This window comes from Aliisedimentitalea scapharcae (assembly GCF_045277565.1).
GTDB classification, from domain to species: Bacteria; Pseudomonadota; Alphaproteobacteria; order Rhodobacterales; family Rhodobacteraceae; genus Aliisedimentitalea; species Aliisedimentitalea scapharcae.
Window position 1 is genome coordinate 4,348,358 of sequence record NZ_CP123584.1, and the last position, 91,748, is coordinate 4,440,105.

95 protein-coding genes, 1 tRNA gene and 1 pseudogene (1 of these 97 cut by a window edge) are annotated in these 91,748 nt (G+C 58.7%); 33 read left to right on the forward strand and 64 right to left on the reverse strand.

What is annotated here, in order from left to right; translation table 11 throughout:
• A protein-coding gene (locus QEZ52_RS20170; RefSeq protein WP_406646583.1) for an AMP-binding protein crosses the window boundary here: on the reverse strand, positions 1-1,563 show its 5' portion. 408 nt of this gene lie to the left of the window's left edge; the window shows 1,563 of its 1,971 coding nt (coding positions 1-1,563); the start codon lies at positions 1,561-1,563; the stop codon falls past the left edge of the window.
• Positions 1,564-2,075: 512 nt separating this feature from the next.
• On the opposite strand from QEZ52_RS20170, the gene QEZ52_RS20175 reads away from it, so the two are divergent.
• Positions 2,076-3,977 (forward strand): PAS-domain containing protein, encoded by a 1,902-nt coding sequence (locus QEZ52_RS20175; RefSeq protein ID WP_406646585.1) that lies wholly within the window; start codon positions 2,076-2,078, stop codon positions 3,975-3,977.
• On the forward strand, positions 3,974-4,678 hold the full coding sequence (locus QEZ52_RS20180) for a response regulator transcription factor (protein WP_406646587.1): 705 nt from the start codon (positions 3,974-3,976) through the stop codon (positions 4,676-4,678). The genes QEZ52_RS20175 and QEZ52_RS20180 overlap by 4 nt, the downstream gene beginning before the upstream one ends.
• A gap of 121 nt (positions 4,679-4,799) precedes the next feature.
• On the opposite strand, the gene rpmD is transcribed toward QEZ52_RS20180, so the two are convergent.
• The 11 genes from rpmD to rpmC all read right to left on the reverse strand — a co-directional run bounded on the left by rpmD (position 4,800) and on the right by rpmC (position 9,157).
• The gene (gene rpmD / locus QEZ52_RS20185; RefSeq protein WP_406646589.1) at positions 4,800-4,988 is read right to left on the reverse strand and encodes an uL30 family ribosomal protein; all 189 of its coding nucleotides are present in this window, start codon (positions 4,986-4,988) and stop codon (positions 4,800-4,802) included.
• Between the two features lie 12 nt (positions 4,989-5,000).
• The gene (gene rpsE, locus QEZ52_RS20190; protein ID WP_406646591.1) at positions 5,001-5,570 is read right to left on the reverse strand and encodes a 30S ribosomal protein S5; all 570 of its coding nucleotides are present in this window, start codon (positions 5,568-5,570) and stop codon (positions 5,001-5,003) included.
• 177 nt (positions 5,571-5,747) lie between these two features.
• Positions 5,748-6,107 carry a 50S ribosomal protein L18 gene (gene rplR, locus QEZ52_RS20195; protein WP_406646593.1) on the reverse strand — a complete coding sequence of 120 codons (360 nt, stop codon included), beginning with the start codon at positions 6,105-6,107 and terminating at the stop codon, positions 5,748-5,750.
• 11 nt (positions 6,108-6,118) lie between these two features.
• The gene (gene rplF, locus QEZ52_RS20200; protein ID WP_406646595.1) at positions 6,119-6,652 is read right to left on the reverse strand and encodes a 50S ribosomal protein L6; all 534 of its coding nucleotides are present in this window, start codon (positions 6,650-6,652) and stop codon (positions 6,119-6,121) included.
• Between the two features lie 12 nt (positions 6,653-6,664).
• Entirely contained in the window at positions 6,665-7,057 is a 393-nt protein-coding gene (gene rpsH / locus QEZ52_RS20205) for a 30S ribosomal protein S8 (protein WP_406646598.1), read from the reverse strand.
• Positions 7,058-7,070: 13 nt separating this feature from the next.
• A complete protein-coding gene (rpsN, locus tag QEZ52_RS20210; RefSeq protein ID WP_406646600.1) occupies positions 7,071-7,376 on the reverse strand; it encodes an uS14 family ribosomal protein in 306 nt (101 codons plus the stop codon).
• Positions 7,377-7,394: 18 nt separating this feature from the next.
• Positions 7,395-7,955 carry a 50S ribosomal protein L5 gene (gene rplE / locus QEZ52_RS20215; RefSeq protein WP_406646602.1) on the reverse strand — a complete coding sequence of 187 codons (561 nt, stop codon included), beginning with the start codon at positions 7,953-7,955 and terminating at the stop codon, positions 7,395-7,397.
• On the reverse strand, positions 7,948-8,259 hold the full coding sequence (rplX, locus tag QEZ52_RS20220; RefSeq protein ID WP_406646604.1) for a 50S ribosomal protein L24: 312 nt from the start codon (positions 8,257-8,259) through the stop codon (positions 7,948-7,950). Before rplX ends, rplE begins: the two co-directional genes overlap by 8 nt.
• A gap of 2 nt (positions 8,260-8,261) precedes the next feature.
• Positions 8,262-8,630 (reverse strand): 50S ribosomal protein L14, encoded by a 369-nt coding sequence (rplN, locus tag QEZ52_RS20225; protein WP_005621870.1) that lies wholly within the window; start codon positions 8,628-8,630, stop codon positions 8,262-8,264.
• A gap of 77 nt (positions 8,631-8,707) precedes the next feature.
• Positions 8,708-8,938, reverse strand: coding sequence for a 30S ribosomal protein S17 (gene rpsQ, locus QEZ52_RS20230; protein WP_406646610.1), 231 nt, complete (start codon positions 8,936-8,938; stop codon positions 8,708-8,710).
• A 12-nt stretch (positions 8,939-8,950) separates the two neighbouring features.
• Positions 8,951-9,157 (reverse strand): uL29 family ribosomal protein, encoded by a 207-nt coding sequence (rpmC, locus tag QEZ52_RS20235; RefSeq protein WP_406646612.1) that lies wholly within the window; start codon positions 9,155-9,157, stop codon positions 8,951-8,953.
• A 348-nt stretch (positions 9,158-9,505) separates the two neighbouring features.
• On the opposite strand from rpmC, the gene QEZ52_RS20240 reads away from it, so the two are divergent.
• The gene (locus tag QEZ52_RS20240; RefSeq protein WP_406646614.1) at positions 9,506-9,745 is read left to right on the forward strand and encodes a bacterioferritin-associated ferredoxin; all 240 of its coding nucleotides are present in this window, start codon (positions 9,506-9,508) and stop codon (positions 9,743-9,745) included.
• A 3-nt stretch (positions 9,746-9,748) separates the two neighbouring features.
• Positions 9,749-10,234: a bacterioferritin gene (gene bfr / locus QEZ52_RS20245; RefSeq protein WP_406646616.1), complete on the forward strand. Its 486-nt coding sequence runs from the start codon at positions 9,749-9,751 to the stop codon at positions 10,232-10,234.
• A gap of 91 nt (positions 10,235-10,325) precedes the next feature.
• Here bfr and QEZ52_RS20250 read toward each other — a convergent pair whose 3' ends face one another.
• Positions 10,326-10,949, reverse strand: coding sequence for a 2OG-Fe(II) oxygenase family protein (locus tag QEZ52_RS20250; protein ID WP_406646618.1), 624 nt, complete (start codon positions 10,947-10,949; stop codon positions 10,326-10,328).
• Between the two features lie 128 nt (positions 10,950-11,077).
• On the opposite strand from QEZ52_RS20250, the gene QEZ52_RS20255 reads away from it, so the two are divergent.
• A complete protein-coding gene (locus QEZ52_RS20255) occupies positions 11,078-11,833 on the forward strand; it encodes a hypothetical protein (RefSeq protein ID WP_406646620.1) in 756 nt (251 codons plus the stop codon).
• 71 nt (positions 11,834-11,904) lie between these two features.
• On the opposite strand, the gene rplP is transcribed toward QEZ52_RS20255, so the two are convergent.
• From rplP to QEZ52_RS20285, 6 genes are all read right to left on the reverse strand, one after another.
• Positions 11,905-12,318: a 50S ribosomal protein L16 gene (rplP, locus tag QEZ52_RS20260; protein WP_406646622.1), complete on the reverse strand. Its 414-nt coding sequence runs from the start codon at positions 12,316-12,318 to the stop codon at positions 11,905-11,907.
• Positions 12,319-12,330: 12 nt separating this feature from the next.
• Complete coding sequence (gene rpsC, locus QEZ52_RS20265; RefSeq protein ID WP_406646624.1) at positions 12,331-13,041, reverse strand: 30S ribosomal protein S3; 711 nt, start codon at positions 13,039-13,041, stop codon at positions 12,331-12,333.
• Complete coding sequence (gene rplV, locus QEZ52_RS20270) at positions 13,041-13,421, reverse strand: 50S ribosomal protein L22 (protein ID WP_406646626.1); 381 nt, start codon at positions 13,419-13,421, stop codon at positions 13,041-13,043. The genes rpsC and rplV overlap by 1 nt, the downstream gene beginning before the upstream one ends.
• A 3-nt stretch (positions 13,422-13,424) precedes the next feature.
• Entirely contained in the window at positions 13,425-13,703 is a 279-nt protein-coding gene (gene rpsS, locus QEZ52_RS20275; RefSeq protein ID WP_406646630.1) for a 30S ribosomal protein S19, read from the reverse strand.
• A 3-nt stretch (positions 13,704-13,706) separates the two neighbouring features.
• A complete protein-coding gene (gene rplB, locus QEZ52_RS20280; protein ID WP_406646632.1) occupies positions 13,707-14,549 on the reverse strand; it encodes a 50S ribosomal protein L2 in 843 nt (280 codons plus the stop codon).
• A gap of 286 nt (positions 14,550-14,835) precedes the next feature.
• Positions 14,836-15,099, reverse strand: coding sequence for a hypothetical protein (locus QEZ52_RS20285; protein ID WP_406650615.1), 264 nt, complete (start codon positions 15,097-15,099; stop codon positions 14,836-14,838).
• A gap of 161 nt (positions 15,100-15,260) precedes the next feature.
• Here QEZ52_RS20285 and QEZ52_RS20290 point away from each other — a divergent pair, with 161 nt between their 5' ends.
• Positions 15,261-15,587 carry a hypothetical protein gene (locus QEZ52_RS20290; protein WP_406646634.1) on the forward strand — a complete coding sequence of 109 codons (327 nt, stop codon included), beginning with the start codon at positions 15,261-15,263 and terminating at the stop codon, positions 15,585-15,587.
• A 679-nt stretch (positions 15,588-16,266) separates the two neighbouring features.
• Here QEZ52_RS20290 and QEZ52_RS20295 read toward each other — a convergent pair.
• The 9 genes from QEZ52_RS20295 to rpsL all read right to left on the reverse strand — a co-directional run bounded on the left by QEZ52_RS20295 (position 16,267) and on the right by rpsL (position 23,499).
• Positions 16,267-16,563 carry a 50S ribosomal protein L23 gene (locus QEZ52_RS20295; protein WP_406646636.1) on the reverse strand — a complete coding sequence of 99 codons (297 nt, stop codon included), beginning with the start codon at positions 16,561-16,563 and terminating at the stop codon, positions 16,267-16,269.
• A complete protein-coding gene (gene rplD, locus QEZ52_RS20300; RefSeq protein WP_406646638.1) occupies positions 16,560-17,177 on the reverse strand; it encodes a 50S ribosomal protein L4 in 618 nt (205 codons plus the stop codon). Before rplD ends, QEZ52_RS20295 begins: the two co-directional genes overlap by 4 nt.
• Positions 17,174-17,899 carry a 50S ribosomal protein L3 gene (gene rplC / locus QEZ52_RS20305; protein WP_406650588.1) on the reverse strand — a complete coding sequence of 242 codons (726 nt, stop codon included), beginning with the start codon at positions 17,897-17,899 and terminating at the stop codon, positions 17,174-17,176. Before rplC ends, rplD begins: the two co-directional genes overlap by 4 nt.
• An 18-nt stretch (positions 17,900-17,917) precedes the next feature.
• Positions 17,918-18,232 (reverse strand): 30S ribosomal protein S10, encoded by a 315-nt coding sequence (gene rpsJ, locus QEZ52_RS20310; protein ID WP_121068457.1) that lies wholly within the window; start codon positions 18,230-18,232, stop codon positions 17,918-17,920.
• A gap of 234 nt (positions 18,233-18,466) precedes the next feature.
• Positions 18,467-18,826: a hypothetical protein gene (locus QEZ52_RS20315; protein ID WP_406646641.1), complete on the reverse strand. Its 360-nt coding sequence runs from the start codon at positions 18,824-18,826 to the stop codon at positions 18,467-18,469.
• A gap of 416 nt (positions 18,827-19,242) precedes the next feature.
• Positions 19,243-20,418, reverse strand: a complete 1,176-nt coding sequence (gene tuf, locus QEZ52_RS20320) for an elongation factor Tu (protein ID WP_406646644.1) — start codon at positions 20,416-20,418, stop codon at positions 19,243-19,245.
• Positions 20,419-20,505: 87 nt separating this feature from the next.
• Complete coding sequence (gene fusA, locus QEZ52_RS20325) at positions 20,506-22,623, reverse strand: elongation factor G (protein ID WP_406646646.1); 2,118 nt, start codon at positions 22,621-22,623, stop codon at positions 20,506-20,508.
• 18 nt (positions 22,624-22,641) lie between these two features.
• Entirely contained in the window at positions 22,642-23,112 is a 471-nt protein-coding gene (gene rpsG, locus QEZ52_RS20330) for a 30S ribosomal protein S7 (RefSeq protein WP_406646649.1), read from the reverse strand.
• 15 nt (positions 23,113-23,127) lie between these two features.
• On the reverse strand, positions 23,128-23,499 hold the full coding sequence (rpsL, locus tag QEZ52_RS20335) for a 30S ribosomal protein S12 (protein WP_007118826.1): 372 nt from the start codon (positions 23,497-23,499) through the stop codon (positions 23,128-23,130).
• Between the two features lie 400 nt (positions 23,500-23,899).
• Between rpsL and QEZ52_RS20340 the strand changes: the two genes are divergently transcribed.
• On the forward strand, positions 23,900-24,715 hold the full coding sequence (locus QEZ52_RS20340) for a putative rhamnosyl transferase (RefSeq protein WP_406646653.1): 816 nt from the start codon (positions 23,900-23,902) through the stop codon (positions 24,713-24,715).
• A 2-nt stretch (positions 24,716-24,717) separates the two neighbouring features.
• Positions 24,718-25,551, forward strand: a complete 834-nt coding sequence (locus QEZ52_RS20345; RefSeq protein ID WP_406646655.1) for a putative rhamnosyl transferase — start codon at positions 24,718-24,720, stop codon at positions 25,549-25,551.
• Here QEZ52_RS20345 and QEZ52_RS20350 read toward each other — a convergent pair.
• The 12 genes from QEZ52_RS20350 to QEZ52_RS20405 form a co-directional block, all read right to left on the reverse strand.
• Positions 25,519-26,394 (reverse strand): DMT family transporter, encoded by an 876-nt coding sequence (locus QEZ52_RS20350; protein WP_406646657.1) that lies wholly within the window; start codon positions 26,392-26,394, stop codon positions 25,519-25,521. The genes QEZ52_RS20345 and QEZ52_RS20350 overlap by 33 nt on opposite strands.
• A 201-nt stretch (positions 26,395-26,595) precedes the next feature.
• Positions 26,596-30,837, reverse strand: a complete 4,242-nt coding sequence (rpoC, locus tag QEZ52_RS20355; protein ID WP_406646659.1) for a DNA-directed RNA polymerase subunit beta' — start codon at positions 30,835-30,837, stop codon at positions 26,596-26,598.
• Positions 30,838-30,920: 83 nt separating this feature from the next.
• Positions 30,921-35,057, reverse strand: coding sequence for a DNA-directed RNA polymerase subunit beta (gene rpoB / locus QEZ52_RS20360; protein ID WP_406646661.1), 4,137 nt, complete (start codon positions 35,055-35,057; stop codon positions 30,921-30,923).
• 282 nt (positions 35,058-35,339) lie between these two features.
• Positions 35,340-35,711 (reverse strand): 50S ribosomal protein L7/L12, encoded by a 372-nt coding sequence (rplL, locus tag QEZ52_RS20365; protein ID WP_406646663.1) that lies wholly within the window; start codon positions 35,709-35,711, stop codon positions 35,340-35,342.
• 81 nt (positions 35,712-35,792) lie between these two features.
• On the reverse strand, positions 35,793-36,311 hold the full coding sequence (gene rplJ / locus QEZ52_RS20370) for a 50S ribosomal protein L10 (protein WP_406650590.1): 519 nt from the start codon (positions 36,309-36,311) through the stop codon (positions 35,793-35,795).
• A gap of 276 nt (positions 36,312-36,587) precedes the next feature.
• Positions 36,588-37,502, reverse strand: a complete 915-nt coding sequence (locus QEZ52_RS20375) for a glycosyltransferase family 2 protein (protein WP_406646665.1) — start codon at positions 37,500-37,502, stop codon at positions 36,588-36,590.
• Positions 37,503-37,517: 15 nt separating this feature from the next.
• Positions 37,518-38,216 (reverse strand): 50S ribosomal protein L1, encoded by a 699-nt coding sequence (rplA, locus tag QEZ52_RS20380; protein WP_406646667.1) that lies wholly within the window; start codon positions 38,214-38,216, stop codon positions 37,518-37,520.
• A 1-nt stretch (position 38,217) separates the two neighbouring features.
• Entirely contained in the window at positions 38,218-38,643 is a 426-nt protein-coding gene (gene rplK, locus QEZ52_RS20385) for a 50S ribosomal protein L11 (RefSeq protein ID WP_406646669.1), read from the reverse strand.
• A gap of 144 nt (positions 38,644-38,787) precedes the next feature.
• On the reverse strand, positions 38,788-39,321 hold the full coding sequence (gene nusG / locus QEZ52_RS20390) for a transcription termination/antitermination protein NusG (protein ID WP_406646672.1): 534 nt from the start codon (positions 39,319-39,321) through the stop codon (positions 38,788-38,790).
• Between the two features lie 219 nt (positions 39,322-39,540).
• On the reverse strand, positions 39,541-39,738 hold the full coding sequence (gene secE, locus QEZ52_RS20395) for a preprotein translocase subunit SecE (RefSeq protein ID WP_406646673.1): 198 nt from the start codon (positions 39,736-39,738) through the stop codon (positions 39,541-39,543).
• Positions 39,739-39,799: 61 nt separating this feature from the next.
• Positions 39,800-41,020, reverse strand: coding sequence for a multidrug effflux MFS transporter (locus QEZ52_RS20400; RefSeq protein WP_406646676.1), 1,221 nt, complete (start codon positions 41,018-41,020; stop codon positions 39,800-39,802).
• A gap of 242 nt (positions 41,021-41,262) precedes the next feature.
• A complete protein-coding gene (locus QEZ52_RS20405) occupies positions 41,263-41,979 on the reverse strand; it encodes a lysophospholipid acyltransferase family protein (RefSeq protein ID WP_406646678.1) in 717 nt (238 codons plus the stop codon).
• 147 nt (positions 41,980-42,126) lie between these two features.
• Here QEZ52_RS20405 and QEZ52_RS20410 point away from each other — a divergent pair.
• Positions 42,127-42,202 (forward strand) — tRNA-Trp (locus QEZ52_RS20410).
• A gap of 218 nt (positions 42,203-42,420) precedes the next feature.
• Here the strand turns inward: QEZ52_RS20410 and QEZ52_RS20415 are convergent.
• From QEZ52_RS20415 to QEZ52_RS20445, 7 genes are all read right to left on the reverse strand, one after another.
• A complete protein-coding gene (locus QEZ52_RS20415; RefSeq protein ID WP_406646680.1) occupies positions 42,421-43,743 on the reverse strand; it encodes a pitrilysin family protein in 1,323 nt (440 codons plus the stop codon).
• Positions 43,740-45,083 (reverse strand): M16 family metallopeptidase, encoded by a 1,344-nt coding sequence (locus QEZ52_RS20420; RefSeq protein ID WP_406646682.1) that lies wholly within the window; start codon positions 45,081-45,083, stop codon positions 43,740-43,742. Before QEZ52_RS20420 ends, QEZ52_RS20415 begins: the two co-directional genes overlap by 4 nt.
• A gap of 92 nt (positions 45,084-45,175) precedes the next feature.
• Entirely contained in the window at positions 45,176-45,694 is a 519-nt protein-coding gene (locus QEZ52_RS20425) for a DUF3035 domain-containing protein (RefSeq protein ID WP_406646684.1), read from the reverse strand.
• Between the two features lie 53 nt (positions 45,695-45,747).
• Complete coding sequence (lspA, locus tag QEZ52_RS20430) at positions 45,748-46,227, reverse strand: signal peptidase II (protein WP_406646686.1); 480 nt, start codon at positions 46,225-46,227, stop codon at positions 45,748-45,750.
• Between the two features lie 12 nt (positions 46,228-46,239).
• Positions 46,240-47,829, reverse strand: a complete 1,590-nt coding sequence (gene purH, locus QEZ52_RS20435) for a bifunctional phosphoribosylaminoimidazolecarboxamide formyltransferase/IMP cyclohydrolase (RefSeq protein ID WP_406646688.1) — start codon at positions 47,827-47,829, stop codon at positions 46,240-46,242.
• 24 nt (positions 47,830-47,853) lie between these two features.
• On the reverse strand, positions 47,854-49,596 hold the full coding sequence (locus tag QEZ52_RS20440) for a heparinase II/III family protein (protein WP_406646691.1): 1,743 nt from the start codon (positions 49,594-49,596) through the stop codon (positions 47,854-47,856).
• Positions 49,597-49,686: 90 nt separating this feature from the next.
• A complete protein-coding gene (locus tag QEZ52_RS20445; protein WP_406646693.1) occupies positions 49,687-50,988 on the reverse strand; it encodes an RsmB/NOP family class I SAM-dependent RNA methyltransferase in 1,302 nt (433 codons plus the stop codon).
• 74 nt (positions 50,989-51,062) lie between these two features.
• On the opposite strand from QEZ52_RS20445, the gene QEZ52_RS20450 reads away from it, so the two are divergent.
• Positions 51,063-51,254: a DUF1674 domain-containing protein gene (locus QEZ52_RS20450; RefSeq protein ID WP_406646695.1), complete on the forward strand. Its 192-nt coding sequence runs from the start codon at positions 51,063-51,065 to the stop codon at positions 51,252-51,254.
• A gap of 165 nt (positions 51,255-51,419) precedes the next feature.
• Here QEZ52_RS20450 and dapB read toward each other — a convergent pair whose 3' ends face one another.
• On the reverse strand, positions 51,420-52,229 hold the full coding sequence (dapB, locus tag QEZ52_RS20455; protein WP_406646697.1) for a 4-hydroxy-tetrahydrodipicolinate reductase: 810 nt from the start codon (positions 52,227-52,229) through the stop codon (positions 51,420-51,422).
• Between the two features lie 87 nt (positions 52,230-52,316).
• Between dapB and rbfA the strand changes: the two genes are divergently transcribed.
• From rbfA to rpsO, 6 genes are all read left to right on the forward strand, one after another.
• Positions 52,317-52,712 carry a 30S ribosome-binding factor RbfA gene (rbfA, locus tag QEZ52_RS20460; protein ID WP_406646699.1) on the forward strand — a complete coding sequence of 132 codons (396 nt, stop codon included), beginning with the start codon at positions 52,317-52,319 and terminating at the stop codon, positions 52,710-52,712.
• Entirely contained in the window at positions 52,709-53,443 is a 735-nt protein-coding gene (locus tag QEZ52_RS20465) for a phosphodiester glycosidase family protein (protein ID WP_406646701.1), read from the forward strand. The genes rbfA and QEZ52_RS20465 overlap by 4 nt, the downstream gene beginning before the upstream one ends.
• Before the next feature lie 121 nt (positions 53,444-53,564).
• Positions 53,565-54,479, forward strand: a complete 915-nt coding sequence (gene truB, locus QEZ52_RS20470) for a tRNA pseudouridine(55) synthase TruB (protein WP_406646703.1) — start codon at positions 53,565-53,567, stop codon at positions 54,477-54,479.
• 82 nt (positions 54,480-54,561) lie between these two features.
• Positions 54,562-55,095, forward strand: a complete 534-nt coding sequence (locus QEZ52_RS20475; protein ID WP_406646705.1) for a DUF1643 domain-containing protein — start codon at positions 54,562-54,564, stop codon at positions 55,093-55,095.
• Between the two features lie 84 nt (positions 55,096-55,179).
• Complete coding sequence (locus QEZ52_RS20480; RefSeq protein ID WP_406646707.1) at positions 55,180-56,343, forward strand: calcium-binding protein; 1,164 nt, start codon at positions 55,180-55,182, stop codon at positions 56,341-56,343.
• A gap of 177 nt (positions 56,344-56,520) precedes the next feature.
• Positions 56,521-56,790, forward strand: coding sequence for a 30S ribosomal protein S15 (gene rpsO, locus QEZ52_RS20485; protein WP_406646710.1), 270 nt, complete (start codon positions 56,521-56,523; stop codon positions 56,788-56,790).
• 275 nt (positions 56,791-57,065) lie between these two features.
• Here rpsO and QEZ52_RS20490 read toward each other — a convergent pair whose 3' ends face one another.
• The gene (locus QEZ52_RS20490; protein WP_406646712.1) at positions 57,066-58,145 is read right to left on the reverse strand and encodes an MBL fold metallo-hydrolase; all 1,080 of its coding nucleotides are present in this window, start codon (positions 58,143-58,145) and stop codon (positions 57,066-57,068) included.
• A 452-nt stretch (positions 58,146-58,597) separates the two neighbouring features.
• Between QEZ52_RS20490 and pnp the strand changes: the two genes are divergently transcribed.
• Positions 58,598-60,721 (forward strand): polyribonucleotide nucleotidyltransferase, encoded by a 2,124-nt coding sequence (pnp, locus tag QEZ52_RS20495; RefSeq protein ID WP_406646714.1) that lies wholly within the window; start codon positions 58,598-58,600, stop codon positions 60,719-60,721.
• A 154-nt stretch (positions 60,722-60,875) separates the two neighbouring features.
• A complete protein-coding gene (locus QEZ52_RS20500) occupies positions 60,876-61,592 on the forward strand; it encodes a glycosyltransferase family 25 protein (protein WP_406646716.1) in 717 nt (238 codons plus the stop codon).
• 122 nt (positions 61,593-61,714) lie between these two features.
• On the opposite strand, the gene QEZ52_RS20505 is transcribed toward QEZ52_RS20500, so the two are convergent.
• Positions 61,715-62,365, reverse strand: coding sequence for a peroxiredoxin (locus QEZ52_RS20505; protein ID WP_406646718.1), 651 nt, complete (start codon positions 62,363-62,365; stop codon positions 61,715-61,717).
• 283 nt (positions 62,366-62,648) lie between these two features.
• Between QEZ52_RS20505 and QEZ52_RS20510 the strand changes: the two genes are divergently transcribed.
• A complete protein-coding gene (locus QEZ52_RS20510; protein WP_406646720.1) occupies positions 62,649-64,088 on the forward strand; it encodes an aldehyde dehydrogenase family protein in 1,440 nt (479 codons plus the stop codon).
• Positions 64,089-64,300: 212 nt separating this feature from the next.
• Here the strand turns inward: QEZ52_RS20510 and QEZ52_RS20515 are convergent, their stop codons facing one another.
• Positions 64,301-64,741, reverse strand: coding sequence for a glyoxalase superfamily protein (locus QEZ52_RS20515; protein WP_406646722.1), 441 nt, complete (start codon positions 64,739-64,741; stop codon positions 64,301-64,303).
• Positions 64,742-65,010: 269 nt separating this feature from the next.
• Between QEZ52_RS20515 and QEZ52_RS20520 the strand changes: the two genes are divergently transcribed.
• Positions 65,011-65,478: a VOC family protein gene (locus QEZ52_RS20520; RefSeq protein WP_406646724.1), complete on the forward strand. Its 468-nt coding sequence runs from the start codon at positions 65,011-65,013 to the stop codon at positions 65,476-65,478.
• A 75-nt stretch (positions 65,479-65,553) separates the two neighbouring features.
• Positions 65,554-66,399 carry an alpha-1,2-fucosyltransferase gene (locus QEZ52_RS20525; RefSeq protein WP_406646726.1) on the forward strand — a complete coding sequence of 282 codons (846 nt, stop codon included), beginning with the start codon at positions 65,554-65,556 and terminating at the stop codon, positions 66,397-66,399.
• 52 nt (positions 66,400-66,451) lie between these two features.
• Here the strand turns inward: QEZ52_RS20525 and rlmN are convergent, their stop codons facing one another.
• Positions 66,452-67,636 carry a 23S rRNA (adenine(2503)-C(2))-methyltransferase RlmN gene (gene rlmN / locus QEZ52_RS20530; RefSeq protein WP_406646728.1) on the reverse strand — a complete coding sequence of 395 codons (1,185 nt, stop codon included), beginning with the start codon at positions 67,634-67,636 and terminating at the stop codon, positions 66,452-66,454.
• A 306-nt stretch (positions 67,637-67,942) separates the two neighbouring features.
• On the opposite strand from rlmN, the gene QEZ52_RS20535 reads away from it, so the two are divergent.
• The 3 genes and pseudogenes from QEZ52_RS20535 to QEZ52_RS20545 all read left to right on the forward strand — a co-directional run.
• Entirely contained in the window at positions 67,943-69,343 is a 1,401-nt protein-coding gene (locus QEZ52_RS20535; RefSeq protein WP_406646730.1) for a selenium-binding protein SBP56-related protein, read from the forward strand.
• Positions 69,344-69,423: 80 nt separating this feature from the next.
• Positions 69,424-70,005, forward strand: a complete 582-nt coding sequence (locus QEZ52_RS20540; RefSeq protein ID WP_406650592.1) for a hypothetical protein — start codon at positions 69,424-69,426, stop codon at positions 70,003-70,005.
• 170 nt (positions 70,006-70,175) lie between these two features.
• Positions 70,176-70,487, forward strand: a pseudogene (locus QEZ52_RS20545) (nuclear transport factor 2 family protein); the annotation flags it as partial.
• Between the two features lie 124 nt (positions 70,488-70,611).
• Here the strand turns inward: QEZ52_RS20545 and QEZ52_RS20550 are convergent.
• Positions 70,612-71,502 carry a LysR substrate-binding domain-containing protein gene (locus QEZ52_RS20550; RefSeq protein ID WP_406646732.1) on the reverse strand — a complete coding sequence of 297 codons (891 nt, stop codon included), beginning with the start codon at positions 71,500-71,502 and terminating at the stop codon, positions 70,612-70,614.
• A 106-nt stretch (positions 71,503-71,608) separates the two neighbouring features.
• Between QEZ52_RS20550 and QEZ52_RS20555 the strand changes: the two genes are divergently transcribed.
• Both QEZ52_RS20555 and QEZ52_RS20560 read left to right on the forward strand, forming a co-directional pair.
• Positions 71,609-73,273: a GMC family oxidoreductase gene (locus tag QEZ52_RS20555; RefSeq protein WP_406646735.1), complete on the forward strand. Its 1,665-nt coding sequence runs from the start codon at positions 71,609-71,611 to the stop codon at positions 73,271-73,273.
• Positions 73,270-74,478 carry a mandelate racemase/muconate lactonizing enzyme family protein gene (locus QEZ52_RS20560; protein WP_406646737.1) on the forward strand — a complete coding sequence of 403 codons (1,209 nt, stop codon included), beginning with the start codon at positions 73,270-73,272 and terminating at the stop codon, positions 74,476-74,478. The genes QEZ52_RS20555 and QEZ52_RS20560 overlap by 4 nt, the downstream gene beginning before the upstream one ends.
• Before the next feature lie 68 nt (positions 74,479-74,546).
• Here QEZ52_RS20560 and QEZ52_RS20565 read toward each other — a convergent pair whose 3' ends face one another.
• Positions 74,547-75,077 (reverse strand): invasion associated locus B family protein, encoded by a 531-nt coding sequence (locus QEZ52_RS20565; protein ID WP_406646740.1) that lies wholly within the window; start codon positions 75,075-75,077, stop codon positions 74,547-74,549.
• A 171-nt stretch (positions 75,078-75,248) separates the two neighbouring features.
• Here QEZ52_RS20565 and QEZ52_RS20570 point away from each other — a divergent pair, with 171 nt between their 5' ends.
• A complete protein-coding gene (locus QEZ52_RS20570; RefSeq protein ID WP_406646742.1) occupies positions 75,249-76,259 on the forward strand; it encodes an asparaginase in 1,011 nt (336 codons plus the stop codon).
• Between the two features lie 18 nt (positions 76,260-76,277).
• Here QEZ52_RS20570 and QEZ52_RS20575 read toward each other — a convergent pair whose 3' ends face one another.
• Complete coding sequence (locus QEZ52_RS20575; RefSeq protein ID WP_406646744.1) at positions 76,278-76,652, reverse strand: hypothetical protein; 375 nt, start codon at positions 76,650-76,652, stop codon at positions 76,278-76,280.
• A gap of 106 nt (positions 76,653-76,758) precedes the next feature.
• Between QEZ52_RS20575 and QEZ52_RS20580 the strand changes: the two genes are divergently transcribed.
• Positions 76,759-77,694 (forward strand): LysR family transcriptional regulator, encoded by a 936-nt coding sequence (locus tag QEZ52_RS20580; protein WP_406646745.1) that lies wholly within the window; start codon positions 76,759-76,761, stop codon positions 77,692-77,694.
• A 66-nt stretch (positions 77,695-77,760) separates the two neighbouring features.
• Positions 77,761-78,489: a metallophosphoesterase family protein gene (locus QEZ52_RS20585; protein ID WP_406646746.1), complete on the forward strand. Its 729-nt coding sequence runs from the start codon at positions 77,761-77,763 to the stop codon at positions 78,487-78,489.
• A gap of 113 nt (positions 78,490-78,602) precedes the next feature.
• Here the strand turns inward: QEZ52_RS20585 and QEZ52_RS20590 are convergent, their stop codons facing one another.
• The 6 genes from QEZ52_RS20590 to QEZ52_RS20615 form a co-directional block, all read right to left on the reverse strand.
• Positions 78,603-79,559 (reverse strand): PLP-dependent cysteine synthase family protein, encoded by a 957-nt coding sequence (locus QEZ52_RS20590; protein ID WP_406646747.1) that lies wholly within the window; start codon positions 79,557-79,559, stop codon positions 78,603-78,605.
• Between the two features lie 78 nt (positions 79,560-79,637).
• The gene (gene tdh, locus QEZ52_RS20595) at positions 79,638-80,666 is read right to left on the reverse strand and encodes an L-threonine 3-dehydrogenase (RefSeq protein WP_406650594.1); all 1,029 of its coding nucleotides are present in this window, start codon (positions 80,664-80,666) and stop codon (positions 79,638-79,640) included.
• A gap of 26 nt (positions 80,667-80,692) precedes the next feature.
• Complete coding sequence (locus tag QEZ52_RS20600) at positions 80,693-81,880, reverse strand: glycine C-acetyltransferase (protein WP_406646748.1); 1,188 nt, start codon at positions 81,878-81,880, stop codon at positions 80,693-80,695.
• 350 nt (positions 81,881-82,230) lie between these two features.
• Positions 82,231-83,058: a hypothetical protein gene (locus QEZ52_RS20605; protein WP_406646749.1), complete on the reverse strand. Its 828-nt coding sequence runs from the start codon at positions 83,056-83,058 to the stop codon at positions 82,231-82,233.
• Positions 83,059-83,155: 97 nt separating this feature from the next.
• On the reverse strand, positions 83,156-83,359 hold the full coding sequence (locus tag QEZ52_RS20610) for a hypothetical protein (RefSeq protein ID WP_406646750.1): 204 nt from the start codon (positions 83,357-83,359) through the stop codon (positions 83,156-83,158).
• A gap of 216 nt (positions 83,360-83,575) precedes the next feature.
• Complete coding sequence (locus QEZ52_RS20615; RefSeq protein WP_406646751.1) at positions 83,576-84,142, reverse strand: helix-turn-helix domain-containing protein; 567 nt, start codon at positions 84,140-84,142, stop codon at positions 83,576-83,578.
• Positions 84,143-84,340: 198 nt separating this feature from the next.
• Here QEZ52_RS20615 and QEZ52_RS20620 point away from each other — a divergent pair, with 198 nt between their 5' ends.
• Complete coding sequence (locus QEZ52_RS20620; protein WP_406646752.1) at positions 84,341-85,516, forward strand: acetyl-CoA C-acyltransferase family protein; 1,176 nt, start codon at positions 84,341-84,343, stop codon at positions 85,514-85,516.
• A gap of 89 nt (positions 85,517-85,605) precedes the next feature.
• Here the strand turns inward: QEZ52_RS20620 and QEZ52_RS20625 are convergent, their stop codons facing one another.
• From QEZ52_RS20625 to ubiE, 3 genes are read right to left on the reverse strand one after another with little or no spacing between them, the layout of a single operon-like run.
• Positions 85,606-86,592: a 4Fe-4S dicluster domain-containing protein gene (locus tag QEZ52_RS20625; RefSeq protein ID WP_406646753.1), complete on the reverse strand. Its 987-nt coding sequence runs from the start codon at positions 86,590-86,592 to the stop codon at positions 85,606-85,608.
• A 25-nt stretch (positions 86,593-86,617) separates the two neighbouring features.
• Positions 86,618-88,147: a 2-polyprenylphenol 6-hydroxylase gene (gene ubiB, locus QEZ52_RS20630; protein ID WP_406646754.1), complete on the reverse strand. Its 1,530-nt coding sequence runs from the start codon at positions 88,145-88,147 to the stop codon at positions 86,618-86,620.
• A gap of 3 nt (positions 88,148-88,150) precedes the next feature.
• Complete coding sequence (gene ubiE / locus QEZ52_RS20635) at positions 88,151-88,903, reverse strand: bifunctional demethylmenaquinone methyltransferase/2-methoxy-6-polyprenyl-1,4-benzoquinol methylase UbiE (RefSeq protein ID WP_406646755.1); 753 nt, start codon at positions 88,901-88,903, stop codon at positions 88,151-88,153.
• Positions 88,904-88,989: 86 nt separating this feature from the next.
• Between ubiE and mutM the strand changes: the two genes are divergently transcribed.
• From mutM to rpsT, 3 genes are all read left to right on the forward strand, one after another.
• Positions 88,990-89,841, forward strand: coding sequence for a bifunctional DNA-formamidopyrimidine glycosylase/DNA-(apurinic or apyrimidinic site) lyase (gene mutM / locus QEZ52_RS20640; protein ID WP_406646756.1), 852 nt, complete (start codon positions 88,990-88,992; stop codon positions 89,839-89,841).
• A gap of 63 nt (positions 89,842-89,904) precedes the next feature.
• The gene (locus tag QEZ52_RS20645) at positions 89,905-90,681 is read left to right on the forward strand and encodes an acryloyl-CoA hydratase (protein WP_406646757.1); all 777 of its coding nucleotides are present in this window, start codon (positions 89,905-89,907) and stop codon (positions 90,679-90,681) included.
• Positions 90,682-90,912: 231 nt separating this feature from the next.
• Complete coding sequence (rpsT, locus tag QEZ52_RS20650) at positions 90,913-91,176, forward strand: 30S ribosomal protein S20 (RefSeq protein ID WP_406646758.1); 264 nt, start codon at positions 90,913-90,915, stop codon at positions 91,174-91,176.
• The last annotated feature ends 572 nt before the right edge of the window (positions 91,177-91,748 follow it).

Here is a 91,748-nt window from a genome sequence, read left to right on the forward strand (position 1 = left end):
CAGATCAATGTTGATAAAGGCGGTGCACCGGTCCTTGCCATTGCCAAACAGCACGGCCTCCAGAATATCGGGATAGAACTTCAGCTTGTTCTCGACATACTTGGGCGCAAACATCCGGCCATCGGCCATTTTGCCAACGTCCTTGGCACGGTCGATAATCCGAAGATGACCTGAGCCTTCTTCGAAGAAACCAGCATCGCCTGTGGCAACCCAGCCTTCGGGGTCCTTGGTCGATGCCGTGGATTCCGGGTTTTTGTAGTACTCAACAAACGTTCCGGGCGAGCGATAGAAAATCTCGCCATTGTCGGCGATCTTGATTTCCACGTCTGGTGCCGGAACACCGACAGTGTCGGCCCGTACTTCGCCATCTGGCTGTACGGTGATGAACACGGTGGCTTCGGTCTGGCCATAGAGCTGCTTCAGGTTGATCCCCAGCGACCGATAAAACTCAAAGATCTCCGGTCCGATTGCTTCACCAGCGGTATAGCCGACACGCACCTTGCCAAAACCCAAGGTGTCCTTGAGCGGCCCATAGACCAGCACATTGCCGAGCGCATATTTCAAACGATCCGCAAACCCGACAGGCTTGCCGTCCAGAATATCCGGCCCAACTTTTTTGGCGTGCGCCATATAATGCTTGAACATCTTGCGTTTGAAGGCCCCGGCGTCTTCCATCCGGATCATGACGTTGGTCAGCTGTGTTTCGAACACCCGCGGCGGCGCAAAATAATACGTTGGTCCGATTTCCCGTAGGTCGGTCATCATCGTGTCCGCGCTCTCGGGACAATTCACACAGAAACCGGTCCAATACGCCTGACCGATCGAAAAGATGAAATCCCCGACCCAAGCCATCGGCAGATACGCCAGAATTTCGTCATCCACACCCAGCTTGTCGAACTCGGACGCGTTCTTGGCGCTTTCGATGATGTTACGATTGGACAGAACAACGCCCTTGGGCTTGCCCGTGGTACCGGAGGTGTACAGCATCACGCAGGTGCTGTCATAGGTCAGCTTGGCCCGGCGGTCCTGCAGATCACTGATCCATTCGTCATAGGCAGCGCGCCCCTGATTTTGCACATGGCTGTATTCGTGCAACTGATGGTGGTCATATTTGCGCATACCGCGCGGATCCAGATAGATCATATGTTCGAATTGATGCAGTTGATCCTGCACTTCGATCACTTTGTCAGCCTGTTCCTGATCCGCCACCACAACGAACCGGGCACCACAATGGCCCAGCACATAGGCCATCTCTTCGGCATTGGCGTCCTGATACAGGGGCACCGGCACGGCACCGACCGATTGCGCGGCAACGATCGCCCAATACAGATAGGGCCGGTTGCGGCCAATGATGGCGATAAAATCGCCTTCGTTCACGCCAAGGTTGATGAAACCAAGAGCAAGAGCCTCGATTTCCTTTTCCGCTTCAGCCCAACTCCAGCATTGCCAAATGCCGAATTCCTTCTCCCGATAGGCGGGGGAATTGCCGAATTTTGTCGCGTTGCGTTGAAGCAGCGCCGGAAGGGATTGCAACCCTTCGGCGCCCGACTGCGTCTGAGCCAATTTCATTCTCCTCCCAATCCGGCCCTCCGTGGCCGGAATGATCGCTTCCAGGCGATTCTGCCCCGATTAGGGACGCTGACATGATGCGCCGTCAACTTTTTCCTGATGTTTTCCCAATTGTTACGAATTGTAACAGCTCCGCACTAACCCTCGCGCTCCCCGTTACATGTCAAGAAAACAAGGGGATTTATGTCCTGCTGCGGCACGCCGCCACACGCAAAACAAGCCGCGCCAAGGACAAAAGATCCGTCACCACAACGGCCAAAGTTCGTATTGCGGCCGATTTCAAAGCCCAAAGGTGTTTCGGGTCGCGGTGGGATGGCGGGATTTTCTCCATCGTGCGTCGGATCGCGGGTAAACCGCTGCCCCGGATTCGCGTCATCACAGTGCTGGGAATCCTGCTCTACCCTGGATTGTGCTCCCTATCCGCAAAGCGACAGGTTGCACGGCCCGTGACTCAATGACTCTTTGCGTCGCGCACCAGCAATGTTAGCCATGTGGCGGGAGGCGCTATGGATTATTCCGAAAAACAGACCAGAGCATTGACCAAAGCCGGGTTGAATTTGATTGCCCAGGCGCTGTCCATTTATGACAGCAACCTGCGTCTGGCAGTTTGCAACCATCGGTTTCAGGAAATGTTCGACCTCCCGGAGGCCCTCACCCTCCCTGGTGCCAAATTCGAAGACACGATTCGCCATATGGCAGAAAAGGGCGAATACGGCGATGTTGATGACATCGAAGAACTGGTGCAGATCCGCGTCGAGCAGGCACAGGCTTTTGAGCCACATTACCTGGAGCGCAAGCGCAACAACGGTCAGGTCATTTCCATTGAAGGAGCCCCCTTGCCCCAGGGCGGCTGGGTGGCTGTCTATACAGATATCAGTCGTGCCAAGCAGATCGAGGAGCTGCTGCGCACCCGATCCGAAGAACTGTCTGATCAGTTACTGACCCACGCCGAAGAATTGAGCGCCACCAACCGAAAGCTCGCCGCAACAATTACCCAGCTGGAAGAAACAAAACGCCAGCTGACCGAGATTGAAAGCCGCACCCGTCTGACAACCGAAATGATGCCCGCCCATATCGCACATGTTGATGAGGACGGCCATTACACCTACACCAATAGACGCCTCAGCGCTGTGTTTCCCGGCCGACCTTCGGATATTGTTGGGCTTCACATAAGCGAGGCATTGGGCCCCTTTGCCTATGCCAAGATCGAACCGAATTTGCTGGCAGCGTACAAGGGCGCAAATTCGGTTTTCGAATTCACCGAAGATCACAACCAGCGCCGTATTCGAGTCGCATTGACCCCGGATCAGATGGGTGGGGTCTATGTATTGTCGATGGATATCACCGAAGAAACCCAAGCCAGGGTAGCCCTGCAACAATCCAGACGCCGGGCCATGGCCGCCCAGATGACGAGCGGCCTGGCGCATGACTTCTCGAACTTGCTGACAATCATCATGGGGATGCAGGGCAAGTTGGAGAAAATGACGCTCGACTCCGAAGCCGACGATCTTGTTCAGGCCACCCTGTCCGCAGCACGGCGCGGCGGGCGGTTGCTGAACCGCATCGCAGATATGACCGGAAATAGAACTCTGCGCCCCCAAGCCTGCAACATGCACTCCCTGCTTGAAGAATTGAAAGTCCTGGCTTCGCCGTCATTGCCCCGTAACGTAGGCCTGAGCGTGCTCGACAACACGCCGGACAAATTGTTGCTGCTTGATCCTGGGATGCTACAGGACTCTCTGCTCAATCTTCTGCTCAACGCGCGGGATGCCTGCGGAACCAATGGGCAAATCACAGTCAGCGCGCACACAGTCGCCACAACTTGGTTGGAGATATCGGTTACCGATACCGGCCCCGGGTTTTCCGCCGAAGCTTTGGAAAAAGCCCTGAACCCGTTCTTCACCACCAAGGGTGGTGAAGGATCGGGGTTGGGGCTTCCCATGGTCTATGACATGGCGAAACTGGCCGGTGGTGATATGCGAATCGGCAATACCCCGTCAGGGGCTAGCATCACGCTGCGACTCCCCTATCGCGAAGCTCCGGACGCCCGCGGTGGATTGGCATTGTTGGTCGAGGACAGTGATGAGCTGCGCGCAACCTTCCGCGACATGTTGATCGATTTGGGATTTTCTGTGATCGAAGCAACTTCTGTGGATGAAGCCTGTGCCCTGGCCGCTGATCTGGAAAGCATCACGCTGATTCTGTCGGATATCAAATTGGAAGGCGAAGCAACGGGGATTGATTTGGCAGACCGTATGGCCGCGTCTCGGCTCCCGGTGATTCTGATGACTTCGCTTCCCGCAACCGACCCGCTACATCGCATCGCATTGACCAAGGGCCCAGTCCTTGGCAAACCGTTTACAACCCATCAGCTTTCGGCGCTGATCAAACCGGAGGCCGCCGCATGACCGCACCGCTGGTTACAATTCTGGATGACGAACCTGGCATTCGCCAGATTCTATCCGACGCGCTGGAAGAAGCCGGATTTCGCACACAGAGCTTCTCGCGCGCCCGCGAATTCGAAGCCTCGTTGAAACGGGTGACGCCTGATGTCTGCCTCGTCGATCTTTCGTTGCCCGACACCGATGGTCTCGCGTTGGTTCACCGGCTGGCGCTGGAACAGGGCGCGGCCGTGATCATCGTGTCAGGCCGGGCGCAAGTCCAAGACCGTGTGACGGGTTTGGAATTGGGCGCAGATGATTATATCACCAAACCGTTTGACCCGGCCGAAGTTGTCGCCCGTGTTCGGGCGCGGTTGCGTGGCGGATCCAGAACCGTGACCCAATCTGGTGACACCGCAAGCTTCAATGGCTGGACCGCGCATTTCGACCGGTATGTTCTCGAAGACGACACCGGCACGGAAACCCCGTTTTCCCATGCCGAAGGCGAGGTTCTGCGGTTGTTCCTAGACAGCCCAAAACGACTGATCAGCCGCGCTCAGATGCAGGAAATGTTGGGGGGTGCCGCGGGTGACAGTTTTGATCGGGCCATGGATGTCCGCATCTCACGTCTGCGGACCAAATTGCGCGAAGATCCCAAAAATCCACGCCTGATCAAAACCATCTATGGCGCAGGATACATTTTTCTCGGCGATGTCAGCTGGGGTTAAACAAAGCAGCAAACGGTTATCACGAGTCGTCCCTGGTCCCGCCAGCAATCTTCCAAACAAAAACGCCCCCGGAAAACCGAGGGCGTTTAGTATTTTGTCGGGGCTAACCCCAAGAAAGTGCTTAGTCGCGCTCTTCGATGATCTCGACCATGTGCGAAACTTTGCGCACCATGCCGCGGATCGCAGGAGTATCTTCCAACTCACGAGTCCGGTTCATCTTGTTCAGGCCCAGGCCCACCAAAGTGGCGCGCTGGTCTGCGGGGCGACGGATCGGCGAACCGACCTGCTTGACGACGATAGTTTTAGCCATGATGTCGTCTCCTTACGCTTCTGCGGTTTCAGCAGCAGGTGCTTCGTCCCGCTTGGGCAGGATGTCGGCAACTTTCTTACCACGACGCTGTGCAACCGAACGCGGGCTCTGCTCTTTGGTCAGGCCGTTGATGGTTGCGCGGATCATGTTGTAAGGGTTCTGCGAGCCGATCGACTTGGACACAACGTCCTTGACGCCCAGCATTTCGAACACGGCACGCATTGGACCACCGGCGATGATCCCAGTACCTTCCGGAGCGGTCCGCATGACCACTTTACCGGCACCGTGACGACCTTCGATGTCGTGGTGCAGCGTACGACCTTCGCGCAGCTGTACGCGGATCATCTGACGCTTGGCCTGTTCTGTTGCCTTGCGGATCGCCTCGGGTACTTCTTTCGCTTTACCCTTGCCGAAACCCACACGGCCTTTTTGGTCGCCTACGACAACCAGAGCGGCAAAGCCAAAGCGCTTACCACCTTTAACGGTTTTCGATACGCGGTTGATCGCAACCAAACGATCTGCGAATTCCGGTGTTTCATCGCGGTCGCGACGGTTACCCCGGCGGTTATCACGTTCTGCCATTAGGCATTCCTTTTTCTTGGCGACAAGCGCCCTTTGTCCAATCCCAGTGGGACATCAGCCCCCGGATCATCGAGGCAGGCGAACCTGCCTTCGCTTTAACTTCGCAAGGTGCGTGACAAACACGCACCCTACGGTTTTATCGCTGTTGTAGGGTGCGTGCTTGCACGCACCGCTCCATCAGATCTTCAGGCCGCCTTCACGCGCAGCGTCGGCCAAAGCCTTCACCTTGCCGTGGAAAAGGAAGCCGCCACGATCGAAATAGGCTTCTTCGACGCCTGCCTTCTTGGCACGCTCGGCGATAGCCGCACCCACTTTGGTGGCTGCTTCGACGTTGTTCTTGCCCACAACACCCAGATCTTTTTCCAGGGTCGAGGCCGAGGCCAGGGTCACACCCTGCACGTCGTCGATCAATTGAACAGAGATGTTCTTGTTCGAACGGTGTACAGACAGGCGCGGACGCCCTGCGTTGACCTTGCGAAGTTTGTTCCGGACGCGCAGACGGCGCTTCAGAAACAGAGTTCTTTTGCTGTTTGCCATTTTGCTGGTCCTTACTTCTTCTTGCCTTCCTTGCGGAAGATAAATTCGCCCTTGTAGCGGATGCCTTTGCCTTTGTAGGGCTCGGGCTTACGCCATGCGCGGATTTCAGCGGCGACCTGGCCGACCTTTTGTTCGTCGATACCTTCGACAACAATTTCGGTCTGCTTGGGCGCAGTGACGGTCACACCTTCAGGTGCAACATAGTCAACATCATGCGACAGGCCGAGGTTCAGCTTCAGGGTATTGCCCTGAACCTGTGCCCGGTAACCAACACCCTGGATCTCCAGCTCTTTCTTGAAGCCGGTGGTGACACCAGCAACGAGATTGGCAACCATGGTGCGGGACATGCCCCACTGTTGACGCGCGCGCTTGGACGAACCGCGCGGCGTGATTGTGACGACGTTGTCTTCGACAGCGAGCGACACATCATCGGTGGCGTTGAAGCTGCGGGTGCCTTTCGGACCTTTAACTTCGATGGTCTGACCCGACACAGAGGCGGTTACGCCGCTGGGCAGTTCGACCGGCTTTTTACCAATACGAGACATCGATGGACCTCCTTAGAAGACGGTGCAAAGAACTTCGCCGCCAACATTCTGGCTACGAGCTTTTGCATCCGACATCACACCCTTGGGGGTGGAGACAATCGACACACCCAGGCCCTGACGGACCGACGGGATGTCACTGACGCCCATGTAAACGCGACGACCGGGTTTAGAGACCCGCTTCAGTTCGCGAATGACAGGTTCGCCATCGAAGTACTTCAGGCTGATTTCGATCGCCGGGTGACCATTGGCCCCCGTCGAATTCTCATAACCGCGGATGTAACCTTCGTCAGCCAGCACATCCAGAACCCAACCGCGCAGCTTGGAAGCCGGGGTCGAGACAGTGGATTTGCCGCGCATCTGAGCGTTACGGATACGGGTGAGCATATCGCCGATAGGATCATTCATATCAATCTCTCCCTTACCAGCTCGATTTCACCATGCCGGGGATCTGACCAGCAGAGCCCAGCTCGCGCAGCGCGATACGGCTGACCTTCAGCTTACGGTAGTAAGCGTGAGGACGACCTGTCAGCTGACAACGGTTGTGCAGACGGTTTGCTGCGCTGTTGCGCGGCAGTTTCGCCAATTTCAGACGCGCTTTGAAACGCTCTTCCATCGGGAGACTTTCGTCTTTCGCGATCTCTTTGAGCTCGGCACGCTTGGCTGCGTATTTAGCCACCAGGCGTTCGCGCTTCTTTTCGCGTTCGATCATTGCTTTTTTAGCCATGTCTCTTCCTTCCCGCGCTTAAGCGTTGAACGGCATGTTGAAAGCTTTCAACAGGCTCTTGGCTTCCGCGTCGGTGTTCGCGGTGGTGGCAATTACGATGTCCAAGCCCCAAGGCTCGTCGATCTTGTCGAAATCGATTTCCGGAAACACGATGTGCTCTTTCAGACCCATGGCAAAGTTGCCACGGCCGTCAAAGCTCGGTTTGACACCACGGAAGTCACGCACGCGCGGCAGCGCGACGGTGATCAGGCGGTCCAGGAAGTCGTACATGCGGTCGCCACGCAGGGTCACTTTCGCACCCATCGGCATACCTTCACGAACCCGGAAACCAGCGATCGAATTCTTGGCGATCGTGGTCAGAGCTTTTTGGCCCGCGATCAGGGTCAGATCACCCTGGGCGGATTTGGCTTTCTTGCTGTCTTTGACAGCCGCGCGGCCACAACCAATGTTCAGAACGATCTTTTCCAGCTTGGGCAGCTGCATGTCGTTCTTATAGCCGAATTCCTCTTTCATGGCAGCACAGATGCTGTCCTTGTAGACGGTCTTCAGGCGCGGGGTGTAGGTTGCAGAATCAAGCATCGATCACGTCCCCTGTGGTCTTGGCGAAACGAACCTTCTTGTCACCTTCCATACGGAAGCCAACGCGGGTTGCTTTGCCGTTTGCGTCCAGCATTGCCAGGTTCGACAGCTCGATCGGCAGGGCCTTGGGCAGGCGACCGCCCTGATCTGTCTGGGTCTGACGGGTGTGACGGATGGCCATGTTCACGCCATCTACAACAGCTTTGCCGGCTTTGGGGTCAACAGAGGAAATGGTGCCCTCTTTGCCTTTGTCCTTACCGGCCAGCACGACGACCTTGTCGCCTTTGCGGAGTTTAGCAGCCATGATTACAGCACCTCCGGAGCGAGCGAGATGATCTTCATGAAGTTCTTGGCGCGCAATTCACGAACAACCGGGCCAAAGATACGGGTACCAACCGGCTCGTTGTTGTTGTTCAGGATGACGGCGGCGTTGCGATCGAAACGGATCGCTGTGCCATCTTCGCGACGGACTTCTTTTGCGGTGCGAACGACGACGGCCTTGCGGACATCACCTTTCTTCACGCGACCGCGTGGAATGGCTTCCTTGACCGAGACGACGATGATGTCGCCTACGGATGCGTATTTACGCTTGGAACCACCCAGGACCTTGATGCACTGAACTCGGCGAGCGCCAGAGTTGTCAGCGACATCCAGATTGGTCTGCATCTGGATCATGTGGTTTCTCCCGACCTGTGGGGGCTGGTCTTGCTAAATCCCCCAGGGTTTCGACTAAGTCGAAAGGATCTGAAAGCTTAGGCTTCCAGAACCTCCCAACGTTTCGTTTTCGAGCGCGGCGCACATTCGATGATGCGTACGGAATCGCCGACCTTGAAAGCGTTCTTTTCATCGTGAGCCCGGTACTTCTTGGACTTACGGATGGTTTTCTTCAGAACAGGGTGTGTGAAACGACGTTCAACCGAAACTGTTACGGTCTGGGCGTTGGCGTCGCTTGTCACGGTGCCGGAGAGGATACGTTTGGGCATACTTCAGGCTCCTTATTCTTCAGAAGCTGCTTCAGCAGCTTTTTGGTTCAGAATGGTCTTCACACGGGCAGCTTCGCGGCGAGCCGCTTTGATGCCTGCAGTGTTTTCCAGCTGTCCGGTGGCCTGTTGAAAGCGCAGGTTAAAGCTTGCTTTCTTCAGGTTGGTGAGCTCCTGACGAAGCTCGTCCGCCGATTTGGCGCGCAGTTCTTGGGCGTTCATCGCCTTTTCCTTTTCTCAAAACACCAGAAGGCCCCTGCAATAGGGTCACCTTTGACCTGGTGGATGAATGACAAACATACGAATCCCTTCAACAGAAGGAATCCGCAGGATGACGCTCTATAGGGGAGGATCGGCATGGGGGCAAGGGAAAGTTTCCCTATCCTCAAAGCTCCACAAAATAAGGGCTTCGACCCATAGCGTTTGGAGCTGCATTCCTCAGTTTTTCCAGAGAAGTCTGCCCGGCACAGCCAAGGCAGTTCACGCCACCCCCTTTTACCCGACAAATTAAATCAGGATTGACAATATTTCGACGACAAGATACCAAACCAAAAAAGTCAGGTAAGTGAAATGATCGTCTGTAGCTGCCAAACCATCAGTGACAAGGACATCCATGCCGCCATCAACTGGATGCGGGCGTCGGATGAAAGCACCATAATCACCCCTGGCAAAATCTACCATGCGCTCGGCAAAACCCCCGAGTGCGGCGGCTGCATGAAGCTTTTTGTTGCATCCATGCGGTCGAATTCTAATCTGGAAGTTCCATTCGAGCTTCGTGGATTGAAAGCCAAACAACAAAATTGGAGATGACGCATGAAGGGTGACAAGAAAGTCATCGAATACCTGAACAAGGCGTTACGTGTTGAGCTAACAGCCGTCAGCCAGTTCTGGTTGCACTATCGTCTGCAAAAGGACTGGGGCTATGGCAAGCTGGCTAAAAAGATGCGCGAAGAAAGCATCGAAGAGATGGAGCATGCCGACAAGCTGATCGACCGCATCATCTTTCTGGAAGGTCATCCGAACCTACAGACGCTGGACCCGCTTCGGATTGGCGAAAACGTCCGCGAAACCCTGACCTGTGATCTTGCAGCTGAGATGGAAGCCGTCGCGCTTTATGCCGAAGCCCGAAAATATTGCTCGGACGTGGGGGACTATGCCTCGATGCATCTGTTCGAAGAGCTGATCCTGGACGAACAGGGGCACGTCGACTTCCTCGAGACCCAGATCGGGTTGCTGGATGAAATTGGCGCGGCAAACTATGGCCAACTCAATGCCGACCCCGCAGATCAGGCGGACTGACCTGAGCCGATCAACTCAGATACCTGGCAAAAACGAAAAAGCCCTCCCGGATCATTCGAGAGGGCTTTGTTAATTCAGATGGCGCGGCAGATCAGCCCCAACTGTAGTTGAAACTCACCGAAATCCGCTCGTCTTCGTCTGCCATGTTCAGCGGTACTTCGTGACGCAACCAGCTTTCCCACAACAGGACATCCCCCACATCGGGGGCCAGATAGATGAACGGCTGCAACTTGCGTCGGGCGTCTTTCTTGCGCGCTGGTGCGGCCATCATCCGGGCGGACCGCGGGTCCTCCAGCTTGAGCGCGCTGGCTCCCTTGGGCATCGACACATAGGTGGTGCCGCTGATCACTGAATGCGGGTGGATGTGGCTCGCGTGGGTGCCGCCGGGGGGCAGAATGTTGATCCACAGGTCTTCCAGCTTCAACTTGCGACCATCCAGATCAAACTCCAGATCCTTGGCAAAGGCGGCGACATGTTTGTCCAACACCTTGACCAGATCCGCAAACACCGGGAACCGCCACGGCAAATCCGTCAGCGACGCATAGGACGTATAGCCGGGATATCCGTTTGCCTCGGACCAGGTCTGGCCTGCTTCGTCATCTTCGGCGATGACCAAACAGGAATTTTCCAATTCATCCGCATCGATCTTGGGCCGGTATTCCGACAATGATGCGCGATAGAGACGGGTTACAAAGAGAGATTCGATCTGTGCCATGGGCCGGGTGTAGCGCAGGAGAGCGCCAAGCGCGAGAGCGACATTTGCACCTGCGTCGCCTTTTCCTTTTCCTCCTCTCTTTCCTGCTGCACAGTTGGCCGCAAGCATCACAATCAGGGATACGGGCCATGCAGACCAGCAAAACAGACCAGATCCGGGCATTGCTGAAGAGCATCGAAACCGGAGACCCCGGCCCCATCGCCGTCGTGAACCAATCCAAATACATCCAACACAACCCCCAGACCCATGAGGGCAGCGAAGGGTTGGAGGCGCTGTTCAAACGCCTGTCGCTGACCAACCCGCGGGTCAATGTCGTCCGCGCGTTCGAGGATGGAAATTTCGTGTTTGGCCACACCGAATATGATTTCTCCAGCCAACGCATCGGGTTCGAGGTGTTTCGCTATGACGGGGATCAGGTGGTCGAACATTGGGACAATATCCAGGCCCGCAAGGGTCCGAATGGCAGCGGACACAGTATGGTGAACGGCCCGACCGATGCCGGGGACCTGAACCGGACCGAAGAAAATCGCGCTTTGGTCGCCGCGTTTGTTCAACAGATTCTGATCCAACGGGATCACACCCACATGGATGACTATTTCCAAGAGGACCAACTGATCCAACACGATCACGCGCTCTCGGACGGAGCAGATGCCCTCCTGGCCAGCCTGACATCCCAGACAACTGCCAAACTATATGAAAAATGCCACCGGGTTCTCGCCTGCGGGAGTTTTGTTCTGGCTGTCTGCGAAGGCCGTCAGCAAGGACGCCACAGTTCGTTCTACGAGATGTTCCGGATCGAAAACGGCAAGATCGTCGAGCATTGGAACACTGTGGAAACCGTTCCACCCCGCGATCTTTGGAAGAACGACAACGGTAAATTCTGAAAAGACCCCGAAAAAGCAAAAAGCCCCCGCCGATTTCTCGACGGGGGCTTTTTGTTGTCTCAAGACCGGAGTTACCAGTCTTCGCGAACCACGACGCGGGTTTTGACCGGGAGTTTCATCGCGGCAAGGCGCAGGGCCTCGCGTGCGATGTCTTCCGATACACCGTCGATTTCGAACATCACGCGGCCAGGTTTGACCTTGGCAGCCCAATAATCCACGGAACCTTTACCTTTACCCATACGGACTTCGGTTGGCTTCGAGGTTACCGGGGTATCCGGGAAGATCCGGATCCAAACACGGCCCTGACGCTTCATGTGACGCGTCATGGCACGACGTGCGGCTTCGATTTGACGGGCGGTTACCCGCTCGGGCTGGGTCGCTTTCAGACCGAATGAACCGAAGTTCAGGTCCGAACCGCCTTTTGCCAGGCCTTTGATCCGGCCTTTGTGCATCTTGCGGAATTTAGTACGCTTTGGCTGAAGCATGTGATCTTCTCCTTAGCGACGACCGCCACCAGCACCACGAGGTGCAGGGCCGTCCTGGAGTTCCTGTGCTTTACGGTCACGTGCCGCAGGATCGTGTTCCATGATCTCGCCTTTGAAGATCCAGACCTTGATCCCGATGATCCCATAAGGGGTCATCGCTTCGGCAGGTGCGTAATCGATGTCCGCGCGCAGTGTGTGCAGAGGCACACGACCTTCACGGTACCATTCGGTACGGGCGATTTCAGCGCCACCCAGACGACCAGCAACGTTCACCCGAATACCCAGGGCACCCATACGCATGGCGTTCTGAACAGCACGTTTCATCGCGCGACGGAACGATACACGACGTTCCAGTTGCTGTGCGATGGACTCACCAACCAGAGCAGCGTCCAGTTCCGGCTTGCGGACTTCGACGATGTTCAGGTGCAGTTCGCTGTCGGTCAAACGGCCAAGTTTCTTGCGCAGACCTTCGATGTCTGCACCTTTCTTGCCGATGATGACACCGGGACGTGCAGTGTGGATCGTGACGCGGCACTTTTTGTGCGGACGTTCGATGATCACACGCGCGATACCGGCCTGCTTGCACTCGGTCTTGATGAACTCACGGATTTTCAGATCTTCCAGCAGGAGATCACCGTAGTCCTTGGTGTCGGCGTACCAGCGGCTGTCCCAGGTGCGGTTGACCTGAAGGCGCATGCCGATCGGATTGACTTTATGACCCATTAGGCTTGCTCCTCAACTTGACGCACCGTGATGGTGATCTCCGAAAACGGCTTCAGGATCTTGCCAAACCGGCCACGGGCCCGAGGGCGACCGCGCTTCATGACCATATTCTTGCCAACATAAGCCTCGGACACGATCAGTTCATCGACGTCCAGGTTATGGTTGTTTTCGGCGTTCGCGATGGCAGACTGAAGGCATTTCTTCACGTCCTGAGCGACCCGTTTGTTTGAGAAAGTCAGATCGGTCAAAGCACGATCAACTTTCTTGCCACGGATCATCTGAGCCACCAGGTTCAGTTTCTGCGGGCTGGTACGGAGCATGCGCGTTTTCGCCATTGCTTCGTTTTCAGCCACGCGGCGGGGGTTCTTTGCCTTGCCCATGACTTACTTCCGTTTCGCTTTTTTGTCAGCCGCGTGACCATAATAGGTACGAGTTGGCGAATATTCACCAAACTTCTGACCGATCATGTCTTCGGTGACGTTGACTGGGATGTGCTTCTTGCCGTTGTAGACACCAAACGTCAGGCCCACGAACTGGGGCAGAATGGTGGAACGACGAGACCAAATCTTGATGACTTCGTTGCGGCCCGAATCCTTCGCAGCTTCGGCTTTTTTCAGCACGTAAGCGTCGACAAAGGGGCCTTTCCAAACAGAGCGAGACATATATTAACGCCCCTTCTTCTTGGCGTGCCGCGAGCGGATGATCAGCTTGCTGGACGCTTTGTTCTTGTTGCGGGTGCGTGCACCCTTGGTCGGCTTACCCCATGGGGTCACCGGGTGACGACCACCCGAAGTCCGGCCTTCACCACCACCGTGGGGGTGATCGATCGGGTTCATGACCACACCACGAACCGACGGACGCACACCTTTGTGGCGCATACGACCGGCTTTACCGTAGTTCTGGTTGGAGTTGTCGGGGTTGGACACGGCACCAACGGTGGCCATGCATTCCTGACGGACCAAGCGCAGTTCACCCGAGCTCAGGCGGATCTGGGCGTAACCGCCGTCACGACCAACGAACTGAGCATATGTACCGGCTGCACGGGCGATCTGGCCGCCTTTGCCGGGCTTCATTTCGATGTTGTGAACGATGGTACCGATCGGCATGCCCGAGAATGGCATTGCGTTACCAGGCTTGATGTCGGCCTTGGCGGATGCCACGACTTTGTCACCAACTGCCAAACGCTGCGGAGCCAGGATATAGGCCTGTTCCCCGTCGGTGTATTTGACCAATGCGATGAAGGCGGTCCGGTTCGGGTCATATTCGATCCGTTCAACGGTTGCCGCAACATCAAATTTGTTCCGTTTGAAGTCAACGATACGGTAAAGGCGTTTCGCCCCACCACCGCGGCGACGCGATGTAATCCGTCCGGTGTTGTTCCGGCCACCCGATTTCGTCAGACCCTCGGTGAGGGATTTGACGGGGCGTCCTTTCCAGAGCTCCGAACGGTCGATCAGCACCAGCCCGCGCTGGCCCGGCGTCGTCGGCTTATACGACTTAAGTGCCATGCTTTCTGTCTTCCGTTTAGCGTGCCAGACCTTAGGTTGTTGTCTTTGGTCCGGCTATGTTTAAGGCCCCCGAAGGTGCCCGATGATATAGGGCCCCGAAGGTCCCCGATTCGCAAAAATCAAGAGCCCCGGAACGAATCCGAGGCCTCAAGATTGGTGGCATTTAGCAGGGATGAGAGGGGCTGTCTATAGAACGGCGTCAGAATCTTGGGTTCGTCAACAGGTATCGATGGCACGCGCTTTTCGACTCAGTCGAACGCTGCCAGATCTAGCGGGTCTTCCCCCATCACTTCTTGTCGCGTGCTGCCTTTTCTTCTTTGGTGAGCTTGTTGTTCCAAACATTGTTGCTCAACCCCAACTCGGCCGGCTGAGGCTTGGTTTTTCCAACACTGACCCGGCCTCCTTTTTCAAGGAACTCCCGAATTAATGCGTCATCCGTGGTTTCTTTGGGGACATGTTTCATACGGATCAGCCTAACGGGCCTTTGCGCGCGAGGCAACGGTACCCGTACAATCGGAAACAGGGCCAGATCAGCGTCCACTTGGTCCATGCGATTGGTTTCCCGAACATGCCCATTGGCCTGCAAAACTGATGTCAAATTAGAAAACGTGATCTCCTGGGCCCTGACGTCAGCGCTTCATTCGCTATGCCCATGTTGAAAAATGTCGTACACTCACTGGCATTATCCTATCCATTAAAACAGGACCTCCGATGAAACGCATTCTGACACTTCCCGCCCTTTGCCTCACGCTAGCGACGCTGCCGGCCGTGGCCAGCGCCTGCCCTTGGGGCGGTGGTGCCTTCAAATTCAGCGAGCACGGTATTTATGGTGATTTCACCGTCAATGGCGGTTGCACTGAAATGGTCTGGGATCGCCTGAGCGATGGCCCGGAAACCGCTGCATTGGAACGCACGAAATATGGCTGGAAGGGCTCGCTGGAAAAGGCGGACGTCGAGTTGCTGGAAGACGGCGAACACCTGCGACTGACCGGCCACGGCGGCCCGACCCGTCAATTTCCGGTCAAGCGCACCCAATAAATCCTGCTGCCAGAACCAAAAAACACCATGCTGGACAGGAGCGCAGCCAATTGCGGCGATGCGTAAAATTCCAATCCAAGGAGTTTCCAGCATGGTTCACACGCCAAAACACTTGGGGTTTTCCCGCACATCAGCTTGAGGTCCGACTTTCGTTTGCACCAGACGGGTTGAGCCCAAGACTTCTGCCTTCCAGCTTCCAGGCACCATAATGCCGTTAGGATCGCAACCCAGTATTGTCTGTTAACCCAGCCGTTCGCCTCAAGGGCAAGACGACTGGACAGATCCTTCAAAGCCGACAACGTCGTCTGGTTGTTCAGGCCACGTAACCACCGACTGACACGGCAACCACCAAGATTGGCGTGTGGTGGGTTGTCGATAAGATCCTGTTTGCCACGCGCCCCATGGTTCCCTCATCGCCCACGAAAGTTCCGACAGCTTCACCTGGTTAGCCAGCGCCGGCCTCAGCCAGACATCTCATAGCCAACAGACTGGCCGCGATGCCGCCTTTGACGTCGGCGTTGCCCAACCCATTGGCTTTGTCGCAGTCCAGCTCACTCTGGGGGGCGCGCGTCCAAGAGACCGCGCCAACTACAGCCAAGATCGTCGGACCGACCAGGCCAAGCAACAAAAAAGGCCCCCGCTTGCGCGAGGGCCTTTGATCTTGGCAAAAGCCGATCAATCAGAGTCCGGTGGACACGTCGATTGTGTTGCCCTCTTCCAGGGTAACATAGGCTTTTTTGACGTCTTTGCGACGACCCAGCTGGCCGCGGAACCGCTTGACCTTGCCTTTGGTGATCGTGGTGTTGACGGCTTTGACCTTCACACCAAAGAGGCTTTCAACGGCTTCCTTGATCTGGGGTTTGTTGCTGTCGATGGCCACTTCAAACACAACCGCACCGTTTTCCGACGCCATGGTCGATTTTTCGGTGATGATCGGCTTGCGGATCACGTCGTAATGTTCTGCCTTCGCGCTCATTTCAGACGAGCCTCCAGTGCTTCGATCCCCGCTTTGGTGATCACCAGGGTGTCACGCTTGAGGATGTCATAAACATTTGCACCCATCGTCGGCAGGATATCCAGACCTTCGATGTTGCGCGATGCGTTCAGGAAGCCTTCGTTGACCGCGGCACCGTCGATGACCAGAGCGCGTTTCCAGCCCAGGTTTGCAACCTGTTTGGCCAGAGCGGCAGTCTTGCCTTCTGCGGCAGCGTTTTCGATCACAACCAGCTCACCGGCTGCCATTTTGGCAGACAGAGCATGGCGCAGACCCAGCTTGCGGAACTTTTTGGTCAGCTCGTGACCGTGCGACCGCACAACGGGGCCTTTGTAAACACCACCACCACGGAAGATCGGTGCCGAACGGGCGCCGTGGCGTGCGCCACCGGTACCTTTTTGGCGATAGATCTTCTTGGTTGAGTATTTGACTTCCGAACGGGTCTTGACCTTGTGGGTACCGGCCTGTGCGTTGTTACGCTGCCAACGGACCACACGGTGCAGGATGTCCGCACGTGGCTCCAGACCAAACAGGTCTGCGTTCAGCTCGATGTCGCCGGCTTTGGAGCCGTCCAGATTGATCACATCAAGTTTCATGCTTCACCACCTTCCGCAGGGGCTTCTTCGGCCGGGGCCTCAGATGCAGCAGCTTTCAGACCAGCCGGGAACGGCAGACCTTCGGGCGCTTTCTTCTTCACGGCATCCTTCACGGTGACCCAGCCACCTTTGGAACCAGGTACGGCACCTTTGATGAACACCAGACCACGGTCGGCGTCGGTCTTGACGACTTCCAGGTTCTGAGTGGTCACGCGGGCAGCACCCATGTGGCCGGCCATTTTCTTGCCTTTGAACACCTTGCCGGGGTCCTGACACTGACCAGTCGAACCATGCGAACGGTGCGAGATCGACACACCGTGCGAGGCGCGCAGACCACCAAAGTTCCAGCGCTTCATTGCGCCAGCAAAACCTTTACCGATCGAAGTACCCGAAACGTCAACCTTCTGACCTTCGAGGAAGTGTTCGGCCGAGATTTCGGCACCCACTTCGATCAGGGCATCTTCGGAAACGCGGAATTCGACCAGTTTGCGTTTGGGGGCAACATTCGCAGCTGCGAAGTGGCCACGCATGGCTTGGCTGGTGCGTTTTGCTTTGGCAGAGCCAGCGCCGAGCTGAACAGCTGTATAGCCGTCCTTGTCTTCGGTACGCTGAGCAACGACCTGCAAACCATCCAGATGAAGAACGGTCACAGGGATCTGCTTGCCGTCTTCTTTGAACAGCCGGGTCATGCCGACTTTCTTTGCGATAATACCAGAGCGCATATTCATTACCCTCCGATCTTACGATTGCAGCTTGATTTCGACGTCCACACCAGCGGCCAGGTCGAGCTTCATCAGCGCGTCCACGGTCTGGGGGGTCGGATCAACGATGTCGAGCAGACGCTTGTGCGTCCGGATTTCGAACTGATCGCGGGATTTCTTGTCAACGTGGGGACCACGCAGAACAGTGAATTTCTCGATCTTGTTCGGCAGCGGGATGGGGCCGCGTACAGTGGCACCGGTCCGCTTGGCAGTGTTGACGATCTCTTGTGTGCTGGCATCCAGTACACGATAGTCAAATGCCTTGAGCCGAATACGGATATTTTGGCTTTGCATTCAAAACAGCCTTTTATCTTAGGCGTCGAGGTTGAGAGGAGGGCCGGCGCTCATCGCAAACCCTCATCGAACCCAAAAGGCGGGAATCACCCCGCCCTCGTGTCGCAACTGCGAACTTGCGCGCTATACGCCTGTTAGCAGCGTCTGGCAAGAGTGTATGTGTAATCCGGACCTGATGCTCGCCGAAAGCGCGATCAAGACAGATCAGCAGGCGCTCGTCTCTCGGAATTGATCTTATTTGAGCAAATCCCCGACGATCCCAACAGCGTCCACCACGGTCGACAGGTCCTTCGAAACTTCCAAAATTTCATCATCCACCCGGATATAGCGATTGCCATTTCCAGGAGACTTGAGCTTCCATTTCGATAGGTCATCAATACTCACATAGTTCAGATCACTCGGAAGCTTTGCCCCCCGAGTGTAGCGTTTGATCTGCCCGGGAGGGATCGTCTTTGCACCCTTGCCAGGTTTGCCCTCTACCTTAACTTTCTTTCCTTTGGGTTTTCCGCCCTTGTCTTTGGCCGCCGCAACGTCGGCCAAACCGAACGCCAAGCAGAAAGAAAGAATGGAAATCAACGCTGCAAAATATCTCAAAACGAACTCCCGCCATTTGTCTAACACCCATGTGACGCTGAAGAGCACATCGGTGTGGTTCCAAGCCTAGGTGCCTTACGTCCGTGCGTCAAATTTTCCAGCAAATGCAGAGAAGGCACCTGAATGTCTCAGCACGCAAAGCCAGTTTGCTTTTGCTAGCCCACACATTAGGTACAACCGCTTGCGCGCTGAGACATCGGGAACTGTCTCTTTAGGCGAAACATCATTTTTGGATTGAAGACTGCCGACTGTTTTGACCTGCAACAGGTGCCAAAACGCCTTGTCCAATAGAAAAAAGGCCGCTCCGGGTTGGAGCGGCCTTCTTTTGGTGTTCACCGGTGTGGCGCTTGGCAGGTTTTCCCGGAAGGGAAAACCGCCTGTTGCCACTGGCCAGAGTTTTCTGCGAAAACTCGGCCTTACTCAGTGATTTTGGACACGACGCCAGCACCAACGGTGCGGCCGCCTTCGCGGATGGCGAAACGCAGACCGTTTTCCATCGCGATCGGGGCGATCAGTTCAACGTCGAACTTCAGGTTGTCGCCAGGCATAACCATTTCGGTGCCTTCGGGCAGGGTCACGGTCCCGGTCACGTCGGTGGTCCGGAAGTAGAACTGCGGACGGTAGTTCGCAAAGAACGGGGTGTGACGACCGCCTTCTTCCTTGGTCAGGATATAGGCTTCGGCTTCGAATTTGGTGTGCGGCTGAACCGATTTCGGAGCACACAGAACCTGGCCACGCTCAACACCGTCACGGTCGATACCGCGCAGCAGGGCGCCGATGTTGTCGCCGGCTTCACCGCGATCCAGCAGCTTGCGGAACATTTCAACACCGGTACAGGTGGTGGTTTTGGTGTCGCGGATACCAACGATTTCGATGCTGTCGCCAACATTGATCACGCCACGTTCCACACGACCGGTCACAACAGTACCACGACCCGAGATCGAGAACACGTCTTCGACCGGCATCAGGAACGGCTGGTCAACAGCACGCGCCGGAGTCGGGATGTATTCGTCGACAGCAGCCATCAGCTTCTTGATGGATTCTTCGCCGATTTCAGGGTTGTTGCCTTCCATCGCGGCCAGAGCCGAACCAGGGATGACGGGGATGTCATCGCCAGGGTAGTCATACGAAGACAGCAGCTCGCGGATTTCCATTTCCACCAGTTCCAGCAGCTCTTCGTCGTCAACCTGGTCAACTTTGTTCATGTAGACGACCATGTGCGGGATGCCAACCTGGCGGCCCAGCAGGATGTGTTCGCGGGTCTGGGGCATCGGGCCGTCAGCTGCGTTCACAACCAGGATCGCGCCGTCCATCTGGGCAGCACCGGTGATCATGTTCTTGACGTAGTCGGCGTGGCCGGGGCAGTCAACGTGGGCATAGTGACGTGTTTCAGTCTCATATTCCACGTGCGCGGTCGAGATGGTGATCCCGCGCGCTTTTTCTTCCGGTGCGCCATCGATCTGGTCGTAGGCTTTGAAGTCACCAAAGTATTTGGTGATCGCTGCGGTCAGCGTGGTCTTGCCGTGGTCAACGTGGCCAATGGTGCCGATGTTGACGTGCGGCTTGTTACGCTCAAACTTTTCCTTTGCCATGGTAAGGCTCCTTTTGTCTTTCAAACGGTGCGTGCAAGCACGCACCCTACGGGGTGGTAGGGTGCGTGGTTTCCCACGCACCGTGGATTATGCGTACTTCGACTGGATCTCTTCCGAGATGTTCTGCGGTACCGGATCGTAGTGATCAAACTGCATGCTGAACTGGGCACGGCCCGAGCTCATCGAACGCAGTGTGTTGATGTAGCCGAACATGTTGGCCAGAGGCACAAAGCTGTCGATCGCAATCGCGTTGCCGCGTGGCTCCTGACCTGTCACCTGTCCCCGACGCGAAGTCAGGTCGCCGATGATCCCGCCGGTGTATTCTTCCGGTGTGATCACTTCGACCTTCATGATCGGTTCCAGCAGTTTCGCACCGGCTTTGCGCATGCCTTCACGCATGCCCATACGGGCGGCAATTTCAAAGGCCAGAACGCTCGAGTCCACATCGTGGAACTTACCGTCGATCAGAGCAACCTTGAAGTCGATCACGGGGAAGCCGGCCAGAGGGCCGCTGTCCATGACCGAGTTGATGCCTTTTTCAACGCCCGGGATGTATTCCTTGGGCACAGCACCGCCAACGATACGGGATTCAAACGAATACCCTTCGCCAGGTTCAGTCGGCGAGATGATCATCTTCACCTCGGCGTACTGACCCGAACCACCCGACTGTTTCTTGTGGGTGTAGGTGTGCTCGACCTCGTGACCAATGGTCTCGCGATAAGCAACCTGAGGGGCACCGATGTTGGCTTCGACCTTGAATTCACGCTTCAGGCGATCAACCAGGATGTCCAGGTGAAGTTCGCCCATGCCCTTCATGATGGTCTGACCCGACTCGATGTCGGTTTCAACACGGAAGGAGGGATCCTCGGCGGCCAGACGCTGCAGACCCTGAGACATTTTCTCCTGGTCGGCTTTGGTCTTGGGCTCAACCGCGATCTCGATCACCGGATCAGGGAAGGTCATGGTTTCCAGAACCACAGGATCGTTGACGGCGCAGAGCGTGTCACCGGTTGTGGTGTCTTTCAGACCTGCCAGCGCAATGATGTCGCCCGCGAACGCTTCCGTGATTTCCTCACGGTTGTTCGAATGCATCATCATCATACGACCGATACGCTCTTTACGACCTTTGGTCGAATTGAGCAGCGTGTCGCCCTTGGACAGAGTACCCGAATAGATGCGGGTAAAGGTCAGCGAACCAACAAAGGGGTCGTTCATGATTTTGAACGCCAGGCCCGAGAACGCCATATCGTCATCCGCACGGCGCGGAATGTCACGAACTTCGTCTTCATCGCCAGGTTTGAAACCCATGTAATCGACAACGTCCAGCGGGCTGGGCAGATAGTCGATCACAGCGTTGAGCAGGGGCTGAACGCCTTTGTTTTTGAACGCAGAACCGCCCAGAACCGGAACAAAAGCCATTTCCAGCGTCCCTTTGCGCAGCAGTTTGCGCAAAGTTGGGACGTCGGGCTCTTCACCTTCCAGGTAGGCCATCATCGCGTCGTCGTCCATTTCGACGGCCGCTTCGACCATTTTTCCGCGCCATTCGGTTGCCATGTCCTGCAGGCTTTCGCGGATCGGTGCTTTGATCCACGACGCGCCAAGGTCTTCGCCCTGCCACAGCCATTCTTCCATGGTGACCAGATCAACCAGGCCTTCCAGCTCGGTTTCTGCGCCAATCGGAACACCAACCGGGATCGCAACAGCGCCGGTCCGGTCTTCGATCATGTTGACACAGTTAAAGAAGTCGGCACCGATCTTGTCCATCTTGTTGACGAACACCATACGCGGAACCTTGTAGCGGTCAGCCTGACGCCACACGGTTTCGGTCTGGGGTTCAACACCAGCATTGGCGTCCAGAACACAGACTGCACCGTCGAGAACCGCCAGCGAACGTTCTACTTCGATGGTGAAGTCAACGTGGCCGGGGGTGTCGATGATGTTCAGGCGGTGTTTGGGCGTGTCGGCGGTCTGACCGTCTTCGGTGCGTTCCCAAAAAGTGGTGGTCGCAGCCGATGTGATGGTGATGCCGCGTTCCTGTTCCTGCTCCATCCAGTCCATGGTGGCCGCACCGTCGTGCACCTCACCAATGTTGTGGGATTTGCCGGTGTAATACAGGATGCGTTCCGAGCAGGTGGTTTTACCTGCATCGATGTGCGCCATGATACCGAAGTTACGGTAATGTTCGAGTGTATAGTCGCGTGCCATAGGTCTGGATCCTCTGGATTACCAACGATAATGGCTAAAGGCTTTGTTTGCCTCGGCCATCTTGTGGGTGTCTTCGCGTTTCTTCACAGCGGTCCCACGGGACTGAACAGCGTCCAGCAGCTCGCCGGCAAGGCGCTCTTCCATGGTGTTTTCGTTGCGCTTGCGCGATGCGGTGATCAACCAGCGGATGGCCAGGGCTTCGCGACGCTCGGGGCGCACTTCGACCGGAACCTGATAGGTTGCACCACCCACACGGCGCGAACGAACTTCGACCGAAGGTTTGATGTTGTCCAGCGCTTCGTGGAAGACTTCGACGGGGGCGCGTTTGATCTTGTTTTCAACGCGATCAAGAGCGTTGTAAACGATGCTTTCTGCGACCGATTTCTTACCATCGATCATCAGGTTGTTCATGAATTTAGACAGAACGCGATCGCCATATTTGGCGTCGGGCAGAATTTCGCGTTTTTCGGCGGCGTGACGACGTGACATCTAAGCCTCTCCTTCTTACTTGGGACGCTTGGCGCCGTACTTCGAACGACGTTGCTTACGGTCTTTGACGCCCTGGGTATCCAGAACACCACGCAGGATGTGGTAACGGACACCCGGAAGGTCTTTTACTCGACCACCGCGGATCAGAACCACAGAGTGCTCCTGAAGGTTGTGGCTTTCACCCGGGATATAGGAAATCACTTCGAAACCGTTGGTCAGGCGAACCTTGGCCACTTTCCGCATAGCGGAGTTCGGTTTCTTAGGTGTGGTGGTGTACACGCGTGTGCAAACGCCGCGCTTTTGCGGGCATTCCTGCAGGTGCATGGACTTCGAGCGTTTCACTTTCGGCTGCCGCGGTTTGCGGATCAGCTGTTGGATCGTTGGCATTCCGGTTTTTTCCCCGTTTCCAAACTCACATTCGTGCACGTCGAGACGTGCGGCTCATATTCTGCTGCGCTGGTGCGTCCACAAGCGCAAAATCCGCGACGTTCCCATTCCGAGGTGAACGACGCGGTGGGTTATCAGCGGATCGGGACAGCAAAATCGTCCTGGATCTTGACCACTCAAGTATAGAAATCGACTGTTGGGGCGACCCCCGGCTGTCGAGATAGGCGCGCGTATATGGGGAGTCGCGCCCGCTGTCAACAGCCAGCCCCGGTTCCGGGTGGCCATTCCCAGCTCATGACGTGAAAGTCGCACCGGTTTAAACCGTTTGCCGTCCGTGCCTTGTTCGGTGGCGGTGGACCGGGCATAGTCGCGCAAACGAATATTCCACCAAGGCGTTCATATGCAAGTCATCGGATTATGCCGGTTCTCCTATCCCGCCATTGGCGGTTTTCAGGTTGAACATGATGCGATCCAGGATCGAATTCGTTACCTTTACGGTGCCCAAAGGATCGAAGAGCGGTTTCGCTTGTTCGAAACCTTTGCCCTGCCCTGTCTAAAGGAACAAACCGATCCTGATTTCACAATGGTACTGGTCATCGGGGACCAGATGCCACGGGAACATGTGCAGCGATTGATGGACCTGACATCCGGGATGAAACAGATACGCATCGAGGCGCATCCACCCCGCAATCATCGCGAAATCATGAAAGAGATCCTAAATCGCGCGCGAACAAACTTGTCTGCCCCCTGCCTGCAGTTCCGCTTTGACGATGACGACGCAATCTCAGTCGATTTTGTGGAACGACTTCGCCAGACTGCGGTCGCCTGCCAGGGGTTGCTGGACCAGAACCGCACCGTTGCCATCGACTTCAACAAAGGATTCGTTGCCGAAGTTCAGGGGCACTCTCTTGTCGCGACACAAATTCTGCGCCCCTATTACACTGCGGCTCTGGGCATGTATGCCGCCGGCGGATGCGCGCGGACCATCATGAATTTTGCGCATCAAAAGATTCACCATCACATGCCCACCATAACCATGGCAGATGCGCCCATGTGGGTTCGCACGCACAATGGCTATAACGACTCGCGCCAAGGCAAGGTCAAGCATTTCGACATGACCCCACTCACGCGCGAACAGGAAGCAGAATTCCAGGCTCGATTTGCCCTGGACGTCGATTTGATCCGGCAAACTTTTTCTTCTGACAGAGAAGGCTAATCATGCAAATTCTGGGTCTCTGCCGGTTTTCCTACCTCGGGCGCGGTGGGTTCAAGGTTGACCACAAGACATTGGAAGAGCGGCGCAGCTTCCTATACGATCCACAGCGGATGGACGAACGCCTGCGGCTGTTCGAGGCCATCACCTTGCCCTCCATCATGGGGCAAACGGACCCGGATTTCACCCTGATCGTTGTGACCGGCGAGACAATGCCAGCCCCTTATGTTGAACGATTGAACGCCCTAGTTCAGGGTATTCCACAAATCCGGATCTGCCCTTACCCACCTGGCCGCCATCGCAACGTCATGGCACGTGCCTTTCACGAGGCGACCGATAACACAGATATTGAACCCTGCCTGCAATTCCGCCTGGACGATGACGACGCCATGGGATGCCGGTTTGTCGAACGGTTCCGTGAAACCGCCTGGGACCTCCAGAGCCTGTGGTCAAAACATGATCGGATCGCAGTAGACTTCAACACAGGTTATGTATTTCGCGCCGACATCAACGGCGTCTCGATCTGGCCTTACAAATACCAATACAGCGCCATCGCGCTTGGCATGATCGTTCAACCCGGTTGCACCGACACAATCATGAGCCACGGCCACCACAAACTGTGGACGACGATGCCGACCATGACCTTGACCGACGAAGACATGATGATGCGCGGGCACAACGACTTCAATGATTCACGGCTGAAAACCGGGGGAAACACGTTCGACTACCAGCCCCTGACGGCGGACCAGGAACTGTACTTCAAGAAAACCTTCAATATCGACAATGCCAACGTACGCGAGATCTTTTCACGCCCCCCGCCTGAGCCGCTCGCGATATAGGGTGAACACGCCTGTCGACACAACCAGCAGCGCCCCCAACAACGTCACGTTGTCCGGCCAATCTGCAAAAATCAGCCACCCCAGCAACAACGCCCAGATCAGGCCAGTATAACGGAACGGGCTGGTAAAGGAGACGTCCCCCACCCGCATGACCAGGACACTGAAGAGATAGCCGCCAAGGATCAGAAAACCTGCGACGGACAGGATCACAACCTGCCCTGTATCGACCGGTTGCCAGGGCGTTCCCACCGACGCAAGCCCGGCGCAGACAGTGACCAGAGTGGATGTTAGCAATGTTACCGTCAACGACGGGACAGAGGATGACATGCCCCGCGAACACAGGTCGCGCACGGTGATGCAGGCAACGGCCAACAGGACATAGACCCCGCCATGCGAAAACCCTTCGGGGCCTGGGCGAATGATCAGCAAAACGCCAACGAACCCGATCAGAATAGCTCCCAACCGCCGCCAACCGACCGCCTCACGAAAAACCAGCGCCGCACCCAAAGTCACGGTCAACGGCAAGGCCTGAAGTACGGCCGTGACATTGGCAATGGGCATCACGAGCAAGGCCGTGAGAAAAAAGTAGGTTGTAAAGATTTCGGATACACTGCGTAGCCCCACCAGGGCCCAGTCCCGCCGAGAAAAATCAAACCGCAGCTTTCCCAGATACCGCGCCAATGCATAGATAAGAGCGGTCGCCAGAATGCCGCGCATTGCAATGATCTGAAACAGGGGCAGATCCTGACCGATCACCTTCACCAACGCATCATTGAACGTGAAACACGCCATGCTGGCAATCATCAGCAAAGCGCCGCGGATATTGTCGGTCAAATTGGGCATCGGATTCCTGCGGGTGTTCAATCCAGGCGACCTTAGTCGCGGCCCGGGTCTGGGCCAAGCGGTGAAACCGAAAAGATGGTCAATCTCTGGCGTGCGAAAACGGCAAAACCACCCCTGTTCAGGATCGCGGCCCCTGGACCTGTATTGCACAAAAAAAAGCCCCCGACATGCGGGGGCCTTTTCGAATTTATTTGACGTGGATCAATCGCGGCTTTCGGGCGTATCGACCATGTTGCTGAACGTATCGTCGATGATATCGCCATCCATCACCGGAGCAGCCAGCGCGGCCGCTGCTTCGGCTTCTTCGCGACGGGCTTCGACCACCACGTTGTCGCGATCCTGGGCGATACGGCGCACGCGCTGAGTTGCGCCACCGGTACCGGCCGGGATCAGACGTCCCACGATGACGTTCTCTTTCAGGCCAACCAACTTGTCGCGTTTGCCCTGAACCGAAGCTTCGGTCAGAACTCGCGTGGTTTCCTGGAACGACGCCGCCGAGATGAACGAACGGGTCTGCAACGAAGCCTTGGTGATCCCCAGCAGGATCGGCTCGCCCTGTGCCGGACGACCACCTTTGGAGATCGCCTTTTCACAGGCCGCGTCGAATTCCTGTTTGTCGACGTGTTCCCCCTTCAACAGGGTGGTGTCGCCGCTGTCCTGGATTTCCCATTTCTGCAACATCTGGCGCACGATCACTTCGATGTGCTTGTCGTTGATCTTCACGCCCTGCAAACGATACACGTCCTGCACTTCGTCAATCATGTAGTTTGCCAGCGCTTCGACACCCATGATCGACAGGATGTCATGCGGCGCCGGGTTGCCGTCCATGATGTAATCGCCCTTTTGCACAAAGTCGCCTTCCTGCACCGGGATGTGCTTGCCCTTGGGCACCATGTATTCAACTGGATCCCGCCCTTCCTCGACCGGGTCGATCGAGATACGCCGCTTGTTCTTGTAGTCGCGGCCAAAGCGCACGTGACCATCAACTTCGGCGATGATTGCGTGATCTTTCGGACGACGGGCTTCGAACAGTTCGGCAACACGCGGCAGACCACCGGTGATGTCCTTGGTCTTGGCACCTTCACGCGGGATACGCGCAACGACGTCACCGGCCTGAATCTCCTGACCGTCTTCGATCGACAGGATGGCATCCACGGACATCGGGTAATGCACCGGGTGGCCCAGGCTGTTACGCACCGGTTCACCGTCTTCACCAACCAGGATGATTTCCGGTTTCAGATCATTGCCCTTGGGTGCCGCACGCCAGTCGATCACGATCTTCTGGGTCATCCCGGTCGCATCGTCGGTTTCGTCGCGAACGGCGATCCCCGACACCAGGTCGACGAATTTCGCGGTACCCGGCTTCTCTGCGATGATCGGCAGAGTGTAGGGATCCCATTCGTACAGCTTGTCACCGCGAGCAATCTTCTGGCCTTCCTTGACGAACATCTTGGAACCATAGCCCAGCTTGTGGCTGGAGCGTTCCTCGCCGTGCTCATCGCGGATGATCAGCTTCATGTTGCGGCCCATGACCATGGTGTCGCCCTGAGCGTTGTCCAGAACATTGGGGTTCTCGAACTCGATCACACCTTCCTGGCTGGCTTCCTGGAATGACTGCTGGCCACCCTGGGCAACCCCACCAATGTGGAAGGTCCGCATGGTCAGCTGTGTACCAGGTTCACCGATCGACTGTGCCGCAATGATACCCACGGCTTCGCCAGTGTTCACCATTGTACCACGTGCCAGGTCGCGACCATAACACATGGCGCAGACGCCCTCTTCGGCCTCACAGGTCAAAGGCGAACGGATACGCGCGGTGGGGACACCGGCCTCTTCGATCGCATCGGCCATCCGTTCATCAATCAACTGACCCAGGGCCACGATGATCTGCTCTGTGCCCGGCTTCTTGATGTCCTCGGCCGCGACACGACCCAGGATACGCTCAGAGATAGACGAAACGACTTCGCCATCATTGACCGCCGCTTCGGCTGTGATCGCACGATCGGTTCCACAGTCACGGGCCCGCACGATGCAGTCCTGTGCCACGTCCACCAGACGACGGGTCAGATACCCCGAGTTCGCAGTTTTCAACGCCGTATCCGACAGACCCTTACGGGCACCGTGGGTCGAGTTGAAGTACTCAAGAACGGTCAGACCTTCCTTAAAGTTCGAGATGATCGGCGTTTCGATGATGTCGCCGTTCGGCTTGGCCATCAGACCACGCATCCCGCCCAGCTGTTTCATCTGCGTGACCGAGCCACGCGCACCCGAGTGAGCCATCATGTAGACCGAATTCGGCTCCATGACTGCGCCGTTCTCGTCGCGTTTATCGGCCGAGATCGTGCCCATCATCGCATCGGTGACGCGGTCGTTACACTTGGACCAGGCATCAACAACTTTGTTGTACTTTTCGCCCTGAGTGATCAGGCCGTCCATGTACTGCTGTTCAAAATCTTTCACCTGGTCGCGGGTTTCGTCCACGATGCCCCATTTGTCGTCCGGGATCACCATGTCGTCCTTGCCAAAGGAAATGCCGGCCTTGAACGCTTCGCGGAAACCCATGGTCATGATCTGGTCACAGAAGATGACCGACTCTTTCTGACCACAGTAACGATACACTGTGTCGATGACCTGCTGCACTTCCTTCTTCCGCAGAAGACGATTCACCAACGCAAACGGAGCTTTAACGTTCTTTGGCAGCAAGCTGCCCAGACGCACCCGACCTGGCGTGGTTTCAAAGCGATCAAACACTTCGTTGCCTTCTTCGTCGATCTGGGTGATCCGCGCGGTGATCTTGGTGTGCAGGTGCACTTCACCGGCGTCCAGCGCGTGCTGAACTTCGTCGATGGACCCAAAGACCTTGCCTTCGCCAACCATGCCTTCGCGTTCCAGGGTCAGATAGTAGAGACCCAGAATCATATCCTGCGACGGAACAATGATCGGCGCGCCGTTTGCAGGCGACAGAACGTTGTTGGTGGACATCATCAGAACACGTGCTTCCAGCTGGGCCTCAAGGCTCAGCGGGACGTGCACAGCCATCTGGTCACCGTCAAAGTCAGCGTTGAACGCCGAACAGACCAGCGGGTGCAGCTGGATGGCCTTGCCTTCGATCAGCGTGGGTTCGAACGCCTGAATCCCCAAACGGTGCAGCGTCGGCGCACGGTTCAGCATGACCGGGTGTTCGCGGATGACTTCATCCAGGATATCCCAAACTTCGGGACGTTCCTTTTCCACCAGCTTCTTGGCCTGTTTCACGGTGCTGGACAGGCCTTTGGCCTCCAGCCGCGAATAGATGAACGGCTTGAACAGCTCGAGCGCCATCTTCTTGGGCAGACCACATTGATGCAACTTCAATTCCGGACCGGTCACAATGACCGAACGACCGGAAAAGTCGACGCGTTTACCCAAAAGGTTCTGACGGAAGCGGCCCTGCTTGCCTTTCAGCATGTCAGACAGAGATTTCAACGGACGCTTGTTGGCACCGGTGATCACGCGACCGCGGCGGCCGTTGTCAAACAGCGCATCCACAGATTCCTGCAGCATCCGCTTTTCGTTACGCACGATGATGTCAGGCGCACGCAGTTCGATCAGACGCTTCAGACGGTTGTTCCGGTTGATCACACGACGATACAGATCGTTCAGATCCGAGGTCGCAAACCGACCGCCGTCCAGCGGCACCAGCGGGCGCAGCTCTGGCGGGATTACGGGGATCACGGTCAGAACCATCCATTCCGGGCGGTTGCCGGATTCCAGGAAGCTCTCGACCACTTTCAGGCGCTTGATGATCTTCTTGGGCTTCAGTTCACCGGTGGCTTCCTTCAGATCGGCACGCAGCTGCTCGGCTTCGTTTTCCAGATCGATGGCGGCCAACATTTCACGGATCGCTTCGGCACCGATATTGGCCGTGAAAGCGTCCATGCCATAGGCGTCCTGGGCGTCCATGAACTCTTCTTCGGTCAACATCTGGCCATAGGTCAGATCGGTCAGACCGGGTTCGATCACCACATAGTTTTCAAAATACAGCACACGTTCCAGATCACGCAGGGTCATGTCCAGCATCAGGCCGATGCGCGATGGCAGCGACTTGAGGAACCAGATATGGGCGCAAGGCGCCGCCAGTTCGATGTGACCCATGCGTTCGCGACGCACTTTTTGCAGCGTGACTTCGACACCGCATTTTTCGCAGACAACGCCGCGATATTTCATGCGCTTGTATTTGCCGCACAGGCATTCATAATCTTTGATCGGGCCAAAGATACGCGCGCAGAACAGACCGTCACGTTCGGGTTTGAACGTCCGGTAGTTGATGGTTTCCGGCTTTTTGATCTCACCGTAAGACCACGACAGGATCCGCTCGGGCGATGCGAGAGATACTTTGATCTCATCAAACATCTTTTGCGATGCGAGCGGGTTGAACGGGTTGTTCGTCAGTTCCTGGTTCATTTTGATACCTCAAATTCGTGCGGAAGGGGGGAGAGGTGAGCGGAAACTTTCAAAGCTTCCGCCCAAGAATTTTTGCAAAATTCTTATTCCTCGACCTCCGCATCCAGGAGTTCCATGTTCAGGCCAAGGCCACGGACTTCTTTCACCAGAACGTTAAACGATTCCGGAATGCCCGCTTCAAAGTTGTCCTCGCCCTTGACGATCGATTCATAGACCTTGGTCCGGCCTGCCACGTCATCCGACTTCACAGTCAGCATTTCCTGCAGAGTATAGGCAGCGCCATAGGCTTCCAGAGCCCAGACTTCCATTTCCCCGAAACGCTGACCACCGAACTGTGCCTTACCACCCAGCGGCTGCTGCGTAACAAGCGAGTAGGGACCGGTAGACCGGGCGTGGATCTTGTCGTCGACCAGGTGGTGCAGTTTCAGCAGGTATTTGATACCCACGGTGACCGGACGGGCGAATTGTTCACCTGTACGACCATCAAACAGCACCGACTGACCCGACGTGTCGAACCCGGCACGCACCAGCGCGTCGTTGACGTCTGCCTCTTTGGCACCGTCAAAGACTGGCGTTGCGATCGGCACACCACGGGTCACATTGCCAGCGGCCTCCAGCAGTTCTCCTTCGGTCATATCCGACAGACCTTCGGCATAGACGTCTTCGCCATAGGCGTGGCGCATCGCGTCCCGCACCGGGGTCAGATCGCCGGACCGGCGGTATTCCTGCATGGCGTCGTCGATCTTGATCCCCAGACCGCGCGCGGCCCAACCCATGTGGGTTTCCAGAATCTGACCAACGTTCATCCGCGATGGAACACCCAGCGGGTTCAGACAGAAGTCGACAGGGGTACCATCGGCCAGGAACGGCATGTCTTCCATCGGTACAACCTTGGAAATAACACCTTTGTTCCCGTGACGACCGGCCATCTTGTCACCCGGCTGCAGCTTGCGCTTCACCGCGATGAACACTTTGACCATCTTCATCACACCCGGGGGCAGATCGTCGCCACGACGGACTTTTTCGACCTTGTCCTCGAACCGTGCATCCAGGGCCCGCTTCTGCACTTCGTATTGGTCGTGCAGCGCTTCGACCACCTGGGCGTCGGCCTCGTCTTCCAGCGCCAGCTGCCACCACTGACCGCGGGTCAGCGTTTCCAGCAGGTCCTGGTTGATTTCCGAATTCGGACGTACACCTTTGGGGCCTTTGACCGCGGTCTTACCCAGGATCATGCCCTGCAGACGCGCATAGATGTTGCGGTCCAGGATCGCCAGCTCGTCGTCCCGGTCACGGGCCAGACGTTCGACTTCTTCCCGTTCGATCTGCAACGCACGTTCGTCTTTTTCAACGCCGTGACGGTTAAAGACGCGCACTTCGACAACAGTCCCGAAATCACCCGGCTTCACACGCAACGAGGTGTCGCGCACGTCAGATGCTTTTTCACCAAAGATGGCGCGCAGCAGCTTTTCTTCCGGGGTCATTGGGCTTTCGCCCTTGGGTGTGATCTTGCCGACTAGAATATCGCCCGGCTCAACATCCGCACCGATGTAAACGATGCCAGCCTCGTCGAGGTTGCGCAGCGCTTCTTCACCGACGTTTGGAATGTCGCGGGTGATCTCTTCCGGCCCCAGCTTGGTGTCACGGGCGGCGACTTCGAATTCCTCGATGTGTACCGAGGTAAACACGTCGTCCCGTGCGATACGTTCGCTGATCAGGATCGAGTCTTCGTAGTTGTAACCGTTCCAGGGCATAAACGCGACGACCACGTTTTTACCCAACGCCAGTTCACCCATGTCGGTGGACGGGCCATCGGCAATCACTTCGCCTTTCAGAACCGTGTCACCCACTTTGACCAGCGGACGCTGGTTGATACAGGTGTTCTGGTTCGACCGCTGGAATTTACGCATGCGATAGATGTCAACGCCTGCGTCACCCAGTTCCAGATCCTCGGTTGCCCGGATCACGATACGCTGGGCGTCGACCTGGTCGATGATGCCAGCGCGTTTCGCCATATAGGCCGCACCGGAATCTCGGGCCACGATCTCTTCGATCCCTGTGCCAACCAGCGGAGCTTCGGCCCGCAGCAGCGGAACCGCCTGACGTTGCATGTTCGAACCCATCAGGGCCCGGTTGGCGTCGTCGTTTTCCAGGAACGGAATCAGCGAGGCCGCAACCGAAACCAACTGTTTCGGGCTCACGTCGATCAGGTCGACATTTTCCGACGGTGCCAGAGTGTAGTCACCGGATTGACGGGTCGAAACCAGGTCGTTCTTGAACTTGCCGGCTTCGTCCAGCTGCGCGTTCGCCTGCGCGACTGTGTGGCGCATTTCTTCGGTCGCGGACATATAGTGGACTTCGTCCGTAACCTGACGCTCTTTGACAACGCGATAAGGTGTTTCGATGAACCCATATTTGTTCACGCGGGCAAAGGTCGCCAACGAGTTGATCAGACCAATGTTCGGACCTTCAGGCGTCTCAATCGGGCACATCCGACCATAGTGGGTCGGGTGAACGTCGCGCACCTCAAAGCCAGCACGTTCGCGGGTCAGACCGCCAGGCCCAAGCGCCGAAAGACGGCGTTTGTGGGTCACTTCGGACAGCGGGTTGGTCTGGTCCATGAACTGCGACAGCTGCGAAGAGCCGAAGAATTCGCGCACAGCAGCAGCGGCAGGTTTCGCGTTGATCAGGTCCTGCGGCATGACGGTGTCGATTTCGACCGACGACATGCGCTCCTTGATCGCGCGTTCCATACGCAACAGACCCACGCGGTACTGGTTTTCCATCAGCTCGCCGACCGAACGCACACGACGGTTGCCCAGGTGGTCGATGTCGTCGATATCGCCCTTGCCGTCACGCAGCTCGACCAATGCCTTGATACAGGAGACGATGTCTTCCTTGCGCAGGGTGCGCATGGTGTCTTCTGCATCCAGCGCAAGACGCATGTTCATCTTGACCCGGCCAACGGCCGACAGGTCATAGCGTTCACTGTCAAAGAACAGCGTGTCAAACAGCGACGATGCGGCTTCGACGGTGGGCGGCTCACCCGGGCGCATCACACGATAGATATCCATGAGCGCGCTTTCGCGGTTCATGTTCTTGTCCACAGCCATGGTGTTGCGGATGTAGGGGCCGACATTGATGTTGTCGATGTCCAGAACCGGAATGTCGGTGATACCGGCGTCCAGCAGTTCCTTGACCGACCCGCCAATGATGTCACCATCCTTGTCGTGTTCCAGGGTCAACTCATCCCCGGCCTCGACATAGATCGCGCCGGTTTCTTCGTTGATGATATCCTTGGCAACAAATTTGCCGACGATGTGATCAAACGGAACCAGCAGATCGGTAACAGTGCCTTCGTCGATCAGTTTCTTGACCGCACGAGGGGTCACTTTCTTGCTGGCTTCGGCGATGATTTCACCGGTGGCCGCATCGACCAGATCATATGTGGGACGCGTGCCGCGCGCACGCTCCGGGAAGAACGGGGTAACCCAACCCTTGTGCTTCTCCAGGCGATAGCTGACGGTGTTGTAATAGGCATCCATGATGCTTTCCTGGTCCAAACCCAGCGCATACAGCAGGGTGGTCACAGGCAATTTACGACGACGGTCGATCCGCGCGAACACGATATCCTTGGCATCGAATTCAAAATCCAGCCAGCTGCCGCGATACGGGATGATGCGGCAGGCAAACAGCAATTTACCCGAAGAGTGGGTCTTGCCCTTGTCGTGGTCAAAGAACACGCCGGGGGAACGGTGCATCTGGGACACGATAACGCGTTCGGTGCCGTTCACGACAAAAGTGCCGTTCGGGGTCATCAGGGGCATATCGCCCATGAACACGTCTTGCTCTTTGATATCCTTGACCGATTTTGCACCGGTATCTTCGTCCACATCAAACACGATCAGACGCAACGTCACCTTCAACGGTGCGCTATAGGTCATGTCGCGCTGCATGCATTCTTCGACGTCATACTTGGGCTTTTCCAGATCGTATTTCACGAACTCCAGAACGGAGGTTTCGTTGAAATCCTTGATCGGGAAAACCGACTGAAAAACGCCGCGGATGCCTTCGCCGTCCATGGGTTCGGCTTCATCGCCGGACCGCAGGAACAGATCATACGAAGACTTCTGAACCTCGATGAGGTTCGGCATGTCCAGCACTTCACGGATTTTACCAAAGTATTTACGAAGACGTTTCTGGCCAAGGAACGTTTGAGCCATGTCAGATGTCACCTTTTCAAGTTCTCACCGGACAAGAACGCCGTCGGGTCCCGACGCCTTGCCCATACGAGACAGCGTGTTCAGATCAATTCATGGCTACCGTCCCGAGTGGTAGCCTCCCGATCCATTGAACCTCGCCTTAGAAAAAACCTCATGACCAAATTGGCAAAAGGTCCTTTCTGAGACAGATTCGGCTGGACCCGGTTTTCCCGGATCCAGCCTGAATATCTGGGTACGAACCGGATCATATCAAGATGATCCGGACGTTTCCCTCGAAGGCGCTTAGGCGACTTCGACTTCGGCGCCAGCTGCTTCCAGCTTGCCTTTGACTTCTTCAGCTTCGTCTTTGGAAACTGCTTCTTTGATCTTGCCGCCAGCTTCGACCAGTTCTTTGGCTTCTTTCAGGCCCAGACCGGTGATTGCGCGAACTTCTTTGATCACGTTGATTTTCGAAGCGCCGGCGTTCTTCAGAACGACGTCGAATTCGGTTTTTTCTTCTTCTGCAGCTGCGCCACCTTCGGCGGCCGCCATGACAACTGCGCCGCCAGCTGCGGGCTCGATGCCATACTCATCCTTCAGGATGGTTTTCAGTTCTTGTGCTTCCAGCAGGGTCAGACCCACGATGCTTTCTGCGAGTGCTTTCAGATCAGCCATTGTATCAGCTCTTTCCGTTTTCAGTATATGTGTTCCAACGTCCGGGCACATGCCCCACGCCAGTCATTCAGTACCAACCGCTTACGCAGCTTCCGCCTTCTCTTCGATGGTCGAAAGGATGCTTGCGATGTTGCTTGCAGGTGCGCCAATCGCGCCCGCGATGTTGCTTGCAGGTGCGCCAAGCATGCCGGCGATGGTAGCAATAAGCTCCTCGCGAGACGGCATTTTCGACACGGCTGCAACGCCAGCGCGGTCCAGAGCGTTCTCGCCCATAGCACCACCAAGGATTTCAAACTTCTTGTTATCCTTGGCGAAGCCCTCGGCAACCTTGGCCGCAGCCACAGGATCCTCGGAATAGGTCAGAACGGTCATCCCTGTCAGCAGGTCAGAAATGCTTGCACATGACTTTCCCTCGAGGGCGATTTTGGCGAGCCTGTTTTTGGCAACACGCACAGATCCACCCGCTTCGCGTGCACGCGCGCGCAGATCTTGCATCTCGGCAACTGTCAGACCGACGTAGTGTGCAACCACCACGACGCCAGAGCTTTCGAAGATCTGGCCGAGTTCCTCGACCAATTTCTCTTTCTGGGCTCTATCCACAGTTCTCTCCAAGTTTGGGATGATAATCATCCCGGCTCAATTTTGCCGGGCGTTAACCCGGCGTTCAGGTCCGTTTTACGGGGTGAGCCAAAAATCGCCCGAGGCGTCCAAAAGGATCCCTCGTCATATTGGTCGTTCCCGTCTCAGGAGGGAAATTAAGACCCTATACAGGGTCACCCACCATCTTGGACGAAACGAAATAAAGCGCACGACGAATCGCACGCTTCACTTCGAAGACTTTCCTAGTGCGAAAACAGGGGACTTCCAAGGGGTAATTTACCCGGAAAACACATCCGTACCAAAAATCCGTCGTGCAACCGCATCCGGGTCCACCGGCAATTCCAGACAGACCCCTTCGGCACGCAATCGCTCCAGACGCGACTGATCCACCCCGTGCAGATCAGCATGCAAGGCTCTCAGCCGATCCTCGGCTTCCGGCTCCTGCATGACTTCGGTGATCTTTGCAGACAATGGTACGGTGAACCCGCGTGACTGAATGCGCCAATCCAGCTTGGCCCGCCAAACATCGTAATCCAGCCCGATATGATGCAACAACGCCAGGTCGGCCTGCGCCGCCACGATCTGTTCGGTCAAACCGCCCGGACGCTGGGCCCAATGCTGGCGCAACGTCACCCCGTCCAAACCGCTGCGCACGAATGATTTGCCCTGTGAATGACCGATCAGCCCCTTGCGCCGGGGCCCAAAATATCCGGCACTCCCCTGATACACCCGCTTGGCCACGTCCCGCTCCATCGGAAGCCGATAGACCCGGCCCACATGATCCGGCGCGTCGACGATCTCGGCCGTCCCAACCCGAAACACATCCACCTCAGCTGGAAGATCACTCAGACAGGCGGCAATATCGCTGTCGGGCAAATACATGAACTCATCCGCATCGACATTCAAAAGCCAGTCACAGCCTTGCTGCTGATAGATCCAGGTCAGCCCAACATTCTGTCGTTTGGTGAAACGTGTGTCCTGTGTCACACCCCGCGCCTGCCAGAATTCTGGTGTGCAGGGGATACAGGTCATTTGGGGGTGGTCACCCAGGACCCCGATGGCGGGGTCCTGGGGATTATCAAACAACAGGGTCAGACCTGTGGCACCAGCATCCAGATACCAAGCCGCAAACCGAAGCGTTTCGGCCAAAGGCTCGTTCAGGATTGCGCCGACATGCCAGGTCGCAGTCAAACCCTGCGCTCCGGCTTATTCGCCGGTTGCGTTTGCAACATCAACGGTGATGCCCGGACCCATGGTCGAGCTCAGCGCGATTTTCTTCATGTAGGTGCCTTTGGCGCCCGACGGCTTGGCACGGGCCACAGCCGAAATGAATGCGCGGATGTTCTCGATCAGCTTGGCTTCGTCGAACGACGCTTTGCCAACACCGGCGTGAACAACACCACCTTTTTCGGCCTTGAACTGGACTTCGCCGCCTTTGGCCGCTTCCACAGCTGCTTTGACGTCCATGGTCACGGTGCCAACCTTGGGGTTCGGCATCAGGTTGCGCGGGCCCAGGATTTTGCCCAGACGACCAACGATGGGCATCATGTCCGGGGTTGCAATGCAACGATCGAAATCGATGTTGCCGCCCTGGATGGCTTCCATCAGGTCTTCTGCGCCGATGACATCTGCGCCGGCTTCCTTGGCTTCGTCTGCCTTGGGGCCACGTGCAAACACAGCAACGCGCATGGATTTGCCTGTGCCGTTGGGCAGGCCAACAACACCGCGGACCATCTGGTCTGCGTGACGGGTGTCAACGCCCAGGTTCAGAGCCACTTCGACGGTTTCGTCGAATTTGGCAACTGCGCTGGCTTTGATCAGCGCGACGGCTTCTTCAACAGTCACGTTCTCTTTGCCTGCAAAGGCTTCGCGTGCTGCGCGGGTACGTTTTCCGAGCTTTGCCATCTTACTTCACCTCGATGCCCATGGAGCGGGCCGAACCCAGAATGATCTGCATCGCCGCTTCAACGTCATTGGCGTTCAGGTCGGTCATTTTCGCTTCTGCGATTTCCTTGACCTGAGCAACGGTCACGGTGCCGGCGGTCTCACGACCAGGGTTGTTGGCACCCGACTTCAGCTTGGCAGCCTTCTTCAGGTAATAAGACGCAGGCGGCGTCTTGATTTCCATGGTGAAGGATTTGTCCTGGTAATAGGAAATCACGGTCGGGCAAGGTGCGCCAACTTCCATGTCTGCGGTCTTGGCGTTGAACGCCTTGCAGAATTCCATGATGTTGATGCCGCGCTGACCCAGCGCAGGACCCACTGGCGGGGACGGGTTTGCCTTACCGGCAGGAACCTGAAGCTTCAGGCTCCCTACGAGCTTCTTGGCCATTGGCCTTCTCCTTTGCAACACCCCTGGGACGCGTCCCTCGGGGTTCATGTTGTGTGGTCTGGGTCACGTATCGCGATACGCTTGCCTCCCACAATGAAACGACGTCTTCACGCCGTAGGGTGCGTGCTGGCACGCACCGTTCGCTCAGATCTGTTTGTTGACCTGAGTGAAATCCAGTTCGACCGGGGTTTCCCGGCCAAAGATCGACACCGTCACCTTGAGCTTCTGGTTGTCGTCGTCGACCTCTTCGACCATGCCGTCGAAATCTTCGAACGGACCGTCATTGACCTTGACGCGTTCACCAATCTCAAAGCTGATGAGCGTCCGCGGTGCGTCTTCACCTTCCTGAACACGGTTCAGGATCTGGTTCACCTCGGCATCACGCATCGGCATCGGGCGGCCCTGGGGACCCAGAAACCCGGTGACGCGGTTGATCGAGTTGATCAGGTGATAGCCCTGGTCGGACATTTCCATGTGCACCAAAACATACCCCGGCATGAACCGGCGCTCGGTGGTGACCTTCTTGCCGCGGCGCACTTCGATCACTTCTTCGGTCGGCACCAGAACTTCGTCGATCTCATCCTCGAGACCCTGTTCGGCAACCGAGGTGCGGATCTGCTCTGCGATCTTCTTCTCGAAATTCGAGAGAACGCTGACCGAATACCATCGTTTCGCCATGAACCTGCCGTCCTTGTATTGCCCGACGCGCATCAATCTCGGCGTCATTTGCGTAAGTCATTTCGTTGCGGTGTTCCGCTGCGACCCGGAACAAAAAGCGGCGCGCAACACGAATCGCCGCACGCCCATCCAGAGTCAGCCAGTCACCTAACCGGCATTGCCGACCAAATCAAGGGGGGCATAGGATCAACCGTCCGTCGCAAACGCACGATCCCGGAATTAGCCGAAATAGCTCAGAACACCCGTCAGGCCAGCTTTGATCAGCACATCGACCAAGGCAAAGAAAATCGCCGTCAACGCCGCCATCAGGAACACCATGACCGTGGTCAATAGCACCTCACGACGAGTCGGCCAAACGACCTTGGAGACCTCGGCGCGGACTTGCTGAACAAACTGAACTGGATTGGTGGTGGCCATGTGGCTCTCGTTTCTTTGGGTATGTCGACAACAGGGCACATAACCGGGCCGACCGGCATTTTCAAGACCGCTTTGGCGCACAGTCGATCATATCGCCGACACCGGGGCGCAAACGCATCACCGCACATGCGGCCAGCAACCCGCCCAGTGACACCAACAGCATCAGAACAAACAACACCAAAACCGACCCACCCGGAGGCAAGAGGGCGGCCGCCATCCCGGCAAAGGCCGCTCCGCCTGCCACCATCAGCGCTCCGCTCAATCCCGACGCGCTCCCGGCCAGCCGCGGATTCACCGACATGACCCCGGCCGTCGCCGCGGGCAGCGTCAAACCGTTGCCGATCCCGACCCCGACAACCGGCACAAAGAATCCCAACGCAGACGGCCCCACCAACAGATACCAAAACAGACCCGCCGCCATCGCGCTACAGGCAACGACCCGCCCTGCAATCATCAATCCCGTCGGGCCCCAGCGACGGTTCAACCGACCCGACAGGAAACTGCCGAACATGAAACCACCCGAGATCGACCCCATGCCGACGCCCACAGCCACCGGGGACAACCCAAAAATCTCTGCGGCCACCAACGGTCCGCCTCCCAGGAATGCATAAAACGCCCCAACCGAGAACGTCAGACACAGCGCATAGGACCAGAAAACAGGGGACGCGATCAGCGTCGGATACGCCGAAAACTGTGCGGCAAAGGTGCCAATCGGTTTGGAATTCGTTTCACCCAGATCAACCCAGCACAGACAGAACATGGCCGCTCCCGCACCTGCCAGCACAACAAATCCCGACCGCCAACCGAACGCCACGTCCAGCGCGCCGCCCAACGCAGGCCCCAGCATCGGGGCCACCGCCATGACCATCGCCACCAGACCGATCAGACGCACCGCTTCCTGTTCAGGGGCCATGTCCCGGATCACCGCGCGGGACAGAACTGCCCCGGAAATAATCCCGCCCTGCAACAGCCGAAAGGCCAGAAACACCCGAATATCCTCGGCCCACACACATCCCAGCGAGGCCAGCGTGAAAACGGCCAGCGCCCCCAACAGAATCGGCCTGCGCCCATATCGGTCCGACAACGGTCCCAGAACCAGTTGCAAGACGGCAGACACCAACATGAACCCGGACACCGCCAGATTCATCACCGAATACTCCACGCCAAATTCCAATGCCATCTCTGGCAAGGACGGGAGGAACAGGTTGAGCGACAATACGGCCAGCGCTGTCATCAGAATAAGTGTTGCCAGATGCGGTGGCGACCGAAAGGCAGAAGTCATACAGGTGCTTTCTGTGCATGTCCCTTAAATCGCTAACAGGTTCACCGCGCGGGGCTAAGATAGCGCAGGCAGTCGCTGACGTATTTCACGGAAGTTTATTGTAACACAGCTCTTGCCTTTTGAACCGGACCCGGCTGCCCCGCCCAGCGCACCATCATACAGAGGTTCCAAGGCTCAAGCCTGCGACACACATGCAGGATCAGTCAACGCACGTTTGACAGCCAGGGACAGGCGCACCGTATTTACTGCTTTCTGGGGGCCTTTTCGATCGCGTCCACGGGAAATCCCGCCGCGATGTCCGCCTTGTCCGTGATCTCATCCAGCGACGCCTCCAGGCTGAGCCGCAGCTGTTCCATCTGGTCTTCGCTGGGTTTGCGCGGCACCGGATCCGTCCATTCCTGACATATCAGCACGCCACGCGACCAGGGTTTGGGCAACATCTGCCTGTCCCAGGTCGGCAGACGGAACACCCGATGTTCGGCAAAGGCCACCGTGAACACCCGGCACCCGGTCATGCGCGCCCAGACCAGCGGTACGGTTGACGACACCCGCGCCGGACCTCGCGGCCCATCCGCCGCAATCCCGATCGAGCTCCCCTCCTTGACCAGCCGCAACACCTCACGCGACAGGGCGACGTGTCGTTTGTGGCTGGACATCGGTATCGTTTCAAACCCCAACCGCACCAGGATCTGCCCCGCCAGACGCCCGGCCCGCGCAGCAGAGGTCAAGGCGCAGATTCGGCCCAGGGATGTATCAAACAGAAAGGGGGCCATGATCAGCCGCTGATGCCACAGCACAAAGATCACCGGCTCGCCATTTCGCACACAATCATCCATCGCGTCGAAGCCGCTGCGCTCCCATGTCGAGGTGCGGTAAGCGAATCGCACATAGGACGTGATCAACGCCTGAATGCTGTTGTTGAACCACGCGCTATCCGCGATCCTTTTCCTCAAACTCACCAGCCTGTTCCTCTGATTGACGGCCTCTGTCATATCGCAAAGGCAAAGCTGCACAAGCCCCGAGCACAGAGTGTGCATTCTTGCCCCCCGAATATGCAATTCCCTCTTGTTTCTGCCTGCGCGCTGTCTTAGGAGAGGGCCCACTGCAGGGGTATAGCTCAGTTGGTAGAGCGACGGTCTCCAAAACCGTAGGTCTCGGGTTCGAACCCTGATGCCCCTGCCAGTACCTCAAAATCAGACCAGCCCCCCAAACAGATCACATAACCTTTTGTCAGCCGACTCTCACCGTTTGTCAGCCGACTCTGGTGCAGCTGGGGTGCAGCTGACTCAGGCTTACCTGATTTGGGGCCCGCCTGATCTGGGGCCTATGTGATCTGAACCCCACCAACCGGCGTATCTGTCATTCGAAAAAGACCGCCCAAAAGGGCGGTCTTTTCTGTTTTAATTGGTGGTGGTCTCCAACCCGTCGGGTCTTCCCACCACGACAAAATGCAAACCGTCGGGTTTCAACCATTCGCGCGCAACCCGTTTGATATCCTCCAACGAGACGGCATTGATCCGGTCATTGCGAGTCGCGATGTAGTCGATCGGCAATCCCTGTATCTGCATCCCGACCATGATCCCTGCAATCTGGCCATTGCCATCGAATCGCAACGGATAGGCACCGGTCAGATAGGTCTTGGCGTCCTCCAGCTCCTTGGGTGTCACCCCTTCGGTCGCCATATGTGTCCATTCATCATGGATCACCTTGATCGCCTCGGCGACCTTGTCATTCGAAGACGCCACGCTGCCCATGTACAAGGATGCCAGATCCTTGGGCACCAGATAGGAATAGACCCCATAGGTCAGCCCGCGTTTTTCACGGACTTCGGTCATCAGACGGGATTCAAACGACCCGCCTCCCAAAATCTGGTTCATCACGTAAACGGCAAAGAAATCATCGTCATCGCGGTCAATACCCTGATGGCCAAACATCACCGTGGATTGCGGGGTATCATAGTCGACCACTGTCACACCGCCAGGAATTGCAACCTCGGCTTTGACCGGGAACGCGACCCCGGTGTCCGGCAGATCGCCCAACAGGCGGTCCAACAGCTCTCCCAACTCTTCTGGCGTAATGTCACCGACGGCCGACACATACAGCCGGTCCCGGGCAAACACGGCCCGGTGCGCGGCGAACATGTCGTCACGGGTCAACGCGGACACGCTCTCGGTCGTGCCCTTGCCATCGGTTTCATAGGGATGATCCTCATAGGCGGCCTCGGCAAAGGTGCGCCCGGCGATGGCTCCGGGGTCTTTGGCGTCCGACTTCAGGCCGGACAGCACCTGCGCGCGCACCCGTTCCAACGCGTCTGGATCAAACCGGGGCTTCATCAGGGTATCGCGCAACAGGTCAACGGCCTGATCGCGGTTTTCGGTCAGGAACCGGGAAGACAGCGACATCGAATCGCTGCGGGCATCATGGGCGAACGACGCCGCAAGAGATTCCACCGCACGGGCATACTCCTGGGCGTTCAGGTCCCCCGACCCTTCCTCGAGCAGCCCGGACATCAGATAGATCGCCCCGCGTTTGCCCGGCGCATCCAGCGACGTCCCGCCGCGGAACCGCAATTCCAGCGCGGTAAAGGGAATTGAATGCTCTTCGACCAGCCAGGCCGTGATCCCGCCAGGCGACACGACTTCCTGGATCTTGATTTCGGCCTGCACTGGCAAGGCCAGGACAACAGCAACCGCGGTCGCCCAGATCAGACGCAGATGTTTCATTGGGTCTTCTCCTCATCCCGCATCAACCATCCGGTGACGGACCGCTCCGGTTGGAACAGATCACGGGCTGCTGCGATAATTTCCTCGCCCGTAACGGCCTGCACGATATCCGGCCACTGCTGAACATCCTCGATCGTAAGTCCACTGGTCAGCGCCCGCCCATAGCGGTTGCCGATCCCGTCCACATTGTCCCGGGCATAGATTTCCGAAGCCCGCAATTGCAATTTGATCCGCTCCAGCTTCTCCTGATCCACGCCCTCCGCAATAAACCCGGCAACGGCCTGGTCCAGCGCGTCTTCGGCCTGCTGCAGACTCACCCCTTCGGCAGGAACAACAATCAAACCAAAACTGGTTTCGTCCAGGGCAACGCCATTGTAAAAGGCCCCGCTGTAGACGGCGGTCTGGGTTTCGAACTGCAATTTGTTGGTCAGATAAGACGTGGTCCCACCGCCCAAAAGTTTGGCCAGCAGAAACAGGGCGGCGGCCTCTTCCTGGTCACCGGCGTCGCGTTCAGGGGCCAGATAGGACCGATGCACATAGGGCTGCGCCACACGGGCATCGCGAAAGATCAAACGGCGTTCGGCCGTCTGGGGCGGTTCCTGCGCCCGGTACCGCTCGGGCAGCTCCGGATTGGCAGGGATCACGCCATAATACTGTTCGGCCAAGGCCCGCACCTGATCAGGATAGACATCTCCGGTCACCACCAGAATTGCATTGTTGGGCGCGTAATAGGTTGAATAGAACGACAGCGCGTCGTCCATATCCAGCTCTTCCATCTCGTGACGCCACCCGATGATCGGCACCCCATAGCGGTGGTTCAGATATTGCGCGGCATTCAATTGTTCGCCAAACAACGCACGGGGATTGTTGTCGGTTCGCTGGTTGCGCTCTTCGAGAATAACATCACGTTCGGTGACGATATCGGTTTCCGTCAGACGGATGTTGCGCATCCGGTCCGCTTCCATTCGCATCATCAATTCCAGACGATCCGCGGCAATGCGTTGATAATAAGCGGTGTAATCATAGCTGGTAAACGCATTGTCCCGCCCGCCATTGGCGGCCACGGTTGCCGACAATTCTCCGGCTTCCAATGTGTCCGTGGCCTTGAACAGCAGATGTTCCAGAAAATGAGCCACTCCGGATTGTCCCTTGGGTTCATCCGACGATCCGGCGCGATACCAGACCATGTGCTGCACGACCGGCGCGCGGTGATCTTCGACCACCACGACATCCATTCCGTTTTGCAACGTAAATGTTGTCACCGCTTCATCCGGGGCGGCTGATGACCCGGTGCCGATCCACCCGAACAGGGCGGCGGCGCATACGATCCTGCGGATCATGCATAGTCCTCCAATTGCGACATGCCTGTAACCTACGTCAGCCGTGGCCACAGACAAGAAGTCATATCGCAATTGTGAGGATATTGGCGGATTTACAGGTCGCTTGGCGGAGCGGACGGTGTCCCAAACCCGGAGCGACGGAATTTCTCGGTCTCATTGAACGGATTCAGCGACTCTTTGCGATAGGCCTGTGCATATCGGTCGACCGGGAACAGCTTGATCCGCCCCGTACGTCTGGCCCGTTTGCGATAGGCCGCATCTTCGGTCGCCAGCGAACTGCGCACACCCGGTTCAACGCCATACCGGCTCGCAGCCGTGACCAACGCCCCATCAGACCCCGGAATTGCCGCATTCGGGTCAAGCGCGCTGGAGCGTCCACCCAAGGCCGCAACCAGATCTGCCTTTGGCGTCGGATCGACCAGATTTCCGCCACCCGGCGTCGGCGCTGGCAAGGCACTGTAATTGGTTGGCGGCGTCAGGGGTTTGTTGGGCAGCACCATGAATTCATCCGGCCCCGGCCCATTCGGGCGCAGGTCACGCAATCCTTTTTGCGCACAGCCCGACACGGCAATGGCACCGACCAGTACAACGATAAATGGCGAGATCCGCATGGGCCCCAACTCCTGCCTATTTGCGAGGCTTTTAACCCATTTGAAACCAGAGGTCACGCGGGCTTTTTGCTGCGCCCCTCGAACAGGACCAAACCCGCCGCTCCGGCAAAGACAAAAATGTCGGCCACATTGAAAACAAACGGGTTTTCGATGCCACAACACGACATGTTCAAAAAGTCGAGAACATAGCCATACAGCAGCCGGTCCACCACGTTGCCCAGCGCGCCGCCGATCAAAAGACCAGCGCTGAGCTGCATCAGGCGCCGGGGGTGTGATCGCTGAACCCAGACGGCCACCGCCAGACACACGACCAGCGAAAACCCGATCAACAGCCAGCGGGCGGTATCGGACCCTCCGTCAAAGAGCCCGAAATTGATGCCGGTGTTTTCGCCATAGCGAAAATTCAGCAACGGCGGCAGCACGTCGATGCTGCGAATGCGGGACAGCTCCATCCAGTGAACCACCAGATATTTGCTGGCCTGATCCGCCAAAAAGACCCAAAACCCGGCCCAGAACATCAAACGTGCACCCATCGCAATCATCCTTTAGTGACGGAAGTGACGCATACCGGTGAACACCATGGCCAGACCTGCGTCATTGGCCGCCTTGATCACCTCGTCGTCACGCATCGACCCACCCGGTTGGATCACACAGGTCGCACCTGCGGCGGCGGCTTCCAGCAGTCCGTCCGCAAATGGGAAAAACGCATCCGACGCCACGGCAGATCCTTTGGCGAGACTGTCGGGCAGACCCAATTCATTGGCCATGCGCTGCGCCTTGGAGGCGGCGACATTGGCGCTGTCCAGGCGGCTCATCTGGCCAGCCCCCACACCGACGGTTGCATTGTCACGGACATAAACGATGGCATTGGATTTGACATGTTTGGCAACTTTCCAGGCAAACAGCAGATCCTGCATTTGCTCTTCGGTCGGGGCCTTTTCGGTCACCACCTTCAGATCATCCATACCGATGTATCCGACATCCTTGTCCTGAACCAGCATACCACCGGCAACCTGCTTGTAGGCCACGATGGGCTTGCGCGGGTCGGGCAGACCATCGGTCAACAGCAGACGCAGGTTCTTCTTGGCGGCAAAGATGGCCTTGGCCTCGTCCGACGCTCCCGGAGCGATCACCACTTCGGTAAAGATCTCGACGATCTTGGCGGCGGTGTCTGCATCCAGCGGCTGGTTCAGCGCCACAATCCCGCCAAAGGCCGAGGTGCGGTCACAATCAAACGCTTTCTGGTAGGCGTCGACCAATGTCGCACCGCGGGCCACCCCACAGGGGTTGGCGTGTTTGATGATCGCCACCGCCGCAGTGTCTGCCGGATCGAATTCCGCGACCAGCTCATAGGCGGCGTCGGTGTCGTTGATGTTGTTATAGGACAGTTCCTTGCCCTGCAGCTGCACCGCAGTGGCCACACCGGGGCGGTTCGTCCCATCGGTATAGAACACAGCTTTTTGGTGGCTGTTCTCGCCATACCGCAGAGTCTGTTTCACTTCACCTGCAACGGCCCGACGACGCGGGGCCTCCAGCGCCAGCGCACCAGCCATCCAGGTCGATACTGCTGCATCATAGGCCGCTGTGCGGGCATAGGCGGTCTGGGCCAGCTTCTGGCGGAACCCGTATGAAGTCTGACCGTCGTTGGCGTCCAGTTCCGCCAACAGCGCGTCATAATCCTGCACATCCACCACCACGTTCACAAACAGATGGTTTTTCGATGCCGCGCGAATCATCGCCGGGCCGCCAATGTCGATGTTTTCGATGCAGGTGTCATAATCGGCACCCTTGGCGACGGTTTCTTCGAACGGATACAGGTTCACCACCAACAGGTCGATGGCACCGATCCCATGGTCGGTCATCGCCTGAACATGGCTGTCCTTGTCGCGCAGCGCCAACAGACCCCCATGCACCATCGGGTGCAGGGTCTTGACCCGGCCGTCCATCATTTCTGGGAACCCGGTGATTTCGGCCACATCCTTGACCATCAACCCGGCATCGCGCAGCGCCTTGGCAGATCCGCCAGTCGACAACAGCTCGACCCCACGGTCGGCCAATGCCTTTCCCAGCTCGATCAGGCCGGTTTTGTCGGAAACGGAAAGAAGCGCGCGGCGCACGGGATGCAGGTCGGTCATATCTTGGCAGTCCTTCGTGAAGGCTTATTCGGTAAAATCGGGTTCGTCCCGGTTCAGGTCACGCACCGCAATTGCAGTCTCCTGCGCTTTGCTTAACGTCCACCGGATGCGGGTCGCATACTCCATTGCGCGCCCGGATAGAACGATCTGTTTTGTCGCGCGCGGCTTTAAACGGCCTTTTTCCAGATAAACAGAGGGTTCCAGCCCCAATTCTGCAATCCCATCGTGGCGAAAGACCCAGATTTCCCCACTTTTGAGCGCCATCGACACCGCAGCACCGCCCAGATCCAGCGCCGCATCCACGTCCGGATGCAAATGCAGACGGATATCAAACCCGATTCCCTGCAACTTCATCGCGTCCATTGTCTGGTCGAATTGACGTTTGGACGCATCATCCATCGCCAGCAACATGTCTTCGCCTGCCACCCCCCGCCCATCAAAAGACAACTCCAGCGTGCGCGCGTGGGTCAGCCCGAATTGGCGGGCATAGCCATCGTGCCCGCCCTGGAACCGGAACCCGTCGCTGATCTCGTTCAACTCGAACGGAACATCCTTGGGCCCTTCGATCAGGGCTTCGTACCCGGTGCCTTTTTGCGGCGCGGCCAGACGGGCGCTGGAATGACCGTCCAGACACAATGTCGAATGCGACGGGGTTGCCCGCCCGGCACGGCGCCATTCCACGCCAAAGGTTTCACCCGAACCGCAATTGACAATCAACGGCCTGCGTCCCGACGTCAGTTCAAACGCCAATGTCGATGCATGGGCATTGTGCGAGGCTGCGGATTTCGGAGGGCGCGACGCATCCACGATGACCGACGTCCGCCTGGCCGAGATCCGCGCATATCCCATCGCCAAACCGTTGGCATGGCGCTCCACCACATGGCTGGCTGCCAGCGCATGATCCAACCGCCCTTCCAGCCCGCGACCACCACCGTGGAACCGCGCCAACCCACCATCTGCATGGCGCAGGGTCCGCAGGGTCGGCGCAATCCGCTCAATCGCCGCCGTATGTGCAGGGGGCACACCGCGCCCGGCCTCGTGCAGCGCTGCCGCCGCCCAGGTGAGCAGGGTGAACACTTCCAGCAATTCTTCGGGGTTGCGCGTCGGGAGACCACCCTGGCCATCAATCTGGACCTCGCATTCATGCGCCAGCGCCCGCACTGCCGGGTCGGCCAGATCCTCGCGTCCTTCCAATGCCAATCCCGCATAGATCAACCCGGTCAGCGCCTCGAACCGGGGCAATCCCGGCGATGCGCCCTTCCAGCGTTTGGACAGAAACCAGGTCTGCTGGGACAAGGACCGGAACAACGCGTTGCTTTGATCCCCCTGCGCGCCGCGCAACAGAAACACGGCGTGGTTGATCCAACGGATCACGCGGCGTCCGGTCAAATCCGGGGTCCACCCCGGCCCCTGCCCGTCGCCATGCGCCTCGATCCAGCCCCAGACCCATTTCTGGGCCTTTTCGCGCGCCGAAAAATCTCCGACCGCAGCCAGATCATCCAGCCAGGCAAACCCATGGCGTTCTGCGTCAAAATCAAAATTCGGGGCCTGAACATCCCACAACCCGGTGTCTTTGGATTCGACCAGAAAACCCGCGAACAGCAAATTGCCCGCCACCATCTGACGGCCCCGGGCGAAACTGCCCACGGTGCGCGGTTCAGGTTGTGACACGAATCCCTTTGCTGCGCGCTGACGCCGGGCCAATCGCGCAAAGAGACTGTTCAGCAGCCGGGTACGTCGGCTGGCCATCTTTCCAGGGTAGGACATGCTCTGTTGCCTCATACGCTCTTTGGCGTTTGCGGCCAGCATAGCGGGTGCCGGATCACGTGTCACCGACTTATCCACCTTGCAGAAGGCTCAGGCGGCTTTCTGCAGGCAGGCGATGTAAAACCCGTCCATTCCGCCCAAATCAGCCCAGAAATCAGGGCGCAAGCGCAATCCGCCTTCTTCGGTTACCCAGGCCGGATCCACCCCGGGCAGGAGCAACGCCTCGCGGTTCACCGACATGTCCTCGAACATATCCAACGCCTCTTCGACCTGGCATTCGCCTTCGTCGGGCAGCAGCGAACAGGTGCAATAGACCAAACGCCCGCCGGGTTTCACCAGCCCCCAGGCATGGGCCAGCATCTGCGCCTGCAATTCAATCAACGCGCCAAATTCCGATCCGTCCTTGGCATGGGGCAGATCCGGATGGCGGCGCATGGTCCCGGTTGCAGAACAGGGCGCGTCCAGCAATACGGCGTCATACTGACCCGCCTGTTCCAGCGCATCCCCGACAACCAGCGTTGCGCTCAACCCGGTCCGCTCCAGATTCTCCCGCACCCGCGCCATGCGGCCTTCGGACAAATCACACGCCGTGACATCCGCCCCCGCGGCGGCCACCTGCAACGTCTTGCCCCCCGGTGCGGCACACAGATCAATCACCGCCTCACCGGGCTGCGCGTTCAAAACCCGCGCAGGGATCGCAGCGGCAGCATCCTGAACCCACCAATCACCGGCATCATATCCCGGCAGCCCTGATACCTGGCCGGCATTGTCCAATCGAACAGACCCGGTGGCCAGCACCTGGCCACCCAATGCCGTCAGATCCAAGCCAGGTTTGCCCGAAATGTCCAATGGCGCGCCGGTGAATTGGGCCAATTCCATCCCCGCCACCGCGGGCGCACCCCAGGCCTGGACCAAAGGCGCGCGCAGCCATTTCGGCAGGCGCGGCACCCGCAACCGGTTCCACTCGACCGGGACCTCCTCGGCCATCTTGCGCAAAACCGCATTGACCAACCCTTTGAGCTGGCCGTGACGCCGGTGTTTGCCGATGATCTCGACCATCGCATTCACCACCCCATGGCTGGCCGCTCCATGGGCCAGCTCCACGGTGCCCAACCGCAAGGCATTGCGCACCATCAACGGTGGATTCTTGCGCAGGTGCTTGTCCAACAACCGATCCGCCCGCTCCATCCCGCGGAGGGTTTCCAAAGCCAACCGTTGCGCGCGCGCCCGATCTTCGGGTGGCAGCTTGTCCAGCATGCCGGCGCTCAGACATTCCGACAGCAACCGCCCCTCACCCAGAATCTGATCAAGCAACTGGATCGCGCTGCGCCGCGCCTGAGTGGCAGCCTGTGCGGCGGCCCGTGTGGCGGCCTGTGGGACAGATTGGGACATTTTGGCTCCTTGGCGCTGGGTTGTGCCGGTACGACGGGGGCGTATATCATGACATCAGGATAAAGGAACCCGCGATGAGCGATCAGCCCACACCAGATACCACAGACCTGCCCCCCGCCGCCCAGCGCGCCCTGGCCGAAGCCGACGCCCGTCGCAAGGCGGCCGCAAAACAGGACGCCCTTCCAAAGGAGCTGGGTGGACGCGACGGCCCGGACCCGGCCCGGTATGGCGATTGGGAAAAAAAGGGCATTGCCATAGATTTTTAAGACACCCCGCAAGCGACGGGATCAGGGGGCTCTGCCCCCTCGGCCTTTGGCCTCACCCCCGGAGTTTTTCCGCGAGATGAAGCCGCAGAGCCAGCGCTCCCTTTCATCTTGCCTGAAAAACTCCCGCCGGAGGCAGCGGCCACTGGCCGCTTTCGGTCTCGAGTATCAGAGCCCCAGCACATCCACCATGTCATAGGCACCCGGTGTTTTGTCCTGCCCCCACAGCGCCGCCTTGAGCGCCCCGCGGGCAAAGATCGCACGGTCCGTTGCCATGTGGCGCAAGATGATGCGCTCTCCGGCAGCTGCGAACAGAACGTCGTGTTCGCCAACAATATCGCCACCGCGAATCGCGGTGAACCCGATGTCGCCGCGGTTGCGGGCCCCTGTGATGCCGTCACGGCCCCGATCCGACACATCGTTCAGGGCCACGCCGCGCCCTTCGGCAGCGGCCTCGCCCAGCATCAGCGCCGTCCCGGATGGCGCGTCCACCTTGTGGTGGTGGTGGGCTTCGATCACCTCGATGTCGAAATCTTCGTCCAGCGCGGCGGCGACCTTTTTGGTCAGCTGCACCAACAGGTTCACACCCAGGCTCATGTTGCCCGCCCGCACGATCACCGCGTGGCGCGATGCCGGTTCCAACGCGGCGATTTCCGCGTCACTCATGCCGGTGGTGCCAATCACATGCACACAGCGCGCCTGAGCCGCCAGCGCCGCAAATTCCAGCGTTGCCTGGGGGGCCGTGAAATCAATCACCGCCTGCGCCTGCGAAAACGCCTCGAGCGCATCATCGGTCGCAATCACGCCAATGGCCGCGCCACCCATGGCCTCGCCCACGTCGCGGCCGACCCAATCGTGCCCGGGCCGTTCGACAGCCCCGACCAGGGTTGCCTTGTCGCTCTCCATCACCGTTTTGATCAGCATCTGTCCCATGCGGCCCGATGCTCCGGTAATCACGATCCCTGGCTTGTGCGTCATCTTGCGGCTCCTTATTTGTCGCGTTTCCTCTCCTATCCTCTCGCGCGCGGCTTGGCAAAGCCCCGGTTTCGGCATAGATCGTGAGTTATGGCTAAGAACAAATCCCAAACTGGTACCGGTCCATCGCAGCGACAGCTGCGTGTGGGCGAATTGATTCGCAGAATCCTGTCAGAGATTCTGATGCGCGGCGAGGTGCACGACACCGATCTCAATCGCATGTCGATTACGGTGGGCGAGGTTCAGGTCACCGGAGACCTGGGGATCGCGACCGCTTATGTCCTGCCGTTGGGCGGACAGGGCAAGGACGACGTGCTGAAACTGCTCGCCCGCAACAAGGGCGAATTGCGCCACATGATCGGCAAGCAGCTGGATCTGCGGTTCACACCTGACCTGCGGTTCCGGCTGGATGAAACATTTGACCGGATGGACGATACCCGGCGCATGTTGGAACAGGACGCGGTGCGCCGCGATCTCGAAGATTGACTCTCCGGCTGCTCTGCCTGGTGCTGGGGCTGGCCGCAGGGCCGCTGGCCGCGGCAGAGTGCCGGAACATCACATTTGACGACACCCGATATACGGTTTGTGACATCGACACGGCCCGCGAAGATCTGCGGCTGTTTCTACACGATGACGACGGTCAGATCCTGGGCCAGTTCGGGCGCATCAACGCACAGCTGAGCCCCCAGGGCGCGCGCCTTGGCTTTGCCATGAATGCCGGGATGTACCATTCGGACCGCTCACCCGTCGGTCACTATGTCGAAAACGGCCAGGAGCGCATGCGGGTGATCCCAAATGCCGGGCCCGGCAATTTCGGCCTCCTGCCAAACGGCGTGTTCTGCATTCGCGACACCCGCGCCGATGTGATCGAAACACGGGATTATATGGCCCGGACCCCGGATTGTACCTATGCCACCCAATCCGGCCCGATGCTGGTGATTGATGGCGACCTGCACCCACGGTTCCTGCCGGATTCTACCTCACGCTATCTGCGGAACGGGGTCGGCACCACGGCGGACGGCTCCCGCGCGGTGTTTGCGATTTCGCGCGATACCGTGACCTTCCACGAATTTGGCCGCCTGTTCCGCGATTATCTGAAACTGCCGAACGCCCTGTATTTCGACGGTAATATCTCACGGCTCTATGCACCGGATCTGCGGCGCAATGATGCCGGATTTGCCATGGGTCCCATTGTCGGCGTGGTTGTGGCCGACTGACCACTCGGCCCGCGATCGGGGCGGCGATCGGGCCATCGTCCCTGTCAGGGGTCTTCACTGCAATTGACAGACCGGTCCGGGTGGGGTACCCGGCGCGCCTTGTCTGGAACTGGGGGCTATCATGGGACGCAAACGCAAGGGACGCGATATTTCGGGCTGGCTCGTGGTGGACAAACCCGCCGGGGTCACATCGACCACCGTGGTGAACAAGGTGCGCTGGGCGTTCAACGCGAACAAGGCCGGCCACGCCGGCACCCTGGACCCGGATGCAACCGGCGTTCTGGCTGTCGCTCTGGGCGAAGCGACCAAGACCGTCCCTTATATTACCGACGCGCTCAAGGCCTATACCTTTACCGTGCGGCTGGGACAGTCGACCAACACCGATGACGCCGAAGGCGAAGTGATCGCGCAATCCGATGACCGCCCGTCCGACGCGGCAATCAAAGAGGCCCTGCTGCCCTTCCTGGGCGACGTCATGCAGGTTCCACCGAAATTTTCCGCGGTCAAGATCGACGGCCAGCGCGCCTATAAACTGGCCCGCGATGGCGAAGACATCACACTGGCCGCCCGGCCGCTGTGGGTCGAGGAACTGGTCATGACCGACCGCCCCGACGCCGATCACGTCACCCTGGAAATGACCTGCGGCAAGGGCGGTTATGTCCGCTCTATCGCGCGGGACCTGGGGGCGGCACTGGGCTGTCATGGTCATGTGCGCGAATTGCGCCGCATCTGGTCGGGCCCCTTTGATGCCGCTGACGGGCTGACCTGGGACCGGATCGAAGAATTGGCCCGCACGCCGGACCTGGACAACTACCTGCGTCCGCTCGAAGAAGGCTTGGCTGATCTGCCCGAACTGAAATGCCAACCCGAAGGGGCCACCCGGTTGCGCAACGGCAATCCCGGCATGGTCCTGCCGACAACAGATGTCGAATACGGAGACGAAGCCTGGGCATCATATCAGGGACGTCCGGTGGCTGTGGGGCGGTATAAATCCGGTGAACTGCACCCCAGCCGCGTCTTCAACCTGCCCGACTGAACCGACAAACAGGGGAGCCGACAATCGGGGCGGGCGGGTAAACCGGGTTGGCCACAGACCGGATTGCCCGTAGAACATCCCGATGATCACCCGCTCCCATACCAAAGGCGACGCCCCGTCGACCGCCGTCTATTCCGATTGCGAACGCTATCGCTACAGCCTGACACGGGTGTGGGATCCGGCCGGGCAGCGGGTGAATTTTGTCATGCTGAACCCGTCCAAAGCCACCGAGGTTCAAAACGATCCGACCATCGAACGCTGCGAACGTCGGGCCCGGGCGCTGGGGTTTGGCGGCTTTTGTGCGACCAATATCTTTGCCTGGCGGGACACTGACCCGCGCAACATGCGCTCCGCGTCCGACCCCGTCGGAGCCGACAATGATCAGGCCATCCTGAAGGCTGCCGATTGGGCGGACCAGATCATCGCCGCCTGGGGAACCCATGGGGCGCACCGTCACCGCGGCACAGCCGTGGAACAGATGCTGCGGTCGCGCGGGATCGACCTCCACCATCTGGGACTCAGCAAGGCAGGACACCCGAAACACCCTCTGTATATCGCCTATGTCCAGCGCCCATGCCCATGGGTTGTGGCCGATGGGGCGACAATCGACCGTTAACCGGGTTGCGCGATTGGCTTTGACCAACCCCACCGAAATGGCCGATGATGACTATGGGGCGCAATATGCGTGGAGTGTGGTGTTATGATGTTACTTGCCAGCGTGATTGGCCTGATGGCCATCGGCGGTGTCGTGCTGTCTGAAATGGATTCAGAGGACGAAACCGCTGCGGATGACTCCTTGGCCGACGAAGAAAACCGGTCACCGGATGGCTCCGAAGACGAAGAGGCCACCGCCGGTGACCTTTTGGCCGGCGTCGGACAGCAGGACGGCAACGACGCAGGGTATGTGCAGACCGACGAGTATGATCAGGGCGCAGCCGGCGACCAAACCTCCTCATCCGACCCTTCATTGGCCTCTCAATCGCAGCCCGCGACACAGGACACCGCGGATGAATCCCCCGACCCTTCTCCGGTCCTCGTTTCGGGCGATGCCGACAACAATATCATGGTCGGCAGCAACGCGGACGATCTGTTGTCCGGCAAATCCGGTGATGACCAGATCAACGGCTATGACGGCGACGACCGGGTATGGGGCGATCAGGGCGATGATGGGCTGTACGGCGCGGATGGCGACGACAGCCTGTGGGGCGGCGGCGGGGCCGATGTCCTGCACGGCGACGCGGGCAACGACCAATTGACCGGCAACGACGGCGACGACACCCTGTTCGGCCATTATGGCGACGACCAGATGGTGGGCGACGCCGGCAATGATTCGGCCCACGGTGGCCAGGGCAATGACACGGTGCACGGTGGTGCCGGAGACGATGCCCTGCATGGCAACGATGGCAATGACTCCCTGAACGGGGGCCTGGGCGCGGACACATTGTTTGGCGGGCGGGGTGACGATGTCATTTCCGGCGTCGTCGATCATATGGTCGCCGGTCAGAATTCCGACATTGACTATTTGAACGGCGGCGACGGCAATGATGTCATCATTACCGGTGCCGGAGACATCGTGACCGCAGGCAGCGGCGCGGACTCGATTGTTCTGGGGGACTGGATCACCGATGACCAGGCCGCCACGATCGTGGACTATAACGAAGCCGAAGACCAATTGGTCATGGTCTGGGATTCGGACACCGAAGCCGACGTTTCGGTCCAATCCGACCCGGACAACCCGGACCTGCAGCATATCGTGATCAATGGCACCATGGTTGCGTCGGTTCACGGGATGGGCAACCTGACGGCCCAGGACATCATGCTGGTCAACAGTGCGACGGCCGGATCGCTTGGCATGTCGGCCTGACACCCCAAACGGATTGCACCAGAATTCCTTTGCCAACCCCGTGAAAACCGCCTATATGCGCGCATCCGACGTCGGAATCATTCGTTTGAATTTTTCGGTGGCGGATATCTCCATGGGCCTGTGCTGGACGACATCCCGGCCTGCGCCATTCACATCAACCCTGCAAAGGAGACCCCGATGTCGATCACTGTTGAAGAAAAAAACCGCCTGATGAAAGAATTCGCAATCACCGAAGGCGACACCGGTTCGCCTGAAGTCCAGGTTGCTATCCTGACCTCGCGCATCAATACCCTGACCGAGCACTTCAAAACCCACAAGAAGGACAACCACGGTCGTCGTGGCCTTCTGAAAATGGTTGCCCTGCGCCGCAAGCTGCTGGACTACACCAAAGGTAAAGACGTTGCCCGCTATCAGGACCTGATCAAGCGTCTGGGCATCCGCCGCTAAGGCCGGACCCACCAGGTACCTACAAAGAAACGCCCGCGGCTCCGCCCGGGCGTTTTTTTTTGGGCCTTGCGATATCCGCGTTTCAATCGGATCAGCAACACCTCGCGAACCAGTTGGCAGCCACAGGCCGCATGCCCGGCGATCACCAACACACCAAAAGCCGCTCAATACCGCTCAATACCGCCCCAGACCCAAGGCAAAGTTCGGTTGGGCCAGAATGCGAAAGCAGTCGAAACGGTGGATAGACACATGTTTTAATAGGTGGGGTTCACCCCCTACTCGACATCTTCCCACCAGTTCGAAAACTCTTTGTCCTCTTTCATGTCGACGATTTCCCCAACCTGGGGCGTAACCAGATCGATTTGTTTCTGCTCGGCAATGGCCAAAGCCCGAATGATGGGTTCATCCCAGGGGTGGTAGGCCAGATTGAACGTTGCCCAATGGACGGGCAACATCTTTGCGCCCTTGACGTCAACGTGAACCTGTCCCGCTTCTTCCGGTGTCATGTGAATATCGTGCCAGGCGTCGCCCGGTCCATATGCGCCAACCTTGATGATGGTTGCATCGAATGGCCCAAACCGGGCACCAATCTCTGAAAACACTTTTGAATAACCGGTGTCTCCGCTGTAGAAAAAGCGGTTGTTGGGGCCGATAACCGACCATGAGGACCAAAGCGTCTTCTTGTAATCAAAGGTCCCCCGGTTGGAATAATGACGCGTCGGGGTCGCAACGATTCTGAGTCCCGCAATCGACCCTTCCTCCCACCAGTCCAGCTCGGTGACCTGCGTCTCCGGAACACCCCAGATCAGCAATTGTGCCTTGTTGGCCAAGGGAACAAAAAACTGGGTCCCCTGTTTGGCAAGATGACGGACTGTTGCCGCGTCAAGATGATCATAATGATTGTGGGAAATGACAACCGCATCAATACCACCCAGTTCAGACAGACCGATTGGCGGCTTATGAAACCGCATGGGACCGGCAAATGACACCGGCGACGCCCGATTTGACAACACCGGATCGGTCAGGATCCGCACCCCGTCGATTTCGACCAGAACACCGGCATGCCCCAACCACGCCATACGCAACCCTGCGCCCGGCGCAGATTGCAGTCGTTCAGCATCAATCGGGATGACTGGAATATTGCCGATCGGATTGGTGCGTTCATGGTCTGCAAAGGCTTCGATAACGCTTGCGACCGTCACATCGGCGCTGGCCTGCGGTTCAAAATTCACAAACCGACCATCACGAAACGGCGCTACCCGCTCACTGCGCGATTGGTCCCCGTGCGAAATCGGTGCGCTTATCCAATACCCGATCAGCGTCCCCCCTGCAGCGACAAGCAAAAGAACCGCCACCAATATCAGTCCAGCTATTTTGATGTATCTCAACAAAGAATCCTCCGGTTGCGCGTTCGCATGCGTCACGGTTGGATAGACACATTACTCCTGGCCCTTATCAAGACTGACTTTGGGGGACCAGACCCACGTGACAAATCGGAACGCTGGCCTACAGGCCACCACAGGCCATAATCGTCACTGCGGTTGACACACCCAAGGTTGCCCCGCGCGTTGCACGCCTGAATGATCCAAAGGTGCCCTGGTTTTTTCCGCTGTCGCGCAGCTCACGACCGCACCTTCAACTCACATCTTTCAATCCGCCGCATTTTCGTATATGGCCGCGACTATCTGAGACGGTGTGCCCGGACCCCGGCACGCGAAAGAAAGATACATGGGGTCGGCGGCAATGGGGCCGCCATTCAAAACGGGAGACCCGGAGGGCCGGGAGTGCTCCCTTCTAGGATACGCATATGTTTGATGTAACGACGAAAAGCATGCAGTGGGGCGAAGAAACGCTGACACTGGAAACGGGCAAGGTTGCCCGTCAGGCAGATGGTTCTGTCATCGCCACCTTGGGCGAAACTTCGGTCATGGCCAACGTGACCTACGCACGCCAGCAGAAACCCGGCCAGGATTTCTTCCCGCTGACCGTGCACTATCAGGAAAAATACTATGCCGCGGGCAAGATCCCCGGCGGTTTCTTCAAACGTGAGGCCCGCCCCACCGAAAAAGAAACCCTGACCGCGCGTTTGATCGACCGTCCGATCCGCCCGCTGTTTGTTCCCGGCTTCAAAAACGAAGTTCTGGTGATGTGCACCGTGCTGTCGCACGATCTGGTCAACGACCCGGATATGGTTGCCATGATCGCCGCCTCGGCTGCGCTGACCCTGTCGGGCGCACCGTTTATGGGCCCGATCGCCGGTTGCCGCGTTGGTTTCGAGGACGGAGATTACGTTCTGAACCCGACCGTTGACGACATGCAGGACCTGCGCCTGAACCCTGAACAGCGTCTGGACCTGGTTGTTGCCGGTACCAAAGACGCCGTGATGATGGTGGAATCCGAAGCTTACGAACTGTCCGAGGCAGAAATGCTGGGTGCGGTGAAATTTGCCCACGAGCAGATCCAGCCGGTGATCGACCTGATCATTGCCCTGGCCGAAGACGCCGCCAAAGAGCCGTTCGACTTCCAGCCTGCCGATTATTCGGAACTGTTCGACGCTGTCAAAGCCGCTGGTGACACCCAGATGCGCGCCGCTTTCGCGATCAGCGACAAACAGGAGCGCACCGCCGCTGTTGCCGCCGCCCGTGACGCGATCAAAGAAGCGCTGAGCGAAGAGCAACTGGCAGACGCCAACCTCGGCTCGGCCCTGAAAAAGCTCGAAGCAGGCATCCTGCGCGGTGACGTTGTCAAAACCGGCAAACGCATCGACGGTCGTTCGACCGACGAAATCCGTTCGATCGTCTGTGAAACCGGCATGCTGCCGCGGACCCACGGGTCGGCTCTGTTCACCCGTGGTGAAACACAGGGTCTGGTTGTGACCACTCTGGGCACCGGCGACGACGAACAGTTCATCGACGCGCTGCACGGCAACTTCAAATCCAACTTCCTGCTGCACTATAACTTCCCGCCCTATTCGGTTGGCGAAGTTGGTCGTGTGGGTGGCCCCGGCCGTCGTGAAATCGGTCACGGCAAACTGGCATGGCGCGCTCTGCAGGCGGTTCTGCCTGCGTCCACCGATTTCCCCTACACCATCCGTCTGGTGTCGGAGATCACCGAATCCAACGGCTCTTCGTCGATGGCATCGGTTTGCGGTGGCTCCCTGTCGATGATGGACGCGGGTGTTCCGCTGAAATCGGCTGTGGCTGGTGTTGCCATGGGTCTGATCCTCGAAGAGGACGGCTCCTACGCGATCCTGTCCGACATTCTGGGTGACGAAGACCACCTGGGCGACATGGACTTCAAAGTGGCTGGTACCGAAAACGGCATCACCTCGCTGCAGATGGACATCAAGATCGCAGGCATCACGCCCGAGATCATGGAAAAAGCCCTGGCACAGGCCAAAGACGGCCGGATGCACATCCTGGGTGAAATGTCCAAGGCGATCACCGGTGCGGCTGACTTCTCGGTCCACGCCCCGCGCATCGAAACCATGCAGGTTCCCACCGACAAGATCCGTGAAGTCATCGGGTCCGGCGGCAAGGTCATCCGCGAAATCGTTGAAGTGTCGGGCGCCAAGGTCGACATCAACGACGACGGCATCATCAAGATCGCATCGCCCAACGGCGACTCGATCAAGAAAGCCTACGACATGATCTATTCGATCGTGGCCGAGCCCGAAGAAGGCGCGATCTACACCGGCAAAGTCGTCAAAATCGTCGACTTCGGTGCCTTCGTGAACTTCTTTGGCAAACGCGACGGCCTGGTGCATGTGTCCCAGATCGAAAACCGCCGCCTGAACCATCCTTCGGACGTTCTGAAGGAAGGCCAGGAAGTCAAAGTCAAACTGCTCGGCTTTGATGATCGCGGCAAAGTGCGCCTGTCGATGAAAATCGTGGACCAGGAAACCGGCGAAGAAATCAGCCCCGAATCCTGAAGATCGACCTGACCAACACGAGGCCCTGCATGGAAACATGCGGGGCCTTTTTTTGTGGGCGACCTCGTTTACCGACCTGCCTGTCCGCCGCCTAGGCTCCGCCTGTGCGCCGCTGGGCCTTTCTTTGCGCCATGTTGCAGTCTATTCAGGACTCATGCACTCACTGATCATCCATATGCCAGGCGACACCAAACGGGCCTCCAATGTGGCGACACTGCGCGACACGCTGCCAAACGCCCAGATTGTTGACGCCGTCATCGGCAAGGATGTGATGGCCACCGGCGGGTGCGCCCCGATTGCCGGTAGCTTGTATCGCCCGTCCTATCCCTTTCCTCTGTCGCCCGGCGAAGTCGGATGTTTTCTGTCGCACCGCGCCTGCTGGCAAAAGATCGTGGCCCAGGACTGGGAGTGGGCCTTGATCGTCGAAGACGACCTGTCGGTCGATCCGACCCTCTGGCCGGATGCACTCCACCTCATCGCGGATCACATGACGCCGGATCACTTCATCCGCCTGCCCGCCAAACACCGCGAGGCCGCGGCGGCGACCGTGGCGCAATTCGGCGAGGCCCGCCTGTTTCTGCCCCGCGTTCCCGGCCTGCAAACTGTCGCTCAGGTGGTGGGGCGCGCTGCCGCGGCGCGCCTTCTGGCATCTACGGAAACCATCGACCGCCCCGTCGACACCTTCTTGCAAATGCATTGGATTCACGGCCAGACGATCCACACCATCCTGCCCAATGGCGCTTCGGAACTGACCGACGCACTCGGCGGGTCAACCATTCAAAAGAAATCCGGGCCCCACAGCAAACTCGAACGCGAACTCAAACGCGCCGTCTACCGGGCCCAGGTCTCGGCCCATCGCCAGCACATGTAAAAACCCCCGCAGATCGTGCGGGGGTCCATCTTCATCTGGCCAAAAATATCCTCGGGGGGAGCGTTGCAATCCGATCAGGATTGCAACGCCGGGGGGCAGACAGCCCCCCGCCCCGGCTCACATCATTCCGGCGCTTTGGTCTTGCGCAGATACGGGAAAATCGTCTCGAACTGGCCGAATTTGGCGGTCGCATCTTCATTTGAAACGGTCGGCGGGATGATCACGTCTTCGCCCGGAACCCAGTTGGCTGGGGTGGCAACGCCCTTGCCCGACATCTGCAATCCATCCAGAGCGCGCAGGATTTCGGCAAAGTTGCGCCCAACCGTCATCGGATAGGTCATGCTCAACTTCAACTGCTTGTCCGGCCCGATGACAAAAACAGACCGCACGGTTGCGCTGTCGGCAGGGGTGCGCCCGTCGGGCATATAGGCTTCGGCCGGCAGCATGTCGAACGCCTTGGACACGGCCAACCCTTCGTCCGCGATGATCGGGAACCCGGCGGCGGCATTGCCGTATTTCTCGATGTCACCCTTCCACTTCTTGTGGTCCTCGACGCCATCCACGGACACGCCGATAACCTTGCAATCCCGCTTGGCCCATTCGTCGCTCAGCTGGGCAACAGCCGAAAACTCGGTGGTGCACACTGGGGTAAAATCCTTGGGGTGCGAAAACAGGATCGCCCAGCTGTCGCCGATCCAGTCATGAAAGGTGATTGTGCCCTGGTCCGTTTCGGCCGTGAAATTCGGGACGGTGTCATTGATGCGCAAACCCATGGGGCTCTCCTCTGTCTGTGGCGTTCTGTGGTGTTGATCTTCGCGATCAACTTAATACGTCTGCCGCCGCGTTACAGCCCCAACTGACAATTCTTCTCAGATTCACCCTCCAATTGGCGTCGGGCCGATTTTTCGGGCGCACCGTGGCGGAACAAGGATCTGGATGAATAATTTGATCAAATTATGAAAATCCCTCTGTTGCCCCTCCGGCGCGACAGTGACACAGTGACGCCGAAAAGCCGACCAACAGGTCGGAAGAGAATCGGTCTCGGGAGACGACATCATGATCGAAAAACGCGATTTCTATATCAACGGCCAATGGGTGGCCCCCTCGCAACCGAACGACTGCCAGGTCATCGACCCTTCGACCGAAGACCCCTGTGCCGTCATTTCGCTGGGCGCGCAGGCAGATACCGATGCCGCCGTTGCAGCAGCCAAGGCGGCTCTGCCCGGCTGGATGGCCACACCTGTGGCCGACCGAATCGCAATGGTTGAAAAGCTGGTCGATATCTACAAAACCCGGGGCGAGGATCTGGCCCAGGCGATGACGGCCGAAATGGGTGCCCCCATCGACATGGCCCGCACCCAACAGGTCGGCACCGGCATCTGGCACCTGAAGAATTTCATCCGCGCAGCCAAATCGTTTGAATTCGAACAGCCCCTGGGCGATCACGCCCCCGAAGACCGCATCATCCACGAGGCCGTTGGCGTTGCCGCGCTGATCACGCCGTGGAACTGGCCGATGAACCAGATCACGCTCAAGGTCGGCGCCGCCGCGATCGCGGGCTGCACCATGGTTCTGAAACCCTCCGAACAAAGTCCGCTCAACGCCATGGTCTTTGCCGAAATGATGGACGAGGCGGGTTTCCCCGCTGGTGTGTTCAACCTGGTCAACGGCGATGGCGTGGGCGTCGGATCACAGCTGTCCACCCACCCGGATGTCGACATGGTCTCGTTCACCGGCTCGACCCGCGCCGGCACGCTGATTTCCAAAGCCGCCGCCGACACGCTGAAAAAGGTGCATCTGGAACTGGGCGGCAAAGGTGCCAATGTGGTCTTTGCGGACGCAGACGAAAAGGCCGTCAAACGCGGTGTTCTGCACATGATGAACAACACGGGCCAAAGCTGCAACGCCCCCAGCCGGATGCTGGTTCAACGCCCGATTTACGACAGGGCGGTTGAAACCGCCGCCGAAGTGGCCGCCAAGGTTACGGTCGGCAATGCCCACGACGAAGGTCGCCATATCGGCCCCGTGGTGAATGAATTGCAGTGGACCAAGATCCAGGACCTGATCCAAAAAGGCATCGACGAAGGCGCCCGCCTGGTCGCCGGCGGCACCGGTCGCCCCGACGGTCTGAACAAGGGCTATTACGTCAAACCGACCATCTTTGCCGATGCCGACAATCAGATGATCGTCGCACGCGAAGAGATCTTTGGCCCGGTGCTGACGATGATCCCCTTTGACACCGAAGAGGAAGCCATCGAAATCGCCAATGACACGCCCTATGGCCTGACAAACTATGTCCAGACCCAGGACCCGGCCCGCGCCAACCGGATGGCCCGCGCCCTACGTTCTGGCATGGTGGAAATGAACGGAAAATCCCGTGCGGCTGGGTCGCCGTTTGGCGGCATGAAGCAATCCGGCAACGGACGCGAAGGCGGCACCTGGGGTCTCGAAGATTTTCTCGAAGTCAAGGCTGTCGGCGGCTGGGCCGCAGAATAACCCACCGCCTGCGCAAGAGTGACAAGGGCTGAATGGGGGCACTGCCCCCGCAGCCTTTGGCTGCTCCCCCGGGATATTTTTGGCCAGATGAATGAAGGATCCCCTGTTCATCTGGCCGTAAATATCCCGGAGCGCGAGGCAGAGCCTCGCAAACCTGCCTAGCCAACCGGAGGACGAACGGGTGTTCAGCACCTAGGCTCAGCCTTCAGGTTTCAGGTCACCCTCCGGGCAACCACCAACTGTGGGTGCCCGTCCGAGGTTTTCCTGGGCGACCGTCCGTCCCAGCCGATCACACCGGTGACTCGCTGGCGCAATGCGGAAAAGCTGGCAAACCGCACCACATCGACCGGCGCGTCGAAATGCAGCGTCACACGACGATGCGCCCCATCCCCAAGGTTGGACAACGCGCGAATCTCGCCGCTAAAAGCTTGTCCCAGGTAGCGCCCCTGAACCCGCTGCCCGACATGCAGCTCCATCCGGTTTGTGCTCCGGGCCCTCAGCGTATTCCAGTCCCGCGCGCCATATTGGTGCGCCACCAACTCCAACGCCGCGCTATGCGTGATCACGGTGCCGGTGCTTTGCAATCGCTCGCGCAGCCGTTTGGCCTGCGATTTAAGGTCCTCTACAGGAGGAGCATTTTGTGAATCTGTCATCCGTCGCCTCGTTTCAGCGGCATGTCTGTGTCAGACGGAGCTTGCATTGCCATCCAGTCGCATGCCTGCATTCAGAGCTACGAAGGGTGTCATATCAAACGGGTTTCACCATCGCCAAAAGGGCGCGCAAGCGGCAGGGACCCGGCCCTGCCCCCGTTTACGGTCATGTCGCCACCACCGTCAACCCCTTCCCCCTTGATCTCAAGGTGGCTTGAGATGCCAGTCTGGCCCCGACTCATCATTGACGCTACCCAAAGGATTCGTGCCCCATGCCTGCCATCTCGAACATCACCGGCCTGTTTGAAACCCACCTGCCTGTTGCCGATCTTGATCGCTCGATCCAATTCTACCGCGACCGGATCGGGTTACAGCTGGCTCGCGTTGTCCCGGACAGGAATGTCGCCTTCCTTTGGGTCGCTGGCCCGGAACAGGGGATGCTGGGGCTTTGGGGCGGTCAGGCCGGGCCGCTGCGCATGACCCTGCACTTTGCGTTTCGACTCGCTCTGTCAGAGCTTGTTGACCTGCCGGACCGGCTCGGTGCGCGCGGCATTCAGCCCCTGGGGTTTCACGCTGAACCGGTTGTCGAACCTGTGGTGATCGGCTGGATGCCGGCCGCGTCGGTCTATTGCAAAGACCCCGATGGCCATTCGTTGGAGTTTCTCAGCCCCCTCCGCGATCCGGCAGACGATGATTTCGGCATTGGCCCGCTGTCGCACTGGCGCGCGCGGCATCGGTGAAATTCGCCGATGCTCTGGCCTTGGGCGACAGTCCAGCCTACACAGGTCACACCACACCCAGCCAAAGACACCCCGATGATCACCACCCGCCTTCACGGCCGCCTCGGCAACCAGATGTTTCAATATGCTGCCGCCGCCGGTCTGGCTGCGCGCCACAGCGTGCCGGTCGCCCTGGACAGCCGCGAGGCCATTGCCAACGGCGAAGGCGTGCTGACGCGGGTGTTTGACCTGCCTTTGGTGGCCCCCGATCGCCTGCCCCCGCTCAAGACCCACAACCCGCTGCGCTATGCGGTGTGGCGCAAAGCCGGCGGGGCACCGCGATTTCGGCGTGAAACCGGGTTGGGGTACAATGCCGCAATCACCGGATATGACGACGGGTGTTACCTGCACGGATACTGGCAAAGCGAAGCCTACTTCGCCCATATCGCCGATCAGATCCGCCGCGATTTCACCTTTCCCCTGCTCGGCGATCCGCAAAACATCGCGATGGCCGACCGGATCACGTCCACCCCATCCGTGTCACTGCACGTGCGGCGTGGTGACTACCTGACACTCAACGCCCATGTGCTGTGTGATCAATCCTATTACGAGGCCGCCCTGACCCGCATCGTTCAGGGCCTGGACACCGACCCGACGGTCTATGTGTTTTCCGACGATCCACAATGGGCCAAGGACAACCTGCCGCTGCCTTTCGACAAAGTGGTCGTGGATTTCAACGGGCCGGACGCCGATTACGAAGACATGCGCCTGATGTCGATGTGCCAACACAACATCATCGGCAACAGCTCGTTTTCCTGGTGGGCGGCCTGGCTGAACCGCAACCCGGGCAAACGGGTGGCAGGACCAGCCCGCTGGTTCGGAGACCCCAAATTGTCAAACCCGGACATCCTGCCCAGCGACTGGTTCAGAATCGATCCCTGATCTCCCCTCAACCCGGCGTAGGGTGCGTGCTTGCACGCACCTCCCGATCAGATCAATTGCTCAAACCGGTCTCGGCTTCGATCTGCTTGCGCGATTTGCGGGCCCGTTCGGTGGCCGACTTCAGCTGCCCACAGGCCGCCAGGATATCCTCCCCCCGCGGGGTGCGGATCGGCGAGGCATAGCCCGCCTTGTAGATGATATCGGCAAAGGCATGGATGCGGTTGTTGGAGGACCGCTTATAGGGCGATCCGGGCCACTCATTGAATGGGATCAGGTTCACCTTGGCAGGAATGCCCTCAATCAGCTCGACCAATCGCTGGGCATCTTCCTTGCTGTCGTTCACATGATCCAGCATCACGTATTCAAACGTGATGCGCTCGGAATTGGTCAGCCGCGGATAGGCGCGCAACACCTCGAGCAGCGCCGCGATGTTCCAGCGTTTGTTAATCGGAACCAATTTGTCCCGCACCTCGTCTGTGGTCGCGTGAAAGGACACCGCCAACAAACAGCCGATCTCTTCGGCAGTGCGGGCAATTTCCGGCACCACACCGGATGTCGACAGGGTGATCCGGCGGCGGCTCAGCTGGATGCCTTCGGGATCCATGGCGATCTTCATCGCGTCGCGCACATTGTCAAAATTATACAGCGGCTCGCCCATGCCCATCAGCACGATGTTGGACAACAGTCGGGTTTCGTCCTTTGGCGCACCGGGCACCGGCCATTCGTCCAGATCATCCCGCGCCATCATCACCTGCCCGACAATCTCGGATGCGTTCAGGTTGCGGACCAATTTTTGCGTGCCCGTGTGACAGAACGAACAGGTCAGCGTGCAACCCACCTGCGACGAGATACACAACGTCCCGCGCCCCTCTTCGGGAATGTAAACCACTTCGACCTCATGGCCGCCAGCGATCCGCACCAGATACTTGCGGGTGCCATCGGTTGACACCTGTTTTGAGACGACTTCGGGGATCTCGATGACGAATTTTTCCGCCAAATCGGCGCGATACGCCTTGGCCAGATTGGTCATCTCGCCAAAATCACGCTTGCCCCACTGGTAAATCCACTGCCAGATCTGGCCGACCCGCATCTTGGCCTGTTTTTCCGGTGTTCCATTGGCAATCAACGTCTCGCGCATCGCATCGCGGGTCAGACCAACCAGGTTGATCTTGCCTCCCTCCGGCATCTTGCGCGGCAGGGTCAGAACGTCCTGGGTAATTGGGGCATCGGCGGTCATGGCAAAGGGTCCGGTTTTGTCGGGTGGATGCGCCTCTATATAGGATTCTGAACCAAGAGCAAAAGGATTCAGACTCTTTTCCGACCGCGCCCCCACCCCGACACGGCCCGATCTGCTGGGCCTGCTGCCCGGGTCGACGCGGACAAAGGTCAAAGGCGCGCCCCATCACATTCATGAATCGTTTTTCGCGAATTTGTTGACGGGCCGTCCAATTTTGTCGTTACTGGAACAAAAGGTATTTCCAAGAGGCAGGTATTCTCCGAGCTCCGTTCGTATCACCAATTTTTTCCAGGGAGGAAAATTGAAATGAACTTGCGACCCGACCCGACATTTCACGCCACACCCAAGCTGGCCATGGCCGCTCCGGTGGAAAAGCTTGCCTTCACACTGATGCTCAGTCCGGATGGATCCCAACCTGATGGCCTGGCAGTTGTGGACGTGGACCCGACATCAGGGACCTATGGCCAGGTTGTTCATTCGCTGATGATGCCGAATACCGGCGACGAATTTCACCATTTCGGCTGGAATGCCTGCTCTTCCGCGCTCAGCCCGCTGACCGGCCATGCCTTTCTGGAACGCCGCTATCTGATCATTCCCGGCATCCGCTCCAGCCGCATCTACATCATCGACGTCAAGGAACCCCTGAACGCCAAAATTCACAAGATCATCGAACCCGAAGAAGTCTGGGCAAAAACCGGCTATTCGCGTCCGCATACCATCCACTGCGGTCCCGAAGGCATCTACGTGTCCACCCTGGGCGGCGGCGGCGAAGATGGCACCGACGGACCTCCGGGCATTTTCATCATGGATTGCGAGACCTTCGAAATCCTTGGTCGCTATGAAATGGACCGGGGCATTCAGGACAAACATTACGATTTCTGGTGGAACCTGCCGCGCGACTACATGGTCAGCTCGGAATGGGGCCTGCCGCCGCAGTTCGAAAACGGAATCGTCGCCGAAGATCTGCTGAGCAACAAATACGGCCACAGCATCCATTTCTGGGATCTGCGCGCGCGCAAGAATATCCAGACGATTGATCTGGGTGAAAACCATCAGATGGCGCTGGAAATTCGCCCGGCACACGACCCGGCCAAGCAATACGGGTTCTGCGGCGTTGTCGTGGATACAACCAACCTTCAGGGCGCAATCTTTACGTGGTGGCGCAATGATGACGGCACATTCGAGGCCAAGAAAACCATCACCATCGACCCCCAACCCGCCGCAGCCGACGACCTGCCGGACCTGCTCAAGGGGTTCGAGGCCGTGCCACCGCTGGTGACCGACATTGACCTCAGTCTGGATGACCGGTTTCTCTATGTTGCCTGCTGGGGGACCGGCGAAATGCATCAATACGATGTGTCCGACCCGATGAACCCGACGTTGGCAGGCAAGGTCGAAATCGGCGGCATCGTCAAAAAGACGCCGCACCCGAACGGACAGACATTCGGCTATGGCCCGCAGATGGTCGAAATCAGCCGCGATGGCAAACGCGTGTATTGGACGAACTCGCTCTATTCCACCTGGGACGATCAATTCTATCCCGGCGAAAGAGGTGCTGCGATGGTGATGGCGAATGCCGGTGATTCTGGCGGTCTGACGCTGGACGAAAACTTCTGGGTCGCCTTCCCGGACGGGTATCGCAGCCATCAGATCCGCCTGGAAGGCGGTGATTGTTCGACCGACAGCTTCTGCTATCCCAACACCTGAACGTGGGGGCGGAACACTCCTTGGCGGCCCTTTGGTGGGCCGTCATCGCCTCGGGGATCTATCATGGCGTGAATCCGGGAATGGGTTGGCCACTATCCGTTTCCGCAGCCCTGATGGAGGGGCGGCGGAGTGCCCTGATCCGCGCGCTGGCGATGTTGGCGCTGGGTCATTTTCTGGCCATGTCGGCGATTCTATTGCCGTTCTCGGCGATGGTCGGGCTGGTCCAATGGCAACGCGAAATCCGCATCGCGGCAGGGATCCTGGTCATGGGATTTGGTGTGTACCTGCTGATCAACCGCCGCCACCCGCGGATTCTGGCCCGGATCAAACCCACCCGACTGGCGCTGTGGTCCTTTCTTGCGGCCACCGCCCACGGGGCCGGCATGATGCTGGTTCCCATCTATCTGGGGCTGTGCCGGATTGACGAACTGGACAGCGGACACAGGGCCGCCTCTGAACTGATGTCCAGCAACATTGATACGGCGCTGTCGGTGGCCGTTGTCCACACCGTCGCAATGACCCTGTCCGGAGGCCTGCTGGCCATTGGGGCCTACACGTGGCTGGGTCTCAAATTCCTCTCCCGAACATGGGTAAACATGGACACTGTCTGGGCGCTCAGCCTGCTGCTGGTGGGTGCCATCGGGCTGTGGACCGCATGGTAACCCGCCCGCCCCCCCCGGCCCCGCTCCCCCGTCTTGTCCGAACCCTGCGCATCCCCTAGGCTGAAGGACTTAACCGGGAGGAATTCAAAGTGTCATTCAGTCAAAGTGATTTAAACGACCTTGCTGCGCGTTACACAGACGCGTGGAATTAAAAACAGCCTGAAAACGTCGCCAACTGCCATGCGGCCAGCAGCAGAATCGTTATCAATCGTGGCGACCCGTCTGTCGGGCATGACGCGTTGACCGAAATGGCCGCAGGGTTTCACACCGACGTTCCCGACCTGGTTTTGAAAAACGATGGCATTCGCGCCGCCGGCAGCCATGTGATCTTCATGTGGACCTTCACCGGACATCACGCCGAAACGGGGAACCCGCTTGATGTGAGCGGCTGGGAAGAATGGGAGCTTGATGGCGATATGAAAATCACCTCGTCCCTGGGGTGGTTCGACGGCGAAGACTACGACCGCCAGGTCGCCGGTTGATCACTGCCGATCGCGTCGTCACATTTGGTGTCGGCGCGATCGGCACACCGGCCTGCGACGTGACCATGCCGGGGCTAACAACACGACCAGCGACACGACCAGCGACACGACCGGCAACGGGGGCCTAAACCCCGACCCGATACAGCCCCATCACCCAGTTTCGGAATATCGCGACCTCGTCGCGTTGCACGGCGCGGTCTTCGACCACCAGATAATGCGACCGGCGTTTGGGCAGCTTGTATTCAAACGGGGCAACCAACAGCCCCTGATCCAGATATTGCCGGGCAAAACTGTCCAGCACCATGGTCACGCCTTCGCCCGTCATCACGATCTGCAACGCGTTGATCGACGAATCCGTGCGCATCCAATCGGTCGCCGCCGTGAACTCCAGCCCGTGCAACTCTGCCAGCTTGCCCCAATCGGTTTCCGACCCGACAATCTGGACCACTTTGGACTGGGCCATCCGGTCAATCGACAGATCCGCTCCGAACGATTTGGCAAATTCGGGATGGCACACCGGCACCGCCGATTCATGCCCCAGATGTGTGGTGTGGGCGTCCTTCCAATCGCCCAACCCGTATCGGATGTCGATGTCCAGATTGTCCTCGTCAAACCGATCCGCCCAGATCGACGTGGTCAGATGCACCAGAATATCCGGGTGTGCAGACTGAAACTGCGCCAACCGGGGCGCAATCACCAGCGCAGCACAGGAAATCGACGCCCGCACCCGCACCACCCGTTTGCGTTTTTCCAGAAACAGCCCGGTGGTGGCGGCGATCATTTCATTGAACGATTTGCGGATGGTCTGGGCATAGGCCTGCCCGATGCTGGTCAATTGCACCCCACGGGGCAGGCGCACGAACAGCTGGGTGTTCAGATGTTTCTCCAACAGACGGATCTGTTGACTGACCGCCGCCGGGGTCAGCTTCAGCTCGTCGGCCGCCGCGGAAAAACTGTTGTGTCGGGCCGCGGTTTCAAAGGCACGCAACCAGGTGACATGGGGCAGATCGGACATTTTGCACACCTGCAATGAAAATGATGCCTTAGGGGTAAAATGGATAGTTTGATTTGTCGATGCCCTTTGCCCAGTCTGCGCCAACCACGGCTCGGGAACATCGCCAATGTCCACCTCTCCCTCTTATGATTTCATCATTGTCGGCGCCGGATCAGCGGGCTGTGTTCTGGCCGACAAACTCACCCGATGTGGCCGTCACAAGGTGCTGCTGATCGAAGCAGGCGGCACAGATCGCCGGTTCTGGATCAAGGTGCCGCTGGGCTATGGGTTCACCTTTTCCGACCCTGCGGTGAACTGGCGCTATGACGCCGAACCCGATCCCGGTCTGGACGGGCGCGCCGCCTATTGGCCCCGGGGCCGGGTGCTGGGCGGGTCCAGTTCGATCAACGCCATGGCCTATGTGCGCGGGTTGCCGCATGATTTCGACGATTGGGACACCGCCGGGGCCACCGGCTGGGGTTGGGACACGGTCCGCCAGACGTTTGACGCTCTGGAATCCAACGACGAATACGATGCACACGGGCGTTGGCACCGTCGCGGCGATGGCCCGGTGCGGGTTACGGACATGCGCGACCACATGCACCCGTTCACCCGCCATTTCCTGTCCGCCGCCCAGGACATGGGATGGCCCGCCATGGACGATATGAACGCCGCCCCCGCGACCCCGTCCAACACCCCCCCGGGCGAAGGGTTGGCCCATGTGCGCAGCACCGTCAAAAACGGGATGCGCTGGTCTTCGGCTGATGCGTTCCTGCGCCCGGCCAAATCACGCCCCAACCTGACGATCGTCAGCAACGCCCATGTGGAAAACATCGTCATTGAAAACGGCGCTGCCACAGGCGTGCGCTATCGTCGGGGCCAACAGAAACACCACGCCCGCGCCCAGCGCGAAGTCCTCCTCAGCGCCGGGGCGGTCAACTCACCACAGCTGTTGCAGCATTCGGGCATCGGGCCCGCCGCCGTGTTGCAACGCCATGGAATTGCGGTGCACAACGACCTGTCCCAGGTCGGTCAGGGGTTGCAGGATCATCTGGCGGTGTCGCATTTCTTTTGGGCCAACGAACCGACGCTGAACGCCAAACTGGGTAATTGGATGGGCCAGATGCGGGCCGGGCTGACATACATCCTGACCCGGCGCGGTCCTCTGGCGGTTCCGGTCAACCAATGCAGCGGCTTTGCCCGCACGGCCGGTGCCGATCAGCCCGATGTACAGGTCTATTGCAACCCGGCCTCCTATTCGACACAGGCCAGCGGCAAACCTCAGATCGACCGCGACAACGGCTTCCTGTTGTGCGTGCAACCCTGCCGCCCAACCAGCCGGGGGGAAATCACAATCCGCTCGGCCAACCCCAACGACGCCCCGCTGATCCACCCCAATTCGCTGTCGACCCCCGAAGACCGCGCCACCGTCCTCCGCGCCAGCCACCTGTTGCAATCGCTGGCCCAAACCCCGGCGATCACCCGCGTCACCCGTGAACGCCGCGACCCGGATATCATGACGATGGACGACGACGCGCTGTTGGAAAACTTCCGCACCCGCGCGGGCACGGTGTTTCACCCCACTTGCACCTGCCGCATGGGCACGGATGCCACCAATTCGGTGCTGGATGCGCGCCTGCGGGTGCATGGCACACGCGGGCTGCGGGTGGTTGATGCCTCGGCCTTTCCCAATATCACCTCGGGCAACACCAATGCCCCCACCATGATGCTGGCCGCCCGTGCCGCTGACCTCATCCTTATGGATCAAACCGACAACAGGACCTCCCCATGAAACTCGACAAGATCGAAACCTTTGTCTTTGGCAACCCGCCGCCGCGCCACGGCGGGCGCTATTTCATCTTTGTCCGGCTCACCACCGCCTGCGGCATCACCGGGGTGGGCGAGATTTACAACGCCACCTTTGGCCCGGATCTGTGCTGTGCCATGGCGCGCGACATGTTCGGCCGCCAATTCCACAACGAAAACCCGCATCACATCGAAAAACTCTGGCGCCGATCCTATGGCGCGGGCTATACGCTGCGCCCCGATGTGACGGTGATGGGGGTGCTCAGCGGGTTGGAAATGGCCTGTTGGGACATCATCGGCAAGGCCGCCGGTCAACCGGTGTACGAATTGATGGGCGGCAAGGTCCACGACCGTCTGCGCAGCTATACCTATCTCTATCCCGAAGACGGCGACGTTTACCCCGACCCAGACACGCCCAACGTCTACAACGATCCTGACATCGCCGCCCAGGTCGCCCTGAAACGTGTCGAACAGGGGTTCACTGCGGTCAAATTCGACCCCGCCGGCCCCTATACGATCTATGACGGCCACCAACCCCGGCTCGAAGATCTGGAACGCTCCGAAGCTTTTGTCAAAACCATTCGCGCTGCTGTCGGCACCCGCGCCGATCTGCTGTTCGGCACCCATGGGCAATTCACCGTCTCGGGCGCGAAACGCATGGCGCGCCGTCTGGAACCCTATGAACCGCTGTGGTTCGAAGAGCCTACAACTCCGGAAAACCCCGCCGACATGGCCGAAGTCGCCCGCTTTACCTCGGTGCCGATTTCCACCGGCGAACGGCTCTGCACCAAACACGAATTCGCCCGGGTTCTCGAGGCCGGAGCCGCCTCGATCCTGCAACTGGATCTGGGCCGGGTCGGGGGCCTGCTCGAGGCCAAGAAGATCGCCGCCATGGCTGAAACCCGACAGGCCCAACTGGCCCCGCATCTCTATTGCGGGCCCGTCGTGGCCGCTGCCAATATCCAGATTTCAACCTGTTCCCCGAACTTCCTGATTCTGGAAAGCATCGGCACCTTTGACGGGCCGTATATGTCATGTCTGAAATCCACGATCACCTGGGAAGACGGCTATGTCATCCCGTCGACCGAACCGGGTCTGGGGGTCGAACTGAACGACGTCGTCATCGCCGCCAATCCCTATACCGGGACGGATCTGCATCTGGACATGGTGCGCGACCCGATTGTTCCGTAACACCGGCCCAAACGCAAACAACCGCCCCTTGGGGCGGTTGGCATAACGCGGGGTCTCGATCGGGTGGATCAGCCGCCGCAGCGTTTGGACGCGTCGTCCACTGCCGCGGTAAAGCCCAACAGCGAAAATGTATCCTGGGTCTGTGTGCCCCGGGCGGACCGCGCGGTCAGCGTTGCCTGGGCTCCGCGTTTCATCGACGCGATGATTTTGGAATCATCGGCCTTGGTCGCGGGCCAGGCCCATTCCCCTTCGGTGAACAATTCATATTCGTCGTCACCGATCGCCATGTTGACGGTCGATCCCGGCGCAAACGGATATCCGCCGGTAAAGGTCACCTGACCTTTGACCCCGGCACCGGGCCGGTAGAACACGAACAGCAACACGTCGCTGCGCCGTACGGCAACCACACGGCCACCACGGGTGTTCACGGTTTCCTTGGGGGCCGAAACGCTCCAGCATTCGGTGGGGTTGTCCTCAACGAACACACTCCAGTCCGTCTTGGCGGCGACCCGGTTGGTGCTTTGATCCTGTGCGGATGCGATAGTGGCCATCCCGGCCAAACACAGGCCCGCGGCTATGCGGGCGAGTAGCGATGCCATTTGTCCAGACTCCAGACTGTCCTTAACCTCAATCTTCAGAAGCGCGCGCAGCGTTGCCTTCGCCGTCTCTCTTGTCGCACTCCGTCGCTTGCCGACACAACCACACTAACTTAGTTTGCGCCATGTGCGAAAGAGCGATTGGCAGGATTTCGCCAAGAAGTGAGGCAAAACATGACCCAAAATGTCCCGCAACCGGTCCCCATGGCCGAAATCTGGCGTGGCCCCTTTCTGGAAAGCGTGCATTCCGGCCACGCGGTGATCTGTGATGACACCGGCCAAATCGTGCGATCCTGGGGAAATCCGGACGCGCTGATCTATCCGCGCTCCTCGGCCAAGATGATTCAGGCCCTGCCATTGGTGACCTCGGGGGCGGCGGACAAATACGGCTTGACCAGCGAACAGCTGGCGCTGGCTTGCGCCTCGCACAATGGCGCGGCCATTCACACCACCCGCGTCAGCGCCTGGCTGGATCAGCTGGGGCTGGGGGATGACGACTTTCGCTGTGGTCCCCAGGACCCCGATGACCCGGACGCCCATCGCCATCTGATCAAAACCGATCAAAGCCCCTGCCAGATGCACAACAACTGCTCGGGCAAACACGCCGGGTTCCTCACGCTGACCCAACACATGGGGGCCGGTCCTGAATATATTGCCATGGATCACCCGGTCCAACAGGCCGCCCTGACCGCCTTCGAGGAAACAACCGGCATGGACAGCCCCGGTTTTGGCTTTGACGGCTGTTCAGCCCCCAATTTTGCCACCACTGTCACCGGGCTGGCCCGTTCAATGGCGTGGTTTGCCTCGGCCGCCGATCGCTCTGACCGTGCCTCGACCGCCGCGCAATCCCTGGCCGCGGCCATGATGAAACACCCCGACCTGGTCGCGGGCGAAGGCCGCGCCTGCACCAATCTGATGCGTGCCATGGACGGGCGCGTGGCGATCAAGACCGGTGCCGAAGCCGTGTTCATCGCCATCATCCCCGAAAAACGCATGGGCGTCGCGGTCAAGATCATCGACGGGGCCACCCGCGCCAGCGAATGCGCCATTGCCACGATTCTGGTCGGCCTGGGGGTTCTGGACCCCAATCACCCGGCGGCGCAGCAATACATGTCCCCACCGATCCTGAACCGGCGCGGTGTGACCTGTGGCGCGATCCGTCCCGGCGCGGCGCTCACGGCCTGACGCCGACGCGCCCCCGCTTCAGGCTGGTTGTTTTGCCGACCGCAGGACAATCAGCCCGAACACCAACATCGACGCCACGATGATCAGCGACCCGCCCTTGGCCAGGGCTTCGGTCTGCCCCCGTATGGCCATGGCGATGCCGGGAATGCTGACCACCAGCGATGCCAGCACCAGCGCAAAATGCAGCTTGGCCAACCCGCTGTCCGCAGCGCGCGGCATCAAGTGGTAATAAAACGCATAGATCGCACAGCTGACCCATCCCAGCAGGTTCAAATGCCCATGCGCCGGGGACAACGTGTGGTCCTGGCTGGCCGCCATCTGAATGCCCCACGCCATGCCCATCAATGCGGTGATCACCGCCAGCGCCATGAATACCAATGCAATACCTTTCATCCGTCCCTCCCATTCCGCCAGAGCTTTGATGCTCTTCTGGGTCAGTAGTTTGGGGATAGAAATGAAATATGGAAAATAGATAGATCTGATAGTATCAATTTACAGTATGAATTTCAGATCCTTCGATCTCAATCTCTTGCGGGTGTTCGACGCCCTGCTGGAAACCAATTCCACCACATTGGCCGGACAGAAAATCGGCCTGTCGCAACCCGCCGTTTCGGCGGCTCTGGCACGTCTCAGACATGCGCTGCAGGATCCGCTGTTCATCCGTCAGGGCCGCCAATTGGTACCGACCGATCTGGCCACTTCGCTGCGCGATCCCCTGCGTGATGTTCTGGCACAGACCGAAATGCTGTTGGCCCCCCGCGACACCTATGACCCGGCCCGCTCGGCCGAAGACTTCAAGATCTCGGGCAGCGATTTTTTTGCCGAAATGCTGCTGCCGCAATTGGCGCGCCACCTGTCCGACCACGCCCCCGGAATGCGGATCCAGATGGTCGATGTGGTTCCGGACCGTTTCACCGATGCCATAGACCACTACAATGTCGACATCGCCCTGGTCCCGGATACGCAATTTCCCGACTGGATCGAAACACGCCCGCTGTTCCGGTCCGAGTTTCGGGTGATTGCGCGCCGCGGCCACCCACAACTGTCCGCCACATCAGAGTCCCATATGTCGCTGGACCAATTTTGTGACCTGAACCACATCCTGTTCTCACCCGAAGGGGATTTTGCCGGATTGGGTGATCATGCGCTGACCGCCATCGGGCGCAGCCGTCAGGTGGTCATGACAATGCCGACCTTCGCGGGAATCTGCACCTCTGTGGCCCAAAGCGACCTAATCGCCATGATCCCACAGCAACTGGCCGACCGGCTGGCCCCCCAGATCGGGCTGCATGTGTTTCACCCGCCAATGCCTATGCCTGCGGCACACATCGTGATGATCTGGAACAAACGCTCGACAAACACGCCCGGTCACCGCTGGCTACGGGACCAGATCGCCCATCTTCTGACCCCGCTCGACGCCCGTGACGCCCGATAGCGCCCATACCCCTTTTCATGACCGCACCGCTGGGGCATCAAGGGCGCAGATCAGACCGGAGCCCCCATGACACGCCCAATCTATGCAATCGGAGACATCCACGGACAGCGCGACATGCTGGACACCGCCCTGGCCCGGATCGAAACGGATGGCGGCCCGGACGCCCGGGTCGTGTTTCTGGGCGATTACACAGATCGCGGCCCGGACAGCCGCGGTGTGATTGACCGCCTGATCCAGGGCCAACAGGAGGGGCGCGACTGGACCATGCTGTTGGGCAACCACGACCGCATGTTTTCCATGTTCGTCGAAGAGTATCCGCGCAATGATTCCCAATTGCTGGTGGGCTATCACTGGTTGCATGATCGGCTGGGTGGTGTTGAAACCCTGGCCTCTTATGGGGTGCCGGTCGGGGACGGCGACAGGATCTTTCGGATCCACGCCCAGGCCCGCGCCGCCGTGCCCCGCGCCCATGTCGATTTCCTGAACAGCCTGAAACCCTATCACCAGGACGGCGAGCTGCTGTTTGTCCATGCCGGCATTCGCCCGGGCATCGCGCTGGCAGATCAAACCGAAGATGATCTGATCTGGATCCGTCACGATTTTCTAAACGACCAGACGGTGCACCCCTGGCTGGTCGTACACGGGCACACCCCCGCCAAACAGGCCGAACACCGGGGCAACCGCGTCAACCTGGATCAGGGGGCCGGCTATGGCCACCCGCTGGCCTGCGCGGTCTTCGAAGGGCGCAGCTGTGCCCTGTTGACGGACCACGGCCGCGTCCCGCTCCTGCCCTGAACGCCCGCTCCCAGAGCACCGTGGCGCTCCCGCCCCTTTGTCGTGTGCTGACGCACCCTCAAAGCGTTGGGCCGGGCAGTGCTGCGCACTGCGGGCATACGGCCAACTCAGGTCTAACCCCACAGATCCGTGGACAGATACTTCAACCCGCTGTCACAGATAACGACCCCGACAACGCCGCCCCTTTGCGGCCCCGCCAACAGATCCAGCGCCGCCGCCACATTGGCCCCGGCGGAAAACCCGGCAAAGATCCCCTCTTCCCGCGCCAGGGCCCGCGTGGCCTGTCGCGCCTGTTCGCCGGACACCTGCAGGAATCCATCTGCCTGCACGCCCTGCAACAGCGACAGATCAGGCATTGCATACCCTCCACCCTGAATCGGATGTCCCGGTGCCTGCGCCGCCGCCCCGGACAATACCGCAGCCCCCTGCGGCTCGACCAGATACCCCCGGATCCCCGGATCCCGCGCGCGCAGCGCCCGGATCGTCCCGGCAAAGGTTCCCCCTGACCCGGCAAAATCCGCAAATGCGGTCAGGCTTTCGTCGGAATCGGCCCACAACTCGGGTCCGGTGGTGGCAAAATGTGCCGCCGCATTCCCGGAGCGTTCGAATTGATCCGCGCGGAACGCATCCCTGTCAGCGGCAACCTGGCGCGCGACACGATCCACTTCGGCCAGATCCGCGCCCGAAACCTCGCCCGGGACCGACCCGGCCACCTGATCCACCAGAACAACCTCGGCCCCCAACGCCGCCATCATCCGGGCGCGTTCCACAGAATTGCCCCGGCTCATCACCGCGACAAAGGGATAGCCCCTGATCCCACAGACGATGGCCAGACCGGTGCCCATATTGCCACTGGTCAGCTCGACCACCGTCTGGCCCGGACGCAACGCTCCGCTGGCCTCGGCCTCCTCAATGATGCCCTTGGCCGCGCGATCCTTTTTAGAAAACCCCGGATTCAGATAATCCAGCTTGGCCAGAATGCGCCCCTCCAGCCCCCGCGCCCGAACCATCCTGTCCAGCCAGACCGACGGTGTGCCCCCGATCACGTCCAATATCGACCCTACCGCCATGTGCCTGTTCCTGCTTCTTTCTGGTCCAAAATACCTCGGGGTGAATGCCCCAACGGGGCAGAGGGGCAGCGCCCCTTCTTACCGCCAGTTCAGCACAACCTTGCCCGATCGCCCGGACTTCATGGCTGCAAACCCCTGCTCAAACGCATCCACTCCAAACTGATGCGTGATCACTTTGCTAACGTCCAAACCGTTCTGCAACATCGCAATCATCTTGTACCAGGTCTCGAACATTTCGCGCCCATAGACGCCTTTGATCGTGATGGCCTTGAACACGATGCGGCTCCAATCCACCGGCGATTTCCCTGGCGGAATCCCCAACAAGGCGATCTTGCCGCCCATCACCAATGCCTCGACCATCTGGTCCAACGCGGCCTGACTGCCCGACATCTCCAACCCGACGTCAAAGCCCTCCTTCATGCCCAATTCGGCAATGACATCATTCAGGTCCTCGCGGGTCACATCAATCGCGCGCACCGTGGGCACCACATGCTGGGCCAGCTGCAACCGGTCGGCATTGATGTCGGTGATCGCCACATGTCGCGCGCCCGCGTGCCGGGCAACGGCGGCGGCCATGATCCCGATCGGGCCTGCCCCGGTGATCAGCACGTCTTCGCCCAGCAGATCAAAGGACAACGCCGTGTGCACCGCATTGCCCAGCGGGTCCAGAATGGCACCGATCTCGTCCGGGATGTCATCGGGCAACGGCACCACGTTGAACGCCGGCAGGCGCAGGTATTGCGCAAAGGCCCCCTGTTCATTGACCCCGATTCCCCGGGTGCCCGGATCCAGATGGAATTTCCCCGACCGCGCCTGACGGCTGTCATGCCCCACCAGATGCCCTTCGCCGGAACAGCGCTGACCGATCTGCAACCCGTCGACATCGCGCCCGATCTCGACGATTTCACCGGCGAATTCATGCCCGGTGATCATCGGCACCGGCACCGTGGCCGACGCCCAGTCATCCCAGTTCCAGATATGGATGTCGGTCCCACAGATCCCGGTCTTGTTGATGCGGATCAACACCTCGTCAGGCCCGATCTCGGGCACCGGCGCGCGCACCATCCACAACCCTTCCTGCGGGTGGGATTTCTCCAGCGCTTTCATGGTGTTCGGCCGTGCAACTGACTGGCTCATGTGATCACCCCCAATGCCTTGCCCACCTTGCCAAACGCCGCCAGCGCCCGGTCCAGTTCCGCGCGGGTCAGCGCCGCGTTCATCTGGGTGCGGATCCGCGCCTGCCCTTTGGGCACCACCGGAAAGAAAAAGCCCGACACATACACCCCTTCGTCAAACAGCTGCGATGCCATCTCCTGGGCCAACTTGGCATCGCCCAACATCACCGGAATAATGGGGTGTTCACCGGGCAACAGATCAAACCCCAAACGCTCCAGCCCCGCCCGCCAATAGCGCGCATTTTCAAACAGCTGGGCGCGCTGATCGGCCCCCTCTTCCACCAACCGCAGGGCTTCGATCCCGGCGGCCACAATGCTGGGCGGCAGCGAATTAGAGAACAAATAGGGCCGCGCCCGCTGCCGCAGCAGGTCGATCACTGGCTGCGGCCCGGCGATATAACCGCCGATTGCCCCCCCCAATGCCTTGCCCAAGGTTCCCGTCACGATGTCCACATCCACACCAAAATGATCCGGCGTCCCCGCCCCATTCGGCCCCATGAACCCGGTGGCATGACAATCATCCACCATCAACACAGCGTCGTATTTGTCGGCCAGGGCCCGGATTTCCGGCAGCTTGGCCAGATAGCCGTCCATCGAAAACACACCGTCCGTGGCGATCATGATGTGACGCGCGCCATCTTCGCGGGCCTGTTTCAACCAGGCCTCCAGATCGTTCATGTCGCTGTTCAGATACCGGTACCGTTTCGCCTTGCACAGCCGCACCCCGTCGATGATCGACGCATGATTCAAACTGTCCGAAATCACCGCGTCCTCGGGACCCAACAGCGGTTCAAACAACCCGCCATTGGCATCAAAACAGGCGGCAAACAGGATCGCATCATCCTTGCCCAGAAAATCGGCCAGCTTTTGTTCCAGCTCGCGGTGAATGTCCTGCGTGCCACAGATGAACCGCACCGATGCCATGCCGAACCCCTTGGGCTCCATCACCGATTTCGCGGCTTCGATCAGCGCGGGATGATCCGCCAACCCCAGATAATTGTTGGCACACAGATTGATGACCCGACTGTCACCAACCATGATCTCCCCCCCCTGGGGCGAGGTGATCATGCGTTCGCGTTTATACAGACCGTCCTGTTCGATCTGGGTCAACGTGGCAGAGATATCGTTCAAAAAGGCTGCGGACATGATGTGGCTCCCGTGTTCGAGTCACCATCTACCATAACGGAAGAAATTCCGAAATAGAGGATTTCCCCCATCACGGAAAATTTTCCGCAAAGGTGGAATTGGTCCCAGCATGTCGACACATCACGCCAAGCCGGACCTCACCGTCAAACTCAACGGCTGTGTCTCGTAAAGTGACAGGGTTTCCTTAGCCCGGCACCGCCGGCCAGCCCCCGACCCTCCCCACGGGAGGGGGCTTTACCCCCACCCAGGTGTTCGCATTCATTAGGTTTGATCCCCCATTTCTTTGGGTTTGATAGCGGGAGAGTGCCCAAATCCGCGTCCTATCCGGGATCGCCCATAGCTGCTATCCATCACGCACAAGCCTCCAGTTTAATGTCGTCCGTGTGCGTGTCGGCGTAGTCGATCCCATACAAAGCCCAAGAGATCACCTGGGTTGCTTCCAGTTTCTCAAGCGACCTCTTGGGGAACCGATTCGCGCCCGGTTCTCGCTTGAACCGATGGTGGAGCAGCTCGTAATCATTGCCCTCCCATGCATAGTCCTGAGCGTGGTGCATGTTCCGTACCTGCTGGAACTTGGGGTGAGCATTGGTGTCCACGACCCCGATGCCAAGCTCTCGCTCCATATTCTGGGTCGCTTCGAGAAGGTTGACCTCGTCCATGTTGATCGTGACCACACGGTCGAACCCCCATGACCAGAGCGGGTGGCGTTGCTCTTTGACATGCACGTCGGCACCGCCGGACCAAGTCAGGTCTTCACCAAGCAACGCCTGATAGTAGTCCTGCATGGACAGCCCATCGACAGCAGGGTCATGCCCTACCTTCGCTTTCACCAGCTCGTCGATCAGTTTGAACTGAACAGCGTGGCGGAACTGCGAGACAAGGCGGCGGGCCGGGTTGCGTGTGTACCTGACCAGCGTCCACCCTTTGCCCTTGGCGTCGAAGATCTCACGCAGGCGCTGCTGGTACTGCCACCCCCTGTAGTAGACCTGTGTGCGGTATTGGTGAGGCCAGTAATGGAAGTGATTGCAGGCAGGCAGGAGACCTTCTTTCAGGAAGTGCCACACCGCGAGGTGGGTGCAGGCAGACTTGGGGGACCACGCGATCGCTACGTTGTGCTGCCGCAGGAGAAGCGGACGCGGCTCTACGAAAGCTGGATTGTCGAAGGTGTGGATGGTCATGCTTTTACGCTCCAAAAGGAATGTCCAGCGTCAGGCGCAGGGAGCTCTTAATGAATTACTCAGGGTTGTAAACGGTAAGGGTGTCCGAAGTGGACACTTAGGCCCCCATGCGTTTCTGCAAAAGAGCAACAGGGGAGGCATTGACCTGCTCGATGCCGGTGCCACAGAAGCTGACCAGAGCGGCCACCTTGACGGGCGTAATGCCCCGCTCACGGCACCTGTGCATCAACCAGAAACCGTCCCGTTTGGTACCCTCAGGATCGAAGCAAAGGTCGATCATGTCAGGGAAGTGTTTGGACATGTGGCCCATGCCTGACGCCTTGTTTCAACTCTGGTGTCATTCACTGTCCGCCGAAAACATGTCTGGAATAGGCTGCCTTAAACCGTCTACTCAGTTCGCGGCGCTTCGCTTAACTAGGACAATAGCCCGATCCGGAACTCGCGACATTTCCAGTTCCTCAAGCAACTCGATAAATGACTTCATGTCGGCTTCAGAAATGCGCAATAGCCTCTCCGATCAGGCGTTCTTCACAATCAAAAACACCCGCGCTGCACCTTCGGGCGCGGTAATCGCATGGGCCACATCTGCCGCGTACCGCGCGGTGTCTCCGGCCTGCAATTGGTGTTCGGCCGCGCCGGAACGGACATGGATTTTGCCCTCCAGCACCGTCAGCTGCTCCATGGCCCCCCGCGTATGGGGTTGGCTGTTCAGCGCGCCGCCCTGATCGAACCTTATGTCATAGACCTCGTGCCCACCGGCCTCTTCGGGGGGGGACAGAATGCGGATGCGGCACCCCTGACCCATGTTTTCGATCTTGGGCACGTCCACGGCCCGCAAAACCTCGATCCGGTCCTGGCTGTCGCCGACATCCAGCAACCCGGCAAAATCCACCTGCAAGGCGCGGGTCAGGTTCCACAGGGTCGCGATGGTCGGGCTGCTTTCGCCGCGTTCGATCTGGCTGACCATGGATCGGGACACGCCCGACAGGTTCGCCACCGCCTCGAGCGATAGACCCTGCGCGCGGCGCGCCTCTTTCAGGCGGGCAGGCAGGCGGGTCAGGATGTCGTCAGAATGTTCCGTCATAGTGGATTCCCTGCGCCTTTGGCGGCAATTTGTCAATTCTCCCGCACGGCCCATGATGCTGCGTTGCGGCGGTGCACGGGTGGTGCACGCAGGGTGCACGGATCGTGCCCCCCCTGTTTTCAGTGACGGCACGTTGTACAAGACAGAAGATGCTGCATCTGCATAATACGCCCAAATGCTCATGAGGAGAGAGACACCATGACCGATATCGTCATCCTGGACGGCGCCCGCACCGCCATCGGCACCTTTGGCGGCAGCCTGGCCAATACCGCCCCCATCGACCTGGCCACCACGGTCTCGCAGGTGGCCATGGAACGCGCGGGCGTGGACCCGGCCCAGATCGGTCACGTGGTGTTTGGCCATGTCATCAACACCGAACCCCGCGACATGTATCTCAGCCGCGTGGCCGCCATGCAGGCGGGCATTCCCAACGGCACCCCGGCGATGAACGTCAACCGATTGTGCGGATCCGGTGCCCAGGCAATTGTGTCGGGGATTCAGTCGCTTATGCTGGGTGACGCCGACTTTGCCCTGACTGGTGGGGCCGAAAACATGTCGCGCAGCCCGTTCATTACCCCCCAAACCCGCTGGGGTGCCAAGATGGGCGATGTCAAATCGCTGGACATGATGCTGGGGGCACTGAACTGCCCGTTTGGCACCGGACACATGGGGGTGACGGCCGAAAACGTCGCTGACGAACATGACATCACCCGCCAGCAGATGGATGATTTCGCCATGGCAAGCCAGACCCGCGCTGCCGCCGCCATCGAGGCCGGGTATTTCCAAAGCCAGATCGCCCCGGTCGAGGTCAAGGTCAAACGCGACATGGTCCCGTTTGAGGTCGACGAACACCCCAAGGCAACCACCGGCGAAGCGCTGGCCGGATTGCGCGCCGTATTCAAAAAGGACGGACGCGTAACTGCTGGAAATGCAAGCGGAATTAATGATGGTGCGGCGGCGATCGTCTTGGCAAATGCGGATGCTGCCGAACGGGCCGGCCTGAAGCCACGGGCCCGCATTCTGGGCTACGCCCACGCCGGTGTCCGCCCAGAAGTCATGGGTATCGGCCCGGTCCCGGCGGTCCAGAACCTGCTGGCCAAAACCGGCCTGTCGGCCAGCGATTTCGACGTTGTTGAATCCAACGAAGCCTTTGCCGCACAGGCGTTGGCCGTAAACAAGGAACTGGGTCTGGACCCGGCCAGGGTCAACCCCAACGGCGGCGCCATCGCCCTGGGTCACCCGGTCGGTGCAACCGGTGCCATCATCACCATCAAGGCGCTCTACGAGCTGGAGCGGATCGGTGGGTCCAAGGCGTTGATTACCATGTGCATTGGGGGCGGCCAGGGGATTGCATTGGCCATCGAACGCCTGTGAATTTAGGGGGTTGGGGGCGCTGCCCCCTCTGGGCCGTTGGCCCATTCACCCCCGAGGTATTTTAGACCAGAAAGAAGCAGGAGCGCGGGTCATGGATCCGCGTTTCTATGCGCGCGCCGCGCCAGTTTGGCGGCCAGGTTCGGGCCAACCCCCGGGAGCGACCAGGGACAGACAGCGATGCAAATTGCGCAGCCGTGGTGCTGGTTGAAGAAGGGCAGGCATTTGTCAAAATCGACATACCATTTATCAGCACCGCGCACGGTTTGCTTGTCTGCCGAGAGCGCCTGGGGCGGGCAGGCATCCTCGCAGATCCGGCAATTCTGACAGAACCCATCGATCCCGTGGTTTTGCGCTGGGGTGACCGGAAGCGGCGCATCGGTCAACACCGCCGACAGGCGGAACGCCGCGCCCAGATCCGGATTGATGATCGAGCCATGTTTGCCCAATTCGCCAAAGCCGCAGGCCAACGCCGGGGGAATCATGGTCAGTGCGCCGGTCATGGGACCAGTGAGCGGGTCCGCCTGCCAGCCTTGGGTCCGCAACCATCCAGCGATTGACTTGGCACCCAGTGCAGCGCGGCGGTATTGCTCCATCACATCCAGGCCCGCCACGGCATCGGGGGCGGTTTTCAGCGCGTCATAATCGTGGTGCACACCCAGCATGATCACCCGAGGCAAGGTGATGTCATGCCCATCAACGATCCAGTCCGGATCGATTTCGGCAACCCCGATCAATTCGCACACCCCATCCGCAACAAAGGTCGCCAGACCCGTGGACCAGTCCTGCTGCGAGCGTGCAACCGTCTGGTCCGCAACAGCCGGGAGCGGCGCATCCAGAACCGCCTGCCGGCCGACTCTGGCCTCGGCAAACCGGGGATCCCGCGCCGATTGGGCATAGAAATACAGCTGAAGATCACCGTGCGGGATATCGCCAGGGTCCGGTGCCCAATAGACCATGCGCGCCGGACGCGGAACCGTTTCACCCAGCCCGTTGACCGCATTGCCGCTGAGGTCGGGCCAAAGCGCCATTTGTTCCGGGTCGGGAACAAATGGGCGATATGGGTTCTTGCGTACCATGGTCGAACCCTAGCACGCTGTGACGTCAAATCACCTGAGAAATGATCGCCGCGATTGCGGCCCCAACCCCGACGCCAATCAGGGCCGGTTTCCATCGGCTTGTGAACCCTGTGTCAGACGCGTCTTTGGGGTTGGATTGGGCAATCAGCGCCTGTTCGACCAACGCGGGCAAGCGGGGGCCAAAGCGGGCCAGAACCTTGGCCACCGTGAACAAGTCCGATGCAATGGCACGCGGGCCGATTGACCCTTTTATGTAGTCTTCGACAACGGGATGGGCGACTTCCCAGATATTGATCCGCGGATCGAGCGAACGTGCCACCCCTTCGACCACAACCATGGTGCGTTGCAACAGGATCAGTTCAGTCCGGGTTTCCATGCCAAAGCGTTCGGTGACCTCGAACAGGTAATTCAGCAGCCGTCCCATGGAAATATGGTCTGCATCCATGCCAAAGATCGGCTCGCCCACAGCGCGCAGAGCACGGGCGAATTCGTCCACGTCGCGGTTGGCAGGGACATAACCGGCTTCGAAATGCACCTCGGCAACGCGTTTGTAATCGCGCCGGATGAACCCAAACAGGATTTCGGCATAGACCCGGCGCGTGTATTCGTCGATGTGACCCATGATACCAAAATCATAGGCGATGATGTCACCATTCGGGGCGACCTTGAGATTGCCCTGGTGCATGTCCGCGTGGAAATACCCGTCGCGCAGCGCGTGGTTCAGAAACAGCGACAGCACCCGTTCGCCCAGCGCGCGTCGATCATGGCCCGCCGCATCCAGCGCATCATTGTCCCCCAAAGGCGCACCATCAGCCCAGCCCAGCGTCATGACGCGGCGGGCAGACAGATTCCACAGGATCGGCGGCAATTGGAATCCGGCGTCATTGACCGTATTGGCGGCGAATTCCGACGCTGCCGCGCTCTCCAATCGCAAGTCGAGCTCACCCTGTACCACGCCATCGAAATGCTCGATGACATCCATGGGCCGCAACCGCCGCGCGCCGGGGGCAAAGAGATCAACAATCCGGGCTGCAAAATAGAACGCATCAACGTCCTTTTTGAACGCCTTTTCGATGCCGGGGCGCAGAACCTTGACGGCGACGTCCTGTCCTGTGTCCGCCAGGCGGGCCCGATGCACCTGGGCAATTGACGCCGCCGCAATCGGTTCGCTGAATTCGGAAAACAGCTGGTCAACCGGGACACCCAGTTCCTTTTCGACTTCGGCCATGGCTTCGGCCTTGGAAAAGGGGGGCAATTTGTCCTGAAGCACCCGCAGCTGCTGGGCCAGATCGTCGCCCACAACGTCGGGGCGGGTCGAAAGCACCTGACCGAATTTGATATAGGCCGGGCCCAGCGCGGTCAGTGCCCGCGTGGCGGGGGGCATGTCGGGATCACCCTTGTAGCCCAGCCATTTGAACGGCCAGCCCAGCGCATGCGCCACGAACCGCAGCGGTGCGGGGGCCTCGAACGCATCCAGCACCACATTCATGGCACCGGTGCGCTCCAGCGTGGCGCCCGTTCGGATCAGGCGAATGATGTTATGGGGTCCGCGCATGGGTCAGATCTTCCAACCAGAGTGCAGGGCAGCAATGCCCATTGACAGGTTGCGATACTTGGCATTTTCGAAACCGGCAGTGCGCACCATGCCCAGAAAAGTATCCTGATCGGGGAAGTTGCGGATGGATTCCACCAGATATTGGTAACTGTCGTAATCATCGGCAATCAATTTGCCCATGCGGGGGATCACATTGAAGCTGTAGAGATCATAGGCCTTTTGCATGGCCGCGTTGGGCAACTGGCTGAACTCCAGCACCATCAGGCGGCCACCGGGTTTCAGCACACGGAACGCTTCGTTCAGCGCGTCCTGCGGGCGGGTGACGTTCCTGATCCCGAATGAGATGGTGTAGACGTCAAAGGTATTGTCCTTGAACGGCAGCGCCATGGCGTCGCCGGTGACCCAATCCAGGCTGTCGGCCATGCGGGCAGCTTCGGCACGTTTGCGCCCTTCGACCAGCATGGGTTCGGTCAGGTCCAGAACCGTAGAATGTCCATGACCGGCCCGTTCCAGAAACCGGAACGAGATATCCCCCGTGCCGCCAGCCACGTCCAGCAGACGTTGTCCCGGGCGCGGTGCCAGCCAATCCATCATCGCGTCCTTCCAGACACGGTGGATGCCGACACTCATCACATCATTCATGATGTCGTATTTCGACGCGACCGAATTGAACACGCCCTGAACGCGCCCGGCCTTTTCGTCCTCGCGGACGGTTTCGAACCCGAAATGGGTGGTATTGTCGGATCTGTCGGTCATACGGGTTGCCGTTTCCTGGATTTTCGCCCTTGTTATAGGCTGCTGGAGGCCGGGTACAATGCGGCCCATTGGATAGGAGCCATGTAATGCCTGAATTGCCCGAGGTCGAGACCGTCCGGCGCGGTTTGCAACCGGCCATGGAAGGCGCGGTCATAGCCCAGGCACGGGTCAACCGCCCCGATCTGCGCTGGCCCTTTCCTAACCGCATGGCAGATCGTTTGACCGGTGCCCGTGTCAATCAGCTGCGGAGGCGGTCGAAATACATTCTTGCCGACCTGGATTCAGGCGAAACGTTGCTGGTGCATTTGGGCATGTCGGGGCGGATGACCGTATCAGGCGATCCATTGGGGCAGTTCGTCCACGACCATCCCCAGGCGCAAAAACATGACCATGTGGTGTTTGACATGGATAATGGCGCGCGCATCACATTCAACGACCCACGCCGATTTGGTGCGATGGACCTGCTGGACACCGCCACGGCCGATCAACACAAACTGTTGGCCGTGCTGGGACCCGAACCACTGGGCAATGATTTTCACGAACAACATCTGATCGATTCCTTTCGAAACAAGAACAGTCCGGTGAAATCGGCGTTACTGGATCAAAGAATCGTCTCGGGGCTTGGTAACATTTACGTTTGCGAAGCCCTGTTTCGGTGCGGAATTTCGCCACGTCGCAAAGCTGGGCAGATTTCAGCCACCCGCGTCGCCAGCCTGGTTCCGGTCATCCGAACGGTCCTGCAAGACGCCATAGCAGCAGGCGGTTCTTCGCTCAAGGATTTCCGTCAAGCTGATGGAGAACTTGGATATTTTCAACATTCCTTTGATGTTTACGGACGGGAAGGCGCCCCCTGCAAACGGAATGGCTGTGATGGGACAATAGATAGAATCACTCAATCCGGACGCTCATCTTTCTACTGCGCGCAATGCCAAAGATAGCTTGATCGAGATGTGTCGCGTGATAAGGAATCGTCCCTGAACGGAACAACGAAAGCAGTGAATATGGCCTTTGAGACGATCAACGTCGACATTCAGGACCACGTATCCCTCATCAAGCTGAACCGCCCCGACGCGTTGAATGCCCTGAACACCCAGTTGTTGGGCGAATTGTGCGCCGCGCTGGAAGAAGCCGATGCCAACGACAAAGTGCGTTGTATTGTGCTGACCGGATCCGAAAAAGCCTTTGCTGCTGGTGCGGACATCAAAGAAATGTCGGCAATGAGCTTTGTCGATGTGTCCAAGATCAACCTGTTCGCCGACGTCAATGATCGTATCGCCGCCATCCGCAAGCCCATCATCGCCGCTGTCAGCGGATATGCGTTGGGCGGCGGGTGCGAAGTGGCCATGATGTGCGATTTCATCATCGCATCGGACACGGCCAAATTCGGTCAGCCCGAAATCAACCTGGGTGTTATCGCCGGGATGGGTGGCAGCCAACGCCTGACCCGTTTTGTGGGCAAGTCCAAAGCTATGGACATGAACCTGACCGGTCGCTTCATGAATGCCGAAGAGGCAGAACGCTCTGGTCTGGTGTCGCGCGTCGTGCCCGCCAAAAAGCTGATCGAAGAGGCCCTGGGGGCCGCACAGAAGATCGCCGAAAAATCCATGCTGACCGCGATGACCGCCAAGGAGGCGGTGAACCGCAGCTACGAACTGACGCTGAGCGAAGGCATGTTGTTCGAACGCCGGGTTTTCCATTCGATGTTTGCAACCGAAGATCAAAAGGAAGGCATGGCGGCCTTTCTGGAAAAACGTCAGGCCCAGTTCCGCGACAAGTAAGACGCAGGACATCTCCGATCCCGAGGGGCAGGCCGATGGGTCTGCCCTTTTGCGTTCGGGGTCGGAAATGGCGAAAACGGTTCCCGGCTTGCCAATTGCGCCCAAGTTGGCTAAAGACCCGGCCATACATGCGCGTGCGGCCCGCTCTGGCTAGAATCACACCGGTGACCTGATCCGGGTTGGCTTGGCATTGCGCTTAGAAATCGAACCCGAATACAAAGGTCAAATACCATGGCAAATTCGCCTCAGGCAAAAAAACGCGCCCGTCAGAACGAAAAGCGTTTCGCTGTCAACAAAGCCCGTCGTTCGCGCATCCGCACCTTCCTGCGTAAAGTCGAAGAAGCAATCGAATCCGGCAACAAAGAAGAAGCAACTGCTGCTCTGCGCGCTGCTCAGCCCGAATTGATGCGCGGCGTGACCAAAGGCGTTTTCCACAAGAACACCGCCTCGCGCAAGGTTTCGCGCCTGTCCGCCCGCGTCAAAGCGCTGGGCTAATTCTGGGTCTCCCCCGGGAATCGGTGACCGTTCGGCATCTGTTCGGACAAGATCTGAATTAACAAATCTGGAAGGCGTTGCAGGATTGCAGCGCCTTTTTTGTTCTCTTGGCCCCAACCCGGCTTCTGCTGCAAGCGCGAGAGATTCTTTATCCCCAAAGCCTGAGTCAACAGCATAGTTTCGTTGCTGGGAGGGGGACGAAATTGCTACCAAGGTTTCAGCGATTCACTCGCTTGGGGGGACAGGCTGGATCCGGAACATCCGATGGGCATCGGAAGCTTTGGAGACGACTGTCGGGATACTGTTTAGAATGGCGGCATCCTGATGCGCTATGATCCGGTCACTCACCGGTGTTTGGCCCTGTCTATAAAATGAGTGTGTAACGGTTTTGTTTCAGAGGATCGTCCGTGCTGGATAGCGGATGATTTTGGGGGACATATTTGTCGTTATGTCTGCACAGACAACGGTGTCGGCTTTCCGGCAGCGACCGGTATTTTGGTGTGTGAATCCTAATGGTCCTGAGACCAACGAAAAAAATGACATAATGGCCGAAATGGCCAGCTTTGGGATGC

What these genes read in the sequence shown, in the direction of transcription:
- lspA (WP_406646686.1), bottom strand. Translation starts at nt 46,227, where the DNA reads ATGGGTGCACGTTTGATGTTCTGGGCCGGGTTTTGGGTCTTTTTGGCG.
- QEZ52_RS20180 (WP_406646587.1), top strand. Translation starts at nt 3,974, where the DNA reads ATGACCGCACCGCTGGTTACAATTCTGGATGACGAACCTGGCATTCGC.
- rplE (WP_406646602.1), bottom strand. Translation starts at nt 7,955, where the DNA reads ATGCTTGATTCTGCAACCTACACCCCGCGCCTGAAGACCGTCTACAAG.
- rpsL (WP_007118826.1), bottom strand. Translation starts at nt 23,499, where the DNA reads ATGCCAACGATCCAACAGCTGATCCGCAAACCGCGGCAGCCGAAAGTG.
- rpoB (WP_406646661.1), bottom strand. Translation starts at nt 35,057, where the DNA reads ATGGCTCAAACGTTCCTTGGCCAGAAACGTCTTCGTAAATACTTTGGT.
- QEZ52_RS20255 (WP_406646620.1), top strand. Translation starts at nt 11,078, where the DNA reads ATGCAGACCAGCAAAACAGACCAGATCCGGGCATTGCTGAAGAGCATC.
- QEZ52_RS20550 (WP_406646732.1), bottom strand. Translation starts at nt 71,502, where the DNA reads ATGTCCGATCTGCCCCATGTCACCTGGTTGCGTGCCTTTGAAACCGCG.
- QEZ52_RS20570 (WP_406646742.1), top strand. Translation starts at nt 75,249, where the DNA reads ATGACCCAAAATGTCCCGCAACCGGTCCCCATGGCCGAAATCTGGCGT.
- QEZ52_RS20620 (WP_406646752.1), top strand. Translation starts at nt 84,341, where the DNA reads ATGACCGATATCGTCATCCTGGACGGCGCCCGCACCGCCATCGGCACC.
- rpsE (WP_406646591.1), bottom strand. Translation starts at nt 5,570, where the DNA reads ATGGCAGAACGTGATAACCGCCGGGGTAACCGTCGCGACCGCGATGAA.
- rpsJ (WP_121068457.1), bottom strand. Translation starts at nt 18,232, where the DNA reads ATGCAAAGCCAAAATATCCGTATTCGGCTCAAGGCATTTGACTATCGT.
- rpsS (WP_406646630.1), bottom strand. Translation starts at nt 13,703, where the DNA reads ATGTCTCGCTCTGTTTGGAAAGGCCCCTTTGTCGACGCTTACGTGCTG.
- QEZ52_RS20525 (WP_406646726.1), top strand. Translation starts at nt 65,554, where the DNA reads ATGATCACCACCCGCCTTCACGGCCGCCTCGGCAACCAGATGTTTCAA.
- QEZ52_RS20425 (WP_406646684.1), bottom strand. Translation starts at nt 45,694, where the DNA reads ATGCGGATCTCGCCATTTATCGTTGTACTGGTCGGTGCCATTGCCGTG.
- QEZ52_RS20505 (WP_406646718.1), bottom strand. Translation starts at nt 62,365, where the DNA reads ATGGGTTTGCGCATCAATGACACCGTCCCGAATTTCACGGCCGAAACG.
- QEZ52_RS20440 (WP_406646691.1), bottom strand. Translation starts at nt 49,596, where the DNA reads ATGTCCTACCCTGGAAAGATGGCCAGCCGACGTACCCGGCTGCTGAAC.
- QEZ52_RS20290 (WP_406646634.1), top strand. Translation starts at nt 15,261, where the DNA reads ATGAAACGCATTCTGACACTTCCCGCCCTTTGCCTCACGCTAGCGACG.
- rplV (WP_406646626.1), bottom strand. Translation starts at nt 13,421, where the DNA reads ATGGGCAAGGCAAAGAACCCCCGCCGCGTGGCTGAAAACGAAGCAATG.
- rpmD (WP_406646589.1), bottom strand. Translation starts at nt 4,988, where the DNA reads ATGGCTAAAACTATCGTCGTCAAGCAGGTCGGTTCGCCGATCCGTCGC.
- rpoC (WP_406646659.1), bottom strand. Translation starts at nt 30,837, where the DNA reads ATGAACCAGGAACTGACGAACAACCCGTTCAACCCGCTCGCATCGCAA.
- QEZ52_RS20565 (WP_406646740.1), bottom strand. Translation starts at nt 75,077, where the DNA reads ATGGCATCGCTACTCGCCCGCATAGCCGCGGGCCTGTGTTTGGCCGGG.
- QEZ52_RS20625 (WP_406646753.1), bottom strand. Translation starts at nt 86,592, where the DNA reads ATGGTACGCAAGAACCCATATCGCCCATTTGTTCCCGACCCGGAACAA.
- QEZ52_RS20240 (WP_406646614.1), top strand. Translation starts at nt 9,506, where the DNA reads ATGATCGTCTGTAGCTGCCAAACCATCAGTGACAAGGACATCCATGCC.
- QEZ52_RS20535 (WP_406646730.1), top strand. Translation starts at nt 67,943, where the DNA reads ATGAACTTGCGACCCGACCCGACATTTCACGCCACACCCAAGCTGGCC.
- QEZ52_RS20250 (WP_406646618.1), bottom strand. Translation starts at nt 10,949, where the DNA reads ATGGCACAGATCGAATCTCTCTTTGTAACCCGTCTCTATCGCGCATCA.
- secE (WP_406646673.1), bottom strand. Translation starts at nt 39,738, where the DNA reads ATGGCCACCACCAATCCAGTTCAGTTTGTTCAGCAAGTCCGCGCCGAG.
- tdh (WP_406650594.1), bottom strand. Translation starts at nt 80,666, where the DNA reads ATGAAAGCGCTGGAGAAATCCCACCCGCAGGAAGGGTTGTGGATGGTG.
- rpsN (WP_406646600.1), bottom strand. Translation starts at nt 7,376, where the DNA reads ATGGCTAAAAAAGCAATGATCGAACGCGAAAAGAAGCGCGAACGCCTG.
- rplB (WP_406646632.1), bottom strand. Translation starts at nt 14,549, where the DNA reads ATGGCACTTAAGTCGTATAAGCCGACGACGCCGGGCCAGCGCGGGCTG.
- QEZ52_RS20445 (WP_406646693.1), bottom strand. Translation starts at nt 50,988, where the DNA reads ATGTCCCAATCTGTCCCACAGGCCGCCACACGGGCCGCCGCACAGGCT.
- QEZ52_RS20615 (WP_406646751.1), bottom strand. Translation starts at nt 84,142, where the DNA reads ATGACGGAACATTCTGACGACATCCTGACCCGCCTGCCTGCCCGCCTG.
- rplD (WP_406646638.1), bottom strand. Translation starts at nt 17,177, where the DNA reads ATGAAACTTGATGTGATCAATCTGGACGGCTCCAAAGCCGGCGACATC.
- QEZ52_RS20600 (WP_406646748.1), bottom strand. Translation starts at nt 81,880, where the DNA reads ATGTCCGCAGCCTTTTTGAACGATATCTCTGCCACGTTGACCCAGATC.
- QEZ52_RS20345 (WP_406646655.1), top strand. Translation starts at nt 24,718, where the DNA reads ATGCAAATTCTGGGTCTCTGCCGGTTTTCCTACCTCGGGCGCGGTGGG.
- QEZ52_RS20475 (WP_406646705.1), top strand. Translation starts at nt 54,562, where the DNA reads ATGATCACCCGCTCCCATACCAAAGGCGACGCCCCGTCGACCGCCGTC.
- QEZ52_RS20610 (WP_406646750.1), bottom strand. Translation starts at nt 83,359, where the DNA reads ATGTCCAAACACTTCCCTGACATGATCGACCTTTGCTTCGATCCTGAG.
- QEZ52_RS20515 (WP_406646722.1), bottom strand. Translation starts at nt 64,741, where the DNA reads ATGACAGATTCACAAAATGCTCCTCCTGTAGAGGACCTTAAATCGCAG.
- rpsQ (WP_406646610.1), bottom strand. Translation starts at nt 8,938, where the DNA reads ATGCCCAAACGTATCCTCTCCGGCACCGTGACAAGCGACGCCAACGCC.
- rplR (WP_406646593.1), bottom strand. Translation starts at nt 6,107, where the DNA reads ATGGCAAACAGCAAAAGAACTCTGTTTCTGAAGCGCCGTCTGCGCGTC.
- QEZ52_RS20645 (WP_406646757.1), top strand. Translation starts at nt 89,905, where the DNA reads ATGGCCTTTGAGACGATCAACGTCGACATTCAGGACCACGTATCCCTC.
- rplC (WP_406650588.1), bottom strand. Translation starts at nt 17,899, where the DNA reads ATGCGCTCTGGTATTATCGCAAAGAAAGTCGGCATGACCCGGCTGTTC.
- mutM (WP_406646756.1), top strand. Translation starts at nt 88,990, where the DNA reads ATGCCTGAATTGCCCGAGGTCGAGACCGTCCGGCGCGGTTTGCAACCG.
- QEZ52_RS20295 (WP_406646636.1), bottom strand. Translation starts at nt 16,563, where the DNA reads ATGAGCGCGAAGGCAGAACATTACGACGTGATCCGCAAGCCGATCATC.
- QEZ52_RS20415 (WP_406646680.1), bottom strand. Translation starts at nt 43,743, where the DNA reads ATGAAACATCTGCGTCTGATCTGGGCGACCGCGGTTGCTGTTGTCCTG.
- rbfA (WP_406646699.1), top strand. Translation starts at nt 52,317, where the DNA reads ATGGCTAAGAACAAATCCCAAACTGGTACCGGTCCATCGCAGCGACAG.
- QEZ52_RS20510 (WP_406646720.1), top strand. Translation starts at nt 62,649, where the DNA reads ATGATCGAAAAACGCGATTTCTATATCAACGGCCAATGGGTGGCCCCC.
- rplL (WP_406646663.1), bottom strand. Translation starts at nt 35,711, where the DNA reads ATGGCTGATCTGAAAGCACTCGCAGAAAGCATCGTGGGTCTGACCCTG.
- QEZ52_RS20590 (WP_406646747.1), bottom strand. Translation starts at nt 79,559, where the DNA reads ATGGCGGTAGGGTCGATATTGGACGTGATCGGGGGCACACCGTCGGTC.
- fusA (WP_406646646.1), bottom strand. Translation starts at nt 22,623, where the DNA reads ATGGCACGCGACTATACACTCGAACATTACCGTAACTTCGGTATCATG.
- QEZ52_RS20580 (WP_406646745.1), top strand. Translation starts at nt 76,759, where the DNA reads ATGAATTTCAGATCCTTCGATCTCAATCTCTTGCGGGTGTTCGACGCC.
- QEZ52_RS20540 (WP_406650592.1), top strand. Translation starts at nt 69,424, where the DNA reads ATGGGTTGGCCACTATCCGTTTCCGCAGCCCTGATGGAGGGGCGGCGG.
- rplF (WP_406646595.1), bottom strand. Translation starts at nt 6,652, where the DNA reads ATGTCTCGTATTGGTAAAAAGCCGGTCGAACTGCCCAGCGGCGTAACC.
- nusG (WP_406646672.1), bottom strand. Translation starts at nt 39,321, where the DNA reads ATGGCGAAACGATGGTATTCGGTCAGCGTTCTCTCGAATTTCGAGAAG.
- rplX (WP_406646604.1), bottom strand. Translation starts at nt 8,259, where the DNA reads ATGGCTGCTAAACTCCGCAAAGGCGACAAGGTCGTCGTGCTGGCCGGT.
- truB (WP_406646703.1), top strand. Translation starts at nt 53,565, where the DNA reads ATGGGACGCAAACGCAAGGGACGCGATATTTCGGGCTGGCTCGTGGTG.
- tuf (WP_406646644.1), bottom strand. Translation starts at nt 20,418, where the DNA reads ATGGCAAAGGAAAAGTTTGAGCGTAACAAGCCGCACGTCAACATCGGC.
- ubiB (WP_406646754.1), bottom strand. Translation starts at nt 88,147, where the DNA reads ATGCGCGGACCCCATAACATCATTCGCCTGATCCGAACGGGCGCCACG.
- rlmN (WP_406646728.1), bottom strand. Translation starts at nt 67,636, where the DNA reads ATGACCGCCGATGCCCCAATTACCCAGGACGTTCTGACCCTGCCGCGC.
- pnp (WP_406646714.1), top strand. Translation starts at nt 58,598, where the DNA reads ATGTTTGATGTAACGACGAAAAGCATGCAGTGGGGCGAAGAAACGCTG.
- dapB (WP_406646697.1), bottom strand. Translation starts at nt 52,229, where the DNA reads ATGACGCACAAGCCAGGGATCGTGATTACCGGAGCATCGGGCCGCATG.
- QEZ52_RS20480 (WP_406646707.1), top strand. Translation starts at nt 55,180, where the DNA reads ATGATGTTACTTGCCAGCGTGATTGGCCTGATGGCCATCGGCGGTGTC.
- rpsG (WP_406646649.1), bottom strand. Translation starts at nt 23,112, where the DNA reads ATGTCACGTCGTCACGCCGCCGAAAAACGCGAAATTCTGCCCGACGCC.
- rpsC (WP_406646624.1), bottom strand. Translation starts at nt 13,041, where the DNA reads ATGGGTCATAAAGTCAATCCGATCGGCATGCGCCTTCAGGTCAACCGC.
- QEZ52_RS20450 (WP_406646695.1), top strand. Translation starts at nt 51,063, where the DNA reads ATGAGCGATCAGCCCACACCAGATACCACAGACCTGCCCCCCGCCGCC.
- QEZ52_RS20560 (WP_406646737.1), top strand. Translation starts at nt 73,270, where the DNA reads ATGAAACTCGACAAGATCGAAACCTTTGTCTTTGGCAACCCGCCGCCG.
- rplP (WP_406646622.1), bottom strand. Translation starts at nt 12,318, where the DNA reads ATGCTTCAGCCAAAGCGTACTAAATTCCGCAAGATGCACAAAGGCCGG.
- QEZ52_RS20520 (WP_406646724.1), top strand. Translation starts at nt 65,011, where the DNA reads ATGCCTGCCATCTCGAACATCACCGGCCTGTTTGAAACCCACCTGCCT.
- QEZ52_RS20420 (WP_406646682.1), bottom strand. Translation starts at nt 45,083, where the DNA reads ATGATCCGCAGGATCGTATGCGCCGCCGCCCTGTTCGGGTGGATCGGC.
- rplK (WP_406646669.1), bottom strand. Translation starts at nt 38,643, where the DNA reads ATGGCCAAGAAGCTCGTAGGGAGCCTGAAGCTTCAGGTTCCTGCCGGT.
- rplA (WP_406646667.1), bottom strand. Translation starts at nt 38,216, where the DNA reads ATGGCAAAGCTCGGAAAACGTACCCGCGCAGCACGCGAAGCCTTTGCA.
- QEZ52_RS20575 (WP_406646744.1), bottom strand. Translation starts at nt 76,652, where the DNA reads ATGAAAGGTATTGCATTGGTATTCATGGCGCTGGCGGTGATCACCGCA.
- rpsT (WP_406646758.1), top strand. Translation starts at nt 90,913, where the DNA reads ATGGCAAATTCGCCTCAGGCAAAAAAACGCGCCCGTCAGAACGAAAAG.
- QEZ52_RS20605 (WP_406646749.1), bottom strand. Translation starts at nt 83,058, where the DNA reads ATGACCATCCACACCTTCGACAATCCAGCTTTCGTAGAGCCGCGTCCG.
- purH (WP_406646688.1), bottom strand. Translation starts at nt 47,829, where the DNA reads ATGACCGACCTGCATCCCGTGCGCCGCGCGCTTCTTTCCGTTTCCGAC.
- QEZ52_RS20555 (WP_406646735.1), top strand. Translation starts at nt 71,609, where the DNA reads ATGTCCACCTCTCCCTCTTATGATTTCATCATTGTCGGCGCCGGATCA.
- QEZ52_RS20340 (WP_406646653.1), top strand. Translation starts at nt 23,900, where the DNA reads ATGCAAGTCATCGGATTATGCCGGTTCTCCTATCCCGCCATTGGCGGT.
- QEZ52_RS20350 (WP_406646657.1), bottom strand. Translation starts at nt 26,394, where the DNA reads ATGCCCAATTTGACCGACAATATCCGCGGCGCTTTGCTGATGATTGCC.
- rpsH (WP_406646598.1), bottom strand. Translation starts at nt 7,057, where the DNA reads ATGAATGATCCTATCGGCGATATGCTCACCCGTATCCGTAACGCTCAG.
- rpmC (WP_406646612.1), bottom strand. Translation starts at nt 9,157, where the DNA reads ATGAACGCCCAAGAACTGCGCGCCAAATCGGCGGACGAGCTTCGTCAG.
- QEZ52_RS20585 (WP_406646746.1), top strand. Translation starts at nt 77,761, where the DNA reads ATGACACGCCCAATCTATGCAATCGGAGACATCCACGGACAGCGCGAC.
- QEZ52_RS20400 (WP_406646676.1), bottom strand. Translation starts at nt 41,020, where the DNA reads ATGACTTCTGCCTTTCGGTCGCCACCGCATCTGGCAACACTTATTCTG.
- QEZ52_RS20285 (WP_406650615.1), bottom strand. Translation starts at nt 15,099, where the DNA reads ATGGACCAAGTGGACGCTGATCTGGCCCTGTTTCCGATTGTACGGGTA.
- QEZ52_RS20175 (WP_406646585.1), top strand. Translation starts at nt 2,076, where the DNA reads ATGGATTATTCCGAAAAACAGACCAGAGCATTGACCAAAGCCGGGTTG.
- rplN (WP_005621870.1), bottom strand. Translation starts at nt 8,630, where the DNA reads ATGATCCAGATGCAGACCAATCTGGATGTCGCTGACAACTCTGGCGCT.
- bfr (WP_406646616.1), top strand. Translation starts at nt 9,749, where the DNA reads ATGAAGGGTGACAAGAAAGTCATCGAATACCTGAACAAGGCGTTACGT.
- rpsO (WP_406646710.1), top strand. Translation starts at nt 56,521, where the DNA reads ATGTCGATCACTGTTGAAGAAAAAAACCGCCTGATGAAAGAATTCGCA.
- ubiE (WP_406646755.1), bottom strand. Translation starts at nt 88,903, where the DNA reads ATGACCGACAGATCCGACAATACCACCCATTTCGGGTTCGAAACCGTC.
- QEZ52_RS20500 (WP_406646716.1), top strand. Translation starts at nt 60,876, where the DNA reads ATGCACTCACTGATCATCCATATGCCAGGCGACACCAAACGGGCCTCC.